General features: G+C 43.4%; 101 protein-coding genes and 2 pseudogenes (1 of these 103 only partly in view). 40 read left to right on the top strand and 63 right to left on the bottom strand.

What is annotated here, in order from left to right; all coding sequences use genetic code 11:
- The 5 genes from ACE1CD_RS05905 to ACE1CD_RS05885 all read right to left on the bottom strand — a co-directional run.
- Positions 1–643, bottom strand: the 5' portion of a protein-coding gene (locus tag ACE1CD_RS05905; protein WP_374822324.1) for a glycosyltransferase family 2 protein. 179 nt of this gene lie to the left of the window's left edge; 643 of the gene's 822 nt are visible here — the first part of the coding sequence; it begins with the start codon at positions 641–643; its stop codon lies off the left edge, out of view.
- A 15-nt stretch (positions 644–658) separates the two neighbouring features.
- Entirely contained in the window at positions 659–1,657 is a 999-nt protein-coding gene (locus ACE1CD_RS05900; protein ID WP_374822322.1) for a glycosyltransferase family 2 protein, read from the bottom strand.
- Positions 1,657–2,841 carry an FAD-dependent oxidoreductase gene (locus ACE1CD_RS05895; protein WP_374822319.1) on the bottom strand — a complete coding sequence of 395 codons (1,185 nt, stop codon included), beginning with the start codon at positions 2,839–2,841 and terminating at the stop codon, positions 1,657–1,659. The genes ACE1CD_RS05900 and ACE1CD_RS05895 overlap by 1 nt, the downstream gene beginning before the upstream one ends.
- 141 nt (positions 2,842–2,982) lie before the next feature.
- Entirely contained in the window at positions 2,983–3,633 is a 651-nt protein-coding gene (locus tag ACE1CD_RS05890; protein WP_374798897.1) for a class I SAM-dependent methyltransferase, read from the bottom strand.
- A gap of 296 nt (positions 3,634–3,929) precedes the next feature.
- Positions 3,930–7,550: an NB-ARC domain-containing protein gene (locus tag ACE1CD_RS05885; RefSeq protein WP_374822316.1), complete on the bottom strand. Its 3,621-nt coding sequence runs from the start codon at positions 7,548–7,550 to the stop codon at positions 3,930–3,932.
- Positions 7,551–7,745: 195 nt separating this feature from the next.
- Between ACE1CD_RS05885 and ACE1CD_RS05880 the strand changes: the two genes are divergently transcribed.
- The 3 genes from ACE1CD_RS05880 to ACE1CD_RS05870 all read left to right on the top strand — a co-directional run bounded on the left by ACE1CD_RS05880 (position 7,746) and on the right by ACE1CD_RS05870 (position 13,955).
- The gene (locus tag ACE1CD_RS05880; protein WP_374822453.1) at positions 7,746–8,330 is read left to right on the top strand and encodes an RICIN domain-containing protein; all 585 of its coding nucleotides are present in this window, start codon (positions 7,746–7,748) and stop codon (positions 8,328–8,330) included.
- A 234-nt stretch (positions 8,331–8,564) separates the two neighbouring features.
- The gene (locus tag ACE1CD_RS05875; RefSeq protein WP_374822313.1) at positions 8,565–9,392 is read left to right on the top strand and encodes a hypothetical protein; all 828 of its coding nucleotides are present in this window, start codon (positions 8,565–8,567) and stop codon (positions 9,390–9,392) included.
- A 363-nt stretch (positions 9,393–9,755) separates the two neighbouring features.
- Entirely contained in the window at positions 9,756–13,955 is a 4,200-nt protein-coding gene (locus tag ACE1CD_RS05870; RefSeq protein WP_374822310.1) for a right-handed parallel beta-helix repeat-containing protein, read from the top strand.
- A 29-nt stretch (positions 13,956–13,984) separates the two neighbouring features.
- Here ACE1CD_RS05870 and ACE1CD_RS05865 read toward each other — a convergent pair whose 3' ends face one another.
- A complete protein-coding gene (locus ACE1CD_RS05865; protein WP_374822307.1) occupies positions 13,985–15,232 on the bottom strand; it encodes a glycosyltransferase family 87 protein in 1,248 nt (415 codons plus the stop codon).
- 71 nt (positions 15,233–15,303) lie between these two features.
- Here ACE1CD_RS05865 and ACE1CD_RS05860 point away from each other — a divergent pair, with 71 nt between their 5' ends.
- A complete protein-coding gene (locus ACE1CD_RS05860) occupies positions 15,304–17,085 on the top strand; it encodes a hypothetical protein (protein ID WP_374822304.1) in 1,782 nt (593 codons plus the stop codon).
- A gap of 6 nt (positions 17,086–17,091) precedes the next feature.
- The gene (locus ACE1CD_RS05855; protein ID WP_374822301.1) at positions 17,092–18,825 is read left to right on the top strand and encodes a hypothetical protein; all 1,734 of its coding nucleotides are present in this window, start codon (positions 17,092–17,094) and stop codon (positions 18,823–18,825) included.
- Positions 18,826–18,879: 54 nt separating this feature from the next.
- On the opposite strand, the gene ACE1CD_RS05850 is transcribed toward ACE1CD_RS05855, so the two are convergent.
- Positions 18,880–19,644, bottom strand: a complete 765-nt coding sequence (locus ACE1CD_RS05850) for a tetratricopeptide repeat protein (protein ID WP_374822298.1) — start codon at positions 19,642–19,644, stop codon at positions 18,880–18,882.
- Positions 19,645–19,756: 112 nt separating this feature from the next.
- Complete coding sequence (locus tag ACE1CD_RS05845; RefSeq protein ID WP_374822295.1) at positions 19,757–20,620, bottom strand: DUF6671 family protein; 864 nt, start codon at positions 20,618–20,620, stop codon at positions 19,757–19,759.
- Between the two features lie 252 nt (positions 20,621–20,872).
- On the opposite strand from ACE1CD_RS05845, the gene ACE1CD_RS05840 reads away from it, so the two are divergent.
- The gene (locus ACE1CD_RS05840) at positions 20,873–22,792 is read left to right on the top strand and encodes an alpha/beta fold hydrolase (protein ID WP_374822292.1); all 1,920 of its coding nucleotides are present in this window, start codon (positions 20,873–20,875) and stop codon (positions 22,790–22,792) included.
- 159 nt (positions 22,793–22,951) lie between these two features.
- Here the strand turns inward: ACE1CD_RS05840 and ACE1CD_RS05835 are convergent, their stop codons facing one another.
- Complete coding sequence (locus tag ACE1CD_RS05835) at positions 22,952–23,593, bottom strand: NUDIX hydrolase (RefSeq protein WP_374798873.1); 642 nt, start codon at positions 23,591–23,593, stop codon at positions 22,952–22,954.
- Between the two features lie 293 nt (positions 23,594–23,886).
- Between ACE1CD_RS05835 and ACE1CD_RS05830 the strand changes: the two genes are divergently transcribed.
- Together ACE1CD_RS05830 and ACE1CD_RS05825 are read left to right on the top strand one after the other, a co-directional pair.
- Complete coding sequence (locus tag ACE1CD_RS05830; RefSeq protein ID WP_374822289.1) at positions 23,887–28,494, top strand: PAS domain S-box protein; 4,608 nt, start codon at positions 23,887–23,889, stop codon at positions 28,492–28,494.
- A 152-nt stretch (positions 28,495–28,646) separates the two neighbouring features.
- Entirely contained in the window at positions 28,647–29,765 is a 1,119-nt protein-coding gene (locus tag ACE1CD_RS05825; RefSeq protein WP_374822286.1) for an ATP-binding protein, read from the top strand.
- Positions 29,766–29,796: 31 nt separating this feature from the next.
- Here ACE1CD_RS05825 and ACE1CD_RS05820 read toward each other — a convergent pair whose 3' ends face one another.
- Both ACE1CD_RS05820 and ACE1CD_RS05815 read right to left on the bottom strand, forming a co-directional pair.
- A complete protein-coding gene (locus ACE1CD_RS05820; RefSeq protein WP_374822283.1) occupies positions 29,797–30,855 on the bottom strand; it encodes a metallophosphoesterase in 1,059 nt (352 codons plus the stop codon).
- Between the two features lie 224 nt (positions 30,856–31,079).
- Positions 31,080–32,465, bottom strand: coding sequence for an ATP-binding protein (locus tag ACE1CD_RS05815; RefSeq protein WP_374822280.1), 1,386 nt, complete (start codon positions 32,463–32,465; stop codon positions 31,080–31,082).
- 180 nt (positions 32,466–32,645) lie between these two features.
- Between ACE1CD_RS05815 and ACE1CD_RS05810 the strand changes: the two genes are divergently transcribed.
- Positions 32,646–33,086: a hypothetical protein gene (locus tag ACE1CD_RS05810; protein ID WP_374822277.1), complete on the top strand. Its 441-nt coding sequence runs from the start codon at positions 32,646–32,648 to the stop codon at positions 33,084–33,086.
- A 321-nt stretch (positions 33,087–33,407) separates the two neighbouring features.
- Here the strand turns inward: ACE1CD_RS05810 and acs are convergent, their stop codons facing one another.
- Positions 33,408–35,375 (bottom strand): acetate--CoA ligase, encoded by a 1,968-nt coding sequence (gene acs / locus ACE1CD_RS05805; protein ID WP_374822274.1) that lies wholly within the window; start codon positions 35,373–35,375, stop codon positions 33,408–33,410.
- A 398-nt stretch (positions 35,376–35,773) separates the two neighbouring features.
- Between acs and rfbF the strand changes: the two genes are divergently transcribed.
- The 7 genes from rfbF (at position 35,774) to ACE1CD_RS05770 (ending at position 42,607) form a co-directional block, all read left to right on the top strand.
- The gene (gene rfbF / locus ACE1CD_RS05800) at positions 35,774–36,547 is read left to right on the top strand and encodes a glucose-1-phosphate cytidylyltransferase (RefSeq protein WP_374822271.1); all 774 of its coding nucleotides are present in this window, start codon (positions 35,774–35,776) and stop codon (positions 36,545–36,547) included.
- Between the two features lie 46 nt (positions 36,548–36,593).
- The gene (rfbG, locus tag ACE1CD_RS05795) at positions 36,594–37,721 is read left to right on the top strand and encodes a CDP-glucose 4,6-dehydratase (protein WP_374822268.1); all 1,128 of its coding nucleotides are present in this window, start codon (positions 36,594–36,596) and stop codon (positions 37,719–37,721) included.
- A 3-nt stretch (positions 37,722–37,724) separates the two neighbouring features.
- Positions 37,725–38,276 carry a dTDP-4-dehydrorhamnose 3,5-epimerase gene (gene rfbC, locus ACE1CD_RS05790; protein WP_374822265.1) on the top strand — a complete coding sequence of 184 codons (552 nt, stop codon included), beginning with the start codon at positions 37,725–37,727 and terminating at the stop codon, positions 38,274–38,276.
- A complete protein-coding gene (locus tag ACE1CD_RS05785; RefSeq protein ID WP_374822262.1) occupies positions 38,273–39,586 on the top strand; it encodes an NAD(P)H-dependent oxidoreductase in 1,314 nt (437 codons plus the stop codon). The genes rfbC and ACE1CD_RS05785 overlap by 4 nt, the downstream gene beginning before the upstream one ends.
- A gap of 23 nt (positions 39,587–39,609) precedes the next feature.
- Positions 39,610–40,848: a methyltransferase domain-containing protein gene (locus tag ACE1CD_RS05780; protein ID WP_374822259.1), complete on the top strand. Its 1,239-nt coding sequence runs from the start codon at positions 39,610–39,612 to the stop codon at positions 40,846–40,848.
- Positions 40,849–40,863: 15 nt separating this feature from the next.
- A complete protein-coding gene (locus tag ACE1CD_RS05775) occupies positions 40,864–41,769 on the top strand; it encodes a beta-1,6-N-acetylglucosaminyltransferase (protein ID WP_374822256.1) in 906 nt (301 codons plus the stop codon).
- A gap of 61 nt (positions 41,770–41,830) precedes the next feature.
- Positions 41,831–42,607 carry a glycosyltransferase family 2 protein gene (locus ACE1CD_RS05770; RefSeq protein ID WP_374822253.1) on the top strand — a complete coding sequence of 259 codons (777 nt, stop codon included), beginning with the start codon at positions 41,831–41,833 and terminating at the stop codon, positions 42,605–42,607.
- Positions 42,608–42,764: 157 nt separating this feature from the next.
- Here ACE1CD_RS05770 and ACE1CD_RS05765 read toward each other — a convergent pair whose 3' ends face one another.
- Both ACE1CD_RS05765 and ACE1CD_RS05760 read right to left on the bottom strand, forming a co-directional pair.
- Entirely contained in the window at positions 42,765–44,432 is a 1,668-nt protein-coding gene (locus ACE1CD_RS05765; RefSeq protein ID WP_374822250.1) for an esterase/lipase family protein, read from the bottom strand.
- A 174-nt stretch (positions 44,433–44,606) separates the two neighbouring features.
- Positions 44,607–44,810, bottom strand: coding sequence for a ChaB family protein (locus tag ACE1CD_RS05760; protein WP_374822247.1), 204 nt, complete (start codon positions 44,808–44,810; stop codon positions 44,607–44,609).
- Positions 44,811–45,051: 241 nt separating this feature from the next.
- On the opposite strand from ACE1CD_RS05760, the gene ACE1CD_RS05755 reads away from it, so the two are divergent.
- Both ACE1CD_RS05755 and ACE1CD_RS05750 read left to right on the top strand, forming a co-directional pair.
- Positions 45,052–47,496 (top strand): PhoD-like phosphatase, encoded by a 2,445-nt coding sequence (locus ACE1CD_RS05755; RefSeq protein ID WP_374822244.1) that lies wholly within the window; start codon positions 45,052–45,054, stop codon positions 47,494–47,496.
- 28 nt (positions 47,497–47,524) lie between these two features.
- Complete coding sequence (locus ACE1CD_RS05750) at positions 47,525–47,755, top strand: hypothetical protein (RefSeq protein WP_374822242.1); 231 nt, start codon at positions 47,525–47,527, stop codon at positions 47,753–47,755.
- 68 nt (positions 47,756–47,823) lie between these two features.
- Here the strand turns inward: ACE1CD_RS05750 and ACE1CD_RS05745 are convergent, their stop codons facing one another.
- From ACE1CD_RS05745 to ACE1CD_RS05725, 5 genes are all read right to left on the bottom strand, one after another.
- Positions 47,824–49,137, bottom strand: coding sequence for a pentapeptide repeat-containing protein (locus ACE1CD_RS05745; protein WP_374822239.1), 1,314 nt, complete (start codon positions 49,135–49,137; stop codon positions 47,824–47,826).
- A gap of 178 nt (positions 49,138–49,315) precedes the next feature.
- Positions 49,316–49,456, bottom strand: coding sequence for a hypothetical protein (locus tag ACE1CD_RS05740; RefSeq protein WP_374822236.1), 141 nt, complete (start codon positions 49,454–49,456; stop codon positions 49,316–49,318).
- Between the two features lie 41 nt (positions 49,457–49,497).
- Positions 49,498–50,070: a pentapeptide repeat-containing protein gene (locus ACE1CD_RS05735; RefSeq protein ID WP_374798847.1), complete on the bottom strand. Its 573-nt coding sequence runs from the start codon at positions 50,068–50,070 to the stop codon at positions 49,498–49,500.
- 183 nt (positions 50,071–50,253) lie between these two features.
- Complete coding sequence (locus ACE1CD_RS05730; RefSeq protein ID WP_374822233.1) at positions 50,254–51,249, bottom strand: pentapeptide repeat-containing protein; 996 nt, start codon at positions 51,247–51,249, stop codon at positions 50,254–50,256.
- 33 nt (positions 51,250–51,282) lie between these two features.
- Positions 51,283–52,140 carry a hypothetical protein gene (locus ACE1CD_RS05725; RefSeq protein WP_374822230.1) on the bottom strand — a complete coding sequence of 286 codons (858 nt, stop codon included), beginning with the start codon at positions 52,138–52,140 and terminating at the stop codon, positions 51,283–51,285.
- A 334-nt stretch (positions 52,141–52,474) separates the two neighbouring features.
- Between ACE1CD_RS05725 and ACE1CD_RS05720 the strand changes: the two genes are divergently transcribed.
- A complete protein-coding gene (locus ACE1CD_RS05720; RefSeq protein ID WP_374798841.1) occupies positions 52,475–52,837 on the top strand; it encodes a hypothetical protein in 363 nt (120 codons plus the stop codon).
- Between the two features lie 334 nt (positions 52,838–53,171).
- Positions 53,172–53,309, top strand: coding sequence for a hypothetical protein (locus tag ACE1CD_RS05715; protein WP_374798839.1), 138 nt, complete (start codon positions 53,172–53,174; stop codon positions 53,307–53,309).
- Between the two features lie 232 nt (positions 53,310–53,541).
- On the opposite strand, the gene ACE1CD_RS05710 is transcribed toward ACE1CD_RS05715, so the two are convergent.
- From ACE1CD_RS05710 to ACE1CD_RS05680, 7 genes are all read right to left on the bottom strand, one after another.
- Entirely contained in the window at positions 53,542–55,635 is a 2,094-nt protein-coding gene (locus ACE1CD_RS05710) for a cation:proton antiporter (protein WP_374798837.1), read from the bottom strand.
- Between the two features lie 150 nt (positions 55,636–55,785).
- Complete coding sequence (locus ACE1CD_RS05705; protein ID WP_374799172.1) at positions 55,786–56,433, bottom strand: hypothetical protein; 648 nt, start codon at positions 56,431–56,433, stop codon at positions 55,786–55,788.
- Positions 56,434–56,514: 81 nt separating this feature from the next.
- On the bottom strand, positions 56,515–56,712 hold the full coding sequence (locus ACE1CD_RS05700) for an NAD(P)H dehydrogenase subunit NdhS (RefSeq protein WP_374798835.1): 198 nt from the start codon (positions 56,710–56,712) through the stop codon (positions 56,515–56,517).
- Between the two features lie 29 nt (positions 56,713–56,741).
- Complete coding sequence (rodA, locus tag ACE1CD_RS05695) at positions 56,742–58,022, bottom strand: rod shape-determining protein RodA (protein ID WP_374798833.1); 1,281 nt, start codon at positions 58,020–58,022, stop codon at positions 56,742–56,744.
- A 154-nt stretch (positions 58,023–58,176) separates the two neighbouring features.
- Positions 58,177–59,247, bottom strand: a complete 1,071-nt coding sequence (locus tag ACE1CD_RS05690) for an Mrp/NBP35 family ATP-binding protein (protein ID WP_374798831.1) — start codon at positions 59,245–59,247, stop codon at positions 58,177–58,179.
- A gap of 295 nt (positions 59,248–59,542) precedes the next feature.
- Positions 59,543–61,204 carry an iron uptake porin gene (locus tag ACE1CD_RS05685; protein WP_374822227.1) on the bottom strand — a complete coding sequence of 554 codons (1,662 nt, stop codon included), beginning with the start codon at positions 61,202–61,204 and terminating at the stop codon, positions 59,543–59,545.
- Between the two features lie 296 nt (positions 61,205–61,500).
- Entirely contained in the window at positions 61,501–61,977 is a 477-nt protein-coding gene (locus ACE1CD_RS05680; protein WP_374798827.1) for an SRPBCC family protein, read from the bottom strand.
- Positions 61,978–62,648: 671 nt separating this feature from the next.
- Between ACE1CD_RS05680 and hemF the strand changes: the two genes are divergently transcribed.
- Positions 62,649–63,692, top strand: a complete 1,044-nt coding sequence (gene hemF, locus ACE1CD_RS05675; RefSeq protein WP_374822224.1) for an oxygen-dependent coproporphyrinogen oxidase — start codon at positions 62,649–62,651, stop codon at positions 63,690–63,692.
- 476 nt (positions 63,693–64,168) lie between these two features.
- A complete protein-coding gene (locus tag ACE1CD_RS05670) occupies positions 64,169–64,540 on the top strand; it encodes an anti-sigma factor antagonist (protein WP_190472495.1) in 372 nt (123 codons plus the stop codon).
- A gap of 212 nt (positions 64,541–64,752) precedes the next feature.
- Here the strand turns inward: ACE1CD_RS05670 and ACE1CD_RS05665 are convergent, their stop codons facing one another.
- Positions 64,753–65,364, bottom strand: a complete 612-nt coding sequence (locus ACE1CD_RS05665) for a chromophore lyase CpcT/CpeT (RefSeq protein WP_374822221.1) — start codon at positions 65,362–65,364, stop codon at positions 64,753–64,755.
- A 213-nt stretch (positions 65,365–65,577) separates the two neighbouring features.
- On the opposite strand from ACE1CD_RS05665, the gene psb29 reads away from it, so the two are divergent.
- Positions 65,578–66,324 (top strand): photosystem II biogenesis protein Psp29, encoded by a 747-nt coding sequence (gene psb29, locus ACE1CD_RS05660; protein ID WP_374798821.1) that lies wholly within the window; start codon positions 65,578–65,580, stop codon positions 66,322–66,324.
- Between the two features lie 587 nt (positions 66,325–66,911).
- Here the strand turns inward: psb29 and ACE1CD_RS05655 are convergent.
- The 10 genes from ACE1CD_RS05655 to ACE1CD_RS05610 all read right to left on the bottom strand — a co-directional run bounded on the left by ACE1CD_RS05655 (position 66,912) and on the right by ACE1CD_RS05610 (position 75,297).
- Positions 66,912–67,667, bottom strand: a complete 756-nt coding sequence (locus ACE1CD_RS05655; protein WP_374798819.1) for a phycobilisome rod-core linker polypeptide — start codon at positions 67,665–67,667, stop codon at positions 66,912–66,914.
- A gap of 103 nt (positions 67,668–67,770) precedes the next feature.
- On the bottom strand, positions 67,771–68,520 hold the full coding sequence (locus tag ACE1CD_RS05650) for a phycobilisome rod-core linker polypeptide (RefSeq protein ID WP_374798817.1): 750 nt from the start codon (positions 68,518–68,520) through the stop codon (positions 67,771–67,773).
- Between the two features lie 117 nt (positions 68,521–68,637).
- Entirely contained in the window at positions 68,638–69,477 is an 840-nt protein-coding gene (locus tag ACE1CD_RS05645) for a phycobilisome rod-core linker polypeptide (RefSeq protein WP_374798815.1), read from the bottom strand.
- 82 nt (positions 69,478–69,559) lie between these two features.
- Complete coding sequence (locus ACE1CD_RS05640) at positions 69,560–70,282, bottom strand: HEAT repeat domain-containing protein (protein ID WP_374798813.1); 723 nt, start codon at positions 70,280–70,282, stop codon at positions 69,560–69,562.
- A 20-nt stretch (positions 70,283–70,302) separates the two neighbouring features.
- Positions 70,303–71,100 (bottom strand): HEAT repeat domain-containing protein, encoded by a 798-nt coding sequence (locus ACE1CD_RS05635; RefSeq protein WP_374798811.1) that lies wholly within the window; start codon positions 71,098–71,100, stop codon positions 70,303–70,305.
- Between the two features lie 98 nt (positions 71,101–71,198).
- Complete coding sequence (locus ACE1CD_RS05630) at positions 71,199–71,453, bottom strand: phycobilisome linker polypeptide (protein ID WP_374798809.1); 255 nt, start codon at positions 71,451–71,453, stop codon at positions 71,199–71,201.
- A 74-nt stretch (positions 71,454–71,527) separates the two neighbouring features.
- Positions 71,528–72,391, bottom strand: a complete 864-nt coding sequence (locus tag ACE1CD_RS05625) for a phycobilisome rod-core linker polypeptide (RefSeq protein ID WP_374798807.1) — start codon at positions 72,389–72,391, stop codon at positions 71,528–71,530.
- Positions 72,392–72,643: 252 nt separating this feature from the next.
- Positions 72,644–73,132, bottom strand: coding sequence for a phycocyanin subunit alpha (gene cpcA, locus ACE1CD_RS05620; protein WP_374798805.1), 489 nt, complete (start codon positions 73,130–73,132; stop codon positions 72,644–72,646).
- A gap of 113 nt (positions 73,133–73,245) precedes the next feature.
- Positions 73,246–73,764: a phycocyanin subunit beta gene (locus tag ACE1CD_RS05615; RefSeq protein WP_374798803.1), complete on the bottom strand. Its 519-nt coding sequence runs from the start codon at positions 73,762–73,764 to the stop codon at positions 73,246–73,248.
- A 579-nt stretch (positions 73,765–74,343) separates the two neighbouring features.
- On the bottom strand, positions 74,344–75,297 hold the full coding sequence (locus ACE1CD_RS05610) for an RluA family pseudouridine synthase (RefSeq protein ID WP_374822451.1): 954 nt from the start codon (positions 75,295–75,297) through the stop codon (positions 74,344–74,346).
- Between the two features lie 6 nt (positions 75,298–75,303).
- Here ACE1CD_RS05610 and ACE1CD_RS05605 point away from each other — a divergent pair, with 6 nt between their 5' ends.
- Positions 75,304–75,636: a hypothetical protein gene (locus tag ACE1CD_RS05605; RefSeq protein WP_374822219.1), complete on the top strand. Its 333-nt coding sequence runs from the start codon at positions 75,304–75,306 to the stop codon at positions 75,634–75,636.
- A 71-nt stretch (positions 75,637–75,707) separates the two neighbouring features.
- Here ACE1CD_RS05605 and ACE1CD_RS05600 read toward each other — a convergent pair whose 3' ends face one another.
- From ACE1CD_RS05600 to ACE1CD_RS05560, 9 genes are all read right to left on the bottom strand, one after another.
- Positions 75,708–76,157: a hypothetical protein gene (locus ACE1CD_RS05600; protein ID WP_374822216.1), complete on the bottom strand. Its 450-nt coding sequence runs from the start codon at positions 76,155–76,157 to the stop codon at positions 75,708–75,710.
- Positions 76,154–77,563, bottom strand: a complete 1,410-nt coding sequence (locus tag ACE1CD_RS05595; RefSeq protein ID WP_374822214.1) for a hypothetical protein — start codon at positions 77,561–77,563, stop codon at positions 76,154–76,156. Before ACE1CD_RS05595 ends, ACE1CD_RS05600 begins: the two co-directional genes overlap by 4 nt.
- A gap of 4 nt (positions 77,564–77,567) precedes the next feature.
- A complete protein-coding gene (locus ACE1CD_RS05590) occupies positions 77,568–77,993 on the bottom strand; it encodes a hypothetical protein (protein ID WP_374798795.1) in 426 nt (141 codons plus the stop codon).
- Entirely contained in the window at positions 77,990–80,953 is a 2,964-nt protein-coding gene (locus tag ACE1CD_RS05585) for a CHAT domain-containing protein (RefSeq protein WP_374822211.1), read from the bottom strand. Before ACE1CD_RS05585 ends, ACE1CD_RS05590 begins: the two co-directional genes overlap by 4 nt.
- Before the next feature lie 340 nt (positions 80,954–81,293).
- Positions 81,294–81,719 carry a hypothetical protein gene (locus ACE1CD_RS05580; protein ID WP_374798791.1) on the bottom strand — a complete coding sequence of 142 codons (426 nt, stop codon included), beginning with the start codon at positions 81,717–81,719 and terminating at the stop codon, positions 81,294–81,296.
- A 116-nt stretch (positions 81,720–81,835) separates the two neighbouring features.
- Positions 81,836–82,039 carry a hypothetical protein gene (locus ACE1CD_RS05575; protein WP_374798789.1) on the bottom strand — a complete coding sequence of 68 codons (204 nt, stop codon included), beginning with the start codon at positions 82,037–82,039 and terminating at the stop codon, positions 81,836–81,838.
- Positions 82,036–82,380 carry a hypothetical protein gene (locus ACE1CD_RS05570; protein WP_374798787.1) on the bottom strand — a complete coding sequence of 115 codons (345 nt, stop codon included), beginning with the start codon at positions 82,378–82,380 and terminating at the stop codon, positions 82,036–82,038. Before ACE1CD_RS05570 ends, ACE1CD_RS05575 begins: the two co-directional genes overlap by 4 nt.
- A gap of 168 nt (positions 82,381–82,548) precedes the next feature.
- Positions 82,549–83,715 carry a pyridoxal phosphate-dependent aminotransferase gene (locus ACE1CD_RS05565; protein WP_374798785.1) on the bottom strand — a complete coding sequence of 389 codons (1,167 nt, stop codon included), beginning with the start codon at positions 83,713–83,715 and terminating at the stop codon, positions 82,549–82,551.
- 351 nt (positions 83,716–84,066) lie between these two features.
- Complete coding sequence (locus ACE1CD_RS05560; protein ID WP_374798783.1) at positions 84,067–84,681, bottom strand: DJ-1/PfpI family protein; 615 nt, start codon at positions 84,679–84,681, stop codon at positions 84,067–84,069.
- Between the two features lie 626 nt (positions 84,682–85,307).
- On the opposite strand from ACE1CD_RS05560, the gene ACE1CD_RS05555 reads away from it, so the two are divergent.
- Positions 85,308–86,162 carry a M48 family metalloprotease gene (locus ACE1CD_RS05555; protein WP_374798781.1) on the top strand — a complete coding sequence of 285 codons (855 nt, stop codon included), beginning with the start codon at positions 85,308–85,310 and terminating at the stop codon, positions 86,160–86,162.
- Between the two features lie 339 nt (positions 86,163–86,501).
- Here the strand turns inward: ACE1CD_RS05555 and ACE1CD_RS05550 are convergent, their stop codons facing one another.
- Positions 86,502–87,584 carry a class I fructose-bisphosphate aldolase gene (locus tag ACE1CD_RS05550; protein ID WP_374798779.1) on the bottom strand — a complete coding sequence of 361 codons (1,083 nt, stop codon included), beginning with the start codon at positions 87,582–87,584 and terminating at the stop codon, positions 86,502–86,504.
- 256 nt (positions 87,585–87,840) lie between these two features.
- Here ACE1CD_RS05550 and ACE1CD_RS05545 point away from each other — a divergent pair, with 256 nt between their 5' ends.
- Positions 87,841–88,221: a VOC family protein gene (locus ACE1CD_RS05545; protein WP_374798777.1), complete on the top strand. Its 381-nt coding sequence runs from the start codon at positions 87,841–87,843 to the stop codon at positions 88,219–88,221.
- Here the strand turns inward: ACE1CD_RS05545 and ACE1CD_RS05540 are convergent.
- The 4 genes from ACE1CD_RS05540 to ACE1CD_RS05525 form a co-directional block, all read right to left on the bottom strand.
- On the bottom strand, positions 88,205–88,519 hold the full coding sequence (locus ACE1CD_RS05540) for a hypothetical protein (RefSeq protein ID WP_374798775.1): 315 nt from the start codon (positions 88,517–88,519) through the stop codon (positions 88,205–88,207). The genes ACE1CD_RS05545 and ACE1CD_RS05540 overlap by 17 nt on opposite strands.
- A gap of 179 nt (positions 88,520–88,698) precedes the next feature.
- Positions 88,699–89,787, bottom strand: coding sequence for a magnesium chelatase ATPase subunit I (gene bchI / locus ACE1CD_RS05535; RefSeq protein WP_374798773.1), 1,089 nt, complete (start codon positions 89,785–89,787; stop codon positions 88,699–88,701).
- Between the two features lie 148 nt (positions 89,788–89,935).
- Positions 89,936–92,401: a CHASE2 domain-containing protein gene (locus ACE1CD_RS05530; RefSeq protein ID WP_374822208.1), complete on the bottom strand. Its 2,466-nt coding sequence runs from the start codon at positions 92,399–92,401 to the stop codon at positions 89,936–89,938.
- Positions 92,402–92,516: 115 nt separating this feature from the next.
- On the bottom strand, positions 92,517–93,014 hold the full coding sequence (locus tag ACE1CD_RS05525) for a pentapeptide repeat-containing protein (RefSeq protein WP_374822206.1): 498 nt from the start codon (positions 93,012–93,014) through the stop codon (positions 92,517–92,519).
- Between the two features lie 299 nt (positions 93,015–93,313).
- On the opposite strand from ACE1CD_RS05525, the gene ACE1CD_RS05520 reads away from it, so the two are divergent.
- Both ACE1CD_RS05520 and ACE1CD_RS05515 read left to right on the top strand, forming a co-directional pair.
- Positions 93,314–94,312, top strand: coding sequence for a serine/threonine protein kinase (locus ACE1CD_RS05520; RefSeq protein ID WP_374822203.1), 999 nt, complete (start codon positions 93,314–93,316; stop codon positions 94,310–94,312).
- 365 nt (positions 94,313–94,677) lie between these two features.
- Positions 94,678–95,961, top strand: coding sequence for a GUN4 domain-containing protein (locus ACE1CD_RS05515; protein ID WP_374822200.1), 1,284 nt, complete (start codon positions 94,678–94,680; stop codon positions 95,959–95,961).
- Positions 95,962–96,070: 109 nt separating this feature from the next.
- On the opposite strand, the gene ACE1CD_RS05510 is transcribed toward ACE1CD_RS05515, so the two are convergent.
- Positions 96,071–96,832, bottom strand: coding sequence for a transposase (locus ACE1CD_RS05510; RefSeq protein ID WP_374822198.1), 762 nt, complete (start codon positions 96,830–96,832; stop codon positions 96,071–96,073).
- Positions 96,833–97,066: 234 nt separating this feature from the next.
- Positions 97,067–98,572, bottom strand: a complete 1,506-nt coding sequence (locus ACE1CD_RS05505; RefSeq protein WP_374822195.1) for an RNA-guided endonuclease TnpB family protein — start codon at positions 98,570–98,572, stop codon at positions 97,067–97,069.
- 157 nt (positions 98,573–98,729) lie between these two features.
- On the opposite strand from ACE1CD_RS05505, the pseudogene ACE1CD_RS05500 reads away from it, so the two are divergent.
- From ACE1CD_RS05500 to ACE1CD_RS05470, 7 genes and pseudogenes are all read left to right on the top strand, one after another.
- Positions 98,730–99,095 (top strand): annotated as a pseudogene (locus tag ACE1CD_RS05500) (transposase); the annotation flags it as partial.
- A gap of 585 nt (positions 99,096–99,680) precedes the next feature.
- On the top strand, positions 99,681–100,664 hold the full coding sequence (locus tag ACE1CD_RS05495) for a DUF4349 domain-containing protein (protein ID WP_374822192.1): 984 nt from the start codon (positions 99,681–99,683) through the stop codon (positions 100,662–100,664).
- 321 nt (positions 100,665–100,985) lie between these two features.
- The gene (locus ACE1CD_RS05490; protein ID WP_374822190.1) at positions 100,986–102,359 is read left to right on the top strand and encodes a serine/threonine protein kinase; all 1,374 of its coding nucleotides are present in this window, start codon (positions 100,986–100,988) and stop codon (positions 102,357–102,359) included.
- Between the two features lie 28 nt (positions 102,360–102,387).
- On the top strand, positions 102,388–102,879 hold the full coding sequence (locus ACE1CD_RS05485) for a DUF427 domain-containing protein (RefSeq protein WP_374822187.1): 492 nt from the start codon (positions 102,388–102,390) through the stop codon (positions 102,877–102,879).
- A gap of 130 nt (positions 102,880–103,009) precedes the next feature.
- Positions 103,010–103,288 (top strand): hypothetical protein, encoded by a 279-nt coding sequence (locus tag ACE1CD_RS05480; RefSeq protein WP_374798759.1) that lies wholly within the window; start codon positions 103,010–103,012, stop codon positions 103,286–103,288.
- Between the two features lie 281 nt (positions 103,289–103,569).
- On the top strand, positions 103,570–104,397 hold the full coding sequence (dapB, locus tag ACE1CD_RS05475) for a 4-hydroxy-tetrahydrodipicolinate reductase (protein WP_374822184.1): 828 nt from the start codon (positions 103,570–103,572) through the stop codon (positions 104,395–104,397).
- Positions 104,398–104,502: 105 nt separating this feature from the next.
- On the top strand, positions 104,503–105,246 hold the full coding sequence (locus ACE1CD_RS05470; RefSeq protein ID WP_374822181.1) for a phosphate ABC transporter permease: 744 nt from the start codon (positions 104,503–104,505) through the stop codon (positions 105,244–105,246).
- Positions 105,247–105,381: 135 nt separating this feature from the next.
- On the opposite strand, the gene ACE1CD_RS05465 is transcribed toward ACE1CD_RS05470, so the two are convergent.
- The 5 genes from ACE1CD_RS05465 to ACE1CD_RS05445 form a co-directional block, all read right to left on the bottom strand.
- Entirely contained in the window at positions 105,382–106,005 is a 624-nt protein-coding gene (locus tag ACE1CD_RS05465; protein ID WP_374822178.1) for a type I restriction endonuclease, read from the bottom strand.
- 107 nt (positions 106,006–106,112) lie between these two features.
- Complete coding sequence (locus ACE1CD_RS05460) at positions 106,113–106,643, bottom strand: hypothetical protein (RefSeq protein ID WP_374822175.1); 531 nt, start codon at positions 106,641–106,643, stop codon at positions 106,113–106,115.
- The gene (locus ACE1CD_RS05455) at positions 106,633–107,424 is read right to left on the bottom strand and encodes a hypothetical protein (protein WP_374822172.1); all 792 of its coding nucleotides are present in this window, start codon (positions 107,422–107,424) and stop codon (positions 106,633–106,635) included. The genes ACE1CD_RS05460 and ACE1CD_RS05455 overlap by 11 nt, the downstream gene beginning before the upstream one ends.
- Before the next feature lie 53 nt (positions 107,425–107,477).
- Entirely contained in the window at positions 107,478–108,161 is a 684-nt protein-coding gene (locus ACE1CD_RS05450; RefSeq protein ID WP_374822169.1) for a hypothetical protein, read from the bottom strand.
- Between the two features lie 71 nt (positions 108,162–108,232).
- Complete coding sequence (locus ACE1CD_RS05445) at positions 108,233–108,706, bottom strand: hypothetical protein (protein WP_374822166.1); 474 nt, start codon at positions 108,704–108,706, stop codon at positions 108,233–108,235.
- Positions 108,707–109,170: 464 nt separating this feature from the next.
- On the opposite strand from ACE1CD_RS05445, the gene ACE1CD_RS05440 reads away from it, so the two are divergent.
- From ACE1CD_RS05440 to ACE1CD_RS05425, 4 genes are all read left to right on the top strand, one after another.
- Positions 109,171–110,118 carry a DUF1822 family protein gene (locus ACE1CD_RS05440; protein WP_374822163.1) on the top strand — a complete coding sequence of 316 codons (948 nt, stop codon included), beginning with the start codon at positions 109,171–109,173 and terminating at the stop codon, positions 110,116–110,118.
- A gap of 28 nt (positions 110,119–110,146) precedes the next feature.
- Positions 110,147–112,618 (top strand): COP23 domain-containing protein, encoded by a 2,472-nt coding sequence (locus tag ACE1CD_RS05435; RefSeq protein WP_374822162.1) that lies wholly within the window; start codon positions 110,147–110,149, stop codon positions 112,616–112,618.
- A gap of 67 nt (positions 112,619–112,685) precedes the next feature.
- Positions 112,686–112,889, top strand: coding sequence for a hypothetical protein (locus ACE1CD_RS05430; protein WP_374822160.1), 204 nt, complete (start codon positions 112,686–112,688; stop codon positions 112,887–112,889).
- Complete coding sequence (locus ACE1CD_RS05425; RefSeq protein WP_374822158.1) at positions 112,886–113,155, top strand: type II toxin-antitoxin system RelE/ParE family toxin; 270 nt, start codon at positions 112,886–112,888, stop codon at positions 113,153–113,155. The genes ACE1CD_RS05430 and ACE1CD_RS05425 overlap by 4 nt, the downstream gene beginning before the upstream one ends.
- 28 nt (positions 113,156–113,183) lie before the next feature.
- On the opposite strand, the gene ACE1CD_RS05420 is transcribed toward ACE1CD_RS05425, so the two are convergent.
- A complete protein-coding gene (locus ACE1CD_RS05420) occupies positions 113,184–113,321 on the bottom strand; it encodes a hypothetical protein (protein WP_374822156.1) in 138 nt (45 codons plus the stop codon).
- Positions 113,322–113,422: 101 nt separating this feature from the next.
- Here ACE1CD_RS05420 and ACE1CD_RS05415 point away from each other — a divergent pair, with 101 nt between their 5' ends.
- Positions 113,423–113,626 (top strand): hypothetical protein, encoded by a 204-nt coding sequence (locus tag ACE1CD_RS05415; RefSeq protein WP_374822153.1) that lies wholly within the window; start codon positions 113,423–113,425, stop codon positions 113,624–113,626.
- 42 nt (positions 113,627–113,668) lie between these two features.
- Here ACE1CD_RS05415 and ACE1CD_RS05410 read toward each other — a convergent pair whose 3' ends face one another.
- From ACE1CD_RS05410 to ACE1CD_RS05395, 4 genes and pseudogenes are all read right to left on the bottom strand, one after another.
- On the bottom strand, positions 113,669–114,133 hold the full coding sequence (locus ACE1CD_RS05410) for a type II toxin-antitoxin system VapC family toxin (RefSeq protein ID WP_374822150.1): 465 nt from the start codon (positions 114,131–114,133) through the stop codon (positions 113,669–113,671).
- Positions 114,134–114,397, bottom strand: coding sequence for a hypothetical protein (locus ACE1CD_RS05405; RefSeq protein WP_374822147.1), 264 nt, complete (start codon positions 114,395–114,397; stop codon positions 114,134–114,136).
- Between the two features lie 175 nt (positions 114,398–114,572).
- Positions 114,573–114,803, bottom strand: coding sequence for a hypothetical protein (locus ACE1CD_RS05400; RefSeq protein ID WP_374822144.1), 231 nt, complete (start codon positions 114,801–114,803; stop codon positions 114,573–114,575).
- A 24-nt stretch (positions 114,804–114,827) separates the two neighbouring features.
- Positions 114,828–115,142, bottom strand: a pseudogene (locus tag ACE1CD_RS05395) (Uma2 family endonuclease); the annotation flags it as partial.
- Positions 115,143–115,343 lie beyond the last annotated feature (201 nt).

Here is a 115,343-nt window from a genome sequence, read left to right as displayed (position 1 = left end):
CCAAGTAGTAGTGCAGTTCGTAACCTGAAAATACTTGCCGAAAAGGTGCTACTCTGGGATCTAATAAGAAGTTGCGGCTGTAAGCGCGGAATCCATTTGTGGTATCGGTGTATCGGAATCCGGCGGCAAGGCTAATTAAAGGAGCGTGAATTAACTTGATAGCAAATAAGCGTACCCAAGGCGTATTAACTTCTTTTCCCCCTTTGATAAAACGGGAACCTTGGATGTGATCGAAACCCGCATCAAGTGCTTGTGCGAAAGTAGTAATTGCTTCCGGATCATCTTTATTGTTCCCATCAATAGTAATGATGCCTTCGTATCCTTGCTGCATGGCGTAGGCAAAAGCCATCCGCATTTGAGCGCTCAGTTTACCAGTGTCTTGCTTGGTTAGCAATGTCCGTACACCCAATTCGGATATGACATCTAAAGCGAGGGAATTATCGGTGCTACCGCCATCAGCAATAATAACATCAAAATCTTTAGAAATTGCTCTCATCCGATCTAGCTGAGTGCGAATCTTTAATCCCTCGTTGATGACGGGAATGCAGACACAGTAGCGACTGCGCTTGGGGAATAACTCATCTATTGTGTGGTTGGGAATTTCCCAGTTTGGTTGATATGGCACAATATTTTTGTCGAGCATTTGGGTATTTTACATCTAAACTTGGATATTGTCTGAGTTTTTCACGATATTTCTGCGATCGCGATCGGCAATTAAAACTGAGCTATTCTTTTCTTCTGCGATATAATATGCCGGCCATCCCTTTAATCGGTCAAATATAAAGCCGATATACTCGGACAAAATAGTCAGTACGATCGAGATGCAAAAAAAGGCGATCGCATTTTGAAATGATAAAGTTACCCATCCTTCAGCAACGCGGTCTTTAAATAAGTAAACCAGAGCAATGTAACCCATATATAGGATATTGAAAATACTCGCCAGCAGACCTAAGTAACTGGCAAATCGCAGCGGTCGCACCGAGTTAACCACAATTACCTGTAAAGCAATATCGACTGTTTCCAGAAAACTTTTTAGTTTCGGTCTTCTATACCTTCTGATTTGTTCGTAAGTAAAGGTTTTCCTTCGATAACCTACATAAGAACTGAGTAGGCGTAAATAGCGATACTTGTCATTTACTTGAATAATGGCATTGACAACTGCTCTACTTAATACGCGAAACTGCGTCGCATTTTCGATCAGCGGTATTTTAAAGATACTTTTGCAAGACAAGTAAAATAGCTTAGCACCGACTCTCATCCACAGAGGTTCGCCTGAGCGATTATTGCGAATTCCGATGACTATATCGTAACCGAGTCGAGCTTGTTGAATTAAATCCGGAAGCAAATCTGGCGGGTCAGATTCGGGAAGCATGACCACTACAAAGTCTCCGATTACCGAATCTAAACCAGAAGATATAGCCACATCAGTACCAAAACTTCTGGAGAGATTAAGCAATCGGATACATTCGTATTCTTTTAAAAGACCGCACACTTGTTCGGCGGTATCATCTTCAGAGCCATCATTGACTAAAACCAGTTCGTAGTTGGCGTAATTGTCTCGCAATACTTGCATTACTTCGGTGACAAAAGGCTTAACAATTCTTGCGTCGCTAGAAAGTGGAGCAACTACCGAAACAAAACAATCATAGGTAGCCATTAGATTACGCCTCCTGTTAGTTCCATAAACTTAAGTTCAGGGGGAACATCATAAATATTGTCAATCTTACCACCCAATACACAAATCAAGTTTTTTAATCCGTGATGTTTTTTAAATAAAATCGGTCGGCTATCATCTACCTCGCTTTGCGGCAGAACTGTTTTCACTTCCCAGATAGAATCGACATACTGACATTCTCTCAGAATTGGTATATATCGTTCGGCATCTTTGATCGTGTATGGGTAGTTAGTTTTGTGTCCGCTTTTAGGGTTAACTGTTTTTACATCAGCATCTTCATCTTTCCAAAAACAGTGAGGGGTGTAGCGAACATGACTGAGGGTATGCAGTCCTCGTGCTGGGAAAGGCATGATGGAAAAGAATGGCCCACACATAACTGTAATACCGAGATGGCGAATCGGATCGGGAACTTCAACTAATGCCATTTCAGTTAATTCATGCTTGAGCGGAATTGTCGGTAAATTTGAACGATCGAGTATATGATTAATAGATGAATAAGTGCAGTTAAAAACGTATTTCGCTGTAATTACATCTTGGTTATCTGACGATTCTATAAAAATTTTAATACCTGTATTATCGGCGTTTTGGAGTTTGACAACTTTTGAGTTAAATCTAAGTTTAACGCCTGCCGTTTCGATGTCATTCAGCATTCTATGTTTTAGCTTCACGGCATCAAAAGCATATTCTTTTGTGTAAAAAACATCTTCGATTAAGTTACTGTTGAAAAGCTTTTTGATGTCGGTTGGTGCTGGCTCTATAAAAGCATCGATGCGTTGGCAAAATGTTTTAAATTGATTGGCTGTGACTTTGGAAGTTATTTTGCCGATCGCATAATATTTATCAAAGCTGCTATCGATACATTCGCGATATTCGCTGACAAATCGAGGAAAATTAACTCTCGATCGCAAAGCGGTCAATATGCTACGCGGGTAGTGATAGCCGTTGTGAACTCTAGCTTGATTTGCATAAGATGCGCGTTGCAGAACATCGGCTTCTTTTTCGAGAATTAGGACTTTGTTTAAATGTTCTTTGAGATACAAAGCAATTCTGCAACCAAAAAAGCCGCCGCCAATTACAACTGCGTCATAGCTGCTAGGGTTAAGCGGACTGGAGGCTGTTAGACTTCCTCCGCCAGGATGAAAAATTGGCGAATTTGTGATTGTCAACTCCTCAGACCAAAATCTTCCTGTGAATTATACCTAATACTGTCGCTAGGCAGAAGTATTTTTGTAAAAATTTGTTAAACAAGGGTGATGTCGGTGCGATCGCAGGCGCAGAGTCGCACCGAAAACTTCTCCCTTTCCCTTTTAGCTAGCAGCTTTGTGAGCGATAACAGCGTAGAAGGGGTCGCCACCGCCGACACCCATCCATTGTAAAATAGTAGGCGCTGCGGACACTCGGCTAATAACTTCCGGTTCGGTAAATCCGGGAACCGATCGAAAATAGCTTTTTACCATTTCCACTCGCGCCGCTTCCGAAGCATCCCGCCACGCCGCAATTGCTTTTTGATAAAACATCCGGTTCGAGAAGCTGAAAATCGCGATTCCACCGGGTTTGAGAATGCGGTGAATTTCGGAAAATATCGCTTCTGGATATTGCAGATATTGAACGGAAACGCAGTTGAGAACAGCATCAAAATCTGCATCGGGTAAGGGAAATTTGGGGTTATCGTTCAGATTTTGGACAAAGTAATGATGCAAGCGAGAATTGCGTACCAATTCCTCTTCGTTCATCCCGTGTCCTTCGATATGAGCGAATTCTACATCATCTGGTAGATGAGAAACCCAACTGCTCATCATATCAAAAATGCGAGTGTTAGGTTTAAGCCGTTCCCGGTACAAGTCTGTTAGCTGTTGGATAAAACCTTCATCTACGTGAGTGACAAAACGCGGGAAAGAATAAAACAGATTATCGCTCGTTTCGTCTAGCTTAGTGCGTTGATTGGGACGAAGCATCATATAGCAAAAGTCAAAAGTCAAAAGTCACTCATTGAAATGCTTGCTGTGAATTGGTTCTGGCATTTTAGGATACCCTAACCACCCTGGCGGTTGCTATGACTGGAAATTTTGTGCGATCGCTAGGTTATTCGTAATTATAAATAAATGTAACGACTTTTGCCATCAAAACCTACCAAAAGATCAATCTATATATACATCTGCGTTTATCTGCGTTCATCTGCGGTAGAAAATCTAGCAGTTGTTGAGATGATAATAAAAACTTATTTAATCGTAGGGTAAGTTAGGCACGGACAGCTCTACTTTTCCTCAACTGCCCCCAGTGATTTGAGCGTCGCAATAGTCGCCTCGGTTAAACCAGTAACTCCTGTAATATTCATCCCTTCGTAAGGTTTGGGAACAGGCAAAGTTTTAATGCACTCACCCGTTACTGCATCCCAAACCTTAATCGTCTCATCTTGACTACCACTAGCAAGTATTTGACCATCTTGACTAAACGCAACTGACCATACCCAATTGTCATGTCCTGCAAGAATTTGCAAGCATCTACCTGTGCTAACATCCCACACTCGTACAGTTCGATCGTGACTGCCACTCGCCAAGTGTATACCATCAGGACTGAACGCGACAGATGACACAATGCCGTCGTGTCCCTGTAGGATTTTCAGATATTCTTCGGTATTAATATCCCAAAACTTTATAGTATTGTCACCGCTGCTACTTGCCAGGATATTACCGTCAGGACTAAAGGCAACAGACCAAACCCAATCCGTATGTCCGGTACAAGTTCTCAAGACTTTTCCTGTAGTGATATCCCATAGCTTCACCGTATTATCGGCACTAGCAGAAGCCAGGATATGACCTAAAGGGCTAAAAGCAAATCCCAACACCCAACTCTCATGTTCGGTGCAAGTATAAAGACATTTCTCGGTACTAATATCCCATAGTTTTATAGCTTGGTCGGCACTGAAACTTGCCAATGTCTTACCGTCCGAACTGATGGCAACTCCCCAAACCCAAGCAGAATGACCCTGTAAAATGTTTAGGCATTGAGCGATCGCAGCATCCCATAACTTTACGCTAGTGCCAGAGCCACTTGCAAGCAGACGACCATCCAGACTTAAGCCAATAGCTTTCAACCGATAAGTGTGTTTTTCCTGCAAGCTTTTAAGACACTGCCCCGTTTTGATATCCCATACTCTCACAGCGCGATCGCTACTAACTAAAGTTTGACCATCGGGTGAGAAAACTACCGAATTTACTGGATTACTTTGCCCAGATACTGTTTTCAGACATTGACCTGTTTTAACATCCCAAAGTCTCAGCGTGCAGTCTTCACCAGTGCTAGCTAAAGTTTTACCATCAGGATTAAACGCGACAGATGAAACCCGACTGGTGTGTGCTTGTAGTGCTTTTAGGCACTGACCCGATGCCACCTCCCATAATCTCACGATGCGGTCTTCGCTGCAACTTGCTAATATCTGACCGTCAGGACTAAAGGCAACAGACAGCACTATCTGTGCGTGTCCAGAGCAAATACTAAAAACTTCACCCGTGCTAATATCCCAGAGGTGTATCAAAGAATCATCACCCCCACTAGCTAGCGTTCTACTATCCGGACTGAAAGCAACTGATGGAATCTGACCGCTATTACCCTGAAATATTTTTAGGCATTGTCCCGTACTGACATTCCACAGTTTGAGCGTTTTGTCATCACCGCCACTTGCTAAAATTTTACCATCTCGACTGAATGCGATCGACCACGCCTGACCTTTGTGGGCTTGCAATGTTAGGACACATTTTGCATTACTCCAATCCCAAAAATGCACAGTCCCATCAGCGATGCTACTAGCAAGAATCTTGCCATCTGGACTGAAAGCAACTCCCAGCACAGCGCTAGTATTTCCCTGCAATATTTGACAGATAGACCAACTACTAACATCCCAGCAACAAATCGTCCCATTACTACCGCCAGTAGCAAGTATCTTGCCATCTGGACTAAAAGCGACTGATAACACAATGTTGCCATATTCTTTGCTAGTTTTCAGCAGCCGAGCTTCTGGCATTTGCCACAAGTGAATCTCACCATTTGTATCGCCCATTGCTAAAAGTTTTCCATCCGGGCTAAAACCCACTGATAAACCACTGCCCAGAATTTCGGCGAAAACAGAATTAGCTAGATCGGCACCAGCAAAGTTGACTTGCTTCAAATTTGTATCCGGTAAATAAGCTTGCCAAACGGTCAAATTAGAAAAATTCCAACCGCTTAAATCTGTCTGCATCTGACGCAATATATTAATAATATTACCCGCTATATATCCAGTTTTTAGCGTTGTTTTACCATGCAGAAACGAGAGAATTTGCTCGAGTTGATTTTCTAATTTTTGCTGGTTTGCAAAACTAGAAAGCAGCCGTTCGGCAAGGGGATTGAGAATGAGACGAATTTGGGTATTTCTGACGTATTCCTTAGCTGTAGCTTTAAGAAGACTCAAGCTTCTGAAAAGATCGATTTCGCTGGTTATTATCTCAACGCAGACTTGTTCGATTAATCGTTCTATAGTGTATTCCATCACAACGGGTTGTTGAGTGTAGCCGTCTGAGGTTTTTTCAATGAGAGAACGTCTAACGAGAGAACCTAAAGCCTCTAGTAATTCTTGGATAGTTAATTTTAATAGTAAATCTTGTTGCAATTCTCCCAGCGAGACGGGCGATCGCTCGATCGCCAGCCAATACATAATATTTTTTTCTAAATCTGATAAACGATTGAATTGTCGGTCTAATAGGTTGCGAATATCATCAAATACTAAAACTCCTCGATCTAAAAGTTTTAAAAATTTGTGCAGGTTACTCTCAAAAAAGTCGCGGATGGCTGGAGCGACCATTTTTAAGGCTAAGGGATTTCTAGCATAGTGGGATACCACAATATCCCATTCGGAGTCTGACCCTTGAAAAACCCCGATACCTTGGAAAATTTTCCGTGCTTCTGGGGTTGTTAAACCTGTCAGTTGTAATGAACGAACGGGCAAATTTTTGCCTTCTTTAGCAGCTAAACCGATAGGTTTTTCTCGACTGGTTAGTAGCAGGGTACTTTTATGGTTTATTTCGGCTACGCAGCGCAGAAGTTGACCGTATTCTTCATATCCTTCTCGATAACGACCCGTGCGATCGCCTGACTGTAGAGTTGCCTCGACGTTATCCAATATTAAAAGACACCGATGCTGTTTCAGATAGTGCATCAGTCGCGAAATTCTAGCATCGACAGTTTCCGGTAAATTCGTTTCCTGTTGGTTCGAGAGAAATTGGATCAATTCTGTCAATAAATCGAGGATTGATGGAGCATTGCGGAGACTGCGCCAGATAATGCGATCGAAATGTTCTTGGATGCTTTCTGCTAACTTTATAGAGAGAGAGGTTTTGCCAATTCCACCCATCCCCAATAGCGTCACTAAACGACAGCGATCGACAATTAACCACTGTTCTAATAATGCTAATTCTTCGGCACGTCCATAAAAAACGGAAACATCTATTGCTTCTCCCCAATCAATGGATTTCTTGACTTTTCTTACGTCATTTGCAACTCGCTCTGCGATTTCTCCAGTTTGATGAATTTGTGCGTTTATATTGTTAATAACCAGTTGGCTATTTGGTAGTTCCACATTTACTTGTGCTTGTTGTGCTTTCCGTCGTAGAACTGACTGAACGTTACTCTTAGTAACTTTTTCTCCGAATACCCGACTGAGAACTTGCCATAACTGAAAGCCAACAAACTTAATATATTCGGCATCATAACCAGCGCTTTTGGCAATCTGTGGATAAGAGCGTCCTTCCCAAGTCTGACGCAATACCAGTATGTGAACATCGTTGAGATGCTCTCGTTTAAGAACTGAGTCTAGGAAAAGAAGTGCTTCGTCGATCGTCATTTATTTTAATAAAAATTTAACAATTTTAACTTGCTGTTACAACTTACAAGCTCGCGTACCCAAATCTAAGATGGTAGCAATTATACCTAAATATTTGCTGGAATTTGCATCCAGGATATAACTATTTATAACTTTTTATCACAGACGCGATTGCCGCATCCGAGTTATTACTGATTCACGGTAGGTTTGCCTGACATGATTTTAATTATGCAAAGACAAGTAAAAATTCTACTTAGTTTAATTTCGATTGCTTTTTTAGCCTTTTCACTATCCAGAGTCGAGGCTCAAGCACAGAGGCAATCACGTTTCTTTCTAAAAAACAGAGTTTCCAATCTCTGTTTAGGAGTCGTAGGAGTAGATGGTCATGGGCCTGGAGCAAGGGTTGAGGTTTACCACTGTAACCCCGGTGGTGGTGATGCTGGGAATGACAATCAATGGACAATTAAAGATTTAGGAAATGGATACAGTCACATCATAAATAAGGTTTCTGGTCTGTGCTTAGGAGTACTAGGAGTAGATGGTCATGGGCCTGGGGTAAGGGTTGAGGTTTACCACTGTAACCCCGGTGGTGGTGATGCTGGGAATGACAATCAATGGACAATTAAGAGTTTAGGAAATGGATATAGTCACATCAGAAATAGGGTTACTGGTCTGTGCTTAGGAGTCGTAGGAGTAGACGATCATTGGGCTGGGGCACCAGTCGAAGTTTATCGATGTAATCCTGGCGGTGGTGATGCTGGATATGACAATCAATGGACAATTACAAGAATACGCTCTTAGTAGTTTGTTCACTTGAAGCAAACTTGCATTTGTTGTTAGGTCAGCAGAGATGGGTAGGTGAGATCGCGTCTTTGTTATTTGGAATAATAGATAGCGATCGCCCTTGTGTCAGTTGAAAAAGATTGGTATGTTCGGTCTACTGAATTTGGTTTCGCTCTTGTGTCAGTTGGATAAAGAAAAGACGATCGAGCGAGACAGAAAATAAAAATTCTCCCCATCATAAAGGTAAAAAACATGGGAACACCACAAGAAGTTTACGTCAACGGAATCAAGAAGCAGCTTAACAACTACTATGCTGCTTGGCTACCAAGTACAAAATTTCAGCTAGGAGATGTAGGTTTTTTAACGGGGAATCTTTTTAATAAGGTAACATCACTCGAAAACTTGGGAATTTCATTTAAAGAATCCCCAGACCACGATTCTACTAAAATTGAGTACGTTTCCGAATCAGGGGTGTCTAGGGTGATTAAAGTTGCTGGTCAATTAAACCCAAACTTACCCAATATCCCACAAGGTCAAGCAGGAATAGGAATTGAATTCAGCAAAGAAGGGGCTTTCATAATTCAGGCAGAAGAGAGTTTCGAGCCATTTATTGACGACTTGGTTAAACTCGAAAAAGACATTCGTCAAGCCTACCAAGACGGCAATTGGAAATCAGGATGGGTAGTTATTACTCAATTAATTCGTAGTCCCAATGCAACAATTATGATTTCTAACTCATCCCAATCTAAAATTGAATTATCGGCTGAAGGAGATGTAACATTACAGGGAATAAGCTTAGGTAATGCTCGAGCAAAATTTGCTGTTAGAGCGGAAACAGGGCAGATTTTTAAGTTGATCGACGCGCAAAATATAACTCCATTCTTTAAATTATTGCAAATAGCAGCAAGACCTTGGCCGGTGTTTAACGCATTAAATTTTCGATCTTCTTCGCCAAGAATTGGGTCGTTAAATGCAATAGACTTTATTACTCCTAAACTTGCTAAAGATAATTTGGAAATTGCCAATTCTCTTTACTTAGATGTAGCGCAAAAAAGATGGGATTCTGAAGACATTGAGTAAAGTTAAAAATAGAGGTGCTAGTAAGAAGCAACCCTAGTTTACCATTGAAAATTCTTAATTACTTAGTAGGAAAAGGGCGATCGCTTCTTATAATCTACCCTGCTGCGTTCATCAACAATACAGGCGACGCTCTTGTTCTAGTAGTGATGGCGAAGTGCGATCGCCCATCGGCTAAAAAGTCAAACCCCAAAGGCTGTTAGTTGTTATATCAGAAGACACTTTTTATCCACAAGAAATCTCGAAAGCTGACAAAAGCCTCCTACTTTTCGTCGATCTGTAGAAACTATTACAAAAGTAAAGACTTCGGTTGGAATTTTTGTAAATCTTTCCTGAAAATTTAGGCAATTTTAAAAAGGATAAATTATGGCATACATCAAGGGAACCAACGATCCAGATAACCTCGTAGGCGGAATTGGTGACGACTGTATCGAAGGTGGAGACGGCAATGATTACCTATCAGGTGAAGCCGGTAATGACTACCTCGATGGTGGAAATAGGGACGATACCCTTGATGGTGGCGATGGCAATGACACGCTACTGGGAGATAGTGAACCATACTTTGGCGGCGGCATCGTCGGCGGGGACAGCACTGTTAGACCAATGGGCAATGACTTACTTGATGGCGGTTCTGGCAATGACTACCTCGAAGGTGGGTACGGTGATGATGTTATCCAAGGCGGGGACGGTGATGACATTTTAAAGGGAGGACGTTCTAATAACTACGATTATTTGGTTGGATATAGCGACGATCGGCTTTATGGCGGTATTGGTAATGACTACCTCGAAGGAGAGTACGGCGATGACGAACTTCGAGGTGAAGAGGGCGATGATACCCTCAAAGGTCAGGATGGCAATGATACCCTTTGGGGTGGAAACGGAGATGATAGACTTTCTGACGAACCCATCGCCGGTATTGCTCTTATGGAGTCTTCCAGTAGCAACCTGCTATGGGGTGGCGCAGGCCATGACACGATCTCTGTCTCATCGGGCAGTAATTCCTTATGGGGCGAAGAGGGTAATGACATCCTTTGGGGCGGATGGGATAGTGATTCTCTATGGGGTGGGGAAGGCAGTGACTATCTTAGCGGTAGTTTAGGAAACGACTATCTCGAAGGTGGGGGTGGCAAAGATACACTCATAGGTGATGAGGGTGGTGATAAGGGTGATGACACTCTTAGCCTATCGGGTGTCGGTGATAAGAATAATATCAATCCTTATATCCTCCAAGGTGGCTATGGAAATGATACTTATAAACTATTTAATAACCCTGCTGGCAGCATTATTAATGATTGGGATGGCACTAATGATGCACTTACCATCTACGAACAAGGTGAAGGCTCTCCAGAAGTTACCATTTCCTGGGGATTGGCAGCAGGTACTACTGGTGCAGTGCAAGAAGACTCCTCACTCATAGTAGACCTTAACAAAGATGGGAAAGCGAACAAAGCTGATGACCTGACAATTTTAAATTTTTATTCGATGATTGAGAACGAAAATGGCATTTTTGTACCAACCAATCAACCGGGCTCTGGCTACATTGAGAACCTAAAGTTAGGGGGAATATTAGTAGTCAATTCAACAGGCGATGAGGCTGATGCAAACCCAAATGACGGAGTTGCTGATGTTGACCTAGCAACACCAGGATTACAAACTACTTTTAGAGCGGCAATTCAATTTGCTAACGCCAAGTCTAGCAAAGATACAATTACATTCGATATTCCCACCGGGGCGCTGACAATTCAACCGCAATCTGCCCTGCCAACTATTACTGATGCAGTTATTATTGATGCAATAACGCAACCAGGCATTGAGATAGACGGTAGTAATGCAGGTGACAATACGCATGGGCTAACTATCACTGGTGGTAACAGCACCATACGCGGACTAACCATCAATCGATTCAGCGGCGATGGAATTCGGTTAGAAGGTAACGGCGGTAATGTAATTGAGAAGAATAAAATCGGCACGGATACCAGCGGCACAAAAGCATTGGGCAACGTTTTCAATGGCGTGACTGTAAATCTTTCTGCCAATAACAAAATTAAAGATAATATTATTTCTGGTAATCAGGAGAACGGCGTAGAAATTTTGACTGGAAAGTCAACAGGCAACCAAATACAAAGCAATAAAATTGGCATAAGTAGTGATAGCAAGCAATCTTTAGGCAACTCCGGACATGGCATATTAATAGATGCCTTGACTAGCGATAACTTGATTGGTGGTAAAGAAGCAGGAACAGGCAACACCATTGCTTATAACAACAAAGCTGGAGTAGCCATTGACACGGGATTTATTAACACTCAAGGTAACGCCATTTTAGGCAACTCAATCTTTCAAAATGAAGGAGCGGGGATTGACTTAAACAACAATGGCTTTACTCGCAATGATTTTGGGGATGGGGACGCTGGTGCTAATCAATTACAAAATTATCCAGTGCTGACCTCTGTCACGCAGAACAACGGTGAAATTTCTATCAAAGGAAACCTTAATGGCGCTCCCAATACTACATACCGAATAGAATTTTTCGCTGATAATCAAGGTTCTCCATTTAGACCAGACGATCCATTTAATTTTGAAACATACCAGGCACAAATTTTTATCGGTTCTATCGATGTAACGACAGACCATTCAGGAAATGTTAACCTCAGCAACGATAATGGCTATATAAAAGGTTTTTCCAAAACCTTTTCCTCTACAGAAATAAACGCAGATGCAGTTTTTACGGCAACTGCGACAGATCCAAACGGTAATACCTCAGAGTTCTTTCCTGGATATGCCCTTAAGCTTCTAAACAAATCAGTTAATGTTGAAATTGACCCTAGTGAGGGTAGAAAGATCTGGGCTAAATTTCAGCCAGGAAAAGAACTTCCACTTCCAACCCCTCCTACCTTAAATAAGGTAGCTGAAGCTTTTGGATTTGACCACTTCAATTGGGTACAGAACGTCACTTACTTTCCAAGTTTTTTGAATCCAGAAATCTGGACAAATCCAGTCTTCGATACTGACGGTAATCCAATCTCGGCTACTAGCAAACTGCCTGCCATAAGCCCTTTTGCAGATCCGGTAATTGGGAGCAACAACTACTTCGTCTTCACAAAATTGGATGGTACTAAAACGTATTGGTTACACCCAGATACGGATTTCAATCCCCCAAAGAATCCTACAGTTGATGACAAAGTATTTTATTGGGGAAAAGATACGAAGCGAGGTCTTGACGACCTAAAATACTATACTTTCGCCAACGAATTATTGTTTACTGATGCGCCTACACAACCTCTTGGAACTTTGCAACTAGGCAAGCCAGGAAACTATATCAGTTTTGAGACAAAACTTGTTGGAGTACAAGCAGATGATAAATTCATAGATTGGAGTGGCCTTGGTACAAATTTTACTTGGTCAAGTGATGCAATTCACGACGCTAAAGCATCTCCAGCAGGAGGCAGCATCATTAATTGGGAAATTGTAGGCTACGGCAATATCGGCTCATTCAATGATGATTTGTCACCCCCTCTACCTCCTCCTCTAGCAGGCGGTGTCTTCGATATCCAGTTAGATGCAGTTACCACAACACCCAATCCCACTCCAACACCGACACCACTAGCAGCGCCAACCCCAACACCCACGCCAACACCGACACCCACGCCAACGCCAACACCGACACCCACGCCAACGCCAACACCGACACCCACGCCAACGCCAACACCCACGCCAACGCCAACACCCACGCCAACGCCAACACCGACACCCACGCCAACACCGACACCCACGCTTGAGGGAAGCAGCAATGACACCCTAATTGGTACTGACAATAACGATTCGATCGTCGGTCGTCAAGGCAATGATGTTTTAATCGGTAAGTTAGGAAATGACAGTCTTTTTGGCGGACAAGGTAATGATTTGCTCTATGGCAATCAAGGCGAAGATTTTCTCAACGGCAATCAGGGAAACGATACTCTTTACGGCGGTAAAGGCAACGATTTTGTTCGAGGTGGCAAGGATAATGACCTGGTTTTAGGAGACTTGGGAGATGATAGTCTTTTCGGTGATTTGGGAAATGATACTGTCTTTGGCGGTGAGGGTAATGACCTAATTAATGGCAATCAAGGCGAAGATTTTCTCAACGGCAATCAAGGAAACGATACCGTCTATGGCGGTAAAGATAATGATGTTGTCCACGGCGGTAAAGATGATGACTTAGTTTCCGGGGACTTGGGAAATGACACCGTTTTTGGAGACTTGGGAAATGATACTGTCAGGGGTGGTGCTGGTGATGACCTGCTCAATGGTGGGGTAGGCAATGATTCGCTTGTAGGTGGTGAGGGTCGCGATATTTTTGTGCTGACCTCTAGTGGGGGAGTAGACACTATTAGCGATTTCCAGATCGGTCAAGATTTACTGGGATTAACTGGTAATATAAGATTTGACCAGTTGACAGTTAGCCAGGGTACTGGTATTCAAGCAAAGGACACTCTTATCCGGATCGAGATCGCTGGCGAACTGTTAGCGTCTCTCACTGGTTTGTCATCAAGCTCAATTACTCCAGATATGTTCGTTCTTGTTTGATACCAAGTTGCGATCGTCTACATCTGCGTTTATCTGCGTTCATCTGCGGTAGAAAATCTAGCAGCCAAAAATATTCCCAGCAGCAACACCCCACCCAAAAAGTAATGAGAAATCAGCACTTCAAATATAGGAGCGATCGGTTTCACCAAAATAACCGGTAGCGACACCAAAACTGCACTTACCAAAACTAAACTATTCCAATTTTGTCCGGGAGGAATTGCCAGTCGATCGCACAGCCACAAACATAAAGGTAGCAGCAAATATAAATAGTAGTGCGTCCAAGAAATCGGACTGATAAGTTGCGCTAGACAGAGAACAATCGAAAATTCTAAATACTCTGTTGCGAGTGCGATCGGCTTTCTAGATCGCCAGCAAACCCAGATGCTGCTACCCACTAATATTGATATTAACAAGTAGCGCCAAACTTTAAATTCCATGCCGACTTCTAGCGGTTGCCAACTTTTTAAATCCACATCATATAGCAAACGCGCTAAAAACCCATCTACTGACTGAACGTTAAACGCGGCTAACGGTTTACCCGCGAAACTCAGAACGCATTTTTCAAACCAAGTTATGTGTAAATCCAAGCCAAACAAAAGTATTGATGCTGCTACTATTCCCACTAATCCGCTGCTAAATCCCAGCACAACTCGCCAGCGTCCTCGCATCGCGAAATAAATACCAAACAGGAAAAGCGGTATTTTGATTAAAGATGCGATCGCTAACACAATCCCCACCCAAACTTCTCGCTTATCCCGCATACAAAACAAAGCCGCAATCAACAGCAATAAGACGAAATGGGTAGAATTTCCCTGCTTGAGACTGTAGTATAAAGGGCCATTAACTAAAATTAGTCCCGCTATGGCTAACTTCCGCCATCCCGAAGCGTTCGTCAGTTTCCAGATTAAATAGCAAGAGCAGACAATCGCCGCCAAACCTAAAATAGTAATGATAATTTGAGCCGTTAGCTTATTAAAAAAAGAAATAGGCGTAAACAAAACCGCAATTATCGGGATATTCACAAATCCCAAACCTTTTCCCCACTCATACAACCTTGATGGGTCTTCGATAATTAACCTGCCGGCAGGGTAATAAGACTTATTAAAATCACCGCAGAAATTAGAAAAAGAGACCAGCCAAGAGAAAACCACCATGACTGTGGCTGGCAAACCGCAAGTTAACCACGAATTCAAACCTTGCCTTTTCGATTTAATGGCGATAGTATTTAGACTAACTGTGGCTAAGATTAAAATTCCATAGATGAGGTAAATTATCATAGACAACCGTTACAGCCAATTTGCGCCTGTCGCCAACCTTTAGAATCATACCCCCGTTGTGTTATTTTATCATGTCGATCGCACGCCTGCACCAGTTTTTTACCGCTCCTACTGCCAAAAAATTTAGTCCGACAGCGGTATTTTGGTTTACTTTGAGCTTGACTTTGGCCACAATTTACGCTTTTCAAGCTCTCCAAAAAGCCTTTGCCAGCGAATACGTCGTCCAGGACGATGCGCGACAGTTTGTATTTTGGATGCAGCGATTTGTCGATCCAGAATTGCTGCGTAACGATTTGATGGCTGAGTATTATCAATCGATTACACCGCCGGGATTTGCTAGTTTTTATTGGTTGATGGCAATTATAGGGATTGCGCCGTTACTGCTGAGCAAAATTTTACCAGCGATACTCGCATTGGTAACAACAATCTACGTTTTTGGCGTTTCAATGGAGATATTGCCGGTACCGGCGGCGGGATTTCTCACCACATTGCTGCTGAATCACAGTATTTGGATGAGGAACGATGTAGCTTCTGCAACTCCAAAAGCTTTCGCTTATCCGTTGTTTGCGGCGTTTTTGTATTACTTGTTGCGCGGTTCTTTGCTACCCTGTTTGGTAGCGATCGCACTGGAGGGATTGTTCTTTGCACCGATGGCGTTTATTTCGATGGGAATATTGCTGCTGCGATTGTTGAATTGGCAAAAAGGACGGCTGAGTTTGTCACGCGATCGCAAAGATTTTCTATTTTGTTTGACAGGATTGGGAGTAGGTTTTTTATCTCTATTACCTTATGCGATCGCATCCGCAAAATTCGCCCCTTTGATTACAATTAAAGAAGCCAAATCTGTACCAGAATTTATGGTAGGTGCGAGGGTAAGCTTTTTTTACAATCACAATCCCTTGGCCTTTTGGTTTGCTGGCCCAGAAACTGGTATTTTCCCTTATGTTGGCCCCGCACAACTTTTTATAGGCATATTATTACCAGTCGTGTTGCTATTTTCTGCTCGTTTTCCTTTGACGAGTCAGATATCAAACAAAATTAAAATTTTAACTGAAACTGTGTTAGCATCCTTCGCGATGTTTTTCGCCGCACATCTGTTAATGTTTAAGCTTTATGGCCCTAGCAGATACACGCAACATAGCTTGCGGATTGTGTTGGCGATCGCTTCTGCTATCTTATTAATTACACTGCTGGATATTGCTTTTCGAGCTTATCTTAATGATCGGCCAAAAACTCCTCCTCAATCTCCCCGGATTCGGCTCAATAAAAAACTCCTTTTATTTCCTATACTATTCAGCTTTTTGATATTTTTCGCGCTAATAATTTATCCCCATACTTTAAGATTTTTTCCCAGACCGGGATATGTAGTCGGTGAAACAACAGCACTATATCAATATCTGCAACAACAACCGAAAGATAGTGTAATAGCTTCCATATCTTTAGAAGCGAATAACCTGCCGACTTTTGCCAAACGGCCAATTTTAGTAGCTAGGGAATATTCGCTCCCTTTCCATACAAAGTATTATGGCCAGATTCGCCAAAGAGTTATCGATTTAATTAGCGCTCAATACAATCCCGATCTAGATCGAGTGCGACAATTTATTCAAAAATATGGCGTAGACTTTTGGCTATTGGAGAGTTCGGCTTTTCAGCCAGATTATTTCGATCGCATCGACTCTGCTAATAGGCGGTGGCTGAATCTCTATCAGCCTGCAACTTCAGAAGCGATATCCAACTTACAGCAGGGAATAGTTCCCGCATTAGCAAAATTTGTCGATCGCTGTGCTGTTTTGCGGGAACGCGACTTGGTATTGCTACAAACAGATTGTCTTCTCAAAGCCAACTCAAACTAATCTTTTATGTTTGTCAAACGCCTGCACCAATTTTTAATCGACCCGATTGCCAAACCATCCAAAAATAAGATAATTTTTTGGTTGACTTTGAGCTTAATTTTTGCCGCAATTTACGCCTTTCAAGGACTGCAAAAAGGCTTGGTTGGCGAATATGTCGTCCAGGATGATGCACGGCAGTATGTGTTCTTTTTGCAGCGTTTCACCGATCCGGAATTGCTATCTAATGATTTAATCGCTGACTATTATCAATCAGTTACACCCACCGGATATCTCGCGCTCTTTTGGTTAATGGCACGTCTCGGTATTCCGGCTTTGCTGTTGAGTAAACTTTTGCCAATGGTACTGGGATTGATAACAACAGCATACCTTTTTGGCGTATGTATGCAGATTTTACCTTTGCCAGTAGCGGGATTTCTTTCTACGTTGTTGTTGAATCAAAGTTTGTGGATGAAAGATGATTTAGTTTCGGCGACACCGAGAGCGTTTTTGTATCCGCTTTTCACAGCATTTTTGTACTATTTGTTGCGGCGATCGCAACTAGCTTGTTTGGTAACAATTGCGCTGCAAGGGTTGTTTTACCCTTTAGTAGTATTGGTTTCGCTTCTCGTCTTATTCCTGCGCTTGTTGGATTGGGAAAAAGGATTACCTCGTCTTTCCGGAAATCGCAAAGATTATGTATTTTTTACTTTAGCTTTAGGAGTAGCTTTCCTATCAATATTGCCATCGGTATTGACATCAGCAAAATATGGGCCAACCGTTACAGGAAGTGTCGCTAGAACTTTACCAGAGTTTTTACCGAAAGGACGATCGAAGTTTTTTCACAGCAATTTTTTCCTGTTTTGGTTGAACGGTAAAGATAGCGGTTTATTACCTTGGTTGAAGCCGCAAGCAATTCTAGTAGGATTTGCTTTGCCAATTTTATTGCGATTGCCATCTCGCTTTCCCTTAATTAACCACTTTAAAAATAACTTGAAAATTTTACCTCAAGTTATTTTGGCATCCCTGATGATGTTTGTCGCCGCGCATCTGCTGCTATTTAAACTTTATTGTCCGAGTCGCTATAGCGAACATACTCTGCGAATTGTGTTGGCGATCGCAGGTGGACTCGCACTCACATTAATGCTGGATGCAGTTTTAAATTCTTTTATTACTGCCAAACAAAATCAAACAGAAAAGCCTTGGCAACTGTGGATAACTGGTGCGATCGCAGCTGCATTGCTCCTGCATCCCCACTTTTTGAAAAACTTTCCTGCCACTGCGTACAAAACAGGTAGTTCGCAGACTATGTACGAGTTTTTTAAAGCGCAACCGAAAGATATTACGATCGCTTCTTTGGAGGGGGAAGCAAATTTTATCCCCACCTTTAGCAAACGCTCCATTTTAGTAGGATCGGAATATTCCCTACCTTACCATACAAAATATTACGCGCAGATACGCCAGCGAGCGATTGACCTAATTAACGCACAATACACCCTGGATACAGAGGAAGTAAAAAACTTTATCCAAAAGTATGGCATAGACTTTTGGCTGGTAGCCGACTTAGCATTTACGCCGGAACACATCACAAAAAATCCCTGGCTGATGCAGTATCAACCAGTAGCAAAGGAAGCCATCCAAAGACTAGAACAAGGAATTTATCCTGCGGTAGCAGAAGTCTCCCAACAATGTTCGGTTTTGCATACAAACTATTTATTTGTCATACCAGCAGAATGTATTGTGAAAGCGCTGTCAAGATACTAAAAAAGCGACGCGATCGCTCTCCCGTTTGGCAGAGCTTGCAGTCAATTCCACATTTTAAGTTGATTGCGAATTGACTCGTTGCAACAATTCATCAACTTGTTTAACTTTTTGAAATTCCCGTTGCTTTAGATATAACTCCTTTGCCTTCTTAAAATTTGCTACCGCATCCGCTTCTTTTCCTTGCTGCAACATAGCTATTCCCAAATTAGTCCAAGCATCTGCATATTCCGGATTAATTTGTACAGCTTGTTGCCACTCACCGATCGCATCGTCTATCTGACCTTGCCTAGCTAAAGCCACCCCCAAAGAGTTACGCGCCAGAGCGTGTTTGGCATTTATTTCAATTGCTTTGCGGTATGAACTAATTGCCTCATCTATTCTGCCTTGGCGATCGAGAACTACCCCTAACTTATAGTAAGGCGTTGCCTCTTTAGGACGCGATTGTGTCAACTGTCGAAATATCGATTCCGCACTGCTAAGATTTCCTTGGTTATAAAGTTGAGTACCGAAACTAACTATCTGTCCGTACCCAGAAATGAGGCTAGTGCAATTTTTCTTGTCGCTATTTGCTTGCGAAGAGCATCGTTGTAACTGATCTCCTTTAACTTCGTAATCTCCAGCTTCAGATCCCGGAAGGAGGGGATTATTTCTCGGTCGCGCATTTGGCCGCAAATTTAGCGCCGGTTCGCCATCCTCTATCTGTGCCAAACTGGGTTGTGGCAATAGCGAAACATACACTCCCGACCCAGCTAAAATGCCCAGAAACAAACCAGTCAGAGACTTGGTTAATGACTTGTTGGTGGTGCTGTCCATCTTCATAAGCTAACCTTGAATTTTTGACAATGACGAATGGTTTAAGTGTAAACTACTGACTGCCTTTTCGATAACCAAACAACAGAAAAAATTTTTGATGGGTACGGGACGCTTTCCATTAGGGATTGCAGTATTGACATTGAGAGGGGTCGGCGGTTTCTTGCCCATTGGGGAAAATTTGTTCCACAGTATGACCGCATTTTTTGCATTGATAAATTACCGCTAGAGTTAGATGAGTAGGGAGATGACAAAGTTCGCAAGGCAATCCCTTTTTACTGGCGATCGCGTCAAATCCAGGCCAAGCACACTCCGGACAAGTTTGATTGATTTTTATTATCAAATCGAGCGTTGCTTTCTCTATATTTTTCATCCTCGTCGGGTTATACATCGCCCGCATATCTGTCTCAATATGTACTTTGCCGTCCGCCGATTTCTTGATGCCCATCTTTACAGCATCAACAAGTTCTGCTGACGCAGTAATACCTTTGATAATTTCGCCTTTTCCTGACTGAGCATCGCCAATTATAACAATCAGAGCGTGTTCGGGAAAACCAACTTTTTGGGCGAATTCATCAGCTTCTTCCCAACTGGAAACGCGCTGATGGTTATGGTTAGTTTCAGTTGAAAACGCTTCACCAACAATTTCTATATTGTTTGCTTTATCTAATAACAAGACAATTTCTCTATTAGCTGAGAGATAGGGAATGAGCGGGTGAGGGCCAAACGAACCTTCACTGGCAAAGGCCAGAGTTTCCCCAGAGATCGCGATCGCTTTTTCGGCTTTGAACCGAGCCGCCTCAATTTGGCTGCCCATCCGTTTCACTTCTCTTGTAAACGTGCCGAATACATCCGTATCAAAATTCGGCGGCAAAATCACCTGAATTCCTAACTCTTTTGCCAGGATGGGAGCGATAACTCGCTCTTTTTTGTGCATAGTAGCTAAAACGCCGACTCGATTGTTAAACAAGGACATTTGATTCATAATTGACCGAAAAAAAGAAGTTTCAAGCCTACCATTTTAAGGGGAATCATCAAAAAACTTTTCCGAATTTGGAAACACCCGTCCGATTGCATAGCCAATCCAAAATCCAAAATCCAAAATCCAAAATCGGTTTGACCCCATCATCCGATCGGTTCCCCTCACTAGACGAGTTTCCATCGCCGCGTGCAAAGTGAGAATAGGGAAGTTAAGCACACAAAACAGGCGAGACGCCTGCACCACAAAGAAGGAACCATGCAAACTGCAACAGTCGATCGCACCGCTACCAACCAGCCGCCATTAATTCCTCGCGAAATTCTCTTCGGCAACCCCGAACGCAGCAGTCCCAGACTTTCGCCCGATGGCAAGTATTTAGCATACATCGCTCCCGATGACAAGAATGTTTTGCAAGTTTGGCTGCGAACGGTGGGACAGGAGGACGATCGCCAACTAACCGCCGACAAAAAGCGCGGTATCCGGATTTTCTTCTGGACTTACAACGCCGACCAACTCATGTATATGCAAGACGCGGACGGCGACGAGAACTTTCACCTCTACTCAGTCAACATCCAGTCCAACATTGTCCGCGACTTAACTCCATTCCAAGGCGTGAAAGCCCAACCGATAGGACTTGACCCCAAGTTTCCAGACGAAGTGCTAGTAGCCCTAAACCTGAACAACCCCCAAAAATTCGACGTTTACCGCATCAACCTCAAAAACGGCGCGGTGGAATTCGATACCGACAACCCAGGTAACATCGTCAGTTGGACATCCGACGCCCAATTTCAGGTACGCGCCGCCGTCGCCAGCACACCCGATGGCGGTTCCGACCTGCTTTTCCGGGAAACGGCAGACAAAGAGTGGGACATTCTGCGCCACTGGGGGCCAGATGAACAAGGCGGGCCAGTCACCTTCTCGGCTGATGGCAAAACACTCTACATCGAAGGCAATCACGACGCCAACGCCGATCGCCTTTTGGCCCTCGACCTCGCCACCCGTCAGGAAACCGTCATCGCCGAAGACCCGCAATACGATCTCGGCGGAGTGATGATTCAGCCGATCACGCGAGTAATTCAGGCAATTGCCTTCTACAAAGACAAGCAAGAATGGCAGATTTTAGACCAAAGTATTGCGGAAGATTTTGAAGCGATCGCCAAAGTTCGTCCCGGAGAATTTGGGATAAGCAGCCGCGATTTAGCCGACCAAAACTGGCTGGTAGTTTACATGACCGACGACGGCCCGGTTTACTACTACGCTTACAATCGCGATCGCAAAACCAGCACATTTCTGTTTAGCAATCAACCCAAATTAGAAGGGTTGCAGCTAGCAGCAATGGAACCCATTTCTTACCAAGCGCGAGATGGTTTGACTATCCACGGTTACTTAACAACTCCCTCCTTCATCCCCCCTGTGGACGGTGGGGACAGAGGGGGGGTTCCGACCGTGCTGTTAGTTCACGGTGGCCCTTGGGCGCGAGATACTTGGGGTTACGATCCGGAGGCGCAATGGTTGGCTAACCGGGGTTATGCGGTACTGCAAGTGAATTTTCGCGGTTCCACCGGCTACGGAAAAGATTTCCTCAATGCTGCCAATCGCGAATGGGCAGCCAAAATGCACGACGATTTAATTGATGCAGTAAATTGGCTGGTGGAAAAAGGCATTTCCGACCGAGAAAAGATTGCCATCATGGGCGGTTCTTATGGCGGTTATGCTACTTTAGTGGCATTGACTTTTACGCCCGATGTGTTTGCTTGCGGTGTGGATATTGTGGGGCCGAGTAATTTGATTACCCTGTTACAAAGTATCCCGCCTTATTGGGAACCGTTGAAAGCATCGATGTACCATCGCATCGGCAACTTGGAGACGGAAGAAGAGTTTTTGAAGTCGCGATCGCCTTTATTTTTTATCGATCGCATCAAGAAACCTTTGCTGATCGGTCAAGGTGCCAACGACCCACGAGTCAAGCAAGCAGAAAGCGACCAAATTGTCGAAGCCATGCAAAAGGCAAATTTGCCAGTGGAATACGTCCTTTATCCCGATGAAGGACACGGTTTCGCACGACCGGAAAATCGCCTGCACTTCTATGCTATTGCCGAAGAATTTCTCGCCAAACACTTAGGCGGTCGATTTGAACCTATCGGAGAAATCCAGGGTCATTCTGGTGTAATTAGATAAGTTGGTAGGGTGGGCAATACCCACCCTACTCTACTAAGTTCTTATCTGCGTTCATCTGCGTTTATCTGTCTTCATCTGCGGTAAAAATTTAACCCCAGATTCCCACAGATAATCTTGAGCATCATTCTTACACTACCGATGCAACCGGACACGATATCACTAATCAAAATCTGTTTGCCAAGTTGGATTGCGGTAATGCTCAAATAATCGAGCAATCTGAGACGGTACAACGCGAGTTAATGACAACTTCGGCAGATCGAGTTCGTCAAAAAAAGCAATACCTTCTGTCTCAAAACTTTTTGTCGGTGTTCCACCTATCAATTCGCATTGGAAAAACAGCTTGTAGACATGGTGGACTAGGGGTGGATGACCATGCCGAGGATGATTTCTATCATAAATAGCAAGCAATTTGACCGCTCGGACGTGGTATCCTGATTCTTCATAAACTTCTCGGACGATCGCCTCGCTGGGCGAGTCACCTACATCTGCCCATCCACCGGGTAATGTCCAGCAACCATCTTCTCTTTCTTGCACCAACAGGATCTTATTGTCGTCAAAGACAGCAGCCCGCACATCTACCTTTGGAGTCGCATAACCTATTTCACGGTTAAATAAATCCAAGATATAGCTAGGCTCCATGTCAGAATGAGCCGCTATGATATCAACCGCAATTTGACGAATCTGTTGGTAACGCTCAATATCAAACGGATTTTCGTTATACGTCAATCCATTTTGGGCAATTGCCTGCAACTGTTGTGCCCACTCTATCCAGCGATCGCTCATTTGTCGCGCCTTTTCCATCGAATATAAATGTTTCCATGTTTATTGTTCAAATTCTATTTAAGCGTTAATAATAGTTAGCACATAGAGTCGGGTATTTGTTTAGACAAATATATAATTATAACAAAAATCTGGCACTCCCTACAATTTGATTTAAGTGCGACACGTAGCGAGAGTCCTGTAATTGTACAGAAATTGCCTTGTTTCCGGATAAGTACTTCAACTGATGCAGTTTAGCTATTTGTACGAGAGCTTGGTAAAAGGCCATAAAAATCTAATTAAGATTTACCAGATATTAGCGTTTTAAATTTACTATGTCAGAGAATGTTTTGCCTCTGTACTCGCCGGATCTAAACCAAGTACTTGACCGTTCACCCCTCATAGTTTCCCCAAATGCTCTCCTACTAGATGTTTTGGTGCAAATGAGCCAGGTACGGGGAAGTCTTTGTATGTTGGCAAAATCAGAGGCAACAACAGGCTTAAATTCAAATGGTACTAGCTGTGTTTTGGTGATCGAAGAATCTCGCTTGGTGGGAGTATTTACTGAGAGAGATTTGGTCAAGTTAACTGTTTCGCGGCGCAGTTTTAAAGGTGTGACGATCGCGCAGGTGATGACTCACCCTGTAATTACCCTGATACAAGATCGAAAATCTTTCGATGTTTTCACTGCGATCGCGATGATGCGACAACACCGTATTCGCCACTTGCCAATTTTGGATACTGACGGAAAACTGCTAGGAGTGGTAACATCTGAGAGCCTTCGTCAAGCTTTGCAACCAAGCAATCTTTTCCGCATCCGACAGGTGGCGGAGGTGATGACTAGACAGGTAATCGCAGCACCTACTACCGCTTCGGTTTTGGAATTAGCCGAACTAATGGGGGCGCATCGGGTGAGTTGTGTAGTTATTTATCATCCAACAAAAGAAAAAAAACTCAAACCTGTGGGGATTGTCACTGAGAGAGATATCTTGCAGTTTCAGGTACTAGACCTAGATTTAGCGAAAATCCAAGCTCAAACGGTGATGAGTACGCCGCTATTTTGCTTGAGTCCTCAAGATTTGCTGTGGACAGCCCATCAGGAAATGCTTTCGCGGCGGGTGCAGCGATTAGTAGTAGTTGGAGAAGTGGGAGAACTGGTGGGGATTGTCACTCAAACTACTTTGCTGCGATCGCTCGATCCGCTGGAAATGTATGGTGTCGTGCAAACATTGCACCAATCTGTCTCCAAGCTAGAAGCGGAAAAAATAGAGCTGCTTAAAAATCGCAATATCGAATTAGAAAATCAGGTGCAAGAACGTACTGCTCAAGTGCGACAGCAAGCAGAAGGAGAACGCCTGTTGAGATCGATCGCATCTCGGATTCGCCAATCTCTCAAATTAGAAGATATTCTCAACTCTACAGTTACGGAAGTGCGGCAAATCTTAAAGTGCGATCGGGTCATGATCTACCATTTCTTACCCAACATGGATGGGCGCGTAGTGGCTGAATCAGTTGATTTTGGTTGGACGGCGGCAATAGAAAGCCAAATCGAAGATACTTGTTTTATTGACGGAGGAGTAACCAAATATATTCAAGGTAAACAATGGGCTTGTCATAATATTTACACGGCAAACTTAACTCCTTGTCACCTAGAGTTATTAGAAAATTTACAAGTAAAATCTAATTTAGTTGTCCCGATTTTGATCGCCGATAATTTATGGGGTTTGTTGATCGCACATCAATGCTCGCACCCGCGTGAATGGCAAACATTTGAATTAGAATTATTAGACCAACTCAGCGTGCAAATAGCCATATCTATCCAGCAATCTAAAGCGCTTGAAAAAGCTGAAACTGAACTGGCAGAGCGAATACGCACAGAGGAAGCACTGCGTCAAAGCGAACAGCGTTACGCCACTTTAACAAAAGCAGCACCCGTAGGCATTTTTTGTACGGATATGCAAGGAAATTGCACCTACGTTAATGAGCGTTGTTGTGAAATTATGGGAGTTACAGCCGACGAATTATTAACTAAAGGTTGGGCAAATAGATTGCATCCAGAAGATTGCGATCGCGTTTTAACGGAGTGGAATTACGCTATAAAAAAAAAGAAACCTTTTCGCTCAGAATATCGGTTTATTTGTCCGGATGGCACTATTACTTGGGTACTCGGTCAAGCAATCGCTGAAAAACAAAATAACCAGCAGGATATCCTTTATGTTGGCACGATCACCGATATTAGCGATCGCAAACACGTCGAATCAGCATTGCAAACACTAAACGAAGAACTAGAAAGCAAAGTGCAAGAACGAACAAAGGAATTAGCCTTTCAAAAGTTTGCCTTAGATCAAGCAGCAATTGTTTCTATTACAGAAGAAAAAGGCATTATTACTTATGTGAATGATAAATTTTGCGAAATTTATCAATACTCTCAAGTTGAACTAATTGCGAATACCCACAATCTTATCAATTCAGGCTATCATTCAAAAAGCTTCTTTAAACAAATGTGGCAAACTATTGCCAGCGGTCAAGTTTGGCGAGGTGAAATTAAAAATCAAGACAAGAATGGTAATTATCATTGGGTAGACACTACGATCGTTCCTTCTAAAAATGCTCTGGGTAAACCTTACCAATACTTATCTATAGGTTTTGATATTACGCAGCGCAAGCAAGCAGAAGAAGCGCTAAGTCTGAGTGAAGTCAGATTCCGGTCTTTGTTTGAAGCAGCGGCTGATTTCATTCACGTTGTAGACTTAGATGGCTTAATCTGGCAAACTAATCCAGCTTCTATTCAGCAGTCTGGCTATACAGAAATCGAGTTAATCGGTCATCGAATAGATCGATTTTTTACTGCTTGTTCTCAAAAAATTTTTGCCGAAATGTTTCCCAATTTGTTGCAAACAGGCACCCAGCGTTTAGAAGTAGAATTTATTTGTAAAGATGGCACAATTACCATGATGGACTTGTCATCTTCTGTTGCGAGTGACGAAAATGGGCAATTTGCGTATATTGTCATTATTCAAAGAGATATTAGCGATCGCAAACAAACAGAACAATCTCTGAAGCGACAGCTAGCCGCCATTGAAGCCGCGATGGATGGCATTGCAATTTTGGATGAAAACAGCCAATATAGTTACCTCAATCAAGCTCATGCGGAAATGTTCGGTTATAAAAATGCTATTGAATTATTAGGGAAAAATTGGCAAGAATTATACTACCCAAGAGAAATCGCCAATTTTCAGAAAGAAGTATTTCCTGCGTTGGGAAATACAGGTAAATTTCAAGGAGAGACAACTGCTAAAAGGAAAGATGGTTCTACATTTGATGAAGAAGTTTCCCTCACTTTGATTGAAGGCGTAGGATTGATTTGCGTTTGTCGGGATATTACACAGCGCAAACAAGCAGAAGCTTTATTAGCTAAGCGCGATCGTTATTTAACGGCACTCGTAGAAGTCCAACGTCAACTATTAGCTTCTCCTGTAGATAATGAAACTTATAACTTAATTTTGTCAAATTTAGGGCAAGTTTGTGATGTCAGCCGTATTTATATATTTGAAAATCATCAGGATTCCACAGGTAGACTGCTAACCAGTCAGCGTGCGGAATGGTGTGCTGAAAAAATTGAACCTCAAATTGAGAATCAAGGCTTGCAAAATTTCCCCTTAGATAAATTGTCACCAAATTGGCTTGGTGCCTTATCTAAAGGTGACATTATTGAGGGTACAGTCACAGAATTTCCCGAACCAGAACGCCAGATATTAGCAGACCAAGGTATTTTGTCTATCTTGATTTTACCCCTAATAGTAAATGGTGAATTCTTTGGTTTTATTGGTTTTGATAATTGTATACAAGCAAGGGTATGGGAACCTTTAGAAATTAGTATACTGAGTTCGGCGGCAACGGCGATATCGATAGCCAAAGAAAGTCAAATGGCAGAAGAAGCATTACAACAAGCTAAAGGTAAACTACAAGCTGTCTTGGATACCGTACCTGGGTTTGTGTCTTGGATTAGTTCGGATTTGAAATACTTGGGTGTAAACCGACACTTATCTGATACTTTCAAACTACCTGTGGAAAGCTTTATCGGTCAACCGATCGGCTTCTTAGAAAATAGCAGAGAATTTGTCCAATTTATCAGTCAGTTTTTTGCCATATCTAATCAAACAGACTCTCAAACAATATCTATTGAAACAAATGGACAAGAACGCAGTTATTTAGTGGTAGCCCAAAAATACAATAGCGATCGCGCTTGCGTTTCAGTAGGGCTCGATATTACTGAACGCGAAAATGCTGAGGAGCAAATAAAAGCATCGCTCAAAGAAAAAGAAGTACTCTTAAAAGAAATCCACCACCGCGTCAAAAATAACCTACAAATAATTTCTAGTATGATCGATCTGCAATCTCAATTCATCGATTCGCCAGAAATGATGAATATATTTTTAGACAGTCAAAGCCGCATTCAATCAATGGCGCTCATCCACGAACAACTATATCAATCTAAAGATTTAGCTAAAATAGATTTTTCTGATTATGTTGCCAACTTGGTAGATAATCTTTTTAGCTCTTATGGCGTAGATCAAGAGTTAATAAAATATATTATTGATATCGACAATGTTTGCCTCAATCTAGATACATCTATACCTTGCGGCTTAATTATTAACGAATTAGTTTCTAATGCTTTGAAACACGCTTTCCCATACGGCAGAGAAGGAGAAATTTGGGTACAACTTTATTTAGACGAGCAAAACCATATCATCCTGAGCGTTAGCGATAACGGCATCGGCTTCCCGGAAAATTTAAACTTCCAGAAAATTGAAACATCTCTAGGATTGCAGTTAGTATGCACATTAACTAAACAACTAAAGGGTAATATAGAGTTAGATAGAAACAATGGCACGCGATTTAAGCTAACTCTATCAGAACTCAAATATCGGAGAAAAAACTAAACATAAATGGAGATAAGTAAGTGGACATAAATAAACAAAAGATAATTTGTAGGGTGGGCACTAGCCACCATTAGCTAGGTTCAATGTTTACAGGCATTTTGGTGGGCAGTTCCCACCCTACGTTTAAAACAAACCTCAGAGGATTTAAGATTATGAACAATTGTAAGATTTTAGTTGTTGAAGATGAATTGATTGTCGCTAAAAACCTAGAAAATAAGTTAAAAAAACTAGGATATGAAGTCGTGGCAATGATTCCATCAGGAGAAGAAGCCATTCAAAAAGCCGTCGAAGAGAAACCAGACCTGATTTTGATGGATATCATGCTGCAAGGGGAAATGGACGGGATCGAGACAGCAGAATATATTTGGAGTAACTACCATATACCCGTAATTTATTTAACGGCAAATGCAGATACTAGCACATTAAATCGGGCTAAAAATACGGGTTCTTTTGGTTATTTAATTAAGCCGTTTAAAGAAAAAGAATTGAACGCTAATATTGAGTTGGCGCGGCTCAAACATCTGGAGCAAGAAAAACTCAGACAAGAACTGGCAATTTCCGAAGAGTTACGCAAAAAAGCAGAGGAACTCAGCGAACTGCGATCGCGTTATATGTCCATTACCTCCCACGAGTTTCGCAATCCCCTCACCAGCATTATTATGTCCGCAGATTTGCTGGAAATGTATAATGACAAATGGTCGGAAGACAAAAAGAAAAAACATCTTCAACGTATTCAAAAAGCGGTCAAAAATATGAATAGTTTGTTGGAAGATGTGTTAACTTTGGGGCGGATGGAATCGGGCAAATTATCATGCCAACCCACAAGGTTGAATTTAGTTAAACTCTGCGAACAAATCTTAGATGAATTGCAAATAGCAGAACTTATGCCGCAGCAAATTGTCTTGGCAATTAATGGTGAAGTTCGAGATGCTTATATCGACGAAAAATTACTGCGGCACATCTTGGTTAACTTGCTTTCTAATGCGATTAAATATTCTCCCCAAGGTGGAAGAGTTGATTTTACGCTCAATTTTGAGGAAAATTGGGTAATATTCCAAATTCGCGATCGCGGTATTGGTATTCCGCCAGAAGACCTGCAAAAATTGTTTGAAACTTTCCATCGCGCTGCAAATGTCGGGGAAATTCCCGGTACTGGCTTAGGGTTATCGATCGTCAAAAGTTGCGTTGATTTACATAAAGGCGAAATTTATGCAGAAAGTCAAGTTGGTGAAGGCACAAAATTTACAGTTAAGCTGCCTATTTCCTATTGATGTCACGATAAAAATATCCAAAATGGGTTTTTTAAATAGGCAGTAAATCGATGACAACTAATTCCGGACGGCACAAAAACCTCACTCTGGGTGCAACTCCCCTTTCCATCCCAACTCCTCGCGAAACTATCAGCGTGCGTCCGTCACCGATATCGGTGACACCAGCTGCCCATTTGCGAGGCACTCTCGACATTTTGATCGCAGGGCCAATGAAAGGAAGTCGCACCTGACCGCCATGAGTGTGACCTGCAACTAACAAATCGGCATTAATATTGCCTAAAGCAAAATCAGGTGCATGACCGAAGACGATGTGAAATTTGCCTACACATTCGGGAATTTTTAACTGAGGATTTCGCGAATCGTTTAGAGTTAGTCCGGTGATGCAAAGTTTGGCTAGCGGTATGGTTCTACTATCTTGAAATACTGTTACGGGCAAACCATCAAAAATATGCGCCCATCCCTCATAAAACTCTTGATCGCCTTTGACAGCATATACGCCTAACTTGGCATCGAAGTTGATTTCTTTGAGGAAGGAGTTGAGGTTTTGCCGCAGTTTTTCTCGGCCAGGAGAGTTGTATACTTGGATATAATCTCCGGGCAGAAGTATCAGGTCAGCTTTCTGATTTATGGCTGTACGCAATGCTTGCCGCTGATAATCGCCCCAAACGTCGGTTTGGAAGTCAGCGAGGACGAGTATTTTTAATGGCTTTTCTAGCTTTGGGGTACTGATTTGAACGTGAGATACTTGCAGCCAATAAGGTTCGATCGCAAACGCATCAAGACCGATACCGCCGATGATTACTGCCAACACAGCAAAGGCGATCGCAATTTTTTTGAACGATTCGTACAGTGCGATCGCTAAGCCGATCGATATAATCAACCCATGCAAGAATATACCATAGCTCATCAGTCGAGCTATCCCAAATAAACTTTCTCCCAGAAACGCTGCAAAAAACAATCCCGCTAAAGCAAATAAACCTATGCCAGCACCGATCGCCCACCGCGTCTGCTTGCGACTAAGCCATATCAAAACCGCTATGTCAACAAAGAATAAGATGAGGTTGTAGAGTATATTAATTTTTAAAGACATATTAATTAATTTGCGTCATTGACGTTTATTTTAATTTTAATCCAAAAGAATGTCAAAAAGAAGTTGAGGAATGGCAAAGCGATCGCCTGTTGAATACAGGAACAAGGACAGATTCCCGTTCCGCATATATCAATATATTTATAATGCCGTTTCCATACAAAAATGTTCCCATTATAACCTTACCATAACAATTACCAAAAAAAACAAACTTACCTACTACAAAATTATTTAACTTTTGGGTAATATCGATTTTTGACATATTCTTTTAGAACATGATTTAAGCTAAAATAAGTTGTTTTACTTTCTTCTTCTACTTCTAATAATAACCGCATTTTTAGAGAGCGCATTACATTCACTAAATCGGATACCGATAATCCTACTATCTTTAAAATATCCGGCAAAGCAACAGGTTCGCTTTCCTTCGCCAGTTGAATCATCACTGCTAACTCTTGCTGAGTTAGGCGCTGAAATTGTTGGTCTAATTGCGCTTGTAAAGATTCATCTAATATCGGTGCATCACATTGCAAAAAGTTAGCGACACTACCGCCAAATAATTCTTGAATCGTGCTAGCAGTTAATTCTAACCACAAAGGATTACCTTCATAGGTATGGATCAAATTTTCCCAACTTTCTTCGTCTGATAATTTACGGTATTTCAGTATTTCTTTCCCTGCTAATCCTAAACTGCCTAAAACGAAGGTTTGCACGTAGTTATTGCTGCTTTCTAGTTTGGCAATTTCTCTTGGTTTTTCCCAGCTATTGAGTAAAAAACAGCTATTATGATTAACTTCGGCAATTAGTTTAAAAAATAATTGATAATCTTCATATCCTGTTTTATATTGACCCGCCAGTTGTCCGCTGGCAAAAAGCATTTGTAAGTCATCGAATATAATTAAACAGCGATGCTGGCGTAGGTAGTTGAGAAGTTGGGATATTTGCGCTTCGGTATTTTGGGGAATGTCTGCTTGTTGGGGGAAGATTTGCAATAAATTGGTGAGTATGGTGTTGAGTGTGGGGGAAAAGTGGAGACTGCGATAGATGATGTAGTGGAAGTTCGTTTTGATTTGTTCGATTAGTCGAAGTGCTAGGGTGGTTTTACCGATTCCGGTGATTCCCAGAAGTGCGATGAGGCGACAGTTTTGTTGTAATATCCAGTTTTCGAGGGTGGCGAGTTCGGTGGTGCGATCGTAAAATCTGAAGATTTCCGGTGCGTCGCCTAAGTCCATTTGGGGTTGATTTGGGGTTTCTTGAGGTTGTGGTGTGGGGGAGTGCGATCGCGTCTTTTCTTGACAAATATTTACATTATTAACTGTTCCATAATTTTTCTCTATAGCTGATGAATAACTATTATAAAATTTTGCCCTTTCTAGTATTCCTCTCACATTCACTTTACTAACATCTTCGCCTAATACCTCTGAAAGTATTTTCCATAGTTCAGAAGCAGCGCCCCTCACATAACCTTCACTGCAATTACGATCTTCTGCTATTTTCGCATATTTCCGACCTTGGAATGTTTCCCTTAAGATAGCCTGTTGCAAATCATCTAAGTGGTTTCCCGTATTGGAAAACACTACCTCGTCGGCAAATCTTAAGATTTCCTGAAGTTCCATAAGTCGCTTATTTGCTGGTTTTTGTATATTTTATCTAATTTTTTATCACATTTTCTTACATTTTACACGATATAATACAACTTTTTATGATTAAGCAAACTGAATTATTGTCGGATATGCGCGATCGTATGATGTTTTAAAAAGTTAATTATTCACACATCTTAGCGAGATGAAAAAACAATGCGTGCAAAATATTTGTTAGTTTCAATTTGTCTTGTTTTAGGTTTTTTATTAACTGCGGGCATATCTATTGCTAGAGATCCTTGGGCATTATCAGGCGGGCAAAAAAATGGATACTGTATATTTGATGGCCCAGGCGATTACTGCGGATTCGATCAGTATCCTACCAGGGATAAAGGACAAGCTAGACGTATCGCAGGATTTTATATAGATCCCGTAAATTATACACCCCCAGATCAAAGGTTTTCAGTTCGATACCAGATAAAGCCGTGTAATCGTGGATGGGTAGGAACATATTCACAGATACTTTCTAGTGCCGGAAATAATTGGATAGGCTTTCCACAAAATGAAAATATATGTTCATTTAGATATAGCCTGCATATGGCTTGGGGGGAAAGGCGCAGGTTAAACTTTGAAATGAATTATTACTTAGATTACTAGCAATTCTTTACTAACTCTTATTTAGAATAGTAGTTTGAGAGTTAGTACAGCCGGACTTTCTCCAAATGCGATCGCATTTTCATTTTTTCCTAAAATGCGATCGTAATCTCATAGTCTCACATCTTATCTCACGCTCGACAAAAGCTAAGAAACTCGGTTTCTTAGCTAAATATCTATGCTTTGACGTTTAGCTATTTTTACAACGATTTTAAAAGAGCGGACTGAAAAGCGATCGCTCTTCGGTTAAAAAACAGCGATCGCTCTTGGCAATTTAGATAATTTTAGATTTTGAATTACCCAGCAATCCAAAATCCTCTCATCCTAAGCGCCTTCTCTCAACTTATCCAAAACGCCCCGATCTTCCAAAGTAGAAGTATCGCCGGAAACTTCTTGTCCGGCGGCGAGATTTCGCAGCAAGCGCCGCATGATTTTACCGGAACGAGTTTTCGGTAATGCGTCGGTAAAGCGAATTTCTCCGGGACGTGCGATCGCGCCAATTTCCTGAACAACGTGCTGCTTCAGTTGCTTGTTCAGTTCATCCGTCGGTTCATACGTACTTTCTAAAGTCACAAAAGCAACAATATCTTCGCCTTTCAGTTCGTCCGGCTTACCCACAACAGCCGCTTCAGCTACCGCTGGGTGAGACACTAACGCCGATTCGACTTCCATCGTACCGAGGCGATGTCCGGCAACATTTATTACATCATCAACGCGACCCATCACCCAGAAATAACCATCTTCATCGCGACGTGCCCCATCGCCAGCAAAGTAGAAATACTGCCCATCTTGCGGGGGAATGTGTTCCCAATAAGTGCGGCGGAAGCGATCGGGATCGCCGTACAATGTCCGCATCATCCCCGGCCAAGGATATTCTACCGACAGATAGCCGCCTTCATTATCGCCCACCGAATTGCCATCCAAATCGACCACATCGGCGATAATGCCGGGGAAAGGACGGGTAGCGGAACCGGGTTTGGTGGGAATTGCCCCAGGTAGCGCGGTAATCATAATACCGCCAGTTTCTGTTTGCCACCAAGTATCGACGATCGGACAGCGTTCGCCGCCAATTACCCGGTGATACCACATCCAAGCTTCTGGGTTAATCGGTTCGCCGACGGTTCCCAACAACCGCAGGGAAGAGAGATTTCGCGCTTTGGGTAGCTGTTCGCCTGCTTTGATGAAAGCGCGAATCGCCGTAGGTGCGGTATAAAAAACTGTGACGCCGTGTTTTTCGATCACATCCCAGAAACAACCGGGATTGGACGCACGCGGCGCACCTTCGTACATCAGACTGGTTGCACCGTTGGATAAGGGGCCGTAAAGTACGTAGCTGTGTCCCGTAATCCAACCGATATCGGCGGTACACCAATATACATCGGTGTCTTTAATGTCGAAAATCCACTTGGTTGTCATGTGGGTGTATAAGTTATAACCGCCAGTGGTGTGGACGACGCCTTTCGGTTTGCCGGTACTGCCGGAGGTATAGAGGATGAAAAGTAAGTCCTCGCTATCCATTTCTTCGGCGGGGCATTCGGCGGAGACACCTTTTTGCAAGTCGTGCCACCAGCGATCGCGTCCTGATTCCATGTGTATTTCTTGACCGGTGCGCTTGACAACCACCACATCTTTGACGCTGGGGACGCCTTCTGCCAAAGCTTTGTCTACTTGAGTTTTGAGAGGTACGATCGCATCTTTGCGCCAGCCGCCATCGGCGGTGACTACCACCTTCGCTTGTCCGTCGATGAGGCGATCGCGCAACGCCTCCGCACTGAAACCGCCGAAGACAACCGTGTGGGGTGCGCCAATTCTGGCACAAGCTAACATGGCGATCGCCGCTTCTGGAATCATGGGCATATAGATACCGACGCGATCGCCTTTTTGCACGCCTAGCTGTTTCAGCACATTGGCAAATTGGCAAACTTCCCGATGCAATTGCGCGTAAGTGAGAGTGCGGGTATCTCCCGGTTCTCCTTCCCAGATTAAAGCTGCCTTATTTTTCCGCCAAGTAGTTAGGTGTCTGTCCAGACAGTTATAGGAAATATTGGTTTTACCGTTGACGAACCACTTAGCGAAAGGCGGTTGCCAATCTAAGACGGTATCCCACTTTTGGAACCACTCTAACTCTTGTTCGGCTAGTTCTGCCCAAAATTTCTGGGGATCGGCTTTGGCGCGATCGTATAGTTGCTGATATTCCTCTAAGCTCTTAATATGAGCGTTTTGCGAGAATTCTGGGGATGGTTGGAATAAGCGTTTTTCTTGCAGGACTGATTCTATCGTTGATTGCGGCATTGTTTTCGATCTGTAGTTATTATTTACGCCTGGATTTTCTATCTTGCCGCAGATCTGTACCAAAGTATTTTGAGTTTTTTTAAGTTTGGTAGCCAACAAGCTTGACTGTATGGTTTGGGCGATCGCACATAATTGTAGTAAGGGTTATAAATGAGAAGTTATGCCATTAATTCGCAAGCCAGAAAATTCACCCTTATAGATTGGTAGCCAAAATTTCCATAAAAGTTCCGAAACATCTGAGCTAGGGTACAAAAAATCATTTTCATCAAAAATTTATATTTTTTTAATCTATTCTTTAGATTTTTATATTGCTTTACTTTATATATTAATGATATATCCTATAGAATAGGTAAGAATTAAATGGAACAATAAATAATTTTAATAACCGTGGTAATCCTATGAAAGCAGTGATATTAGCAGGGGGATTGGGTACTCGCTTAAGCGAAGAAACCACCATTAAGCCAAAACCAATGGTGGAAATTGGGGGACAGCCAATTCTCTGGCACATAATGAAGATTTATGCCGCTTATGGTATTAACGACTTTATTATTTGTTGCGGTTACAAAGGTTATACGATCAAAGAGTATTTTGCCAACTATTTTATGCGGATGTCGGATGTCACATTTGATTTGCGATTTAATCAAATGAACATTCATAAAGGCTATGCGGAACCTTGGCGCGTCACGTTGGTAGATACAGGCGAAAAAACTATGACTGGCGGACGATTGAAGCGAGTGAGAGAGCATATTGGTAATGAAACTTTTTGCTTAACTTACGGAGATGGAGTCAGTAATGTAAATATCGCTAAAGTAATAGAATTCCACCAACAGCAGGGCACCTTGGTAACCTTGACTGCCGTTCAGCAACCGGGACGTTTCGGAGCTATTTCTTTGGCAAAAGATCAAACTATCATCAATAGTTTTCATGAAAAGCCACAAGGAGATGGAGCCTGGATTAATGGGGGGTATTTTGTTGTAGAATCGGCAGCGATCGATTACATTGCTGATGATGCGACAGTGTGGGAACAAGAACCAATGCAAAAACTCGCGCATCACCAACAGCTATCAGCTTACAGGCACGATGGATTTTGGCAACCGATGGATACTCTCAGGGATAAGAATTACCTGGAAAATCTGTGGGAAAATGGAAATCCGCCCTGGAAAATCTGGTAAAAATTTCGCAGCTAAGAATTATCTTTAGTGATAAACAGGTGAATTAATGGATTATACATTTTGGCATGGTAAAAAAGTTTTAATTACAGGCCATACGGGATTTAAAGGTAGTTGGCTATCCCTGTGGTTGCAAAGCTTAGGAGCAGCGACTATAGGATATTCCTTGCCAGCACCGACGCAACCCAGTTTGTTTGAACTGGCAAATGTGGAGCGAGGGATGATTTCGATCGTCGGAGATATTCGCGATTTGGAAAATCTCCAAGCGGTGATGGCACAACATCAACCAGAAATTGTTTTTCATCTAGCCGCTCAACCGTTGGTGCGTTATTCCTATCAGTATCCGGTGGAAACTTACACCACAAATATCATCGGAACGGTGAACGTTTTAGAAGCAGTTCGCCACACTCCCAGTGTCCGAACAGTGGTGTCGATTACTAGCGATAAATGCTATCAAAATAAAGAATGGGTTTGGGGATATCGCGAAAATGAAACTTTGGGAGGTCGAGACCCCTATTCCAGCAGCAAAGCTTGTGCGGAAATAGTAATTGCTGCCTATCGAGATTCTTATTTTTCTGCTGCTGATTACGCTCGCCACAAGGTAGCAATAGCAAGTGTCAGAGCAGGTAACGTCATCGGTGGCGGTGACTGGGCGGCAGATCGGTTAATTCCCGATATTATGCGATCGTTTATGATGGGTCGATCGGTCTTAATTCGCAACCCCCATGCCACTCGTCCTTGGCAGCACGTCTTGCAACCTTTGAGCGGTTATTTGTGCGTAGCCCAGCATTTGTGGAAATATGGGCCTGAATACGCCGAAGCTTGGAACTTTGGCCCTAACGAAGAAGATGCCAAACCTGTAATTTGGATTGTGGAGAAGTTAACAAAATTATGGGGAAATGGAGCGAGTTGGGAATTAGATGCAGCGCATCATCCCCACGAAGACAATTACTTGAAGCTTGATTGCTCGAAAGCTAAAGCTAAATTGGGATGGCAACCTGCATTATCCTTAGAGCAAACCCTTGAATGGATAGTAGAATTTTACCAAAGTTATCTCAATAAGCAGGATATAAGAGAGATTGTGGAAGACCAAATTAAGCGCTATGGAAATTTAGAAGAAAATAGTGTTTTATCTCGCTCATTAATCGCTACGCCACCTGTTTTATCGGTGAATTAAATTATGCAATTTACGGAAACGCAGTTGCAAGGAGCTTTCTTAGTCGATATCGAAAAAATATCCGATCGGCGAGGCTTTTTTGCGCGTATATTTTGCGCGAAAGACTTTGAAGAGCGAGGCTTGAAACCACCAATTGCCCAAACGAACTTATCTTTTAACCCTAAAAAAGGTACGCTGCGCGGATTGCACTATCAAACTCCTCCGGTAACAGAAGCAAAATTGATTCGCTGTACCAAAGGCGCTATTTATGAAGTAATTGTAGATATGCGTCCTGAATCTCCTACCTATCTATCTCATATTGGTGTGGAATTAACAGATGAAAACCGCCGCGCTTTGTACGTACCGGAAATGTTTGCTAATGGCTACCAAGCTTTGACAGATGAAGCGGAAGCAATCTATCAAGTAAGCGATTTTTATACTCATGGATACGAACGAGGTCTGCGTTACGACGATCCTTTACTTAATATAAATTGGCCACTCTCAGTGAGTGAAATTTCGGCAAAAGATGCGAGTTGGCCATTCTTGGAATCGGTTCTTATAGGAGGAGAAAAATGATTATTGTAGATCGAGCGCTGCAAGCACGCGCAGAAGCAGGAAACCCCATCAAAGTAGCAATGATTGGTGCTGGAGCGATGGGTCGAGGCATTGCCAACCAAATTATCAATTCAGTGCCAGGAATGAAGCTGGTAGCTATCTTTAACCGACATTTGGATAAAGCAAAGCGAGCTTATGAAGAAGCGGGAGTTGCAGAGGTTAAAGTTGTTAATAATGTGGCTAATTTAGAAGATGCGATCGCTCAAGGGAAATATGCGATAACCGATGATGCGATGTTGTTGTGCCAAGCAGAAAGCATCGATGCTTTAATTGAAGTCACTGGTACGATCGAATTTGCGGCTAAAGTCGTGATGGAAGCGATATCCCATCGCAAACATATCATCTTGATGAATGCCGAATTAGATAGTACGATCGGCCCTATTTTGAAAGTTTATGCCGATCGCGCAGGCGTGATTATCACCGCCTGCGATGGCGATCAACCAGGGGTAGAAATGAACCTTTATCGGTTCGTTAAAAGTATTGGATTAACTCCTCTTTTATGCGGTAATATTAAAGGGCTGCAAGACCATTATCGCAACCCCACTACCCAGGAAGCTTTCGCCAAACGCTGGGATCAAACACCGCAAATGGTGACCAGTTTTGCTGATGGTACTAAGATATCTTTTGAGCAAGCGATCGTTGCCAATGGCACGGGTATGAAAGTCGCCAAACGCGGTATGTTGGGATACGAATACTCCGGTCATGTTGATGAAATGACTAATATGTATGACGTTGACCAACTAAAAGAATGGGGTGGCATTGTAGACTATGTTTTAGGTGCAAAACCAAGTCCGGGCGTCTTTATCTTTGCTACCAACGACGATCCCAAACATCGCCATTATCTCAATCTTTTTAAATTAGGTGAAGGCCCTTTATACAGCTTCTACACGCCTTACCATCTCTGCTACTTTGAAGTACCAATATCAGTAGCTAGAGTTGTGTTGTTTCAAGATGTCATATTAGCGCCTTTGGGTGGCCCAGTTGTAGATGTGGTGGCGATCGCAAAAACTAATCTCAAAGCAGGAGAAACTTTAGACGGTATCGGCGGCTATTTGGTCTACGGTCAGTGCGAAAATTCCGATGTGGTAACAAGAGAAAATCTATTGCCAATAGGTTTAGCCGAAGGTTGTCGCCTCAAGCGAGATATTCCCAAAGACCAAGTAGTAAGTTACAATGATGTAGAATTGCCCACAGGCAGACTCTGCGATCGATTACGGGCAGAGCAAAATCACTACTTCTTTCCTGTAGAAAAAACCTTAATTAAATCATAACAAATATCACGACAAAATCAACCATGAAAAACTCTCACTGCGCTTTCTGCAATACCCCGATTAAACATAATTTTGCTGATTTAGGAATGTCACCGATCGCGAATGACTATTTAAGTCAAGAGCAGCTTAATCGCGTTGAAAAATTTTATCCGATTCGTGCTAATGTTTGCGAAAAATGTTTGTTGGTGCAATTAGAAGAAATCGAATCGCCAGAATATATGTTTGGCGATGGGAATTACCCTTACTTTTCTTCTTATTCCGATAGTTGGCTAAAACACGCCAAAGCTTACAGCGATATGATAATCGCCAAATTGGGGCTTAACCAAAATAGTCAAGTTGTAGAAATTGCCAGTAATGATGGTTATATGCTCCAGTATTTTCAGGCCAAACAAATTCCTGTTTTAGGAATAGAACCTGCGGGTAATGTAGCGAAAGTAGCCCAAGAAAAAGGCATTCCTGTTCTGGTCAGATTTTTTGGTGTAGAAACAGCAAAAGAAGTCGTCTCCCAAGGCAAACAAGCCGATCTTTTATTAGGAAATAATGTTTTAGCTCATGTACCAGATTTAAATGATTTTGTAGCGGGAATGAAGCTTGTCTTAAAACCATCTGGTATTTTGACAATGGAGTTTCCCCATTTATTACAGATCGTAGAAGGAAATCAATTTGATACAATTCACGAAGAACATTTTTCTTATCTATCTTTATTAACTGTCGAAAAAATCTTTGCCACCCACGGCTTAACCCTGTTTGATGTAGAAGAAATTCCGACTCATGGCGGTTCAATTCGCATCTATGGAAAGCATGAAAACGCACCAAATCCAGTTGTCACCGATCGCATAGAGCGGGTGAAAGAAAAAGAAATCCAAGCCGGATTAGACCAGATAGAAACTTATCTAAAATTTAGTGAAAGAGTTAAAGCAACAAAGCGGAAACTGTTAAGCTTTCTCATTCAAGCCAAATCTGAAGGAAAAGTAATTGTTGCTTACGGTGCGCCATCCAAAGGCAACATCCTGCTCAATTACTGCGGTATTCGTACAGACTTTATCGATTACGTAGTAGATCGCAATCCTCACAAACAAGGATTATTTATGCCCGGTAGTCATATCCCCATTTTATCTCCAGATAAAATCTTTGAAACTAAGCCAGATTACTTGTTAATTCTGGCCTGGAATCTCAAAGATGAAGTGATGGAACAAATGGCAAAAATTCGGGAATGGGGAGGAAAGTTTGTCGTACCAATTCCAGAAACACAAGTTTATTAGTGAAGGATAAAACCCATGAAAGTCTGCTACTTCATTCAAAGTCATAATAACCCAGAACAGGTCTGTAGACTGGCTCGAATTATCAAAACATCTAGCCCCAATTGCCTGGTGCTAATTAGCCATGATTTCAGCACTTCTTATTTGGATTTAACTTCTTTAAGCGATTTATCAGGAATAAATCTGATTAAAAGAAATAAACCGCCAATTAGAAATGAATATTCTTTCTTCGAGGTCTATCTAGAAGCGCTAGACTGGCTATTTGAACGTAATTCAGACTTCGACTGGCTAATACATCTCTCTGGGCAAGATTATCCGATTCAACCGCTATCTAAATTTGAAGAATTTTTGAGTAACACCGAATACGATGCTTTTATCCAACACTGGAAAACAGGCCCTTGGCATCCGCAAAATAGAGGCTATACCCGATTTTACTACCAATACTACTTTTATATGCCCAAATGGTTGCATCCGGTGGTGAAGAAATTTTCCCGAATCAACCAGATCCAATCATTGATTCATATTTTCACCACTTTTGGATTCCGAGTGGGAATCAAGTCATTTTCTATTCCTTTTAATGATAATTTTGTATGTTACGGAAATGTGACTTGGTGTACCCTTTCCCGAAAATGCCTTGCATATTTAAAAGAGTTTCTCAAAAATAATCCCCAATTAGTCTCTTATTACAAAAGAACTATTGCGCCAGAAGAATCTATCATAGCAACTGTGTTAGCAAATCACAAAGAATTTAATTTATGCAATAATGATATGCGTTATGCAGTGGCAGGCGATCGTCAAACCGGTCACTATAAAATTTTGACTATGGAAGATTACCCAAACATGATTAACGACAATTTTTATTTTGCCAGAAGATTTGAACCAAACAGCGAAATCCTCGATTTGCTCGATCCAAAAATATTATAATAGTAACTGGTTGTGACTAATCAAGCTATAATTATATATCTGCGATCGGCAAAGCTTCAATATGTTATTATTTGTCATACCGCTAAAAAGCGCCAAAGTTTCAAAATCCTGGGAACTCGTTTGTAAGTTATTTGAGAGAACTTTAAAATCAGTGTGCAATCAAACCTCAACCGATTTTAGAGTTGTCGTCGTCTGTCATGAAAAACCACAAATTGAATTTCATCATCCTCACATAACTTATATTGAAGTTGATTTCCCGAGCCCAGAGCAAGACTTCAAATCTAAAAGCTTAGATAAAGGTCGAAAAATTTTGTGGGGATTGTTTTACGGACGGCAGTTCAAACCGTCTCATACTATGGTCGTAGATGCTGACGATTGCGTTAGCAAACACCTAGCAGCATTTGTAAATCAAAATCCTCAAAGTAATGGATGGTTTGTAAATAAAGGCTATGTGTATCAGGCGGGTAGCAACTTTATCTATTTGCGTAAAAAAGCATTTAATAAATTGTGCGGAACTTGTAACATTATTAGATATGACCTGCACGATTTACCTGATGATATAAGCCAGGATTACCCAGAACTTAATAGGTATTATGACAACCATAGGAACGTAGAAGATAAGATGGCGCAGAGAAGAACGCCTCTCGAAGCATTACCATTTTTCGGTGCGTTATACATAGTCGGTAACCAAGAAAATATTTATTTGCGAGATAGTAGTTTATTCCTAGATAAAAATAAGGATAAAGGCATTTTATGGAAAATTAAATACTTTCTTAATTTCCGTCTATTGACTAAATCAATTCGCGCAGAATTTGGGCTATACGATCTTGTTAATTAATGTAACAAAGCGCTTGCTTGCAGTTAATTTAAATTCAGATGGCCAATTTTGGGTTGAATCACCTTTGCTTTTCGTACATAGTATTCTAATAAATACCTCTCTATTTTCGAGCTTTTGGTTGGATTATACAATAGCCAAACCCAACCAAAAGCTTTACCTAATTTCTCATAAATGCCTGTAGTTCACCAACTTCAGGAACTTCATCTATTTCTATACGGAAAGTTCCCGCAAAGTCGGTTCCACTGACATCAAATTCCCACCCGCCCGCAATATAACGCATTTTTTCTGTATCTGAAGGTTGGAAATCTGGTGCAGCAAAGCGCTCATTTGTATGCAGATATAGGATTAGATTGGGTTGGTTTTCTGTTGGCAATAAAGCGCGGACATAATATTGCTTGTTGAAAACTCGGTTATCCGAAAAACCGATTCCAAATAAATCGCGTTCGCTGACATAAAAGTCTAGCCGCATCACCATATCTTTAGTAGTGATGCTATTATCTTCGATAATCGGGATTGTGTTCAGGTAACCTTCCCAGATTAATTTGTTATCATCTTCCCAAGCAAAAGCAAGCTCGTTATTCTCTTCCCTAAAGTCAACATTGTTGTCAATAGGATCGACTTTACTAAATGGGCCATAGCAATTTTCCCCTTCTTTACTTTGATGGAAAAGCTCAAAATCGACGCCACGCGGTTTGATCGAAACTCCCAAGTAAAATTCGCTTTTCCCGAAAAAATCTTTGCCGCGAGTGATTTTTCCTTTGGCTAAGCGCAGACGAATTAGGACGTTACCGAAAAAGAAGCGGGTTGCGATTTCAAAAGTCTCTCTAGAAGTCAGTATAGAGTCTGGGCCACCGTGACATTTGTGAATAAAAGTTCGCGCTGAACCGGGAATTTGCGCCGCAATATGTTTGACTAAACCGTCGCTGCGATTGTAACTTGTCCCCAACTCACCTTCGAGGGAAAATAGGCGATTCAATCTTGATGATATAGGGTTGTTGTAGCTGCGGTAATTTGTTCCTACTATCGTCAGCAATCGCTTTAAAGGAAAATGCTTGTGAAAGTTTTTGTAGGATATGCCATTGTTTTCATCTGCCATAAATTCGGGATTGAAATGTTTCATATCATCTGCCGCACTAATGTTTAACCAATGTTTTAAAATTTGGAATGTGACGCCTTGGTGCGGCGTCCCAAGGGTGACAATTTTGTTAATATAATCCTCTGCTTTTCTTTCCTGTTTTGGATAAGTATTTTGCACGGCTTCCTGTACTAATAACCCACCCATAGAATGAGCAATGATGTTAACCAGAGGTTTCGCGCCTGTTTTGATGGCTGTGATTTCCCCAATAAAATCTATTAGTCGAACAAGTGCTTTACCGTAAGTTTCATAAATGCGATCGTCTAAATCGTAGTAACGGAAAATCCAGATCGATCGCCAGGGATCGTCTGTGCTTTCTAGTAAATGTAGCGCCATTCCCGGATCGATGATAATTTTGTCTCCCTCAAAATATCCCATATCCTTCAAACGCATAAATTTTTCTACTATATCCTTATCTTTTGTGCGCTTGAGCTTTTCTGGCAGCAGCGGTTCCCGCTCTATTTTTTTGCTATAATAACCGACAACATTAGTAGCATCTTCGTACTTCCAGTTCGATTTCATGAATCGCAAAAGTAGCCCTTCATATATATAATTTTCCCCTTGTTTTTGAGGATAAACTGTGCCATCGGTAAACCCTTGGTAGGCATTTTTTCTCTCATCAGCAGTATCGAAGCCGCCAAAACCTCGAATCAAAATTATCGGTAGCGCACGGCGAGTAGGGCCAGACATTGCGATCTCCAACATTAGTAAAATTCATTGCAATGGCAGATTAACACAAAATTATTTTGAGTTTCGTTAAATCTGAGCCTAATATATTGTTGCAATTTATAAACAAAATAAAATGAACCAGAGTTTAAAACGCTCGGTTCATAGTTAAAATCGTCTTACCAAAACGATCGACTACTATTCCTGCTTCTCGTGCCAGTTGCCGTCATCCCCTTTTTCGTATTTGTGCTTCACGGCACTCCAGGCAACCTTAAAAGCAACCTCTTCCTCATCGTACTCTTCTGCGGCATTATTAAATGCGGCGCGGAAAATTTCCTGAGCGTGTTTCGGTAGGTGATTTTTTACCGAATCCGGTAAATCATCAATTTGTTGATAAGGCATCGATACACATCTCTTAACTCACCTAATACTAAGTTGCAATCACCCAGAAAAAAACTCATGTCTCTTTTGACTTATTTCGTGACAATAAAGGGATTTTCTGAAGGTGCAGCAACTCAACAGAGGCTTTTCCCGTCAAAGAAACCCGCTTTGTGCGATCGAACAGTACAACCACTTACGGGCAGCTATATTAAAGTCAGTTTCAAAATTCAGGCCGCTTGCATCGAACTTGGAGATACAACCCATGTCATGGACGCCTTTAAGCTATCGCATCGCTCTCCTGCCGCTGATTCTCGCTGGCCCAATATTGCGACGTACAGATCCGGATGCCGTTACCGTTTGGATAGTGTTGAAAGAAGCTAGTGAAGTGACACTGAGGGTTTACTCCACAGAGAACGGTAAGGGAGAAATTGTTAACGATTTGCTGCTTGAGGGTTCGAGAACGACCGTGCAGCTGGGCAAATACTTGCACGTAGTTGCTGTCACAGCCAAATCAGTTAACGGCGAATATTTGCAACCAGGACAAATTTATGCTTACAACATGGATTTCGCCTGCCGAAATTGGTATTTGGCTAAAGCTTTGTGTTCGGAAGCTTCTTTTAATGATGTCACTATCAGTTATTTTGAGCATCAACTGCCCACTTTTGCTATGCCGCCAGATGACCTCAATTTTTTGCGAATTGTTCACGGTTCTTGCCGCAAACCGCATGGAGGCGGACGAGATGCTCTCAACATATTAGATAATATGATTTTAGAGTATGCGAATCAGCCAACTTATAGACCTCATCAACTCTTTTTTACGGGCGATCAAATCTACGGGGATGATGTTGCCGATGCCCTTCTGTGGGCGCTAACAGAGGCAGGGGATACCCTGTTGGGTTGGCAAGAGAAGTTGCCCCTCAAAAAAGATGCAAATGATGAGCAACGATACACCTATGCTAGCGATTTAAAACCGGGTACGCGCAGCGAAATTGCTAGAGATTACGGCGGTTTCACGGCTATGCTTATCAATAAACCGGAAAAAGCTAAAAGTCACTTGTTTAGTTTGGGCGAATATTTGGCGATGTACTTGTTTGTATGGTCGCCCATTCTTTGGCCCCATGAATTACCCCACAGCAAAGATGCACAAAAAGATGGTAAGGAGGCGAAACTGTGGGATAAAGAAGCTTTGACTGTGGAAGCATTCGCACGAGACTTATGGAAAATTAGGCGATCGCTTGCTAATATCCCAACTTATATGATTTGCGATGACCATGATATTAGCGATGATTGGTATCTCAATCGCGAATGGTGCAACCGCGTCCTTAGCAAACCGCTTGGTAGACGTACTTTGCAAAATGGTTTATTGACATATGCGATATTTCAAGCATGGGGAAATACGCCCGAAAATTTCCAAAATGGGCAATCGGGAGAAAAACTATTAGAAGCTGCACAACAATGGTCTTTATCGGCAGGAAATGATGATTTAGTAGGGTCAAAAATTGCTAAGTATTTGGCAATTCCTGAAATAGATTCAGAAACTAATTTGCCCAAGGTAACAGAAGACGAAGATAACTTTATTTTAAATCGAGATTATGCAGATGGAACGCAATGTTTAGAGTGGTACTATAAAATTGAAAGCTTTAAACACGAAACGATCGTACTTGATACGCGCACTTGGCGAGGTTATGCAAAAGGTGACGATCGCACAACAGAACCTCCCATGTTACTCAGTCACACAGCCTTTGAAAAACAGATTCAAAACCCTCTCAAAGAATGCAGAAATCCTAATATAGAAGCAACCATAATTATTGCACCAACAAATTTAATTAGTTTGGCGATTATCGATTCAGTTCAAAAGTGGGATTTAGAACGGGGTAATGTTTTCGGTAGCGATGCAGGTGACTCGTGGAATTTTCATGAAACAGCTTTTTCTATGCTGCTAGCCGAAATGTTTAAACAGCGCGATCGCATAGTTATCCTTTCCGGCGATATCCACTACGGTTGCGCCGTTCGCCTCAGCTACTGGTCTAATTACCATTTTGGCGAATCGAAACTCGATCGCAACTTACCGGAGTCATCCCACGTACTCGCACAGCTAACCTCCAGCGCCTTCAAAAATGCCGAGTGGACAACCCATTTTATCCACACAAAAGCGAAGTCGATCGCACCAGAAAAACCACAATATTGGGCGGGATGGAACAACACACCCCAACTAATTGAAATACAAGTAATCCAAGAAAAAGTGCGGGCGATCGATGTCAAATTACCGCCGAAAAAGCCTGTATTGAGGCAGATTGATTACATTCGCGGTAGCGACGAAATTGCTTGGGAAATATTTGTCAAAAATAGGGAATCTTTACCTGACTGGCGGTATTGCATCGAATGGATAAAACGACAGAAAGCTCAAGAAATTGTTTGGCAGAACAATCAGGAATTAGCAGAAGACGAAAAGTCTAAAAGCTGGAAAGATTTTATTTCCTTACTGTGGCGAAATCGCTGGCTGCAAGAAGGCGATGAAGTTGTCGGTTACAGCAACTTTGGTGTCGTTACTTTCCAATGGCCGGAAAATAACGATAATGGCAAAGCTGTCATTCAAGATCTGTATTGGCATCCGGTATGGAAACCCAACAGCACTGTTTTCAGCAGGTATTTTGTGCCGCTAAGTTTCGATGAAGCGCCGCCACCGCCCAGAGTGTTTTCCGAGTAAAATTTTGATTCAATATTTGGAATTTACTATGAATCAACAACCAAGAATTCCCGATCCACAAACGAAAGCGCGAACTGTTGCACGATTGCGGGAAACCTGCCAAATGCTTGATGCTCTCAATGTATTTTTGGATGGCGCGATCGCCCAAGTAGAAGCAGAAAATCGCGGCAATCCTCTATATCTTCGCCGATTGGAAAGAGCAGAGGAATTGCTGGATTCTCGCAAGCAGGAAAATTTAGAAGAACAAAAGGTGCAATAAAAGCGAATTCTAAGATAACTTGTACTGCACCCTACCCATAATATCAACCCAAACAATTTAGCAATTGCCTACTCGTGAGTCGTACCATCTGGCATAATAGCAGCAGTAAGCTTAGCCTTTTCTAAGTTGCCTCCATCGAGTTTTGCTTCTTTTAGATTTACTTTTTCTAAGTTTGCTCTGCTCAAGTTTGCTCCACGAAGGTCTGCTAAACTTAAATCTGTACCACACAAATTGCTACCGGAAAAGTTAGCGCCACAGAGATTAAGACCGCTCAAGTTTTGCCCGCTCAGATTGGCATTCGTAAAGTTTACCCCAACCAAACTTGCCCCAGTTAAGTTAGCGCCGCTTAAGTTTGCCGAACTTAGGTCGGCTTGGGTTAGTTTCGCTTTAGCCAAATCCGCACCAGTTAGATTAGCAGCGCTTAGGTTAGCACTGTTTAGATTTGCTCCATTTAAATTTGCTGTAGTTAAGTTAGCGCCCCCTAGTTTTGCCTGACTTAGGGTTGCTCCAGTTAGATTTGCCGTGGTTAGGTTAGCGTTGTATAGACTAGCTCCATTTATGGTTGCCGCACTTAGGTTACTTGCAGTTAAATTGGCATAATTCAGGTTCGCTTCCTTCAAAGTTGCTTCACTCAGATTTGCATTAAGCAGTTTTGCATACTCTAAGCTTGCCTTGTTCAGGTTGGCAGCACTTAAGTTAACCTCAATCAAGTTTGCGCCGCTTAAATTTGTCCCACTAATGTTTGCCCCTTGCAAATTTGTCCCATTTAAGTTAACCTGCTTGAGAGATTTTCCGCTCAAATTAATTCCAACTAAATTAATCCCGCTAAAATCCCGTTCACCTTCTTCATATCGCTTCAAAAATTCCTCAGCACTGAGAGTAGGTTCCTGACTTTCTTCTACAGAATCATCAATACTTTCACTTTCAGCCGATTTAACATTGTTGGTATGGACAGGACTGAGAACAGCGTCTTGATTTGTAGGCTGACCATCCACAACCTCAACAGGAGTAGAAGCTGTCACCGATGCGCTATCTTCTGGAAGCGATGTTTGTTTTGGTTGGTCTTGGCGCAGTCTGCGATCGATTTTTTCGATTTCCCGATTTATAGTGTCAATATCATCAACAGATCCGGGCTTGTGGGTTTGGGTAAAATTAGATCGATCGCTCCCAGCAACTCTACCATCAAGACGCTGTTCCAACTCCCCAACTTCCCGCCGCAAATTTTCCAAATCCTGCAATTCAGGTCGATTGTTGAATTGTTCGGTCAAATTATCTAATTGGCGTTTCAACTTGGAAAAATATTGTTTTATAAGATTTTGCTGTTGTTCGATCTGCTCAATTTTCGCAACGAGAGATGCTAAATCCACTTCTGCGTCAGCCATTTGCCGAAATCTCTTGCTCAATACAGTTATTTTCCCCAAACTGGCGACTTTTCCAAAACAGCATAACTACTGAAAGCAACTTGTAGCATGGCACGATTATGTACAGAGATACCGGACTTCTTGAAGAAGTCCAGTATCTGACCAAATATAGCAAAAGTCAAAAGTCAAAAGTCAAAAGTCACTCATTGAAATGCTTGCTGTGAATTGGTTCTGGCGTTTTAGGATGCCCTAACCGCCCTGGCGGTTGCGATAATTCTCTTGTGGGATGGGCGTCTCGCCCGTCCAGTTTTAAATTTTCATGAATTAACCTTACATTCAAATCTTCTGCGTAAGTTCTCGCTCTAATATTCGATCGATCCTCTAAACGTGAATCACTCCTCTTGGCATAATTGCACCTTTCAGCTTTGCATTTCTGAGATTAGCTCCCATTATATTAGCTCCCTTCAAATTGGCTCTTTCTAAGTTTGCTTCACTCAAATTTGCCCCAGAAAGATTTGTGGAAATTAAGTCCGCTTCACTCAAGTCACTTTTAGAAAGATTAGCCCTAGATAGATTCAGACCGCTCAAGTTATGTCGCCGCAAATTTGCTCCAGCCAAGTTAACACCAATAAAATCCAGTTCTCCCTCCTCATACCGCTTCACAAATTCCTCTACACTCATCAGTAATTCTTGAGTTTTTCCTAGATAATTATTGGCATTTTTACTTGCACCATTTTTAGCAGCATCTTTGCCATTGAGATGTAGTTGCAATTCCCCAAATTCCTGTCGCAAACATTCCAACTCCTGCAATTCAGGTCGATTATTGAATTGTTCTGTCAAATTATCTAATCGGCGTTTAAGTTTGGAAACATATCGCTTTACAATTTTCTGCTGCTGTTCCATCTGGTCAATTCTCGCGACCAGCAACGCTAAGTCCACTTCTGGGTCAGCCATTTCCGTCACCCGATGCAAGGATTTTGGATTTTTGATTTTTGATTTGCTCCCTTTTGGAAGGACGGAGCTTGAAATTCGGAAAAATTTTTTGAGGCTTCCCCTTGACATTGCAAGCTTGAAACCCCTTTTTTCCCCTCAATTTCTACTTAGATAAAATTATTTTTGCCAAAATAGCTTACCCAATTAATAACCTTGAATTATCCCATCAGGCATAGTTGTACCGCTCATATTTGCGCCAGTCAGATAGGCACTACTCAACTCTGCTCTAGTAAAATTCGCTTTACTCAAATTCGCATTAGTCAAATTTGTCCTCGCCAAGTAAGCTTCAATCAAATCGGAATCGCTTAAATTAGCTTCAGATAAATTTGCCCGACTTAAATCTGCTCTGACCAGGCGACAAGCACTCATATTAGCCTTACTCAAATGCGCTTTATTCAACTTAGCGTCAGCTAATAGAGAACCGCGCAAATTCACACCGGTCATGTCTGCTTCCAGCAATTTTGCCCGTTCCAACTTAACATTAGTCATGTTGGCATAGCGCAAATTAGCTTCGCTCAAATTAGCTTCCGTGAGAAACGCACCGCTCAAATTAGCTTCAGATAAATCCGCACCACTCAAATTTACCTCGCGTAAAGTTGCCTCGCTCAAATTAGCACCGCTTAAGTCAACTTTCGCCAAATCTACACCCGTCAAATTAGCACCTCTCAAGTCTGCCCTACGCAACTTAGCACCGCGCATAGTCGCAACGTAAACTCTCGCTTCCTCCCGCAAGTTTGCACCCCGCAAGCAAGCACCGGTCAAATTAGCACCGCTGAGATTCGCACCGCGTAAATCTGCACCGATCAAATTAGCATCCTGCAGATATGCTAAAGTCAAATCCGTACCGCGCAAATCGGCATTTTGTAAAGTTGCTCCGTGCAAATCGGCATTGTGTAAATTTGCAGAAGTAAGGGTAGCTTGGTTTAAGTTGGCACCGCATAACTTTGTACCAATTAGATTTGCCTTTCTGAGTATGGCTCGATTCAGATATGCAAAAACTAGAGTAGCGCCATGCAAATCTGCTGTAGGCAGAGAAATTCCTATCAAATCCGCACCATATAAGTTTACACCGCTGAGGTTCGCACCGCTAAAATTTGTTTCGCCAGCAGCGTATCGCCTTTTTAGTTCGTTACCATCCATATACTTTTCCTATTAATTACCCTAATTTTGAATTTACAGTTGGCGTACCTGATAGGTATTATCATTTTCATCATTTAAATGGCTCTCAGTTCCGTTCATTAACTGCCCGCGAGCTATACCTACTTGTGTCTCTACAGACATAACATTCTCTAATGTTTTTACTTTGTACATTCCCGGTACGCGATTGGTATAAAAGGGTTTCAGAGTCTGAATTATTGCGCTTGCTGCTTGCGAATTTTCTTCTGGTTCAAATAGACACCTAGCAGTGCTGCTCAGTCTAGCCTCTAGCTCTCTTACCGTTTCGCAGAATGCGTACAAATTGAACAGCAAATCGTCAAATTCGTGGCTTCTAATCGTGACTAAATCCTGCTCGCTGAAACTTAGCTGGTGATACAGCGTGGAAAATATAAGTACTTTCGCCCTGAACGGATTTGTATATTTCATAATTTCCATCCGCACGTTAAAGCGATCGTATGGCGGCACTGTTTGATTAACTTGCGATTTTGTTGCAACATCCGGCTGTTGTTGCACTATTGGTTGCACTGCCAAAGCGTTGCTTTTAGAACCGCTTGATACTACTTGCGTTGGCTCCTCAACATTTAAGTATAACTTACTCACTTTCTCAAAAATTATATTTGCTATGACAGAATATTCCCCCGGTTTATTAAGAGTCTTTACAACTTTATCCAAAGTTAATTTGAGATTTTCTGGCGTTGGATTAGCCTCAAATAATTTTTTGAGCAAATCCTGAAAAGTGAAACTTTGCAACTTATTTAGGTCATTTTCCCAAACATTGTGGCACGCACCGAAGATTAACTTTTTAATGCGCGTTGAGTTTTCATGCTGTTGTAAATATTGCACAATTTCATCAAACCCAGATAAAACTTTCATTTTTGTTGCCTCCCTACCCAATCCAGCAACTGTTTGGTCTATTCTAATACGGAGTGAAGCCCAAAAGATTGGGTGCTTCAACCCCTACTCCGGATCTACCCATTTGACATACATCTTTTTTTAAGCTATATTTGTAAGTTTATGAATAAAAGCAATAAAAATCAATAGCTGTACGCCTAAAGGCTGACTGAGTTACAGGTAAATATAAAAAAGCTCAAATTGGCATCCCCCTAACGATATACTGATGTCCACCTTTGGGTATACTTGGCAGAATAGCCTTTCGCTGTAGCAAAGGCTGCGCGATCGCTGTCAGTAACCGATATAGGTGGAAAGGATGAACCAATTGGAGTTAGAACAAGAAATCACAAAAGTGACAATGGGTATAATGACCCGTAACAGCCAGATTGCTTCCGATATCATCGCCAATCTGAGAACCAAAATGACCCTAGAAGAAGTAGCTGGTGTGATGCTGATCGGTCTTGAGCGTTTGATCTGGTTTGACGGAGAGCTATTTTTTTGGGCTACAGAAAATTTGCTGCCTGTTGATATTAAACAGGAAATCAAAAGAATAATGTCAGTAAATACTTATAAACGGTTAATTGCCAAAGGTTTTATCCCCGGCAAGGACTTTAGTATGAATGCCGATGGCACGCTGCTACAGAAACCCTGTCCCAGCGCTTCTTCAATCTTCTCTTAGAACAGTAGGACTGCTATCCCAACTTTGACTGAACGGATTGAGAATTTATTTATTGTGGCAGCTGATATTGCTGAGAGCGTTAATTTGTCTCTCGTACAAACGATCGGCTGCCCCCATGTGTCCGACTTTCCACCTGCGCGATCGATACCTTTATGCCAAAAACCATAGTTTAGCTTCGCCAACAAGATAGAAATTTATGCACTTTATGCCAAAGTGTGATATATAAATTTCCTTTCAGCCGATCGACAGATTAAAAATCACCATAAATCAGTAGTGAAATTTGGTAGCGCATGAGGGAATAATAGGGACAGATAAGGCTCAAGGAGGCCGATTCATGATCGATTACATTTCCTTTGGATCTGCACTTCAGACGATCGCCGTTGCCTATTTGGTTTCAGCATTTCTGTTAATCGCAGCTTCCTACGTTTGTTTTGCCGTAATTGAAACGCTCGAAGCAACCGGTAAATTATGATCCCACACTCCCGCTTCTCAATTTACCGATCGAAGCTTGAAAAAACGTAAGAAACTCTTACTTCCTGTCAACCTCAGCTTTGGAGCGCGAATTCTTTGAGGCGCACACTACGCGAACACTTGCACCGAGAACTCGCGTCATCCAAAAGCAAGGTTGCTACTAAGTACTGAATTGGCCAATCTCAAACTCTGTCCGTTTCAAGGCCCAGCCAATCCAAAATCCTCGGATCGCGTCACCCCGGATCGCGAATATTGACACCACTTGCAGCAGTTAGCGTCCTTTGAGGTTCTCCCAACATTACTAAAGAACAAGTCAATTGGTGTACCAGCTGAGTCGTCACATCACTAATGGCTAATCCCCCAGCAGTTCGCAGCCGTTTCGATCGCAAAATCACCAAATCGGAAGACTTAGCAGCATTCAGTATTGCTCTTGCCACATCCTCTTGGGGAAGCACTTGAATTACAAAGTTATTTTGGGGCACCACTTTTGCGGCGAGTAAAGCCAATTGGGACTCATCCCAAGCACGTTGCGTCGGCGTAGTTCTGCGATCGCTTACGTGCAGTAGCGTTACCTGTGCCTGATTTGCCTGGGCCAGAACTTTGGCAAATCGCACAGGTTGTAAAGCCTGAGATGTTAAATTTTCGATCGGCACTAAAATCCGCTTTACCTGCGTTGGCGAATCCAGCAACCGCGTTACAGCCACCGGACAGTGAGCCGCCCACAGCACGCTATCGATTACATTACCAAAAAAGCGAGCCCGAAACCCACTTCGGTGACCCCAACCCATCACAATCAAATTGGCATTTTGTTCCCGACTCGCACGGCTAATTCCTTGGGGGACGCTATCATCAATTCGCAGCAAAGGTTTCGCTTCGACTCCCAGTTCTCGACTCAGTTGCAGGGCATTTTCTAGAAGCAGATCACCGCGATCGTGAGCCATCTCCAGTTCCGGGGCGTCCATGTGTACGTGAGCTTTAGCGATCGCCAACGGTACAATCCTACCCCCTTCGTGCTGTGCCAACAAAGCCGCCATTTCAATTAAAAAGCGCTCAGTTTGAGGATTGTACACTGGCACCACCACTGTAAAACGCGATGCCTCTAACTTTAAAGCGCTTTCATCCCCAGAATTTGTACCGATATCCAAATTCGTTTCCGGTACTTTTAATCCCACCGCCACTCGACTGGTAATCAATGGGCCTAACGTAGCCGTTACCAGCATCAAAACCAGAACGCTATTCAAAACCGCTTCACTCAGCAATCCAGCGCGATACCCTACCAAAGTCGCCGCCAAAGTTGCTGCCACTTGGGGTAGGGAAAGCGACCACATGGTCAGCATTTCCTGCCAGTTATAGCGGTAAACCAGTTTGGCAAAGAAAGCCGCCAAAAATTTACTCGCAATTAAACCCACCACAATCGCCAATGTGAGCCAAATCGATGCCAGACTTTTAATAAAACCTGGAATATCGATTAGCAATCCCATATCCACAAAAAATATGGGAATAAATAGGACGCTACCGACAAAAATTACTTTTTCTTTGACAGGTCCACCACCCAGCACATCGTTGACTGCCAAACCTGCTAAGAAAGCACCGACAATTTTTTCTACCCCAATTAACTGCGCTCCCAATGCTGCCAAAAAAACCGCTAAAAGTACAAACAAAAACTGGTTGCCTTCATCATCGCCAGTGCGACGAAAAAATTCTTTTCCCGCCCAATCAAAACCGAACAGCACAATGGCAGAGTAGATAATCAGCGAACCTAATAAGGTAATTAACTTGATGATTGTGAAGTTACCGGCATGAATGCCGATACAAACTGCCAAAACCAGTAGAGCGCCAATATCGGTGAAAATAGTAGCGCCAATCGTGACCGTAACGGCTTCGTTTCCCACCACTCCCAGACGGCTGACGATCGGATAAGCTAACAGGGTATGAGAAGCAAACAGGGAACCGATCAAAATTGAAGCGTTCCAGTCAAAGCCGAACACACGCCCGACGATTGTTCCGAAAATCAGGGGTACAACAAAAGTAAAAGTACCGAAACCAGCCGATCGATGCTTGGTTTGGCGGAATTGTTCCATGTCTACTTCCAATCCCGCCACAAACATCAAGTAAATTAACCCAATGTCCGACAGCAGTTGCATCGTCGGCATTTCAGGCTGAAGTCGATTCAAAGCATTAGGGCCGAGGATTACCCCCGCTACCAACAAACCCACCAATCCCGGCAACCGCAGTTTCTCGAAAATCGCGGGTACGGTCAAGATGACTACCAATAAAATCGCGAACGGTACGATCGGTTCGTGGAGAGTTTCTATAACTGATTCCATAGCTACCAACTCTGAGTGCGATAAGGTCAGAAACCCGGTTTCTTCGTGAGTTTTTAGCTGTGAAACCCACGATTTTGCATAGAAACCGGGTTTCTTTGCGTAAGTCCTACCCTATCTACTCAAAACTCAAAAGCGAAAATTCTAAACTCTCTAAGGGTGGATTTGGCTTAAAATTACTCTCAAGCGATCGTAGTCATCCCTGAGCAAGACGCTTAAATTTCTGCCCGCATTAACTAACCAGGTGCGATCGGCCTTTCTGAGTTGATAAATTTCCCGCATAGCGGCAGCACACAGCGCATCTACTGGCGCATTGTTTATCTGCAACAGCGTCCGCAAAAAATCTAACTTCTCGCTAAAATCGATCACTTCTTCATCGCTACAACGATAAACCGCTTGATGAATTTGCGGCGGACGAGGGGGTAAATGCTGGTAAATGACGGGGGTTCCCCGCGATGGCGAGCGATAACCCACAATAGCAGCTCGAAATTCAGTTTTGAGCATCGCAAAAATCTGGGGTTGTTCCTCGCGCAACTCCTCGATCGTCATTCCCAGCGCTCTAGCCCGATGAATTGTGTCGATCGGCATCGTCGTGGCATGATAAACTACCGCGTAGATCTGATTGCCCGATTCTTCATCCACCGACCTCACCCAACAGCCAAAAGGTGGCATAGCTGGAAAATTCAGAGTTTCCGGTTCCAAACATTGCCCTAAAAATTCAGTTGTTCCCGTTTCTATTACTTCCGCAAAGTGATCTGGGTGACGCTGATTTTGTGAAAATTGTGGCAGGGGAAGACGCATAACCAAAACTTTATTGTTCATCGTTCATTGTTCATTGCTCATTGTCATATTGCAATTAACTAATGAACAATGAACTCTTAGCTATTTGGCTTTTTTCCGACCAGCTGTAGTATCTACCAGTTCCAATTCTGAAAGCCGGAATGTTACCAATTTATCCCAATTTCCACCTTCAAAAAGAACGGCTGCTTTGCCATCGCTAACACGTTGAACAAGCCCTTGATAGCCGTAGTAAATATCCGAGCCATTCTTTACTCGCACTGCCGAACCGGGCAAAATCATAATTTTTTCCTCTTCTAATTGCCTTGCTACTAAAACCTAAGTCGCTGTCGGTAAGTTGCCACCGATTCTACCAAACCGAGGGAAATAAAATTAGTTAGCATCGCCGAACGTCCGTAACTGACCCAAGGCAGGGGAATCCCAGTAACCGGTGCTAGGCCGATCGTCATGCCTATATTAACGATTACCTGAAACACGATCATAGCTAAGACGCCGATCGCCAACAGGGAACCAAAATTGTCTTTGGCATTCTCAGCAAGAATAATCAAGCGCAGACAGATTAACCAAAACACTACCATAACCAGAATACAGCCGACAAATCCCAATTCTTCACCGATCGCTGAGAAGATAAAATCTGTATGTTGCTCTGGGATAAAGTGCAGCTGAGTTTGAGTGCCGTGATGAAGACCCCTACCCCACACCTGTCCGGAACCAATCGCAATCCGAGATTGGATGAGGTGGTATCCTCCTCCCAATGGGTCTTTTTCTGGATTCAAAAATAGAATCAAGCGGTTTTTTTGATATTCCTTCAATATTCCCCAAAACAGGTGTCCGATTTCGCCACCCAGGATGTTAATTGCAAAAGCGCCTGCGATCGTCCACCGCCAAGGCAGCGTCCGCCAAGCAATTAAGCTCATCAAGGTTGCCCAACTAATTAATACTGCCCAAGCTATCCATTCCGGCGAATATGGATTGAGCAAAAAGGCATTAAACACAACAGCGGAAACAACGGGAGAAACCAGCAGTAACAACCAGCCGGGATGGGCATTGCCCCAGTAAAGCATACCCACAACGATCGCACCAAACACCAAAGAAGTGCCCAAGTCCGGCTGTATGAATACTAAAAGCCAGGGAACTGCTGTAACTGCCAAAGCTCTGAGGGCAGAAAAAATATTCGACGCCCCTTCAGAATGCAAAAGTGCAGCCAAAGTGATAATCAATCCTAGCTTGGCAAATTCTGAGGGTTGGAAATTGAAGCCGCCGATACTTATCCATCGCTGCGCCCCTTTGGCACTATAACCCAGGATCATTACCGCTATCAGCAAAACGTTAGTGACACCGTAAATATACCAGTGCCAATCGATCAGGTTTTCGTAACGACAGCGGGCTAAGAAAAGCATGATTACCACACCAATCCCAGTCACAAGCCAGTGCTGCCACCAGTCGGTAACAGGGGTATTCAATTCTGTACTGCGGATCATCACACCGCCAAAAACGCTTAGCCCTACAGGCAAGGCAAAAAGCCACCAGTCCATCTCTTGCCAAGATAAAAACCTAGCTTTCCAGCGGAATGGGTTGAACAAATCCAACATAGATACTCAATCGTGAATGAGGAAAAGGGAATGGGCAGTTTTAGAGTTTAGTTTTAGATTTTAGAGTGAAATTGAATTTGCGATCGGTCATCTGCAATTTTAAATTTAGCGATCGCCGATAACCGATCGCCTTTTCATTCCATACACCCAGTTATTAAGCTAAAGCAGCTACCGAAACCTTGCCGGCAATGCGCTGGGCGATTGCCATCAAAGCTTTTGCGGAAGCCGAATCCGGATCGGCGACGACAATGGGCAAACCGCGATCGCCTCCTTGACGCAAAGAAATTTCCAGAGGCACGCACCCCAGCAGCGGTACGCCCAATTCAGCCGCAGTTTTCTCGCCTCCACCAGAGCCAAAAATATCATACTGGCGATCGGGCAGATCGGGCGGAATAAAATAGCTCATGTTTTCTACAATTCCCAAAACCGACACTCCCATCTGCTGGAACATTTTTAAGCCTTTGCGAGAATCGAGCAAAGCTACATTTTGGGGTGTTGTCACAATTACAGCACCAGCCATCGGCACAGCCTGAATCAAGGTTAGCTGTGCATCCCCGGTACCGGGCGGCATATCCACAATTAAGTAATCCAGTTCTCCCCACTGCACCTGATACAAAAATTGGCGGATAATACCGTTGAGCATCGGGCCGCGCCAAATCACCGGCTGGTCTCTACCGATTAAAAATCCCATCGAAACCAGTTTGACACCGTGATTGAAAGCTGGCTCTAAAATTTCTCCAGAGGCAGTTTGTTGTACGGTCACCTTGGCATCTGCCAGTCCCAGCATGGTCGGTGTATTGGGCCCGTAAATATCCGCATCGATCAGACCCACTTTAGCACCGGATTGAGCCAAAGCCACTGCCACATTTACTGCGACAGTGCTTTTGCCAACACCGCCCTTCCCGCTAGAAACAGCCAAAATATTCTTGACACCGGTAATCCCAGTGCGATCGGGCAGTCCTTTTTGCTGTGGCGTTTCTGCGGTGACATTCACCAGCACATCCTTTACTCCTGCTAGCTGTCGCACTGCTTTTTGACAATCTTCGACAATGAATTCCCGTAAAGGGCAAGCAGGTGTTGTCAGCACTAACGTAAAACTAACATTACCGTCGTCAATCTTGAGATTGCGAATCATGTTCAATTCCACTAAACTCTTCCGGAGTTCGGGGTCTTGCACGGGGCGCAATACTTCTAAAACCGAGCTGGCATCGAGAATATCGGACATTGTGTTTTTTTTCCCCTCTGTTAGGGGCTACTAAATATTCAGCCTTGAAATTAACTATATGTTTTCTGGCTTTAATATCATCGATTGATTTTAGCTTTAAGTTATTGATAAATTAAAATTTTAGCATAATTCGGTCAAATCATTGCTGGGTATAACGTATTTACATCTTCCATTTCCAAACAGAACGTATTTGTGTACATACGGCTAATTTGAGGTACTTAAGGTAGCTCAAATTAGCCATATGTACCGAATCTTAGATTTAAACTTCGCCGTCGCCAAGGTAAAATCAACTTACCTAGAAGCTAAAGCTAGTTCTAACTACACCAACAACAACATCGGGGTTGCGTTCGTCGTGGTTAGGGGCTGTCAGCCAGAACACTCCAGGGGTAATGGTGATATTGTCGTTGACGCGATGGGTGTAAAACACCTCGATATGATAGCCGACATCGCGATCGCTCCGCTGTCCCGGTTCTAAACCGATCGCTTGTGCCAGCGCTGCATTGCTAGTACCTCCCAGCCTGGGTTGTATCCCAAAAATCAGGCCAGCTGTATTTCCTTTTTTACCCACATCATACAAAACCATATCCAAGTCATACTGCCATACCTCTGCATCTCCCTTGGTGCCTTCTCCCAAAGTTCGCACTTTGGAATGAGCCAGACCGCCACCTATATCAACATTTGGCAAAATTCGATAGAAAGACCCCACAAAAAAAGTGTTAGCCACCACTGGCCCAGCCCCAACTATTTTGGCCGGGTTACTACCCGCAGCCGTATCGATCCCGAATAGAGGGGAGTAGCTATTCATATAAGACGCAGAAAGCCGAAGCCGACCCAAAGTGATCACCGGACGGACAGAAGCTGCGTAACCTCCCTGGAATAGTCCCTTGCTGGGGTCATTTGCCGTAAATTCGTTCGCCAAGGAAAAGTCTACGTTTAACCAGGGAGCAGCCCGCCATTGCAAACCAATCCCTGCCTGCTGGTTAATTGGGTAAAGCAAAGGACTTGTTTTACCGAAATAGGATATTGGGCCCGTACCCAGGTCGGTCAAAGTGGTAATGTTAGCGGAAAGAACCCGATTGCTGGCAAACGCATCCAAGGAAACCGTCAACTTGTCGCCCACTGGAAAGCGATACTGCAATTGGTTGAGGGAAATATCGTTATTACCAAATCCATATACGTACTTGGCGGGAATCACAAAACGAGTTTCATCGCTAGTGCCCCTGAGATCGGTTTCCGGAAATCGGGTTTCCGTACTAAATACTTCCAGATTGGAGGCTTCCAGACCGACGATCAAGCTGTCTTTACCGGAAAAGCTGGTCAGGAAAGTCAGAAAAGCTTGGTAGCCAAAAGTAGTGTTATTTGCTGAGCCTGCCCTTTCCCCAAAGACATCTCCAAAATACATCGATACCTGACCGCTTAGCTTGGTGGTAGTCGAGAACTGTTGTGTTTCTAATCTTGCTGTACGAGCTTCTAGAGAATCTACGCGCCCTCTCAAAGAAGCAAGTTCGCTAGCGAATTCTTCTTGCAATCTTTGCAAGGTGGCTAGGTCTTCTTTTGTGACGCCTTGGGGTAGCGAAGCGATGAGTTCTTGTATTCGATTCAAACATTGGTTCAAACCAGCCGCAAATTCGTAGCGGGTCATTGCCCGGTTGCCCCGGTAAGTGCCATCTGGATAACCTTCGATACAACCATACCGCTCCACCAGAGATTGCAATGCGCCAAACGCCCAATCCGTTGGCTGCACATCTGATAGCTGAGATACTGAGGTTACCCTTGCCAGAGAAGATCTTTTTTCCGATGACTTGGGAGCAAGCGGATTTGCCAAGCCCGGAGTAGGTGAGGCAGTTGACTCCTCGTTGATTGCTAAATCTCCAGCTATTGCTTCGTGCGATCGCAGCAGCCCACCGCCCAACAAAGTTAGCGTAAATGCCAAAGTTTTGCAAAATAGTTTATTCATACTTAGTATCGAAGCTCACACCACAGCCACTTATTCGAGCCAAAAAAAGTCAACCGCATGGAGATAATGTAAAAAATTTATCATTACTTTCAAACCCATGCTTTTTTGACTTGAAGCTAAATATAGCAACAATCATATAACGAGTGATTTTTCAATTAGTAGGAAAAGTAGGTTTTTTTTGAATAGCTTGTTTGGCAGAGCGATCGCATTGTTACGTATTAGCTAAGCCAGATGATGAAAGATAGTTCAACGATCGCTAGGATGCAATGCTTGTTAACTTTAACAACTACAACAGCCTACAAGCAGGCACGCTCAGCTGCGTGGGCTAATTCGGCGGCCACCCGTGCGGCACTGGCGCGAATCAGCGACCAGATTAGGGGGGATAACCACCCTTGCAAAGTAATCGAACAGGAAATCTGAGTACCGCAGACTGTAGACTGGACTTTATAAGTCACCCGTTCCTCAACGCCCGGTAAAGTGAGAATACGCACGCTTAACAATTCCCTCGGTTCTACTTGCTCGACAAAGATGCGAATCGGGATAGGAATCGATCGCATCACACCTTGGTATATCAAACCCGGTTTGGCAACCAACCCCTTGGGAACATTCGTGCTGGCCAACAGCGGATGCCAGGAAACATCAGCTAAATCTGTGACTTTTTGCCATAAAGCTTCCACAGAAGCCGAGGTGAGGACTTGATATGTACGGCGTCGCGAAAAGTTGCACCAACGCCTTTTAGGAGGCTGGATAGATGGGGAGGAAAAATCAGGCATTACTACACTCCTCCTGTAGCTGATTTCCAAAGCAGCCCTTGAGATACTGTACTGAAAACGGGGATGTTAACGGTATTAAGAGCCTTCTTAAATCTTGTACCGTATCCCGAACAATCTTAAGAGGTGATTTAAACTGTCTTGTCCGGCAAGACCTACCTACGAGATTGGCTGAAAATAAAATTTGTACCATCGTTCCCCTGTGATTGGGACAAAGGGGTACCAATATCCAAATTTACCGATCGTCAGGTCGATCTTGATTTTCAATGTATTATATTAATGCCCCAATCAACCTTAAAAGGGTCGGGCTGGAACTGTTCCTGACCTCAAACAGCCCTAGCGGGAAAGTTAAGGGCCCACGATCGTAGTACCGCGATGGAAGTTCTCTGAACTTTTCAGGGATTTGGAAGCATACGCTCAGCCGTACCGGGAAGCATAAATAGTTTACTGCTACTGGGTTTACAGAAATGCAAAACCTCCTTCCGGACGCTGTGTAAGACCATCATCGTACTAGGTACGAACTCTTTTTGAGAAGTCCCCAACGTGGCAACGGCTGATGAAAGTGGAACCTACGATACTAGGGCTGAGGTCCTGATGGTGAACAATTCATTCTCAAGAGTTTCGGACAATTAAACCACTGTCGGTTAACCAGATTAGATTACTTTTTTGAGATTATGACAGCTTTTTCGACTTCGCAGGTAACAACGCCGCAAAATATTCCGCCCGCTGACTCAAAAGCCAGAGTCAGCCAATTTATGAAAAAGCTCCAAGACGATATTTGTGAGGCATTGGAACAGCTGGATGGCAGCGCGACTTTCAGGGAAGATAGCTGGGAACGACCGGAAGGTGGCGGCGGTCGTTCTCGCGTACTCCGCGAAGGAGGGGTATTTGAACAGGGAGGCGTGAATTTTTCTGAGGTTTGGGGCGACCATCTGCCACCATCAATTCTGACACAACGCCCAGAAGCAGCAGGACATCGCTTTTACGCTACTGGCACATCAATGGTCTTGCATCCGCGCAATCCCTATGTGCCAACCGTACACCTCAACTATCGCTACTTTGAAGCTGGCCCTGTTTGGTGGTTTGGTGGAGGTGCTGACTTGACCCCATACTATCCCTTTGCAGAAGATGCCGCTCATTTCCACAAAACGTTCAAGCAAGCCTGCGATGCCCACTATTCGGAATACTATCCTACTTTTAAACGCTGGTGCGATGAATATTTCTATTTAAAACATCGCCAGGAAACCCGGGGAATCGGTGGCATATTTTTTGATTACCAAGATGGCCAGGGACAATTATACCGAGGGCCAGATGTAAATGGACCGGCAGGAGTTTACAGTGCATCTATCGGCGATCTCAAACCGCGCACTTGGGAAGAGCTGTTTGCTTTTGTCCAAGATTGCGGATATGGTTTTTTATCGGCTTATCTGCCGATCGCAGAACGACGTCGAGGGATAGAATATGGCGATCGCGAACGCAACTTCCAACTTTATCGCCGAGGACGGTATGTAGAATTTAACCTAGTTTACGACAGAGGTACTATTTTTGGCCTCCAGACAAACGGGCGTACTGAGTCGATTCTCATGTCTTTACCGCCCCTAGTACGCTGGGAGTACGGCTATCAACCGGAACCCAACACACCAGAAGCTCAATTATATGAAGTTTTTCTAAAGCCTCAAGATTGGGCTAATTGGGTTACTCCTGTAGGGAATGTGTAAGCTAAACTACTGGAAGTCACTGAGCCCGGAATAAAATGTGCGGGCTTAGAGCAGCAGCAAGCCAAGGGGTTATAAACAAGACAAAAGCAGTGTCCAGTCAATAGCTGAATCGTCTGAATGTGACAGTTTGAGTAGAGAACGCTCACCTGCTTTTCTAGCTCTATGACGGTTAGCGCCTAAGACAATTAAAGCTTGGGGAAACTAGAATCGTCATTGCCTTGGCTGTAATTTGAGAAGATATAAACTCAAACCCAGTATCCTAGAAGATCGGAACGTAAGCCTGAGTAGAGATATCTCGAAATGGCAATCTGAACCCAAGAATGCTACAGGCTTTTATTCTGGGAATTTCAAAGAAGCGACAAACCTGAATTTCAGGTTTCCCTATATACACGTACAGCAGGTGTTTATACAATGGTTGCTCGGATTGAGGCTATGTGCGTAAGCTGTAGAAAGTTACGATTTAAAGGGGAGGGGCAGTGATTCACATCGAGCAAAAAACACACACGCTCCAAGACGGCACTACCGTTATCGTCTTGACGCCTACAGGCCGCTTAGACATCACAACAGCATGGCAATTTCGCCTTAAATTGCAAGAGTGTATCTCCAAGCTCAGCCGTCATGTGGTCGTAAATCTCGGTCAGGTCAATTTCATTGATAGTTCTGGCCTGACTTCGTTGGTAGCGGGAATGCGGGATGCTGACAAGGTAAAGGGCAGTTTCCGCATTTGTAACGTGCATCCAGAAGCCAGATTGGTGTTTGAAGTGACTATGATGGATTCAGTGTTTGAAATTTTTGAAACTGAGGAAGACGCCCTAGAGGGTGTTCCCCGCAACAGCATAGCCTCTTGAGTCACTTTGTCCGCTTAGCAGACAAAACGTTTAGCTACCAAAAGCTTAATAGGGGGTAGGAGACAGGAATTACCGACTAGAGCGTCAGTTAAGAATTTGGCCTATGCAAGTAAAAACCCGGTTGATTTAGCTGAAAAACCTAATTTATGGTTTGACAACCAAACAACAGGGTTCCGCCATTGCTTGACCGAAGCTCTAGCCTCCAGTCCCTCTCAGAAAGGTAGTTGGGCAGAAAAATCTTGACGCTTGGTGAAACGGTAGGGCCCCATAATAGCGCCCCAAAGGGCTTTGCCACTCTCAGGTTCGATTCCTTTGTCATAACTCAGGAATGAATCGGGACTTGCTTCAAATCCCAGAAAAACTTGGAAAGTTTCTTCGCGATAGGTAAAGCGGCAACGCTCGTTTGGTGGCAACGATGCCTGAAAGCGATATCCTCCAGAATCTAAGCAACTTTTAGTGACGTTGAGCTTGCAAGTAGGGAGTAGTTGTATGCGATCGACTGTGAGGGTGTTGAGTAGATCGGGGTTGCAACCGCCACCTTTAACAGCTAAAGGATCTTCGATCGCATAGTACTGCGCCTGAATCGAAGAGTCTGGGTTGCTGCTGTCCTGTAGCCTGATAATCCTTTGGCGGTAAGCTTTGTCCGGGTAGAGATAGTTAGCTTGCTCGGCAAACAAAGTCAGACTATCTTCTACAAACAAAGGTATGGGTCGTTGCCAGAGGCGTAAGTGGACATACCAAGCAGGCTCAGCGATCGCTTGGTCGCTATTTTCAAATTCACCAGCCATGTAGCGAGCTAAAGCAATTAATTCAGGAGAAACCATTATTTTTGTGCCGGAATTGAACTAAAATACTTCCGTTGTCTTTGAATTGACACCAACAAGTGTTTAAAGGCGTAGCTTAAAAAAGCTGATGGCAACCTTGCATTTTACTGGATCGCAACGGGATTGAGCACATATTCCCAAACCATTTTATTTGCGCGATCGCCTTGGCAAAGTTGCACTTAAACGAGAAAATAAAGTTAACTCATCCTCAAAATGCTTTCTGTGAATAACGACCGTACTGTTTCAGATACCAAGCGAACTTTCTACAGCCTTCACACTCGTCCCATCAATACCATCTATCGGCGAGTAGTGGAAGAATTGATGGTAGAAATGCACTTGCTGTCGGTCAATGTTGATTTTCGCTACGACCCTATCTATGCTTTTGGGGTTGTTACCACCTTCGATCGTTTTATGCAAGGCTATCGCCCAGAAGCGGATAAAGAGCCGATTTTTGAAGCCATCTGCAAAGCGGTGGAAGATGACCCTCAAAGATACAGGCAAGATGCAGCATGGTTGCAGGGATGGGCAAGTCAGAGATCGGCTGGCGATGTGGTGGAAATTTTTACTCAAGCACCTCACTTTGGTAATGCGGGTGACTTGAGTGCAACGCTTCAGGCGATCGTCAATAATCCCAAATTCAAATACAGCCGCTTGTTTGCGATCGGCCTGTTCACCTTTCTAGAAGTAGCAGACTCTAGCATAGTAAAAGACGCAAAGCAACTAACTGAAGCGCTAAAACAAATAGCTGCTGGATTGCACTTACCAGACGACAAACTGCAAAAAGATCTGGAACTCTACCGCAGCAATCTGGAAAAAATGGCGCAAGCGCGATTAATTATGGAAGATACCGTCAAAGCAGAGCGCAAAAAACGCGAACAACGCGCCGCAGATAGAGGTGTGGTAGTTGCACCCCCAAACGGTCAAAAAGATACGAGTGATGGGTCTGCTAGCTCTAATTAATCAGTTTGTCTGTTGTGAGAGATAGCAATAATAATTTTTTGCTATCTCTCACAATTAAAGGGCTTTCTCAAAAACTCCTTCCCCGAAAATTGCTCACTATTGGTATTTAGCCATCAAAATGACTAAGATTGAGCAGAATTAGTTAGATTTTTGGCAACTGTATTTACCCGAAAATACAATGCTTTATGAAAAGGTTTTTGACAATTTTCGCACTTATAGCGCTACGTACTGGCGTATTTACAATACTAAATTGAATGTTTGTGTAGCGAGCGTGTGGTCTATCCTAATCTGTAACTATACCAGCGCGTAGCGCTATAAATCACCGCCGATTCACTATCAGAAGTATAGTAATCGCTTTCGTCAGTTAGGACGCTACTAATATCTGAAAGCTTTAATTTTAGGCTCTTCTTCCTGTCGTCCCTAGCGATAAATATCCCGCCCCCAGTCGCTAGCTATACAATGACTGGGCTTAACTTCCGCCTAGCTAAACGACCAAACAACAAAATAATGTCAGTCAGTCATTATTAAGCGGAAACTAAACCCAGTCCTTAAAGAAAAAAGTTATTTAGGTAAACTGAGAGTGAACCTTAACGGCGCTTGGGCACCTTGTTGAGGTAATCGATGTCAAACGCAGATAGGCGTTGCGCGTAATTGCGCTTCCCACTGACAGCAACAGCCAATTCGCGGAACTTGCGGGGGTCGCCTTCGGGAAGTTGCCGCTCTTGGAACTTGCGACTGTAGAATTTTTCCAGCGTAAAACGCCAGTCGGTCTTGACGGTGCCAGCGGTTTCTTGGAAGTCTTCGCCGTAGCGAGGAGTTACCAAGTTGAAAGGACGCCCTTCCATACGTTTGCGTTGGTAGGGTATGGTGAAGTCACCAAAAGCGGCGGTGTATTCATCACTATCAACTAGCGCATCCACGAAGCCATTAAAGCCCTTGGTAGCGATGACAATTGACCAAGTGATTTCTTCGTCTTTGTTGTAAGAATCGCGACCTAATAAACGCTTGAGACAGATTTGTACCAAGCGATAGTTATTGTTGACAGAAACAACCAAGCGATAAAATGCCTCGGTTTTGGCCAATTCCCGGATGAAGTCGCGTACCGTCAGAGAACGATTCGCGAAGCGAGTTTCCAAGGTAATGTTACGGTTGAATTTGAGGATTTCGTGTTCGCTGAAGACTTGACGATAAGCTGCCCAAACTAACTGCTTGATATCGAATGGAGAAGCAGCATCTTCGAGGCGATAGATATAAGGCGTATCTTCATTGAGGTCAGATGACCCGAAGCTTTTGACACGCTGGTTTTGGGATGATGGTTTGTATGCAAGCAACGGCAATGCCATGCAAAATTCTCCTAATGTGGTTGAGAGGTTAGTAAATTAGGCAACAAAGGTAATTGCGATCGCAGATTGGTTTTCTTTCCCATTATCCACTACTGTTTACCAATTACCGACGCTGCGGAAAACTGGCGACGCTGTTAATTGAAGCCAGAACTCCATCAGGCTTGTTATCGCGTGTTGTGTCGGGAATCTTGATGTTAGCTGTGCTAACGTTCACATTTTGGTTAACCGGTTTGATTTGAATAGACCGTGCCAAATCTAGGAAGTTACGGATATCGCCCCACTTGTAGCGCTCATCTTCTAGTTTATCGCGCCAGTAGTTGCCGTAACTGGGAGTTACCAAATTAAAGGGGCGGTCTTTGTAGCGACGACGTTGATAGGGTACGATCGTATCGCTAAAGTTGGTTTGATATTCTTGGCTATCGATGAGGGCATCAACAAAGCTGCCTATGCCACCGGTGGCGATTTTTATCGACCAAGCAATTTCTTCGTCTTTGTTGTAGGGGGCGCGACCCAGGATACGTTTGAGACAAACTTCCACAACTCGATAGTTGGAGTTTTTCTCCACAACTAAACGATAAAATGCTTCTGTTTTAGCCAAGCCACGGATAAAATCCCGCACGGTAATCGCCCGATTTTTCAGTTGGGATTCTAAAGTAATCTGGCGAAAAGATTTGAGGATTTCGTGTTCGCTGAAAATTTGGCGATAAGCTGCCCAAATTAATTCTTGAACATCGGCATCGTCGATGCAATCTTCAATGCGATAAATTCTCGGCGTGTCTTCATTCCCAACTTCGTAACCCGATACTCGCTGATTTTGCGAGGAGGGTTTGTATGCTAGCAAAGGTATTGACATGAGGCTTTTTGTTATTTGTTAGGGTTAGTTCTCAGTTGTTTTTCGGTTGGCAATTAGTGGTTCATTGTTTATAGCGAGCGAGAATAAACGATGAACGACAAACGATGAACTAAGAAGCTACACTTTAGGATCGGAGGGTATGTAGCGATAGGGAAGGGCAACTTCGGTGCGACTCACTGCTGGTTTAACGGTGGTACCTTGGCGAGTCATATCCGGAATTTCAGATCTTCTGGTTTGATTGATTGCCCGGTCTTTGTATCGCTGATAATTGACTTGAGGGGTAACAATATTGCGAGCCATTTCCAAAAAGTTACTGGGAATTGCTCGGCGAGCAACTTGTTTGTCTGGTTCGCCTGTACCGTAAAGCTTGACTTGATAGTAGCTGCGGCCTTCAAGCTGAATCAAACGAGTGCGCCAAAAGTCGCTATAGCGGGGATTTACTAAATTGAACGGGCGTTCGTTGAAGCGACGGCGTTGATAAGGTACGAGGTCATCGCCAAAGTTTTGCAGATATTCTTCGCTATCAACAATAGCGTCAATAAAGCCGTGCAATCCCTTGGTTGCTATGACAATTGACCAGGAGATTTGTTCGTCTTTGTTGTAGCTGGCGCGTCCCAAAAAGCGCTTGAATGTGATGTCAACCAAGCGGTAATTAGAGTTTGTGTCAGCCACCATACTCCGATAAACGTCGGATTTGCCGAGTCCGCGAATAAACTCTCTGACGGATATCGATCGATTCCGCAATAATGATTCTAAGGAGAGTTGGCGGTGGCTTTTGAGGATCAACTGTTCGCTGAAAATTTGGCGATAAGCTGCCCAGATTATTTCATTAACATCGGACTCAGACGAATTAGGATTCAAACGATAAAGATTGGGGTCGTCTTCGTCAGGAACTTCGTAGCCTGGTACGCGCTGATTTTGCGTAGTTGGTGTAATTTCTAGAAGTGGGATTGCCATTTTTAGGTAGTTGATGGTTGATTGTCGATAGCTAATTTGTTAGTTATCAGTGACAGTTGTCAGTTGTTAGTTAGTTTTATGGCTAACTGCTGACAGTTGCTAATCGCACCCTAGCACGAACTGCTCGATCGCTTTCCGATTCGAGCATTTGCTGGAAATGGGTTTGGATTTGCTCTTGGAAGCCGGACTCTTGAGCCAGGGATTGCAAACCGACAACGGCTGCATAGCGGATCGACCAGTCGGGGTCTTGAGAGACTTGTCGAAGCACTTGAAAAGATTTTTCTTGGGCGGCTTGAATCAGGTCGGGATCGAGCTGCTGCCAATGAAGGGTACCCAATCCTTTGGCAGCGGCACGGCGAACGCTGGGGGCAAAGTCGCTCAGAGCTGCTTGATGCAAGATTTCCAGGGCACGGGTATCTGCGATCGCAGCTAAGGCGCGGATGCCATAAGCCCTCGCGCCGTAGTTGTACCCATCCAATTTTTCCAGCAAAGGGGGTACGGCTGATGCTCCCATTTGGATCAACCCTGCCACTGCTGCTAGTGCTGCACCTGGGTTGTTGTAACCCAAAGCGGCTATTAAAGTGGGAATTCCTGCTTCTAAACGCGCATCTGCGAGGGCGCGTACTGCGGCTATCAGCCGTCCGGGGTTATCCGCTTCTTCAACAGCTTGAATAAGGGATTGAGGAGTGGAGGAGTTTTGAGTTGTGAGTTTTGAGTTTTGAGTAGAAAAATTGTCCCGATTTCCTACTTTCCGGTTTTCCGGTTGCTCTGTTTCATTTCCGATTCCAGTTTCCCAATTTTCCATCCCTGTTTCCCATTCCCTGTTTACAAGAGAGTGTCCATCAGGTGCATAACTTTGATGGCGGCATCGTTGAGCGTGTCCGGTTTGTCTGGGCTAAGTTGATGTTCTAGTAAACCTTTGAGGGCGATCAGCTTAAAGCTGTTTTCTGCTGCTGAGGAGGCAATTGCGTCAGCTGCTGGTAAATAGCCAATAGCGCCCAGGTCAGACAAAGCTATCCGGCGCAATTGAATATCTTTGCCAGCCAAAGCTTGCACAAGGCGTTCTCCGTATGCAGAATCTTCGGTTAGTTGGTACATAGCTCTAGCGGCGGAGTACTGCACTCGCTCTACTGGGTGTTCTAGGAAGGGTTCGATTTGGGCAATTGCTTCTCTTGCTTGGAGAGATCCCAAAGCTTCCATCACCGCTTCGTAGGGTTGTGCTAGGTGGGGTTGTCCGGGTACCTGCACAGCAGCTGACAAACCACCGTTGAGCAGCTGCATCAGCGCTGGAATACTTACCGGGTCGCCCAGCATACCCAGCGACTGTGCAGCCGCTTCTCTCACATAGAAGTCAGTGCAGTCCAAACACCGGAGCAAACCAGGTACAGCCCTCAGATCTCCTATTTTTCCCAACGCCCGCGCTGCATTGCGCCGTAGGGGATAGCCGCCTAACTCTGTGCGGTCAGCTTCGTCTTCTAGTGCTGCAATCAGGGCAGTTACAGCTGATTCGGTGCGAATCTGGAATTTTCCCAGCCACCAAGCAGCATAGTAGCGAAGACTCAAGTCTGGGTGGGTAAGATTGGCGATCGCTTGCGCTTCCGTTAAGGGGGGAGCATTTTGCATTTCGCCAGAGGTCTCAGGATTGAACTCCTGCATGGATCTGGTGTGTAAGGGTTTGTCGCTATTGCGATCGACTTCTCTTGCCGCTTATGTTTCTGCTTTTATTGGGCTGCGGCAGCTTCTTCGGCGCTCAAAGATTGAATGCTGACGATTTTGCCGCCCAATCGAGTAATTCGCCGCATTTCTTCGTTCATCCGGCTGTAAGGCACCGTAATAAACACGCTGCCGCTGCGGCGGATGGCGTAGTTATTTTTGTCGTTTTCTTCGTTTTGGCGTAAGCCAACAACTTCATAACGAAAAACACGGCTACCAGAAGGCGTGTTTCCAGCGCTACCGATCGCGGTTTGACCAAGCATTGTTTTTACCTCCTGTTATTTGGATTTTCGATTTTGGATTAAATCTGAGTTCCAAAATCTGAAATCTAAAATTATTAAGCTGGGGTGACGCTGACGATTTTGCCGCCTGCTTTGAGAATTTGCTGCATCTTGTTGGACAGATTCTCGTATGGAACTAAGAAAGCAGTGCTGCTGCGACGCACTCCGGGATATCCTGGCTGACGAATACCAGCGACTTCGAGGCGATAGACGCGGCCACTTTCGCCGTAAGAACCACCCAAACAGTTACGGGGAGCTACATCGCTAGATGCGCGGTAGTAAGACCAGCTTTCATCGCTACCGGAAGGTTTAACGATCGAGGAAGCGCTGTTTTGCGCTAATTCGCGAGCGAGGTGCGAGATGCTGCCTTCCACTTGGGAACGATCGCTGTTAGCGTAACCCCGGTACAGCCTGAACAGGCGGGTGAAACCTACCGTTCTTTGTCCTGCTTGATAGGTAAAGCCGCAATAGTAGGGGACAATATTGTCGCCGAAGTTACTTTGATACTCCAAAGAATCGATGTAGGAGTCTATTTCAGCGTCGTAACCTTTGTTTTGATACAAATCGAGGTGATAAGCTACCTCTGATTCATCATAGGGAGCGCGTCCCAACAGATGTTTATAGTTGAGTTCAATCAACCGGGTTTGGAAATTGTTGTAGAAAAACTTGGTTTTGTATAGCTCCGATTTAGCTACGGCGCGTACAAACTCTTTGACTGTCAGATTGCCATCTCTCAAAAGCGATTCGGCTCCGATCAGGCGTTCTGACGCCATTAAATAGTCATTGCCGAGAACCTGACGGTACACGGCACGAATCACATTGTCGATATCTTCTTTGCTTGCATAAGGGCGTAGTTCAACCTTAGCTGCATTGCTAAAAGCTGAGGTTCCCAAGCGGGATGCTGCTGCTGTTATTGCCACTTTTCTTTCTCCCAACAAACTTTTTTGTCATTTGTCAGTTGTCAGATCTCATTTGTCAGTTGTCATTTGTCATTTGCCTTTTCGATCGCTTTCTATTTATGCTTCGCCGTATCGAGAAGAGAGAAATGAACAACGAAAAATTACCAATGACTGATGACTGATGACTGAGTAGATAAAACAATGCCCGGAGAAATAAGCAACTGCTAGTTCCACAACCAGCACCTGCATACCCCTCCGGGCCATAGCGATCGATTAGCTCAGGGCATTGATCGCGTAGTCGATGTAGGTGTTAGCTTCGTTAGCAGCTTGGCCGCTCAGACCGTGATTGCCTTTGATGTATTTGAGGGCTTCTACGTACCAGCTGGGAGACAGATCGAAAGCACTGTTGATTTCGCTCAAACCAGCAATCAGGAATTCATCCAATGGGCCAGTACCACCGGCAACCAAGCTATAGGTAATAATGCGTAGGTAGTATCCGATGTCACGAGCGCACTTGGATTTGCCTGTAGAAGTGGAGGCATACTGAGAACCTTGCAGTTGGGTGGTGTAGGGGTACTTTTGGTACACCGCGTTAGCTGCACCGTCAATCAACTTTTGCGCGTTGTTGGTCAGAGCGCGAGCAGCTTCCATGCTAGCGCCAGCGCGTTCCAACCGACCGCGAACAGCTTGCAGTTCGGTGTTGCTCAGAAAACGGCCTTGGGTATCAGCTGCTGCGATCGCTTCGGTAATTGGGGTCTTCATGTTCTTGGTATCTCCGGTATTCTTTGCAAAGTTTGCTAACTAACTTGGGTAAATCGCGTCTACTGTAGTGCTTGTGTAGGATACTATTCCTGCCACAGCTTTTAACGCTTTAATTAAGCAACAGCAGCGGCAGCGCGATCGAAGTAGCTGGCCACTTCAGAAATCAAGGAGCTGCAATCGCCTTGGGTGATGCCTTGAGGATCGTTAGCGATCGCAATAGCAGCGTCCTTCATTTTGCCTACGCCAACTGCTACGGAAGAACCGGGGGTACCCAGAGCTTGGTATGTTTCGCGCAGACCGTTCAAGCAGCGGTCATCCAACACGCTGGAGTCGCCGGCCAGGATCGCGTAGGTAACATAACGCAAGATGATTTCCATGTCGCGCAAGCAAGCTGCCATACGACGGTTGGTGTAAGCATTGCCACCAGGAGCGATCAGCTGAGGCTGTTCTTCAAACAGTGCGCGAGCGGCGCTGCTAACGATATCGGAAGCATTGCTGGTGATGCGGTTAACAACATCCAAGCGCTTGTTTCCATCGCGAACTAAGTTGCCGAGGGCATCCAGTTGGGCGCTGCTGAGGAATTCACCTTTGGCATCTGCCTGAGAAACAACCTTGGCGAATGCGTCTAACATGAGCTCAATCTCCTAAATTTGTTTGGTTGAGAGCGTTTTGGATTAAAAACTGGTATCTCGGTTAAGCCAATTCAGGCATCTGAACCAGCTTGGCGGGGGTTTTCACAGACGGCGAGCAAATGCACCTTTTCTGGTTACTTCCCCTACCGCTTGTTTCCTTTTGGGAACCTTTTATAAGGATAGAGGATATTTCTGAGAAATTTTCAACCTTTTATGAGAAAGGCTAAAAGTTTCTTCATCAGTGCTTTGTCTGACTTTTGCCTGTCTGCTAATCCCTACAGGTTATGTTTATACACTGCCATTCGAGCTTTATTTATTACAAATTGTTAAGTTAGTTCACTGAGTTAGAACAAAAGCATCAAATCCTTTATATGGCTTGCTTCTGAACTCTGGATAGCCTGGTTTTTCGTTACATTAGTTCATGTATTTATACTTATCGATTTATTTCAGTCGAGTTTTATACTTTCTTTATAATTGCTGTAACTACCGTAATATCGATGATTTAGGCTGAGTTGGAGTCCGATACGCCAACGATTTTTGTGTAAAAATGTAAACTTTAAATAAGTAAAGATATGTAAACTACATAGGATGAGGAATGGCCCCCCGTCGCCTTAACACTTCCAGAAGAGTGACAAAGTGTTGCGGTAGGGGCGCGATCGCTTGGATCGTCTGTCCGGAGATAGGATTTTGCAAAGAAAGTCGCCAAGCATGAAGCGCCTGACCGGGCAAATTGACCCCCACATCCCGTCCGGAACCGTAAACCGGGTCGCCCACGATCGGATGACCCATGTGAGTGCTGTGGACGCGAATTTGATGGGTGCGACCGGTTTCTAGCTGGAAGTGGATCAGGGTGTAATTACCGAGGCGTTCTTGTACTCGCCAGTGGGTCACGGCGGGACGCCCGCCTTTTTCTTCCGGGACAACGGCCATTTTTTTTCGGTCTACCGGATGGCGACCCACGGGTTGTGAGATCGTCCCGCTTTCCGTTTTGGGGACACCGTAAACCACACCCAGATATTCCCGGCGGGCGGTTTTCGCTTTGAGTTGCGCTTGCAGGTGTTGGTAAGCCAAGTCGGTTTTGGCGATCGCGATCGCCCCGGTGGTATCTTTGTCCAATCGATGTACAATACCGGGACGGTGGACACCGCCAATTTCCGCGAGAGGACAATGTGCCAAAAGAGCATTGACAAGCGTACCCGCTTGGTGTCCGGCGGCGGGATGTACGACTAAACCGGCAGGTTTGTTGACAATCAGCAAGTTGTCGTCTTCGTAGAGAATATCGAGGGGAATTTCTTCGGGTTGGACTTGGGTAACTTCCGCGTTGGGAATGGTAACGTGGATGCGATCGCCTGTTTTGACTTTGGTGTTTTTGAAGGCGCAAATTTTCCCGTTAATTTGCACCCACCCTTGTTCGATCAGTTTTTGGATGCGGGAACGGGAAAAATCTGGTAGTTTGTTGGTTAACCAACGATCGAGGCGATCGATTTGGTTGTCTGCGAGGAAGTCGGTAGTTTCGTTGACTGTGAGGTCAATTTCTGAGTGAGAGATGGGAATTTAGCTGAACTCGTTATTTCTATTTTACAAACCGCGAAGACGCAAAGGGCGCGAAGGAAGAGAGAGATTTGCGGGTGCGATCGCTTAGGATGGGGTGTGAGATGTGTTTTACAGCAAATTGCGATCGCTTGTGACACAGCTTTAATCTGCGTTCATCTGCGTTTATCTGCATTTATCTGCGGTAAAAAATATAGCCGATTTCAGTTGCGTGAAGTATGGCGGGTTTATGTGTACCTCGTGTCCGGTAAAATCGGTACTGTAAGACTGATACGAAAGATTATCTGTGGGAATCCGGGGTTAAATTTTGAACGCAGATGAAGACAGATAAACGCAGATGAACGCAGATAATAACGGATTTTTTTATGCAACGGATGCTACCGGACATGATATCACTCAATATCGAAGTGCTGTAAATCTGTCTTCTGTTTGGCGATAACGAAAGGAGATTCGACATCTATAATCCAATTTTGATCAACGATTTGCAAATTCTCATCCAAGACGAGAATTAAATCGCCTATTTCATCATCCTCATCATCGCTAACTCCATTGTCTCCATCAGCAGAACTATCAATTTTAAGCAAAAACCTCAACTTCACCCAGCGAGAACTGCTATTTTCCGTGTATGTTGTACCAATGGAACTACTTGATAACTTCGCAAGTATGGGACTAACAAAAATAATCTCTTCATAGTACTCATTTTTGCTATCCCAGTAACCGCGCAGTTTAAAATTGCATGATTCTAGATGTTGTTTGGCTAGATTTTTTACATTTAAATCTGCCAATATTTCATCTAGATCGTGCCAAATCTGTTCGGTTTTGATGTTGTCGCTGTTTATCATGAAGGAGGATCGTGCGATCGCAACATTCCTAACGCAGTTGCAACTATTAAGCTAGCTAGCAATCCCAGCATCAGACTGATAATCAAACTGACGCTAAAGTTTAACAGCGCATTGCTGGGGATGAAAATATCTTTGCCGTTCTCTATTTTTTCCGATCGCTGTTTGGTGATAGCTTCTACAAAAGGAGAAACTGCTGATGCTGTCACCGATGCAACTCCTACGCCTACACCCACGACAGAGACGCCATTTTGGAAGTTGCGAGTTTGCGTTTCGATGCGGCGATCGCTCTGCGCTTGCTCGATTTCCATTATACCGCGAATTGTGTCGCGCAAGCTTGACAAAATTCCCAAACTAGCTTGGAAAGTGGCGTAATCTTGCTGAATTTGTTTCTGGTATTGATTCGTAATTACATTGAATTCTTCCAGAAATTTCAGATTCGTATCCCCTTCTTGACTTGCTTTATTGATGATGTGATTCAACCAAGCTTTATAGTTTTGTCGATTTACTTCGATCGCTTGATTCAAAATTTCCAATTGTTCCAATTGAATGACATAATTCGATAAAAATGCAATATTTTTCTTGAGCATATATAAATCGAGTTGCGATTTATTGATTTGCTGAATTGTCTCGTTTACCAAAGAAAGCTGATTGTGCAGCCTTTCGCTGATGCGGCGCGATTCCCGATAAGCCCAGAAGATTTTATGACGGTGGCATAATAAATGCAGCCAAGAGTCATAAAACTGCGCGGCTTTAGCCATCGTGTCTTGATTCGGATAGATAACGATGAACACAGTACTTTTTTCTTCATCGCCGCCATCACCATTTTCAATACTTTCCCAATAGTGAGATTGAGGAGATTGCCAAACCTCAAAAACATCAGCGCCTAAAAACTTCCCAGTCCTCACATATTGCCAATCTTTACCTGTGAACGAGTGATAGGCAGATTTGGCGATATCTTCTGGAGAAAAGGATGAATCTCGATAACCCGAAATCATCCAAGTTTTGCCCAAATCTCCATGTTTATTGTTGATGATTTCTTTGAGTGATTGGAAACAGCGCACCAAGATGGTTGAGTGTTGCTGTTCTTCTATACAACAATCCACCAATAACCCATAAGTATCGCTCAAAAGCAGGGGATAGTAATAACCGCCGATTTGGTGGCCCATAGCCACTCTTTTGGCGAGGGGATATGTTTTTTTACCCTGCGTTAGTTCCAATAATTTAATAGTATCTGAATTAGCCGCCCTTGCTTCCGTCTCAAAATCAACTTGAATTTCCGGAGGCAAATTAGCCCAGAATTGGGAGTGATTTTCCCTGATTTTCTCTTGACTTTCTCCTAATCCATCTCTCAGGTGATAGAGAAACAGATCTAAACTGGGGTAGTAGATGTACGGTGATAGGTTCATGGGTTTATGGCATCATAACTATTTGAATACTTTCAAAGCCTTCTTCTTTAACTTCCGTTTCGATGGCGGCTTGGACGTTTGGCTCTATTAATATTTGGATAATGCGCGGCAGTTTATTTTGCAGTATAATTACATCGGCAGCGGTTTCGTCTTCTTCCGGTTCGCCTGCTTTGTTGCGTTCGTCAAACTCGAAGACCTCGTATAAAACTTGGCGTACTTCCCGATAGCAAGCTTCCAACTTATCGTCTTTTTTGATTAAACTTCTAATAGCAAGGGTTACAGATTGATTGTTAGCTAAAGATTCACCAATTTTATTGATATCGGCGATGAGTTCCGATGATAAGGGCGTTTCTAATTTGTGAAGCGCTTGCAGAAGAATTTGCAGCGTGAGGGCGTCCGGGAACGAGATTTGCGGTTGTAGGGTAGTCATAACTGCACCTTGCCAGAGAGGATAAATCCTGCCCAATAATAAGGATGGGCATAAGGCCGATCGCATAATCCCATTGTACCTGCCTTCTCTTCTGCGCGAGTGGCACTATCTTCCAGAATGTCGCAGCAAAGGGACGCATCGTTCTCCCATTCGACCGCAAACTGGCGAAGCAACGGGATAACCGTGCTATATTCCGCAGTGCGAAGCCAGTTTTGGGCTTGTTTGAGTGCGACGGCGGGGGGAACGTTTTCGTTTAGTAACTGGTAAAAGCGAATCATCAGCAAAGCAGTCGAGATTTCTTGCACCCGCCAAAGAGTGCTGATAACATAAGTTGCACCCTTCGCCAGAAAACCGCTGACAAGTCCGACAAATTCATCAATCAAGCCTTCCTGACCGGTAAGTCCCGTCTCGCAAGCAGAAAGACAAACGAGTGCGTGACTGGGCGTATCCAAATCGAAGATATCGCGCAGAGTCAGTTTTGTTTTGTTCGCCAATAACAAAGCCGACTCAATCGGTCTATCGAGATTGTGGTAGGCGTGACCGGTAAAGTGGAAGATATCCGCCGATGTACGCAGCAGTTCCATCACTTTATCTTTAGTCGCATCTGTAGTGTAGCGACGATGATGGGGGAAAAGTTCCGCAATTTTAGCCGATTCAACTGCCGCATAAGGCATAAAATCAGAAGGATGTTCCACACTCAGCAGTTGTGCGCCGATATCAGGCGATTTTGGATTTTGGATTTTAGATTTTGGATTGGCTTCGGAATCAGCGGGGGGAGTTGGAAATTCGGAAACATTTTTTGATGATTCCCATTGAAATGGGAGGCTGGAAACGCCTTTTTTTCCGTCAGGTGATGAGTGTTGCAACTGAATACCAACTTTAGCGCTAGGTAGATAGGTGATAGTGAATTTTTCTGGAAACAGATAATGGAGAGGTAGCAAGTGCAAATCGCGGTGAGGAATTAAGATTAATTGCGTCACATCATCAGCTATCTTATTGATGATTGTCTCAATATCCAGAATCTTACCCAACTCCATCAGCCGATTTTCCATTTCATCGCGCCAACGTTCTTTGCCTTTTTCTTTCTTGGCTTTTTCGCGGTTGGTTTTATAGTCTTCTTTCCAATCTTTCAGCCAATCTTCAAAGTTTTGGATTTGAATGTCAGCAACGGCGGGTTTATCTGGGCTATTTTGAGGAGAGATAACCTGTATGCCGTCATGCTGGGTAATAAAAGTAGTGATCGCAGCAGGGCTGTAGTGCCAGTAAACCGCGCAAGTTTGGGAATTCAGCAGTTGTCGAATATCGGCATATTGTACGGGCGTTTCATCAAACGCTTCTGCATAACGGTTATCCCGCATCCAACGCAAGCAGAGATTTTTGCGTTTCTCCGCTAAAAAAAGTGCTTCTATCTGCTTTTCTGGTTGCGATGACTGCGCTAACAGCACTACTCGCAATTGACTGAATGTGGCGAACTTTTTGGCTAACTGGATTATCCATTCTTGTGAATCAGTTTGCCGTAGCAAATTTTCCAGCATCGTATCGCCAATATCCAAACATAGCTGAAAATCATCTTGGTAGTGGAGGGCGTTACAGACTTTGGCTAACTTTTGCAATATTTCTAGATATTGTAACTGGAAACGGGGGCTAACTTGTTCGCGCAGAACTTCTCCTAAGATGGAAGTTTGGGAACCGGAAAGTGTTTTTAGGGCGGTGATATAACTGTTTCTTGATTCGCGCCAGTAGGGGTGGGGATTTGGTTGTTGTTTTCCATAAAGATAGTGGGCATCGCCTTTACACTGATGTAAGACAGCGCAACCTTCTTGATAGTCGCGTGTCTCTGGTTCGAGAGATCGCAACCCTTCATCCCAGTTTTGCAATGCTGCTTGATAGCCGTGTAAGTTATTGATTACTAAACCTCGATTTGCCCAAGCTGCCCATGATTGATTGTGGCTTATTTCTATAGCGCGGTTGTAGGCTTCGATCGCTTGTTGGTACTGCCCTAATTCACTCAGCGCATTGCCCAAACCATTCCAGGCAACGTGGTAGTTAGGGGAAATGTCGATCGCTTTTTGATAAGCTTCGATCGCTTCTTGGTACTGCCCTAAGTCACTCAGCGCATTGCCCAAACCATTCCAGGCAACGTGGAAGTTAGGGGAAATCTCGATCGCTTTTTGAAAGGCTTCGATCGCTTCTTGGTACTGCCCTAAGTCTCTCAGCGTAGCGCCCAAACCATTCCAGGCATCGTGGAAGTTAGGGGAAATCTCGATCGCTTTTTGATAAGCTTCGATCGCTTGTTGGTACTGCCCTAAGTTTTTCAGCGCATTGCCCAAACCATTCCAGGCATAGTGGTCGTTAGGGGAAATCTCGATCGCCCGTTGAAAGCAACCAAGTGCCGCCTGAATATTACCAGCTTCATATTCATCAACGCCTCGGTTAAACCATTCTTCGGCTTCCCCATCTACTGGAATATCATCAGAAACCGAATTTGTTGTATCAGCACTTTGATTATCAACAGTTGGGATAACAGATGTGTTTAGAAACCCGGTTTCTCCAAGAAACCGGGTTTCTGAATTTCCCAACAATTCCCTGCCAATTTCTCCCGCCACATCTCCCAATTCCCCACCAGCAACCTTACCCAATTGCACCATCAGCCGCCCTAATTCCCGATGGTTTTCCGGTGATTCCAACAAGTTGCTGCCAAAGCGACGCAACCACGCCACCAACTCATCTTCATCAATCAGTTTGGTAATCAAAAAACCTTTAATATTATCCCGACTCGCGCCTTCTCCCACCCTATCCAGCAGTTGCAAAAACAAACTTTCATATTCTGCATCGCTGCGCCGAGGTGTTTTCTTCTCACCTGCGTTGGCGGTAGCTGGTGTATCGTCCCTACGGATGCGTGACCGCGAAAACAACTGCTGCCACAATTTCTTCAGCCAGCGCCAAATCTTTTTGAACATCAGCTGCACCCTGGAGTTACACTTATCCTCGATTGTAGCGATTTATGGTTGAGGTTGCCCTGAAAATATCGATTTTATTAATGTTTTGGTATGGGTAGCTTTATCGTCGCACGCTTATAGCCCGCCTGCGATTCAAATCGCAGTCTAATAGCACAAGTCCACTGAAGTGGACTGAAGAATTTGAGTTTGTTTTAAGCCACTTTCGCTATTATCTAAGGAATTGATTCCTTAGCGGGTGTTATAGACAGGTATGTAGTTGGGCTTGACGCCTGTTATACCAGGTTTTCTAAGAGGGCTGAAGCCCAACTACGTACAAAGAGCGATCGCATTTTTTCATATTTTATTCGTGCGATCGCTCTTGGTTCTCTGAAGTCATTAGTAGCTTCTTTTTTCTCTCAATTCTTTCTAAGCGTTGTTGACCCAATTCTATATCCATCATCGCGTTTAATTGTTCCAATTTCAAATTCCAAATATCAAGCAGGCGGATAGTTTCTTGAAAGCCTTCGTGGGTGCGCTTGAATTTTTCTGGATCTGGTATTCTTTTGGGCTGACTCATAGTAAGTTTATCTTCGCTTTCTGAAGCCATTCGTAGCTTCTTCCTTCTCTCAAGGCGTTCTAACCTTTGTTGAAACAATTCTAATTCCATCATCGCGTTTAATTGTTCCAACTTCAAATTCAATATATCCAGTTGGTAGATATTTTCCTGAAAGCGTTCGTGAATGCGCTTGAATTTTTCTGGATCTGGTATTTTTTTGGGCTGGTTCATAGTAATTGCAAATAGCTACTGCCACGAATTTATCAGCGAATTTGACTGGGATATAGTAAATTGATTGGGAAGAGGGCGCGAGTGCGATCACCCTCTTTCAATTCCCACCCATACTATCACTCTTTGATTTCTGAAACTACTGCTAGCTTCTTTCTTCTCTCAAGTCGTTCTAACCGTTGGCGACGCAAATCTGCTTCCACCATCGCGTTTAATTCTTCCAATTTCAAATCCAAAATTTCAAGCTGGCGATTAGCTTCGCGCAATCTTTCTACTGTGCGCTTTGCTTTTTCTGGATCTAGGATTTTTTTGGGTTGATTCATAATAAGTCAATGTCTCTTTTAGATTCTTGAATTGTTGCAGTTACAGCATCAGCGTTAGCTTGGGCTTGCTCTATGGTCTGATACAGTAAATTTAGCACAGGCGCAGAAGCATTGGGCTGAGATTCTGAAATGTTTAAGAAAAGCGTACATAGACGGTTGTATGGATTTCTTAACCTTTCTCTGGCATCTTGTAATTGTTCCAGTATGGGAATACTTGTCTCTGTTTCCCCAAACTGTTCAACAATTATTAATTCTGTTGCTGATGCTTCATCAATCAATTCAGCTAATTGTCCCAACAAATTTAATATCGTTGCTTTAGTTTCTTCTGGTAGCTTCGCCATTAAGTTTTATTCCAAATACACCACTTCTACATATTAATATTAAATAGGTGTAAAGGCTCTTATTACTCTAGACCCTAGCTATAAAGAAAAACAGATGAACACAAATTTATCTGCGTTCATCTGCGTACTCTTTAGGAAAACTGCGCTTACATCTACGGTGGCAAAATGTTAAATTCGCGATCGCACAAATTTATCCAACCGTTCCATGCCTTTTTCGATCGTACTCATGTCGGTAGCGTAAGACAGGCGAATACAATCATCTGCGCCAAATGCAATACCCGGAATCGCAGCAACTTGCTGAGTTTCTAGGAGCGCATCACAAAATTCCAGAGAAGTCAAGCCTGTTTTACTGATATTAATAAACAAGTAAAAAGCACCATCGGGTGTGGGACAACTCAAACCTGGGATAGCGCGAAGGCGTTCCAACATCACCTGACGCCGCTTGGCAAATGCTTGGCGCATTTCTTCTACACAATCTTGCGGACTTGTCAAAGCTGCGATCGCACCGTATTGTGCAAAGGTACAAACATTCGAGGTACTGTGACCTTGGATGGTACTGGCTGCTTTAATGATCTCAACTGGGCCAGCTAAATAACCGATCCGCCAACCGGTCATGGAATAACCTTTGGCGAATCCGTTGCTGATCAGGGTGCGATCGAACGCCTGCGGACTAACTGCACCGATGCTGAGGTGTTCGGCTCCATCGTAAATAATTTTCTCGTAAATTTCGTCAGAAACAACCCAGATATCTTTTTCCACCACCACTTCCGCCAGCGCCTTAATTTCATCTGGCGTATACACCACACCTGTGGGATTAGAAGGCGAATTGAGGATAAATAGGCGCGTTTTCGGGGTTATCGCCTGCCGCAGTTGTTCCGGCGTAATTTTGTAGTTATTTTTCTCATCCGTAGCTACGATGATCGGCTCGCCACTTGCCAATCTCACCATTTCCGGATAACTCAACCAATACGGCGCGGGAATAATTACCTCTTCGCCAGGGTCGATCAGCGCCAGGATGAGGTTGAACAGAGAATGCTTACCGCCATTGGTGACTATGACGTTATCCGCACTGTAAGGGAGATGATTTTCCGTTTTCAGCTTGTGAGCGATCGCTTCCCGCAACTTCGGCTCCCCAGCGGCTGGGCCATACTTGGTCTTTCCTTCATCCAGAGCCTGCTTGGCAGCAGCTTTGATATGCTCTGGCGTATCGAAATCCGGTTCACCAGTGCTGAAACTACACACATCTATTCCCGTTGCCTTCATCGCCTTCGCTTTGGCGGCGATCGCTAATGTTAGGGAAGGCTGAACTTTCTCAACTCTTGCTGCCAGCTTCATGCTCTTTGATTTCTATTCGACTACATATAGCTATTTTCTAGTGTTCCAGAGTATCCCATAATCCTCAATTCAAATTGTGTTTTTTTTACCTTTTTATTATTTGTAATATATTTTACTAAGCTTTACCCGAATTTACGTATTATTTTAACCTCATTATACGATACATTTATAAAAAAATGTATTATATGTTACTTTATTTTACCAAACTGGAGACAAACTACTAAAAAAGGTGCTAGTTATATAATTAAGGCTGGGCTTAGGTACGTAGTTGCGCTTTAGCGCTCTTATGACCACTGGGATAAGAGCGCTAAAGCACAACAACATACTCCTTTCATCGCAGCGATTGGGAACTTAAGCTGTGACTTTTTCCTTCTTTTCAATTTCTTGCAAGAAGAGATTCATAAACTCATCGACAACCCCAGGATGCTGCCCGGATATCAAGTTACCATCTATATAAGTAGCAACTGCTTTATCGCCTTCATAGATAACCGTTCCGCCAGCATTTTCCACATCGCAAATGATGTTGTGAGCGCAGGTAACTTTGCGACCCTTCATCAGTTCTGGATCTGCACAAAATAACCACATACTGTGGCAAATAGTGCCAACTTTTAGATCGCCACCATCCATCGCTTGTACCGCTTTGCGGAGAAATTCTACGGCTGGAGATTGATTCGGCTCACCTGGTTTCGGACTTACTTGATATCGCAAACGATCCATTGCGTAACCACCGATGAGAATAATGCCTTTGTAATCGGCGGGATCGATTTCGTTGACATCAACAGTAACGGTTACTTCCTCTGTATGGTCATTGCCTTTAAAGGTAATTTTTTCCTGATTCCAAAGATTGGAAATATACTCAACATCGTAGCCGTGTTGAGGAAAAAATTCGTTAAATCGGCGATATTCAGTTTCATCGAAATGTTCTTCAACCAAGACGCCTATTTTGCCTTTTTTTCCATCAGTCATCTTTTGCCAACTCCTAAATTATTGAGAGCGAGAAAATTACGCATATGACGCGATCGGGAATTATCGCTGCATTTTTAAGCGCACAAAATTCTGCTTTCTTACACCTCTTGTGGTAACCGTTAATAAAAATATGTCGGCAATCGCACATAACTTGAAGCGACTATTAAATATAAGTCACTACCAGATTGTATGAATTTGCTTAAGTTACCCACAGATCTCACAGTCTCCAATGCGTCATAGATAACTTATAGCACTTTGGAAATAGTAAATAATCCGTCCATAGATGGTTGAATAATAGGAATAAATTAATAGATATATAGCTGAGGTTAGTAGTGGTGAGAAGATGCGATCGCACTTCTACGAAATCGGGTTCGCTACCTACTTTTTAATTTTTGAGATAACCATTGTAAATTCCGCATTTCTGCTAGCAATAATTTAACGCGACCCTAAATGTAGAGACGTTTCATCAAACGACTCTACATTCAGCCAATAAAAGGCGCGATCGCATCGGATTCCGTATTATTTGTAACTCGTGAAAGGTAAAACAAAAAAACAGTATCCTTAAGACAGATATTTTATTGCCATAAGTATGATAAAATTCTGACCGAGCAGTTGGGAGAAAAGCGGTGAGAAAACTGTGGCGTTTAGGAATTGCGGTAATACTCGTCGCATTTGGGCTGATCGGCTATTGCACTCACACTGTATACAACCCGATCACCGGCGAAAATCAGCGCCTACAGCTCTCGCCGCGTCAGGAAGTTGCGCTGGGACTGCAAGCGCGACAGCAAATGGCAGCTAAACATGGCGGTTTGTACCCTGACAAGACACTCCAAGATTATGTCGATCGAGTGGGAGGAAGAGTGGCACAGCGGTCGGATGCCGCTAAAAGCCAGTATCCGTTTGAATTCCACCTGCTACGCGACCCACGCACGATCAACGCCTTCGCCTTACCGGGAGGACAAATTTTCCTTACCGCTGCTTTGATGGCACGCCTCTCCTCAGAAGCACAACTGGCGGCAGTTTTGGGACACGAAATCGGTCATGTAGTGGCGCGACACGGTGCGGAACATCTGGCAAAACAGCAGCTGGGGTCAACGCTGGTAACAGCTGTTGGTGTAGCGGTAAGCGATGACCAAAGACGAGCTCAACAAGTGGCTGCGATCGCGCAAGCAGTCAACCAACTGGTAAGCTTACGGTACGGACGCGAGGATGAACTGGAGAGCGATCGACTCGGTTTTCGCTTCATCACCCAAGCCGGTTACAATCCCCAAGGTATTGTCGAAGTAATGCAAATTCTGGCAGCTGCTCGCAAAGGCGGTCAATCGCCGGAATTTTTCAGCACTCATCCCAATCCAGAAAACCGCGTTCAAAAACTGCAAGCTTTAGTTGCCCAAACTTATCCTAATGGCATTCCGCCTCAATTAGAATCCGGACGCGAAAATTTTGCCAAGTACGTACAACCGCGTTTGCGAGGTAGCTAATTGGGAAATCGGAAATAATCTCATATCCTCTAGCATCAATTGCCTAAAAAATTTGCAATCTTATCTGCGTTCATCTGCGTTTATCTGCCTACATCTGCGGTTAAATTTTAACTAATAGGCTCTTGCGGATTTATGGGTAAAATACTCATTAATTTTACAGTTGAGTGCATGGTGGGTTACGGCACAGGAAATAAATTATCGATCGAAAATGCTGAAATTATCGCCCGTGCCTAACCCACCCTACGATTAGATAAGCTGTAGAGACGTTTCATGAAACGTCTCTACAATGTTTATGCCCAAATTCACATCCAAAAGAACGATCGCATAGAAAAAACGAAATTATGCGATCGTCACTTCTGGCGACAAATAAACATCCTGAATCGCGTTAAACAACTTCACCCCTTCCTCAAACGGACGTTGGAAAGTTTTACGACCCGAAATTAATCCCGAACCGCCAGCGCGTTTGTTAATCACCGCCGTGCGAACTACTTCGGCAAAATCGTTTTTACCGGCAGCACCGCCGGAATTAATCAATCCAGCACGACCGCAATAACAATTCAACAGTTGATAGCGCGTGAGATCGATCGGATGGTCTGTCGTTAAATCGCTATAAACAAGATCGTGCGTCATGCCGTATTTCTTGCCGATAGCTTTGGAGACAGCGCCGTAACCGTTATTATTTTCGGGCAGCTTTTGTTTGATGATATCAGCTTCGATCGTCACACCCAAGTGATTTGCTTGACCGGTCAGATCTGCGGCGAGATGGTAATCTTTATCTTGCTTAAATGCAGGATTTCGCAGATAACACCAGAGAATAGTTGCCAAACCGTATTCGTGGGCGAGTGCAAAAGCTTGACTGACTTCTTGGATTTGGCGAGTCGATTCCTCCGAACCGAAGTAAATTGTAGCACCGACGGCTACTGCTCCCAAATTCCAAGCTTGTTCGATCGAAGCGAACATGATTTGGTCATATTTATTCGGATAGGTGAGCAGTTCGTTGTGATTGAGCTTGACAATAAAGGGTATTTTATGGGCATATTTGCGCGAAACCATGCCCAAAACGCCCAGTGTGGTAGCAACCGCATTACAACCTGCCGCAATTGCCAATTTGACAATGTTTTCCGGGTCAAAATAAATTGGGTTGGGTGCAAAGGAAGCACCCGCAGAGTGTTCGATGCCTTGGTCTACTGGCAGGATGGACAGATAACCCGTGTTGGCGAGGCGTCCGGTAGAATAAAGCTGTTGCAAGCTACGCAAGACTTGCGGATTGCGATCGCTCTGTGCAAAAATTCGTTCTATCCAGTCTGGCCCTGGCAAATGCAATAAATCTTTAGAAATTTTTGCTTGATAACTGAGGAGATCTTCTGCTTCTTGACCCAGCAATGTTTCCAGAGAACTGGGCATAGATAGCGTTGCAGTCATAGCAGTTTTCCTCAAAACTTCTATTTCCTATTTTGGCAGTCGTCTCGTTTAAGTCGTGTCTCTCCAAAAGCAGACTGTCACCCAATTTTGGATTTTAGATTTTGGATTTTGGATTGGCTGGGCTTTAAAAGAGGGGAACTTCAAATTCGGAAAAATTTTTTGATGATTCCCATTGAAATGGGAGGCTTGAAACTGCTTTTTTTTCGGTCGCTTCTTTTTCTTCGTCTTCTTCGCGTGTTCGGGGTGCAATTTTTTTATGATTTTTCAATGTACCGACGCTTTCGTTACCTTGGCTGCTGTTGATATCGAAACACTGATAAATTTTTATACTCAACTGCTCGGTCAGCAACCCAAACCCCACATACCTAATGTCTATGCAGAATTTCATCTGCCGGGGTTGCATTTGGGAATATTTAAACCTAGAAATAGCGAGCGGGATGAATTTAACAATTCATCCCAAAGTGGGATGAGTTTATGTTTGCAAGTAAGCAACTTAGAGGATGCGATCGCACATTTTGCAGCTTTGGGTTACCCACCTCCCGGCGAAATAGTTTCCGCCTCTCACGGCAAAGAAATTTATGCTTACGATCCTGCTGGCAATCGCCTGATTCTGCACGAACCTAAAAATGCGGGATGATGCTAATACCCAGGAAGAAATTTAAAAAAAAGTAAAAACTAATCATTAAACCCAGCACGGAGATCGATTGCAGTAAACGATGATTTGTCGAAGGTGAGATCGCCTCTCCCACCAGAATAGATGTAGACGAACCGACCACATAGCTCAAGCTTAACACCAAGAAAGGCCATTCATTTGTAATTCCCCATACTGCAAGCGTTACCATTGCCAGTGCCAACATCATTAGTTCAACAAATCGAGGCGGATTGTACTCGCTAGCAGCTATTAAGATATTCCACCAAAATTGCCAAGGTCTCATATTAATTTATTCTTGGTCAGTTGTCAGTTTTCAGTGGGAAATTTCAAATTAGAGATTTTGGATTGAGATTCTATCTAAAATCTAAAATCCAAAATCTAAAATTGTTTAGGGAGCGTCATACAGACAGATTAAAACTATCGGAAAAACTTTAATATCTGACGCACCCTACAAAATGCTACCTAACCTTCTTTTACTTCGATCCCAAATACACGGTTAAAGGCTTTTTCCACCTTGTAACCAGAATCGATCGACTCTAGCGGGTCTTTGCGAAGGCGGTGACGCAAACACAGAGTCATAACGCGACGGATATCGTCTACTTGCACTTGGGTTCGACCTTCAAAAGCAGTTAGGGCTTTAGCGGCTCGGTTGGTTACGATATCACCGCGCAAGCCATCTACATCAAGTTCAGCACAAACTTCGGAAATTTTCACTCGCAGATCGTAATCGATTACCACCGAAGGCAGTATTTCTTGCGCTATTTCCAACTGTTTTTGGATCGCTTCTTGGGGTTCTTTGTATTTTTCGATGAATTCTGGCGGATTTTGGTCAAATTCGGCTCTTTGTTCCACGATTCGCACGCGCAGAGCCGGTTCTTTGACTGTACGGATTTCTGCGTGCATCCCGAAGCGATCGAGCAGTTGGGGACGCAATTCTCCTTCTTCAGGGTTTCCAGAACCAACCAGAACGAAACGAGCGGGGTGACGAATGGAAATACCCTCGCGTTCTACCGTATTCCAACCGGAAGCAGCGGAGTCCAACAACACATCTACCAAGTGGTCATCGAGCAAGTTGACTTCATCGACGTAGAGGATACCGCGATTTGCTTTTGCCAGCAGTCCCGGTTCAAATGCTTTCACACCAAGAGAAAGTGCTTTTTCAATATCGATCGTGCCGCAAACCCGGTCTTCTGTCGCACCCAAAGGCAGGTCAACCATCGATACTTTTTTCTTGACTGTAGGAATTTCCTCTCCGCGAGTCAGCCGATCGCGCACAACATCGCTCATCAGGTCAGGATCGGTGGGATCGCTGTTGAATGGGTCATCGGCAACTACATCGATTTCGGGGAGAAGGTCAGCCAAAGCGCGGATCGTGGTAGATTTACCCGTACCGCGATCGCCCATAATCATCACACCGCCAATCTTCGGATCGATGACATTCAACAGCAGCGCCAGTTTCATTTCCTCCTGGCCAACAATAGCCGTAAAGGGAAAAACAACACGGCGGGCCGCCGATTTGACAACAGTTGGCTCAAGAGCAGTCGGACTCATATCGATTTTGGATTTTGGATTTTAGATTTTGGATTTTAGAGGGGGCTTACGCACGAAGCGTGAAAGATCCAGTCTTACATTGTGACATTTTTCGATGGCGTCGCGACAGAAATCAAAGTTATGGGTAGGGCAAAAGAAACCACAAACTCTAAACTTCTGAATTCTCCTCATTTAATTGGATTGTCGCATCCCACAAACGAGAGGGGATAGGACTATCTACCTTTGTTGGGGGAATGTTATCCTGTTCGTCTGTTACCATCTCAGATATATTTGTGGCATTCTGATTTGTGGTTTCCCTGCTTAAAATCGATCGCTCCAAACTGTTGAGATCCTTTAATACTGCTGCTGCTGACTGATACCTGTCGCTGAAATGATAAGACACCATCCGATCCAAAATATCGGCCAATTGCTCGCTCACATTCGCTAAAGAACGCCAAATCACAGCACCGGTGTCGCGATCGAGAGGCAAACAGTGGGGCGAAATGCCTGTCAGCGCCTGAATTCCAATCATTCCGACTGCATAAATGTCGCTTGCGGGACGTGGGTGTCCCGCCAACTGTTCCGGCGGTGCATAGCCTCGCGTGCCGATCGCTACTGTCTGGTGTTCTGTATCGTCACCCGAATGTGGCTGCATCTGTTTAACTGCACCAAAGTCAATCAAAACCAATTGCTCATCTTCTTTTCTTCTAATGATATTGCTGGGTTTGATATCGCGGTGGATGACTTGGTTTTGGTGAATAAAAGCGAGAATATCCAAAATTCCTTTGAGTAAATCGACCACCACATATTCGCTCAGGCGCTTATCTGTTGGTAGTTCTTCACTTAGCGGCATTCCTTCTATATATTCTTCAACTAAATAGAACTGCTCTTTTTCTGGAAAGTAAGCTAGCAGTTGGGGAATTTGACTGTGCTGGCCCAAAACTTCTAAAATTTTGGCTTCTGTCTCAAATAAACGCTTTGCAACTTTCAAAAATTTATCATCTCGCCGCGCTGGCATTAAGCGCTTGACCACACAAATCGGTTTTCCGGGACGCTTGATATCCTCTGCCAGATAAGTTTGACCGAATCCTCCTTGAGCGAGTACTTTGACGATTTTGTAGCGCCCGTCTAACAGGGATGAAAAGTAGAACGGTTCTGGTTGGGAAGCGGATGTTTCTGAGAGTGAGGTAACAGGAAGTGTAGCAGATGAAGGTACAGGAAGAGTGATTTCTTGGGTGTGAGGAATAGTGGCAGATGATGCGGCGGTATTGTACTTGAGCATCGTTGTCAGCAGCACGATCGTATCTTCTTGTTCTGCTGTCAGGTGGGCGATTTTTTGCTGCTGCTTGTGCATTTGGTAGGCAGCATATACTACCACGCTTGCACCTGTCCCTATCAACCCCAGCACTGGCGCGACGATCGGTATCCATGCGGAGTATATCAATAACCCGTAGCAAACTCCTCCCAGAAGGCCGATCGCTCCCAGCCCAGACAGTCCCAACCATAGAGGATGCCGCAACTTCCAAGCACCCAAACCACCTACGATTGCCCAACCCAAAATCCACAGCGTTTCACCCCACCAAGGCATATACCATATGATACTTCTTTTGTCAAGAGCAGCACTGAGGATTTGGCTGACTATTTGAGCGTGGACTACCACTCCCGGCATTTTCGCGTCCTGGGGTCTGGCGGCGCTGAAAGGTGTGTAGAAAGCATCGTCGATACTGGGGGCTTGTACGCCGATTAAAACAGCGCGATCGCGCACCCATTCCGGCGGGACTCGATCGTTAAGTACTTGGCTGAGAGTGACTTCTTGGGTAGCTTTTTCGGATGAGCGGTAATTGAGCAGAATTTGATAACCTGCCGCATCTGCTTTTTGGTAACCACCGGCATCGGACACGAGACGTGGAAAAACTACGAGAGAATTAGAGGGAGAGGGAGAAATGTTTGGCGGCGTCGCTTTTCTGAGCCCCAAGTCTCCCGATGGTTCTACTTTATATGGTTCAATTCCTTCTGCTGTCAGATAGCGACTTGCCAGTTGGAAACTAAAAGAGACGCGAGCTGTGCAACTCCCCTTTTCTGGCATCACAAATAACAAAGCTCGCCGAATCACTCCATCCGAGTCAACGACCAAATCGCTAAAACCGATCCGCTTGGACGGAACTGCGTTGGGCGGTGCAACGCCGGGATGATTGATATCGCTAGTTTTACAAACGGCAATCAGACGATCGCTTTTACTGAGTAGACTGGCTAATTTCTTGTGTCCCGGTTCTACTGGCAAATCCCGGTAAATATCCAAACCGATGACGCGAGGCTTGTATTTCTCAAGTTTTTCTAATAGTTTAGCCATTGTAGCGTCTGTGAGCGGCCACTTACCCACGCGCTGGATATCTTGTTCTGTCACCGTTACTACTAAAATGCGCGAGTCGATGTTTTCCGGAGGGCGCGATCGCAACATTTGGTCGTAAGCGCCCAACTCCAACGGTTCCAGTTTACCGAATTCTCGCAAACCCAACAGCGACGCCGTTACTCCTACACTGGCAATCAGTACGGGTATAGCAGCTAGTGGCGTCCCAATATTGCGACGCCAATTAGACAGGATATCCCGGAAGCGATCGGTAAATTTAGCCAGCACGATAGAAGAGTGGGGGAGTGGGAGAGTGGGGGAGTGGGGGAGTGGGAGAGTGGGGGAGTGGGAGAGTGGGGGAGTGGGGGAGTGGGAGAGATCCTCATCCAAAATTGCCTCGCCCCTATTCTATTTTTCCCGGAAGCTCAGCCGGAATTTCATTTTCAGGGGTAGAAATTACAATTGGTTTTGGGTTACGAATATTACCGTTAGGCATCATCGTGTTGCTGAAAATGGCATTCGTAAAATCCGTTCCTCCCAACTCGTTCGCTTTAGCGCGAAACAGGTTAGCCTCAGTGAGGTCAGCATAAGTTAAATCTGCACCGCTGATATCTGCGCCCGTCAGCATCGCTTGCTTCAGGTTAGCACCCCGCAGAATAGCACCTCTGAGATTAGCACCTACTAGAATTGTATTCTTTAAACTAGCATCGCTGAGATCCGCACCGCTCAAATTGACAGCACCGAGATCCAAACCGTTCAAGTTCATCCCGCTTAAATCGCATCCCGCACATTCTTTTGCAGTCAGTAACCTTTGCACCGGGTCATCTGTTTGCGCTACCAAGGGAGATGTTAAACACAGAGAAGTTAAAACGGATATTGTTGCCAAGATAGTTGTTTTCATAGTCCCATCCCTAACTGAAATTCCCATGAGTACGTAGTTGCGCTTCAGCGCCTCCTGGTACGTAGTTGCGCTTCAGCGCCAAAACCATTACTTCGTAGGTTGGGTTGAGTGAAGCGAAACCCAACTGATTTGTTGCATTTCCTACCTCAACCCAACCTACAAATTAACCGATTTTTGCATTTGCAGCTTTCTATTCTCCCGCCCTTTCATATCCTTTATATTTAAATAAAACATCGTACCCCAGACAGATTTTACAACCTGTGTCAAAATCAAGGTAAGGTTCACCAGATGCGGGAACTATGACTTGGACAAAAGGACAGCAGTTACAGAATGGCAATTATACCATTAAATCCGAACTTGGGCGCGGCAGATATGGCATAACTTATCTTGCCAAGGATAATAAAAATGGTGAAGATGTCGTCATCAAAACTTTGAACTACGAAGAATTGGATATCCAAATCAAAACCAATCAGATAACGCCAGAAGAACGAATTAAATTAGAAACTAGATTTTTGGATGAAGCTGACAAATTGCGGCGATATAAGCATCCCCATATCGTGAAAGTTAAAAAAACCTTTAAAGAAGGCGATCGCGGCTGTATTGTGATGGAATATATTCCAGGGGATACTTTAAATCGATTAGTCAAACGAGTTTTGCCAGAAAAAGAAGCATTGCGTTATATCCAACAAATTGGTGACGCACTGAGGGAAGTACACAAACACGATGACTTGCATCGAGATGTCAAACCAGATAATATTATGATTCGCGCTGGTAAATACGATGCAGTGTTAATTGATTTTGAATTAGTGCGAGGTTTCGATCATCCTTTGTCGCGACAAGTAACAGAAATTGGGTTTGCGGCTTTAGAACTTTATAGCCCTCAAAAAGATAAAGGCGCTTATACTGATGTTTATGCTTTGGCGGCTACGCTTTATGCTGTTTTGACAGGGGAAAAACCGCCGGATGCGAGAGAGATTAGAGATAATAAAGCGCAGTTGATTCCTCCCAAACAGTTAAATCCCCTAATTTCGGAACGAGTTAACCAAGCGATTTTAGCAGGAATGCAGCTAGAAGCCAAAAATCGTCCCGCCACTGTTGACGAATGGCTGAAATTGTTAGGATTGAAACGGGGAATACCGATTTCAGTACCGAATTTTGAGCCAACAGTGTTGGGAAGTTGGGCAAATGTGGTAATTGCTATCACAGGAATAGTAACTACGTTTATTTTATTGAAAAATGAGTTTGCCAAACCCCCTGTTAATCCTTCCCCTCCCCCACCACCAGCGAGTACAAGGTAAAAGGTACGTAGTTGCGCTTTAGCGCCTCTATCCTAGAGCGCCAGTCCAGTAGAATAAATTGACAAAAATAACGAAATATGTGTTATGTAGGGGCGAAGCATTTGGGCGACAATTTATTATACAAAACCGAAGATTTTCTGTCCAAATGCTTCGCCCTGCCGCGATCTAAAGCCAAGTCCATATTATCTTCTTTTTGTCAATCTCTTTTACTGGACTGAAGCCCTAGTTAGGAATAAGAGGGCTGAAGCCCAACTACGTACCGAAGAGGGCTGAAGCCCAACTACGTACCGAAGAGGGCTAATGGGTTGTGGCAAAACAGCCATGATTTGCGGCAAAATTAAACTGATCGTCTCAAATTTTCCGATATGTGGATAGGTGGGAAGACTGTTGGCGGCGGTAGATATATTATTGAAGATGTCTTGGGTGGCGGTGGCTTTGGCGTTACCTACAAGGCGAAGCATACGGGATTCGGTACTTACGTCGTCATCAAAACGCCGAGAGATGATTTGCAATATGAAGCAGATTATGATAAATTCGTGCAACGCTTCCTCAAAGAAGGGCAGTTACTCGCTAAATTAGCGCAAAAGCGCCACCCTCATATCGTTCGCGTCACGGATTTGTTTCGCGAAGGTGACATTGACTGTCTGGTGATGGAATATATTGAGGGAGAAAGTTTGTGGAAACGGCTGAAACAGACAAAGCAGCCGTTATCTGAAGCTGAGGCGCTGAAATATTTTCGGCAAATTGGGGATGCTTTGAGTGTCGTTCACCAGGAAGGATTGGCGCATCGGGATGCTCACCCGGATAATATCATGTTGACGGGTGATGGGTTGGCGGTGTTAATCGATTTTGGGATTGCGGGGGAATTTGTTCCTGCTACGACTTTTTCGCGGCGGTTTGGAAATGCAGTTTTTGCACCGTTAGAACAATTTGAATTGGGAAATGATAATCGCAAACCAACTATCGATATTTATACTTTGGCGGCTTCTCTTTATTATGCGGTGACGGCGCAATGTCCGCAATGGCAGAATGATGAGTTGATTCCGCCACAGCAGTTTAATCCGAAGATTTGCGATAAGGTAAATCAAGCTATTCTGGAAGGAATGAAGCTAGAAGCGATAAACCGTCCCCAGTCGATGCAAGAGTGGTTGCAACTTTTGGCGGAAACTGGGGAACCTAAGATTGATTGGCGAAGATATGGGAAATTGCGCGACTTGCTGGCGGCGGGGAAATGGAAAGAGGCGGATGAGGAAACGGGAAGACTGATGTTGATGGTGGCGGGGAGAGAAAAAGAAGGTTGGTTAGATGTCGAACATATTGATAATTTTCCTTGTGAAGACCTCCGCGCTATTGACCATCTGTGGGTAAAATACAGCAATGGGCGCTTCGGCTTTTCGGTGCAGAAGCGCATCTATCAAAGTCTGGGCGGTACGAGAAAGTACGACGAAAAAATTTGGGAGGCTTTTGGCGATCGTGTAGGCTGGAGAAAGAATGGTAAATGGTTATATTACCATGAACTCATATTTAATACCAATGCTCCATTGGCCCATCTCCCGGTTTGGAGGCGGCGTGGTTATTTAGGCTTTGGTTCTCTTCTCGGTGTGGGGTTAGGTTTTTGGGGTTCTCTTCTCTCGCGTCGAGACTTGTAGATTGTAACATCTAAAGCTTTCAGCCGATCCAAAAGATTTTCAACAGAGCGAATTTCCACGAAGTCATGCGGTGTCTGGGTTTCCGATACCTGGCACTGCGCTAGGTAAACTAAGGAAAAGGAATATCGGCAAACTTGGGGTCAAAACAATTCGCCAAGACAAACTTTTCTGCTACGGAACGCACCTCTTCATTAGGGACATCCCATTGCGCCCAAGGCAAACACAACTGTCCCGGCGAAGATTTTTTCGGTTTTCCCTTCACTTTCAACCCCGCCAACAAGCGACTTCCCCAATGGCTTTTTTTCTCAGCTTTTGGTTGGGGTCGATATTTCTGACAGAATTTGCGATAAGCGGCGGCGCATTCATCCAAAGTTTTACCCAACGTCAAAAATGCCGGATGCCATTGCGTGATACCATCATCCCGCAGTCTCTCATACATTCCGTAATTGCTGAAATCATAGAAAAAGCCGCGTTGCATTCCCGCCGCTTTCGGATTGGCGTGGATATACCGTAAAGTATTTAATGCCCTACGTTTATCGGTATTAGCAAAACCCGTGCTGTGATATCGCTTTTCCCAAAAATGCCCGGTGCGATTCAGCATTCGATTAAAGCACATGGCAGTATACCAGTTCAACCAGTGCATGATTTTCGGTAAATCTTGCGGTTGTGCGGGTTCGAGCAGATAATGAACGTGGTTGCTCATAATGCAGAGTGCATAAAGCTTGAAACCATATTTGAGACGTGCTTTTTCGATCGCGTAAAGTAAGACTTGGCGACATTCGCTGCGGGTAAGACGAAATTCGCGGTTATTGCAGCGAGTGGTGATGTGGTAGCAGTATCCGAGTTGGAGTTGACGTGGTAGGCGTGACAAGGTGGATAAATATATTGATGGTGATGATAAAAATATTGTAAAAGCGATATTTTGATGGCGAGAAACCCGGTTTTTCTCAAAAACTCGTTTCTGAAACGCTGCAAATCTTGCATTAACGACATCACCCGCCTGGGGTTCAAACCCCAGGCTAATAGCGAAAGTCCACTGAAGTGGACTGAAGAATTATAAGAATTATTTGAGCCACTCCCCGCGATAAATCAGCGGGGATTCAGGCTAAGAATTAGAGTTAACTTTTCGCTCTTTAATAGCTATCTGGTTAACCGTTCCTAGCTTCATACAGAACTGCTCAGAGGGTGAACGACTCAGCCTACTTTCGGACGCGCCTAATTGTTCGCAGTTTATTTGAAAGTCCTTCCATGCCTGCATTAAGATTGGCTCCGACCTTTCCCACTCATTTTGAGCAAGATGCAATAGAAGGTTATCTTCGTCATTAATATATCTACTCAGGTAAGCACTAAAAAGATCTCGGTGCATAACCACGCCTGTCTCGTCAAAATGAACCCGTTCTGAGAGGGATTTTTTGATGCGATTCCCACTTAAATGAGTTTGAGACAAAGCAGTTTTCTGAGTAGAAAACTTAGTGAATGAACCGCCAGCACTTTCAGCCTTGCGCTTCAATTCCGATTGGATAAAACCTGGGGACTTAGCAGAAATCGCTTTACCATATCGTTTCTGCCAACCTTTAATTGAGACATTCTCAGTTTTTATATGTTTCCCATGTCTCAGAATCTCATTAACAATCTTTCGATTCTGGGATTTAGAGTAAGCAGCTTTTTTCCGCTCTAATGTGCGTTTTTTAGCAGCAGCTTTGAGGTAAGCTTTAGATTTGTTCCATCGTTGCTTACCCTTCTTAGCTTTACCCTTCTTTGTGAAAACTTTACGTCCTACCTGGGCTTGAAAGTCAGGTTCATAATTTTCTGGATTAGAATTTCGTTGTGAACGTTGCATCGCTTGTTGCAATGCTTTGATTTCTCGTTCATATCTGGGAGATTGGTTGGCGAAAGGTAATAATCCAGCTTGTTTGTCCCCCACAAAGGCAATGTTAGAAATATTTAAATCTATGCCAACAACGCCATCGGCGGCATAGTTTTTCTCTTGCTGGTACGGGATTCCTTCGTTAATTAATTGGACGTACCAACGCCGCCTACCGTTAAGTTCGCGCCATAACAGACGAACGTATTTAACTGGCGATTTTAATCCATGTTGAATGACAGGATTCCTATCATCAATAATTGGCGTTAATTTTAACTTACTCCAAACTAACTGGTTATCTTTCCATCTAATCCCTTGTTTGTTGGTTTTCCCCTCAACACTTCTAAATCTGTTTGGGACTTTGTAACGAACTTTTTTAGCCGCTCCGAATAAAACTTTCTCACTTGCCCTGAAAGCGCGAGTGGCTAATGTTTGTTGGGTATTGGAGTCAATCTTATCGGCTATCCATTTTGATTTGTTACTGACAATTGTGGCGTAAGCCTGGATGTCATAATCTGAATACCTTACGTTTTTACGCGCAGCATTGAAAACCTCACTTCGCTTTTTCTTTTGGACTTTGGGTATAATTCTTGCTGATTGATAAATCTCGGAGTTGCGAACTAGGTTCATCCTTGCTATTGCTTCGTTTAGACAAGCATTGTAAAGTTGCCTCGCTGCTTGAAAACGGGACAATAATTCTGATTCTTGCTTACTGTCTACTATCAAAGGTATTTCGGTAATGAACACTGTCGCCGTACTCCGCGCCAATTAAATCACCTCCCAATTCTGTTTGTGGCTTGTTGCTACATCCTAAGCTAAACTAAAATTGCTGTCAATAGCTTGTAGATATTTACTCTTAAAAAATTCTCAAAATTTAACATAAGCTGAACAATTAGCTCTAGCAGAAATTTTAAATCAGTCACCTTGTTTAAAAATTGCATATCAAATGAAAGAAGAATTTCGGGATATTTATGAAAAGTGTGAAACTGTAGAATCTGGCTTACCAAGAATGTCCCAGTGGTTAGCTTATGCTCAAGTTTTTTATGGCAAAGCTGCTCGGACAATTCGCTCACACTTAGCAGAAATTTGTAATTACTTTATTAACCGCACAACTAGCGGTGTCATGGAGGGTATTAACAATAAAATTAAGTTAATTATGCGATTAGGTTATGGCATAACTAATTTTGAGAAGAGAGCGCTCTCGATTACTAGCTTCTTTCTCTTAGATATTAGTAAATTTTATCAACCTAAGTACGGGAGAGCCAGTTGACGCTGCACAAGGGCTTCAACTTCAGGTGGTAGGATGATTTGCATATTATGGCTGACAGAGTTTTGACTATATTATAGACGATAAATAATAAGCTGTTACATATTTAACTACCCTAAAAACTCTGATGCAACGCATTGAAACACGAGGAAAATGGGTCTAGAAGGTTGATGGTGTAAAATGTTTGTATATGTTACAGATAGCTGGGATGGTGGGTTACGGCACGGGAACTTAACTATCGATCGAAAGTGTTGAAATTATCGCCCCTGCCTAACCCACCCTACGATTAAATAAGTTTTTATTATCACCACAACAACGGGAGAGCCGAAAATTTTACTAGAAAATTTTACCATGTTTCATTTTGGTTGGATGTTAACGCATTTGGCATATTATATTAGCGTGCGTCAGAGCAGAACCCTTATGCGATCGGTAACCTCGTCTGATGTCCCCTAGATTGCCTCATCTGCAAGGCTTTCGGCTTCCCCAGCATTACAATTTTTGTAACGGCTAACATACCCAAGCCAAATGAGGTTAGATTATTGCTAACCTACAAACTCATGTTTCTGGTTTCCCCAAGGAAAATATTATATGCAAACTCAATTAAAATCGCATCCGGCCAAGTGCGATCGCTTTACAAAACTTTTGCTAGTTGGGATGCTATCTGCGATCGCCTTACCGAGTTGTAGCGCCGGCTACAATGCCACTAGCGGTGCTTTAATGCAACAAGAAAAAACACAAGCACCAATGCAAAATGCAAAAATGGCAGCAGTACCAGCAATGCAACCAGCGCCATCAGCAGATGTTGTAGCAACAAGAGAAGAAAGTTTTGCCGCCGCCACACCTGCAAGGCGTTCTCTCCCGCAATTAATTAAAAGGGCTGAATTAACTCTTGTTGTCCAATCAATTGACAAGAGTATGCGGGATGTTTCCAATATCGTTAGAAAACAACAAGGCGATATCATCGGTTTCCAAGATAGCAAACCTACCGACCCTAGCAGTCGTGCAACTGCTTCCATGCAAATTCGCGTACCGTCGTCAAAGTTGGAAACATCTCTCGATAGTTTAGCGAAACTCGGAAATGTGCAAAGCCGTTCTCTCACCGCAGAAGATGTATCGGATCAATTAGTAGATTTTCAAGCGCGGTTGAAGAATTTGCGGAAATCGGAAGAAGCAGTATTGAAAATTTTGGAACGTTCCGGTTCGATTCGAGATGTGTTGCAAGTTACGCAACAACTCAGTAACATCCGAGAGTCGATCGAACGCATTTCAGCACAATTGAAAAATTTGCAAAATCAAGTAGCTTATTCGACAATAACCTTAAATTTAGAGGCAACTGTTCCAGCCGCACCGCCAGCAGGAACTCCCTTGGGTTTGCGAGTACAAGAAACTTGGGGACAAGCAACTCATTCCCTCAGTGAAGTTAGCTACGGATTACTGAGTTTCAGTATATGGCTATTTGCCTTTAGCCCATATATACTTTTAATAGGTGGTGCTGGATATGGTATTTACCGATTAAAAAAATATAAGTCTCATATGGGCGATCGCAAACCAAATTTACCGCCATCAGCCTAAATCTTAAATGATTCGTGAAAACCTGTTCAGACTGATATTTTAGACATCTCCAGAAAAGCATCTCTCTCGGCAGGCAGGATGCCTACCCCACAAGAATTTGTGGAGAGGTCTATTGAGAACTTTCGGAATAATTATGCTAATGCTCAAAATGAGCATTTTGTAGTAGCACAGTATACTCAAGTGAGTCGAGCTTACCAAAATTTTAATTAGCTGTGCTACTACAACGGCATATTTGACCCGAAAAAACCTTTAGACTAAAAGTGAGACTAAGTGCTTGGGTTTCGTCCCTCAACCCAACCTACAACTTTTGACTTTTGACTTTTGACTTTTGACTTTCTAGTCCCTCTCTTTATGGAACTGCTGCACCAACCAGGAGATGCGATCGCCCAACGGTATCAAATTGTGGATACATTGGGTCAGGGTGGCATTGGGATCACTTACGAAGCGATCGATTTGCACAACAATCAACGAGTGGCACTCAAAGAACTGTCGTTGCGGCGGGTAAGTCAGTGGAAAGTGCTAGAATTATTTGAAAGAGAGGCAAAAATCTTATCCCATCTCAATCATCCCAGCATACCTCGGTATTTAGATTATTTTCAAGTCGATACGCCTGAAGATCGCCGATTTTACCTGGTTCAGGAATTGGCAGAAGGGCGATCGCTTTCATCGTTAGTCGAAAGCGGTTGGCGCGGTAAGGAATCGGAAGTACGACGTTTGGCGGTGCAAGTTTTGGAAACTCTCACTTATCTACAAGAATTTGCCCCACCCGTTATCCACCGAGATATCAAACCGCAAAATATCATCCAAAGGGAAGATGGACAAATTTTTCTCGTCGATTTCGGTGCGGTGCAAGACACCTATCGGCAAACGATGACGGGAGGAAGCACAGTTATCGGTACTTACGGCTACATGGCTCCTGAGCAATTTCGCGGACAAGCTTACCCTTCAACGGATTTGTACGGGTTGGGAGCCACATTGCTGTTCTTACTGACACATCGATCGACCGCCGATCTGCCGCAACATCGCCTCAAAATAGACTTTCGCTCGCAAGTGGAAATCTCAGATGAATTTGCCGACTGGTTAGAAACAATGCTCGAACCGATACCGGAAGATAGATTTTCCTCTGCAAAAGATGCCTTGGCAAACTTGCGCGGCGAACATACAATTACTGTACAAAAGCGGCGCAAACCTGCGGGCAGTCGCATCGTTTTGCAAAATACAGGCCAGCGACTTGTCGTGGAAATTCCTCCATCTGGGTGGCAATTTCAAAACATTTCTTGGTTGGGTTTTGCGCTGATTTGGAGTGGATTTTTATTTTTCTGGACAGCTGGAGCGATCGCAGTCGGTGCTTATCTCTTTTTTCCCTTACTTTCGATTCCTTTTTGGATAGTCGGCTTAGGAATGTTGGGAGGAGTTTTATTTAGTGTAGCAGGTCGCACGCGCTTGGAGATCGATCGGCAGAATTTTCGGTTGCAGCGGAAGTTATTCGGTTTTCGTCATGAGGTTAAGGGACAGACAGAAGATATCGATCGAGTAGACTTGTGCAGTAATTTCGAGGTCAACAACAAACCAGTCATGGCGTGTACGATCGTCGAAGGAGTACGCACCCATCGTTTCGGATCTTGGTTAGCCCAATCAGAGAAAGAATGGTTACGTGAAGAACTTACCAATTTCCTTGGAAAGAAGCTACCTTAACTTTAAAGATCTAAAATCCAAAATCGATATGATTCAGCGCATCGAACCTGGGCCAGGTAAAGAATCTGTTTGGGACTACCCCCGTCCGCCTCGTTTAGAAGACACTCCCAAACACATCCTGGTTGTGTTTAACGGTATCGTAATTGCAGATACCTATCGAGCTAAGCGGGTGTTAGAAACGAGTCATCCACCCAATTACTACATCCCAACAGATGATATAAAAATGGAATATCTAGTGCGCGAAAACCGCGTTACCTTTTGCGAATGGAAAGGTCAAGCGCATTTCTACAGTGTAATTGTCGGTAACAAGCAAGCGCGAAATGCTGCTTGGTTTTATACGGCTCCCACTCCCGCCTTTGTCTCGATTAAAGATTATGTAGCTTTTTATGCCAATTTGATGGAAGGTTGTTATGTTAATGGTGAGAGGGTGCAGCCGCAGCCAGGTGATTTCTACGGCGGCTGGATCACCAGCGATATTGTAGGGCCGTTCAAAGGTGGGCCGGGAACTTGGGGCTGGTAGAGAAAGCTAAAGGAAATTTTTGGCAACCGAGACGCGATTGCGTATCTGCGTATTAGCAGATACTAATCCGGACTGAGAGCGTCTATAACTGAAGAATGTTTAATTGCTAGATAACATAATGGAGGGAGCCATGAACGATCGCTCCAATTTTTTCTACCCGCGCAGTCGCTACTACGGTCAAGTCAAACCAGAAAACTTGGTTTTTAACGCCAATTTGCAAGAATTTGCCCAGCGCGTTAATTTCGTTTGCTCGTTAGAAACTGGTGGAAAGCTCCCTCCAGATGAAGCTTACAAACAAATTAAGAAGCTCTGGAAACAGCTAAAACGGAGTAAAAAGCAGCTTGGCATTGGCGAAAGTCCGTTTAACCCGGAAGATGGAAACTCAGGGGAGAATCCGACCGGCGATTGAGGAGAGATGGAACCCCACCCCCATCCCCTCCCCGTCCACGGGGAGGGGAGTAAGACCTGATGTCTTCTGCCCGATGGTAAATTACTCTCTTTCCGCTCAAAGAATATGTATGGTATTGAGGGGGAGACCTGGAGTGGGGCAGAACAGAAACACAGGTAACTTGCGATCGATCCTCTTACGGCGGGAAGAAAGTAAATCTAAAATCTAAAATTTAAAATCGTTTGCCCGATTGCCAATTTAACCTAAAATCTAAAATCTCAAATCTAAAATCGGTATTTTTCATGGCCAATCAATCTCCTATTCCAGTTGTGGTTAACGGTGCTGGTGGCAAAATGGGCCGCGAGGTTATCAAAGCGATTGCTGGCGCACCTGACATGACTCTACTGGGTGCGATCGATCTCAATCCCGAATTATTAAACAAAGATGCTGGGGAGGTGGCTGGATGTGGCCCGTTGGAAGTTCCCATCACGAATCAATTTGAACCGATGTTGGCGATGGCTGCCCAGGAAAAAGTGCTGGGTGTTATGGTAGATTTCACCCATCCCAAAACGGTATATGATTCTGTGCGGTCTGCGATCGCCTACGGTGTGCGTCCCGTTGTCGGCACTACCGGCTTGAGTCCGCAGCAAATTCAAGATTTGGCGGAGTTTGCGGAAAAAGCAAGTACAGGTTGCCTAATTATTCCCAATTTTTCGATCGGCATGGTTTTGCTTCAGCAAGCAGCTATTCAGGCATCGAAATACTTCGACCACGTAGAAATTATCGAACTTCACCACAATCAAAAAGCCGACGCCCCCAGCGGTACGGCTATTCAAACCGCGCAAATGCTAGCAGAAATAGGAAAAAGTTTCAACCCCCCCTCTGTGGCAGAAGAGGAAAAGTTAGCGGGTGCGAGAGGTAGCGTCGCCAATGAAGGCATTCGCATTCACAGTGTCCGCTTACCGGGTCTGATTGCCCACCAAGAGGTGATGTTTGGCGCTCCCGGTCAAATCTACACCCTGCGCCACGATACGAGCGATCGAGCTTGCTATATGCCAGGAGTTCTGCTATCGATCCGCAAAGTAACGCAGCTGAAATCGTTAGTATATGGTTTAGAGAAGATTTTGTAGGAGAATGGGGCATGGGGCATGGGTCATTCTCATAAAGAAAACGCGATCGCCCATTTCCCATCTCCCATTCAATCCAAAATCTAAAATCTAAAATCCAAAATCCATATGCTAGTTCCATTAACCCGCGCAAAATTTGAACAACTCATCCCTATCATTGCTACAGCCGCACAGTACAAATATTGCTGGGGTAAAATTCCCAACTTCTTATTCCGAGTGTTAATTTCTTTGGTAAGTGTAGCTATACTATTTTTGATCGAACAGTCTTTACAAGATTTTGCATGGCTATTCGTTTTAATCGGAACAGTCACTGGTTTCTACTGGTTGTGGGGGCCAATTTTTTGGGCGAGTTTGCGTAATTTAGAATGTCGCCGCTATCGATACAGTGGCTTTTGGCGCGGTCAAGTGCTAGATGTTTATATCAGCGAAGAATTGGTGGGTAAAGCGCAGGAAAATGTGAACAAACGTGGCGAGTTAGTGATTGTAGAAAACCGCGAACGCCGACTTAATTTAGAAGTAGGAGATGAGAATGGGTTTTTGACTCAATTGCAAGTTCCCCTAAAGCGTTCTCATCAAGCGATCGTGCGAGGAGAATGGGCGGAAATGTTGGTAATGTCCGAACGACCGGATATGAGTCGCATTGCCAAAGTTTCCGATATTTATCTTCCCGAACTTAATTTATGGGTGAGTGACTATCCTTACTTACGACGAGATTTGTTTGCCGATATTAGCCGCCAATTAGGAAATGCCTCGGAAGGGGACAGGCGGAAAAAGAAAAAGCGTTACGAACGAGATCCGGGATATGGTGCGAATCGATCGCGCAGACCTCCTCGAAGAGATGATGATTGGTAACGGTCGGAAACCGGGTTTCTAAGCGAAAAATCTAGGTTTTGAGGTTAAAATAGTTGACAGAAACCCGGTTTCTTCAGCCTCTTGTAGTTCTATAGCCAATCGATCGAGCCTGACGCACCCTAGAAAATATTTTAGTTATTCGCCAAGTAATTGAGCGAGGCGTTTTAACACGCTCACAACAGTATACAAATCATCCCCCCGTTGAAGTGCAAAGGGATAAGATTCAGCATATTTGGGCTTACCTTGTTTCGTCAGTTTCAGAAATTTAAACTCCGGGCCATTACTCACAAAACCAAAGGCAGGTTTTTCAGAATTGGGATTACCCAACATATAAGCCAAAGCTTGCGGTATACCAGCTTCCACCGAATATTTTACGCTTTTGGCTTCAATAGCGAGTACCCAAAAAGAAGGCTTAAAAACTAAGAGGTCAAGGCGTCCATTTACAATAGTACCATCATCCTCCGATGAAATTTTCACCGACTTTTCGGCAGTAATATAAAATGGCGGACGATAAAAACCCGCCAATCTCAACAATGGCCCTAACACCACCATTTTGACGATCGGTTCTAGAATGGTATAACGAGACAAATGCAGATAGTCCGCTTTTACTTCATCTAGGGTTTGCTTTTCCAAATCCGTGAGTTCCGGTAAATCATCTTGCCATTCTGGAAAAAATCGATCGTCGTTAGTGCGTTCTAGAGCGAAGTTTTCAATTAATTGGTCAAGAGTAATATCTTGAGATTGGATTGTTTCAACCATGATTTATCTCACTTTTTAGTTGTACATCAGACCTTATAAATAATCAGGGCGAGAGGGTGTGTTACAGCTAAGATAACGCACCCTAATAAACTCAGATTAAGCATCAATCAGTTACGTCCATCGTTCAATCCTTTGCGATCGTATATATTATAGTCTCCTTCTAACCACTGCTTATTAGCAATCGCTACCTTTTGTTCATACATCGAAATATCCTTTTGTAGTTGCTCAATTTCAGTGTGATACTTCCAACCAAGTGTCTTCAATTGTTCTGCCCACCAAGCTTCGCGCTTGGGCATTTCGTCCTCTATCCATTCGTTTTTTCGTCGATCGAATTCAGCGCGATCGCGTTGAATTTGGGCTGGAAACTTCCTTTTTTCACTAAGCAGGTTCTCCAAATATGGGTTTTTAGGAAACTGATTTGGTAAATTTTCAAGGTCAGATTTTTTGCTAGCTACTAGCTTTTTGATAGCTTCATCTCGCTCTTGCTCTTTTTGCTTTTTCCGCTGTTTAGCTTCTTTCAAGTTATACTCCAACATAGCTATTTGCGGAGTAGCAGCTTGCATACTTGGATTTCCTGTGTAACCATCGCTCAGGTGCTTAACGCGAGCAGCTTTCCTATTTTTATCTTCAAGATTCATCTTCACTTTCCTCTCGACGAAATTTTGAATTTTCTATTTCAATTGCTCCCAGTTGAGCTAGCATATCTTCATATTGCTCCACTGCTTCAGCTGCATCTTTTGATTGGTCAATTAGAGCGCTTTGGAGTACAGAAGCTAACAACACTAACAAGGGTGGCATAGCTGCCCCGACAATCTTTGCTAGAAAATCTTCGCCTGTTGTGAGAGTTTGAGATAATACGAATGAAGCTAAAAACTCCATTAACAAACCTATTACCAATAGCAGTAAATAAATTATCTTAAGAGAGGTAAAGTGATTTCCTTCAACTTGCTGAACCCATAGCTTCTGAGCGTCATAATAGGCATCTACAAACTCATTAGATCGCCGATCTTGTGATTGCAATCTGTTAATCATACCGTAGATATCATTCAAGTTTTGTTTACGACGTAGCAGGCTAAACTGCTCAGTTGCGAGGTGATCTAAACCAAAATTAAGCGCAATTCCTCCGATATAACTAGCAATTGGTGCCCAAGGGCCAAGCTTGGCGGCTTGTAGTGCAAAGGCGTTACCTAACAAGCTGCCAATAGCAACGCTAACAGCCAATTTTATATTGAGTTCATTGGTGCGGGAAAAATTCCAATTAGCGAGATGTTTTTGCTTTTTATGCCGTCTTTTAGAGATATCGAGTATCCCTAAGTCTCTTACTAAAGTTGTAGCTTCGGTACGAGTTCCATCATCGAAATTCATCAAATTCTCTTGCGATATATTCAGAAATTCATTTGCATATTCTGGCCATTCCATACAATTGCTTCTCCAAAATAAGTTAATGGAAATACTCAGTAAAGCGGGTTGATTCAGAGCTTTCGAGCTAACTGAAAACTCCAATCAACGCAGTAGTTAATCTCTGCAAAAGAACACACTTCTGCTTTTTCATCTTTAAGATGATTTTTCAGTTGCTCTTTCAAAATTCCTGTGGGGCCAATAATGGCTACTACTCCACGATTTTTATTGATTTCCTGAATTAAAGTTTTAATCTCATCGAAATCCAGCTTTGGTTGATTGGGGCCATTTTCTGCTTCTTGGACAAAGACTACGCCAGCGAATCCTCTGGAATCTTGATCCCGTTTGCTTCGTTCTTGCAAATTTTTTAGTTCTGTCAATGCTAATGTGACAGATGTACCAGGGTCTTTCCCAATACCGTATTTTTTTAAATCTGGGTTTCGGCACTGTGCTGCTAGTTCTAGTTTGTTCCAGACAAAGTTATGATTGAATGTTATCTCGGCTCGATCGGCAAAAGCAATGGCAGCCGATCCGTCACCAGTCTTTAAGTGGCTGTACACCGCTTTGCACGTCTGTTGACGTTCAGATGCAAAAGGAGTTGCTGATAGTGAGTAGTCACTGGCGACAGCGCTATACACTGATGGTGTGCTTAGTTCCATTATGGGAGGAATTAACAAAGCCGAAACAGCAATAGATCCAATTCCACAAGCCCATAATTTGCGAGAATTATGAGTCGTCTGAGTGTTTTTTCTGTCCATAAGTCCTAGAAAATATTTTTTATTCGCTCGATCGTTCCCAGGTTAAACCTGGGAACGAAAGTGCAGATTAATTAACCATTCCAAAAGTGGTATACTTCCAAAGTGGCGCTAGTTTCGCCATTAGGATTGCTAACCTGGTAGTACCAACCCGCAGGAATCAATACAGATGCCTCATTTGGATAAATGGTGGCTCTGAAAAAGTCTTGATAGTCTTGCGACGATCCTCGATGCCATTTTTCTACGGCGATTATTCCCTGGCGAGAAACTAGAAAAATGTCGTGAGCGCAGGAACGCGGAGGCGAGATCGTAGCAGGTGCGATCGCCAGCTTTTCTTTGGTGAGAGTTCCAGAAGAACCAGCAGGAGGCGCAGGTTCTTGGAGTAAAGCTTGGATTATACTTTCTACGCTTTCGATCCGACTCGTCAGTTCTGCGTTTTCTTTGGCAAGCGCTTCTATTGCATAAAGCGAACTCGCTTGCTGCTGCGGCTCTTTGCCGTTATTCCCATTGGGGGAATTTGAAACGGTAGCTTCTGATGGTAAAATCATTGGCTGAATGAATAAATTTAGCTCTTGCTTGGGGCTAACCCAAGTGAGGGCTTTTTATGCCTCATTACTAAATTAGCACAATTTTTTACAGTTAATTGGCTTTTTACGAAACTTAAAGGTAAATTTTGGTAAATTAATTCACTAAACAAGCCCACATATTAGCTTCTCTCAAAGTCGCCGCAAGCTGGGTATCGGTCATATCCATACACAGGACAAGGAAGATAGAGAATACTGTTCCAGCCATCTAGCTATTTGTGACCATACCCCCTAGCTTGAGCCAAGGGCTGAATTAGAGGTCAATTTAAGTATAAAATTAAATCACATAAGTATAATATAGTACCTTACACTATGCCGATGTACTCCTGTCCAGAGAAAAAGTACCTAAATTAGCAGTAATGACCGGGTTTTGAGATAACATAGATGTAATCCCAAATAGTAGTTTCGGTAAGGTCATGGCAGTAAATATGCTAATTCCACAAGAGTCTCTGAGAATTATAGCTAGCAAACGAGGTCTTTCTAATAAAGAAATAGAAGTATTATCTCTGGCGATGGATGGCAAACCAATTGCAGAGATCGCAGATATGCTAACAATTACTCCCGAAGCTGTGCGTAAAAGACTTGCTAACATTTATGAAACCTTTAATATTACTGGCAGTGGTACGGGAAAGCTTCCCAAGTTGCAGCAAATTATTCTATCTGAGTCTGCAAAATACCAGCCTGCCAAAGAATCTCAGGTATCTAAAAGTAAAGTGTGGGAACTTAAGTTGAATGCTAACCTTGGTGACATTGACAACCAGAAATTACAGACAATTCTTAAAACCCTACAAGAACTGGGAGAAGGCTCGATAATTTTAAAGAAAATAGAGAGCGGTAGTGTGGTGTTAGTTTTGGAAAGTTCCCCAGAACTGTTTCAGCGAATTATGAATCTGTACCAATCTGGACAACTTACCGCTCTAGAAGGAATTGCTATTCTGGATGTAGGAGTATTACGAGTGAATTTGACTAACTGGTTACAGGATAACTTTATTGAGGCAATCCAAGCTGGGTGGCAGACATTTGAAGATATTTTTGGCCGCGATATGATTCCTAATCCCAGGTTTATGCCTGTAATTCGTGCTAAACATATTAGCTTGGGTTCACATTCCACATTCTTTTTAGTTATTAGTGTGGTAAAACCAGAAAATCAAATAATTATTGGAGTTAGATTGTACCCAGAAATAGATCGTACTTACTTACCCATGAATTTAACATTGAGTTTGTTAGATGAAGACCAAACAATAATCTCCTCAACGCAAATAGAGACAACAGATACATCCTCTATAACATCAGAATTAATTTGCAATTTGGGAGATCGATTTAGCGTCAAAGCGGAGCTTGATAATGTAAATTTCATGCAATATTTTGATGTTTAAATAAATCGATATTTATGGGAGAATAGCGATGGGTAAATTAGTTATTTTGAAGCTGGTGGATGGTGACATAAAAAAGGGCTTTTCCGTTAGTTTGGAAATTCGGTCAGATGGGGATATTGTTCCCTTGATAGAATCTACAGGTAAATTACCACCATGCGAACAAATTTTGAAACTATATAAACATTGGCAGTCAGCTTATCAGAATAAAATTGACTGGCCAATTCGTCGTCCACAACTTCGCTTTATGCAAGCGATTAGCGGCGATCCCAATATCAAACTCAAAAATTGCATCAAGGAGTTGAGCGATGGTATGAATAAGTGGCTCAACTCCTCAGATTTCCGTCCTGTAAAGGAAAATTTACTACATAATTTAAATCAATCGGAGGAAATAAAGGTAATTATTCAAGCCGCAGATATTCAGATGCGGAAACTACCTTGGCATATCTGGGATTTATTTGAAAAATACTCCCAAATTGAAGTGGCTTTGAGTACTAATAATAATAAGCAACCCATAACAACCATAGCTAAAAGAGAAAAACCTAGAATATTAGTTATTTTAGGAAAAAGTACAGACATTGATATTAACTCGGACGGTAAACTGTTAGGAGATTCTTTAAAAAAAGCGGAAATAGAAGTTCTTCAAGAGCCTAAAATGGAAAAACTTCAAGAAAATCTCTTGGATGATGAAAGAGGATGGGACATTCTATTTTTTGCTGGGCACAGTCAGAGCCAAAATAATAGTCAAAATGGTCAGCTACATATCAATGAAAACCTAAATTTAACAAGTCAAACATTAAAGATGTTGCTGGAAAAACCTATGCAACGAGGTCTGAAGCTAGCAATTTTCAATTCCTGCGATGGTTTGGGATTAGTTCCCGATCTAGAAAAATTGCATATTCCCCAACTAATAATTATGAGGGAACCAGTGCCAGATGTGGTTGCACAAGCGTTTTTGAAGCACTTCCTGAAGGAATTTTCCAGCGGTAAGTCTTTGTATGCCTCGGTGCAAGAAGCACGAAAAAGGTTGATCCTTTTAGAGGATAAGTATCCCTGTGCTAGTTGGTTGCCTGTGATTTGCCATAATCCAACCACTAAGTCTGTAACTTGGCAAGAGTTACAACATGGTAGCAATGCTAATTCACCAGAAGCAAAATCACCCTTAAATAAGAAGTTTATCCAAAACAAAGGCTTGCTTTTGAGTAGTGTGGTAACTCTTCTTGCGCTTGCAGGATGGGGAATCTATTCTTATTTGATGCCTAGCTCCAGTTTATCTATATCTAAATCTAATACTGATTCATCCAAAAAGGCAGAGAATATTACTAATACTTCATCACAAGTTAGTTTTACTTGTGAAATAGTGACTGGTGTACCAACAACAGTTGTGAAAACTAACCAAGGTAAAAGGCAATTTATTCGGTGGGTTTCTACTGATTTCTCCTCTAGCGGCTACACTCCTCAAAAACGTTGTGAAGAAGTTACTGAAAAAATGAATAAATATTTTACACAAGGACTTTTATACATAACTAATGGAATTATGTCTAAACAACCTGTTATTTGTGTTACAGATGAGAAGGGAAATGGTTGCATTGATGTGCTTTATACCCTCAAGCCAGGACAGGATGCCAAAGCAACCTTGGAAGATTTGTTTCAACTCAATAATAACAACTTTGCAAGTCCTGCTCGGAGGGAAAGTTCTTGTCCTATTTATGTTAATATTGCTGACACGATAGCAAGTAACCGTGTTATTGCTGAGGATATTTGCAGGGAAGAAACTAGACAAAATACGGATAACGCACAAACTAAAATCAAAGAAATAGCTCAACAAACGACAGTGCTTATTAGCGGCAAAGGGTTTGGTAACGGAGTTATTATTAGTAGAAATGGGAACACATACTATGTTCTTACAGCTAATCATGTAGTTGGTATTCCACCTGGCCCAATTGAAGATCCATACCAAATTAAAACCTATGACGGGAAAACCTATCAAATTGACTATAAGAAAGTGCGAAAAGATTCGACATTGGATTTAGCAATAGTAGAGTTTAATAGTCAGCAAAATTACCCAGTTGCTAAACTTAGCACCAAAACTGCTCAAGATATGCCTGTCTATATTTCTGGATGGATTGATTGTTTGCCATCCCAAAGATATGTGTTTAATGCTGGAAAAATATCCAAATTATCCAAAGGTGATGATGAAGGTTATTCGGTGGAATATACCAATCCAACAGTCATCGGAATGAGTGGTAGTCCTGTGTTTGATGATCGCAGTCGAGTTATAGCTATTCATGGTAAGCCAGGACGAGAAAAAAGCTTGTATAACTTTAAAAAATGTCCCTCACTTACTCAAGATTTGGGAAACAACTGGGGAATTTCTATTGACACATTTCTAAGGTCGTCTCTAGCATCGGATATCCAGTTACAAGTTGATGATAATCAGTCAAATTATCCGATTTTTTTAGCCCCAGAAGCACCAGTTCTTTTTAAGAAACCTGGAACGTAAATGATTAGCTTCCAAAGCTGAGTAAAAGTGCGATCGCTATAATATAATTATCACGCCCAAAACTCCAATGAAAGCTGAAGATTATCCATTTGTTAAAGAACTGATAATTGACATTGAGGGTACTATCCAAAAAGTCGTTATCAATTTTAGCGATTATCAGCGCCTCCTAGAAGCGATGGAGGATGAAGGACTCGTACTTGCAATGATGGAAGTAAAAGATGAAACCCCCCTTAATTTAGATGAAGCGCTAGCAGAACTTGAAAAAGAGTGAATACACAGTATCTACCTAGTTTTATTAAAGACCTCAAGGCGCTTAAAAGTACGCCCGTTTTTGAATCTATTAAAACACTGGTTTTTGACGAAATACCAGACATACCTAATTTTGAAGATATCCCCAATTTGAAAAAGCTAAAGGGATATGAAAATGCTTATCGAATTCGTTTAGGTGACTATCGCATCGGTGTTGTATTTGATGGCGAAACAGTTACTTATTACAGGGTTCTACATCGAAAGGAATTTTACCGCTACTTTCCTTGAGTGCGATCGCTATCCATCCAAAACCATATCAAATCCCCTGACCAAAACCAACAATCTCCTCAACAGTAATCTCTAAATCTGGAAAAAACCGCGACTCAATCCTCTGTTTCCCGGTAAAACTCTGAAACTCATATTCTCTTTCCACCAAAATACTACGCGAAGTCACCAACTGTCCGATCGCGATCGCAGGTTCTTCAATTTTCGTTAATTCCTGGCTAAAAATAGCCGCGCTACATTTATAATATAACTATCACGCCCAAAACTCAAATGAAAGCTGAAGATTATCCATTTGTTAAAGAACTGATAATTGACATTAAGGGTACTATCCAAAAAGTCGTTATCAATTTTAGCGATTATCAGCGCCTCCTAGAAGTGATGGAGGATGAAGGACTCGTACTTGCGATGATGGAAGTAAAAGATGAAACTCCCCTTAATTTAGATGAAGCGCTAGCAGAACTTGAAAAAGAGTGAATACACAGTATCTACCTATTTTTATTTGGTAATTAGTTCCAGCTATGGGTAACTATTAGGATTTTCAATCATCAATCCCTCACGAATAACTGCTGCATTCAACTCATTGTCTGCGGAGACAAAGATAATTGGAGGTAATCCATTAGCAATGCAAAGAGAGTTGACTACACGACCAGCAGCTAGTTGGATAGCATCATAACCTCTTAATCCATAAGTTTCTGACAATACCATTCCCGAATTAATTATGGTTTCTGTAATTTCAATAATTTGATAGTCTTTCTGGAAATCTATTTTAAACTGATTGCGTATTAATGTTGCATCTGTAATGCTAATACTTCCACTGCGCGATCGGCGGGTAATTGCAGCAATAATTTCCACACCAGTTATTGCTCCAATATATACCTCATTGTTCAAAGTTGGATCGAATAGCCCTAAAACCCAAGCTGAGCCAATTTCGCTAATATAACGCTTGACCAATGCGCTACTATCTATGAAGTAAATTGCCATTTAACGCCGTTCCTCAATGATAGTTTCAGAAACAGACTTTCCCTCCACCTGAATTAAATTTCTCTCGCCGATCGGTTGATATGCAGGATGCTTAATCTGCTTAACTAATCCAGAATTAATCAGAGCTTGGTGAAAGGCAGATTTATTAAGAGCTTCTTCTCGTTTGGTAAGATATTTTTGAATTATTTGATTAAGCTCTTTAATTTCTTCTATTTCCAGTGTGTCAAGCTGTTTAATTATTTGATTCAAAGTTGTTACTGCCATAATTTTAGGGCTAAATAATTGGGAATTCTTAGTTTATGGTCTTTGATAACGCAATTATAACATAAAGCTGCTTTTATTTGATTTTTAGCCAGTTGGGTGTATCGGTAATCCAAATATCTAAAGGAATTTTACCGCTACTTTCCTTGAGTGCGATCGCTACCCATCCAAAACCATATCAAATCCCCTGACCAAAACCAACAATCTCCTCAACTGTAATCTCTAAATCTGGAAAAAACCGCGACTCAATCCTCTGTTTCCCTGTAAAACTCTGAAACTCATATTCTCTTTCCAGCAAAATACTACGCGAAGTCACCAACTGTCCGATCGCGATCGCAGGTTGTTCAATTTTCGGATTCTTGCGGTTAGGATAGCGATCGATAGTAAACAACGGGTCAACTATCCACAACTCCCTTACCCCAAAAGCAGCATACTACAGCGGTTTATGCCGATAGTCTTCTTCCCAATTCGTGCTGACAATTTCAATTACAACGCTGGGTGCTTCTTTCAATACCGCTTCTGCTTGAGTTTGGCGATTCCAAGCATCACGATCGATCGCAATCAAATCCGGTTTACGAGTATCTTTTGGCCCTAATTGCAATACCGGTTTTGGATGCACTAGCAGTCCGAGTTGGCGGCGTCGGCTTTCCATTCGCAATTCTACCATCAGTTCGGAACGCAGATTTTCGTGTTCCCCTGAAGGTTCAGCCATTACAGATATCCTTCCGTCGATAAGTTCGTATTCCTGTCCTTCCGGTAGGTCTAGTTAAGAAACTCTTCTACAGTATAGGTTTGGAATTGTAGTGCAACAGGCATACTCAATTCCCGGCAGTGAAGTATATTATTTTATCCTATAATTTTAGCAGAAACTCGATCGCTTTGCAATTATTCCTCTGCTCTTATTTGCTTTACTAGCTTAGCATAGGTCTTTCTGGTTTATGGTGAAAAA

This window comes from Aerosakkonema sp. BLCC-F183, from assembly GCF_041929145.1.
Taxonomy (GTDB): domain Bacteria; phylum Cyanobacteriota; class Cyanobacteriia; order Cyanobacteriales; family Aerosakkonemataceae; genus Aerosakkonema.
This window is presented reverse-complemented; position numbering and strand designations above follow the sequence as displayed.

What these genes read in the sequence shown, in the direction of transcription:
- dapB (WP_374822184.1), top strand. Translation starts at nt 103,570, where the DNA reads ATGGCCAATCAATCTCCTATTCCAGTTGTGGTTAACGGTGCTGGTGGC.
- ACE1CD_RS05780 (WP_374822259.1), top strand. Translation starts at nt 39,610, where the DNA reads ATGAAAAACTCTCACTGCGCTTTCTGCAATACCCCGATTAAACATAAT.
- ACE1CD_RS05730 (WP_374822233.1), bottom strand. Translation starts at nt 51,249, where the DNA reads ATGGATGGTAACGAACTAAAAAGGCGATACGCTGCTGGCGAAACAAAT.
- ACE1CD_RS05525 (WP_374822206.1), bottom strand. Translation starts at nt 93,014, where the DNA reads ATGAAAACAACTATCTTGGCAACAATATCCGTTTTAACTTCTCTGTGT.
- ACE1CD_RS05700 (WP_374798835.1), bottom strand. Translation starts at nt 56,712, where the DNA reads ATGATTTTGCCCGGTTCGGCAGTGCGAGTAAAGAATGGCTCGGATATT.
- ACE1CD_RS05545 (WP_374798777.1), top strand. Translation starts at nt 87,841, where the DNA reads ATGATTTTTCAATGTACCGACGCTTTCGTTACCTTGGCTGCTGTTGAT.
- ACE1CD_RS05640 (WP_374798813.1), bottom strand. Translation starts at nt 70,282, where the DNA reads ATGGAAAATTGGGAAACTGGAATCGGAAATGAAACAGAGCAACCGGAA.
- ACE1CD_RS05705 (WP_374799172.1), bottom strand. Translation starts at nt 56,433, where the DNA reads ATGCGTCTTCCCCTGCCACAATTTTCACAAAATCAGCGTCACCCAGAT.
- ACE1CD_RS05720 (WP_374798841.1), top strand. Translation starts at nt 52,475, where the DNA reads ATGAACCAATTGGAGTTAGAACAAGAAATCACAAAAGTGACAATGGGT.
- ACE1CD_RS05845 (WP_374822295.1), bottom strand. Translation starts at nt 20,620, where the DNA reads ATGAATCAAATGTCCTTGTTTAACAATCGAGTCGGCGTTTTAGCTACT.
- ACE1CD_RS05520 (WP_374822203.1), top strand. Translation starts at nt 93,314, where the DNA reads ATGACTTGGACAAAAGGACAGCAGTTACAGAATGGCAATTATACCATT.
- ACE1CD_RS05575 (WP_374798789.1), bottom strand. Translation starts at nt 82,039, where the DNA reads ATGAATCAACCCAAAAAAATCCTAGATCCAGAAAAAGCAAAGCGCACA.
- ACE1CD_RS05885 (WP_374822316.1), bottom strand. Translation starts at nt 7,550, where the DNA reads ATGACGATCGACGAAGCACTTCTTTTCCTAGACTCAGTTCTTAAACGA.
- ACE1CD_RS05750 (WP_374822242.1), top strand. Translation starts at nt 47,525, where the DNA reads ATGAATCAACAACCAAGAATTCCCGATCCACAAACGAAAGCGCGAACT.
- ACE1CD_RS05470 (WP_374822181.1), top strand. Translation starts at nt 104,503, where the DNA reads ATGCTAGTTCCATTAACCCGCGCAAAATTTGAACAACTCATCCCTATC.
- ACE1CD_RS05495 (WP_374822192.1), top strand. Translation starts at nt 99,681, where the DNA reads ATGCAAACTCAATTAAAATCGCATCCGGCCAAGTGCGATCGCTTTACA.
- ACE1CD_RS05710 (WP_374798837.1), bottom strand. Translation starts at nt 55,635, where the DNA reads ATGGAATCAGTTATAGAAACTCTCCACGAACCGATCGTACCGTTCGCG.
- ACE1CD_RS05855 (WP_374822301.1), top strand. Translation starts at nt 17,092, where the DNA reads ATGTTTGTCAAACGCCTGCACCAATTTTTAATCGACCCGATTGCCAAA.
- ACE1CD_RS05465 (WP_374822178.1), bottom strand. Translation starts at nt 106,005, where the DNA reads ATGGTTGAAACAATCCAATCTCAAGATATTACTCTTGACCAATTAATT.
- ACE1CD_RS05460 (WP_374822175.1), bottom strand. Translation starts at nt 106,643, where the DNA reads ATGAATCTTGAAGATAAAAATAGGAAAGCTGCTCGCGTTAAGCACCTG.
- ACE1CD_RS05840 (WP_374822292.1), top strand. Translation starts at nt 20,873, where the DNA reads ATGCAAACTGCAACAGTCGATCGCACCGCTACCAACCAGCCGCCATTA.
- ACE1CD_RS05435 (WP_374822162.1), top strand. Translation starts at nt 110,147, where the DNA reads ATGGGTAAATTAGTTATTTTGAAGCTGGTGGATGGTGACATAAAAAAG.
- ACE1CD_RS05600 (WP_374822216.1), bottom strand. Translation starts at nt 76,157, where the DNA reads ATGATAAACAGCGACAACATCAAAACCGAACAGATTTGGCACGATCTA.
- ACE1CD_RS05890 (WP_374798897.1), bottom strand. Translation starts at nt 3,633, where the DNA reads ATGATGCTTCGTCCCAATCAACGCACTAAGCTAGACGAAACGAGCGAT.
- ACE1CD_RS05480 (WP_374798759.1), top strand. Translation starts at nt 103,010, where the DNA reads ATGAACGATCGCTCCAATTTTTTCTACCCGCGCAGTCGCTACTACGGT.
- ACE1CD_RS05850 (WP_374822298.1), bottom strand. Translation starts at nt 19,644, where the DNA reads ATGAAGATGGACAGCACCACCAACAAGTCATTAACCAAGTCTCTGACT.
- psb29 (WP_374798821.1), top strand. Translation starts at nt 65,578, where the DNA reads ATGCTTTCTGTGAATAACGACCGTACTGTTTCAGATACCAAGCGAACT.
- ACE1CD_RS05585 (WP_374822211.1), bottom strand. Translation starts at nt 80,953, where the DNA reads ATGTTCAAAAAGATTTGGCGCTGGCTGAAGAAATTGTGGCAGCAGTTG.
- ACE1CD_RS05810 (WP_374822277.1), top strand. Translation starts at nt 32,646, where the DNA reads ATGCGTGCAAAATATTTGTTAGTTTCAATTTGTCTTGTTTTAGGTTTT.
- ACE1CD_RS05595 (WP_374822214.1), bottom strand. Translation starts at nt 77,563, where the DNA reads ATGAACCTATCACCGTACATCTACTACCCCAGTTTAGATCTGTTTCTC.
- ACE1CD_RS05775 (WP_374822256.1), top strand. Translation starts at nt 40,864, where the DNA reads ATGAAAGTCTGCTACTTCATTCAAAGTCATAATAACCCAGAACAGGTC.
- ACE1CD_RS05820 (WP_374822283.1), bottom strand. Translation starts at nt 30,855, where the DNA reads ATGTCTTTAAAAATTAATATACTCTACAACCTCATCTTATTCTTTGTT.
- ACE1CD_RS05405 (WP_374822147.1), bottom strand. Translation starts at nt 114,397, where the DNA reads ATGGCAGTAACAACTTTGAATCAAATAATTAAACAGCTTGACACACTG.
- ACE1CD_RS05685 (WP_374822227.1), bottom strand. Translation starts at nt 61,204, where the DNA reads ATGAATAAACTATTTTGCAAAACTTTGGCATTTACGCTAACTTTGTTG.
- ACE1CD_RS05880 (WP_374822453.1), top strand. Translation starts at nt 7,746, where the DNA reads ATGATTTTAATTATGCAAAGACAAGTAAAAATTCTACTTAGTTTAATT.
- ACE1CD_RS05450 (WP_374822169.1), bottom strand. Translation starts at nt 108,161, where the DNA reads ATGGACAGAAAAAACACTCAGACGACTCATAATTCTCGCAAATTATGG.
- ACE1CD_RS05630 (WP_374798809.1), bottom strand. Translation starts at nt 71,453, where the DNA reads ATGCTTGGTCAAACCGCGATCGGTAGCGCTGGAAACACGCCTTCTGGT.
- ACE1CD_RS05590 (WP_374798795.1), bottom strand. Translation starts at nt 77,993, where the DNA reads ATGACTACCCTACAACCGCAAATCTCGTTCCCGGACGCCCTCACGCTG.
- ACE1CD_RS05635 (WP_374798811.1), bottom strand. Translation starts at nt 71,100, where the DNA reads ATGCAAAATGCTCCCCCCTTAACGGAAGCGCAAGCGATCGCCAATCTT.
- ACE1CD_RS05765 (WP_374822250.1), bottom strand. Translation starts at nt 44,432, where the DNA reads ATGTCTGGCCCTACTCGCCGTGCGCTACCGATAATTTTGATTCGAGGT.
- rfbC (WP_374822265.1), top strand. Translation starts at nt 37,725, where the DNA reads ATGCAATTTACGGAAACGCAGTTGCAAGGAGCTTTCTTAGTCGATATC.
- ACE1CD_RS05645 (WP_374798815.1), bottom strand. Translation starts at nt 69,477, where the DNA reads ATGGCAATCCCACTTCTAGAAATTACACCAACTACGCAAAATCAGCGC.
- hemF (WP_374822224.1), top strand. Translation starts at nt 62,649, where the DNA reads ATGACAGCTTTTTCGACTTCGCAGGTAACAACGCCGCAAAATATTCCG.
- ACE1CD_RS05570 (WP_374798787.1), bottom strand. Translation starts at nt 82,380, where the DNA reads ATGGCGAAGCTACCAGAAGAAACTAAAGCAACGATATTAAATTTGTTG.
- ACE1CD_RS05410 (WP_374822150.1), bottom strand. Translation starts at nt 114,133, where the DNA reads ATGGCAATTTACTTCATAGATAGTAGCGCATTGGTCAAGCGTTATATT.
- ACE1CD_RS05415 (WP_374822153.1), top strand. Translation starts at nt 113,423, where the DNA reads ATGAAAGCTGAAGATTATCCATTTGTTAAAGAACTGATAATTGACATT.
- ACE1CD_RS05665 (WP_374822221.1), bottom strand. Translation starts at nt 65,364, where the DNA reads ATGGTTTCTCCTGAATTAATTGCTTTAGCTCGCTACATGGCTGGTGAA.
- ACE1CD_RS05440 (WP_374822163.1), top strand. Translation starts at nt 109,171, where the DNA reads ATGCTAATTCCACAAGAGTCTCTGAGAATTATAGCTAGCAAACGAGGT.
- ACE1CD_RS05485 (WP_374822187.1), top strand. Translation starts at nt 102,388, where the DNA reads ATGATTCAGCGCATCGAACCTGGGCCAGGTAAAGAATCTGTTTGGGAC.
- ACE1CD_RS05860 (WP_374822304.1), top strand. Translation starts at nt 15,304, where the DNA reads ATGTCGATCGCACGCCTGCACCAGTTTTTTACCGCTCCTACTGCCAAA.
- ACE1CD_RS05755 (WP_374822244.1), top strand. Translation starts at nt 45,052, where the DNA reads ATGTCATGGACGCCTTTAAGCTATCGCATCGCTCTCCTGCCGCTGATT.
- acs (WP_374822274.1), bottom strand. Translation starts at nt 35,375, where the DNA reads ATGCCGCAATCAACGATAGAATCAGTCCTGCAAGAAAAACGCTTATTC.
- ACE1CD_RS05745 (WP_374822239.1), bottom strand. Translation starts at nt 49,137, where the DNA reads ATGGCTGACGCAGAAGTGGATTTAGCATCTCTCGTTGCGAAAATTGAG.
- ACE1CD_RS05550 (WP_374798779.1), bottom strand. Translation starts at nt 87,584, where the DNA reads ATGACTGCAACGCTATCTATGCCCAGTTCTCTGGAAACATTGCTGGGT.
- ACE1CD_RS05760 (WP_374822247.1), bottom strand. Translation starts at nt 44,810, where the DNA reads ATGCCTTATCAACAAATTGATGATTTACCGGATTCGGTAAAAAATCAC.
- rfbF (WP_374822271.1), top strand. Translation starts at nt 35,774, where the DNA reads ATGAAAGCAGTGATATTAGCAGGGGGATTGGGTACTCGCTTAAGCGAA.
- rfbG (WP_374822268.1), top strand. Translation starts at nt 36,594, where the DNA reads ATGGATTATACATTTTGGCATGGTAAAAAAGTTTTAATTACAGGCCAT.
- ACE1CD_RS05875 (WP_374822313.1), top strand. Translation starts at nt 8,565, where the DNA reads ATGGGAACACCACAAGAAGTTTACGTCAACGGAATCAAGAAGCAGCTT.
- ACE1CD_RS05540 (WP_374798775.1), bottom strand. Translation starts at nt 88,519, where the DNA reads ATGAGACCTTGGCAATTTTGGTGGAATATCTTAATAGCTGCTAGCGAG.
- cpcA (WP_374798805.1), bottom strand. Translation starts at nt 73,132, where the DNA reads ATGAAGACCCCAATTACCGAAGCGATCGCAGCAGCTGATACCCAAGGC.
- ACE1CD_RS05655 (WP_374798819.1), bottom strand. Translation starts at nt 67,667, where the DNA reads ATGGCATTGCCGTTGCTTGCATACAAACCATCATCCCAAAACCAGCGT.
- ACE1CD_RS05580 (WP_374798791.1), bottom strand. Translation starts at nt 81,719, where the DNA reads ATGAACCAGCCCAAAAAAATACCAGATCCAGAAAAATTCAAGCGCATT.
- ACE1CD_RS05560 (WP_374798783.1), bottom strand. Translation starts at nt 84,681, where the DNA reads ATGACTGATGGAAAAAAAGGCAAAATAGGCGTCTTGGTTGAAGAACAT.
- ACE1CD_RS05650 (WP_374798817.1), bottom strand. Translation starts at nt 68,520, where the DNA reads ATGTCAATACCTTTGCTAGCATACAAACCCTCCTCGCAAAATCAGCGA.
- ACE1CD_RS05680 (WP_374798827.1), bottom strand. Translation starts at nt 61,977, where the DNA reads ATGCCTGATTTTTCCTCCCCATCTATCCAGCCTCCTAAAAGGCGTTGG.
- ACE1CD_RS05770 (WP_374822253.1), top strand. Translation starts at nt 41,831, where the DNA reads ATGTTATTATTTGTCATACCGCTAAAAAGCGCCAAAGTTTCAAAATCC.
- ACE1CD_RS05430 (WP_374822160.1), top strand. Translation starts at nt 112,686, where the DNA reads ATGAAAGCTGAAGATTATCCATTTGTTAAAGAACTGATAATTGACATT.
- ACE1CD_RS05615 (WP_374798803.1), bottom strand. Translation starts at nt 73,764, where the DNA reads ATGTTAGACGCATTCGCCAAGGTTGTTTCTCAGGCAGATGCCAAAGGT.
- ACE1CD_RS05825 (WP_374822286.1), top strand. Translation starts at nt 28,647, where the DNA reads ATGAACAATTGTAAGATTTTAGTTGTTGAAGATGAATTGATTGTCGCT.
- ACE1CD_RS05455 (WP_374822172.1), bottom strand. Translation starts at nt 107,424, where the DNA reads ATGGAATGGCCAGAATATGCAAATGAATTTCTGAATATATCGCAAGAG.
- ACE1CD_RS05715 (WP_374798839.1), top strand. Translation starts at nt 53,172, where the DNA reads ATGATCGATTACATTTCCTTTGGATCTGCACTTCAGACGATCGCCGTT.
- ACE1CD_RS05785 (WP_374822262.1), top strand. Translation starts at nt 38,273, where the DNA reads ATGATTATTGTAGATCGAGCGCTGCAAGCACGCGCAGAAGCAGGAAAC.
- ACE1CD_RS05725 (WP_374822230.1), bottom strand. Translation starts at nt 52,140, where the DNA reads ATGAAAGTTTTATCTGGGTTTGATGAAATTGTGCAATATTTACAACAG.
- ACE1CD_RS05870 (WP_374822310.1), top strand. Translation starts at nt 9,756, where the DNA reads ATGGCATACATCAAGGGAACCAACGATCCAGATAACCTCGTAGGCGGA.
- ACE1CD_RS05835 (WP_374798873.1), bottom strand. Translation starts at nt 23,593, where the DNA reads ATGGAAAAGGCGCGACAAATGAGCGATCGCTGGATAGAGTGGGCACAA.
- ACE1CD_RS05815 (WP_374822280.1), bottom strand. Translation starts at nt 32,465, where the DNA reads ATGGAACTTCAGGAAATCTTAAGATTTGCCGACGAGGTAGTGTTTTCC.
- ACE1CD_RS05690 (WP_374798831.1), bottom strand. Translation starts at nt 59,247, where the DNA reads ATGTCCGATATTCTCGATGCCAGCTCGGTTTTAGAAGTATTGCGCCCC.
- ACE1CD_RS05515 (WP_374822200.1), top strand. Translation starts at nt 94,678, where the DNA reads ATGTGGATAGGTGGGAAGACTGTTGGCGGCGGTAGATATATTATTGAA.
- ACE1CD_RS05865 (WP_374822307.1), bottom strand. Translation starts at nt 15,232, where the DNA reads ATGATAATTTACCTCATCTATGGAATTTTAATCTTAGCCACAGTTAGT.
- bchI (WP_374798773.1), bottom strand. Translation starts at nt 89,787, where the DNA reads ATGAGTCCGACTGCTCTTGAGCCAACTGTTGTCAAATCGGCGGCCCGC.
- ACE1CD_RS05735 (WP_374798847.1), bottom strand. Translation starts at nt 50,070, where the DNA reads ATGGCTGACCCAGAAGTGGACTTAGCGTTGCTGGTCGCGAGAATTGAC.
- ACE1CD_RS05900 (WP_374822322.1), bottom strand. Translation starts at nt 1,657, where the DNA reads ATGGCTACCTATGATTGTTTTGTTTCGGTAGTTGCTCCACTTTCTAGC.
- ACE1CD_RS05445 (WP_374822166.1), bottom strand. Translation starts at nt 108,706, where the DNA reads ATGATTTTACCATCAGAAGCTACCGTTTCAAATTCCCCCAATGGGAAT.
- ACE1CD_RS05830 (WP_374822289.1), top strand. Translation starts at nt 23,887, where the DNA reads ATGTCAGAGAATGTTTTGCCTCTGTACTCGCCGGATCTAAACCAAGTA.
- rodA (WP_374798833.1), bottom strand. Translation starts at nt 58,022, where the DNA reads ATGTTGGATTTGTTCAACCCATTCCGCTGGAAAGCTAGGTTTTTATCT.
- ACE1CD_RS05565 (WP_374798785.1), bottom strand. Translation starts at nt 83,715, where the DNA reads ATGAAGCTGGCAGCAAGAGTTGAGAAAGTTCAGCCTTCCCTAACATTA.